The 115,343-nt window shown below is 51.6% G+C and carries 85 protein-coding genes (2 of these 85 only partly in view); 28 read left to right on the plus strand and 57 right to left on the minus strand.

Features of this window, described 5'->3' with window-relative positions; genetic code table 11:
* Together SH678x_RS12255 and SH678x_RS12260 are read left to right on the plus strand one after the other, a co-directional pair.
* The gene (locus SH678x_RS12255) for an IS3 family transposase (RefSeq protein ID WP_496918735.1) occupies positions 1-182 on the plus strand (it extends 1,002 nt beyond the left edge of the window). Within the gene, positions 1-182 belong to an annotated coding region that runs on past the window's edge; the region does not span the whole gene.
* 234 nt (positions 183-416) lie between these two features.
* Positions 417-905: a CBS domain-containing protein gene (locus tag SH678x_RS12260; protein ID WP_496918736.1), complete on the plus strand. Its 489-nt coding sequence runs from the start codon at positions 417-419 to the stop codon at positions 903-905.
* Between the two features lie 306 nt (positions 906-1,211).
* Here the strand turns inward: SH678x_RS12260 and SH678x_RS12265 are convergent, their stop codons facing one another.
* On the minus strand, positions 1,212-2,033 hold the full coding sequence (locus tag SH678x_RS12265) for a PEP-CTERM sorting domain-containing protein (RefSeq protein ID WP_496918737.1): 822 nt from the start codon (positions 2,031-2,033) through the stop codon (positions 1,212-1,214).
* A 1,529-nt stretch (positions 2,034-3,562) separates the two neighbouring features.
* Here SH678x_RS12265 and SH678x_RS12270 point away from each other — a divergent pair.
* Both SH678x_RS12270 and SH678x_RS12275 read left to right on the plus strand, forming a co-directional pair.
* Complete coding sequence (locus SH678x_RS12270) at positions 3,563-4,567, plus strand: NAD-dependent epimerase/dehydratase family protein (RefSeq protein WP_496918738.1); 1,005 nt, start codon at positions 3,563-3,565, stop codon at positions 4,565-4,567.
* On the plus strand, positions 4,564-5,706 hold the full coding sequence (locus tag SH678x_RS12275; RefSeq protein WP_496918739.1) for a GNAT family N-acetyltransferase: 1,143 nt from the start codon (positions 4,564-4,566) through the stop codon (positions 5,704-5,706). Before SH678x_RS12270 ends, SH678x_RS12275 begins: the two co-directional genes overlap by 4 nt.
* A gap of 38 nt (positions 5,707-5,744) precedes the next feature.
* Here SH678x_RS12275 and SH678x_RS12280 read toward each other — a convergent pair whose 3' ends face one another.
* From SH678x_RS12280 to SH678x_RS12300, 5 genes are all read right to left on the minus strand, one after another.
* The gene (locus tag SH678x_RS12280) at positions 5,745-6,227 is read right to left on the minus strand and encodes a hypothetical protein (protein ID WP_496918740.1); all 483 of its coding nucleotides are present in this window, start codon (positions 6,225-6,227) and stop codon (positions 5,745-5,747) included.
* 191 nt (positions 6,228-6,418) lie between these two features.
* Positions 6,419-10,312 carry a beta strand repeat-containing protein gene (locus tag SH678x_RS12285; protein ID WP_496918741.1) on the minus strand — a complete coding sequence of 1,298 codons (3,894 nt, stop codon included), beginning with the start codon at positions 10,310-10,312 and terminating at the stop codon, positions 6,419-6,421.
* A gap of 1,135 nt (positions 10,313-11,447) precedes the next feature.
* Entirely contained in the window at positions 11,448-13,190 is a 1,743-nt protein-coding gene (locus SH678x_RS12290) for an outer membrane protein assembly factor BamB family protein (protein WP_496918742.1), read from the minus strand.
* 2,143 nt (positions 13,191-15,333) lie between these two features.
* Complete coding sequence (locus tag SH678x_RS12295; RefSeq protein WP_496918743.1) at positions 15,334-17,439, minus strand: glucosidase family protein; 2,106 nt, start codon at positions 17,437-17,439, stop codon at positions 15,334-15,336.
* Positions 17,440-17,586: 147 nt separating this feature from the next.
* Positions 17,587-19,395: a class I mannose-6-phosphate isomerase gene (locus SH678x_RS12300; RefSeq protein WP_496918744.1), complete on the minus strand. Its 1,809-nt coding sequence runs from the start codon at positions 19,393-19,395 to the stop codon at positions 17,587-17,589.
* Positions 19,396-19,676: 281 nt separating this feature from the next.
* Between SH678x_RS12300 and SH678x_RS12305 the strand changes: the two genes are divergently transcribed.
* From SH678x_RS12305 to SH678x_RS12315, 3 genes are all read left to right on the plus strand, one after another.
* Positions 19,677-20,885, plus strand: a complete 1,209-nt coding sequence (locus tag SH678x_RS12305) for a GntR family transcriptional regulator (protein WP_496918745.1) — start codon at positions 19,677-19,679, stop codon at positions 20,883-20,885.
* Positions 20,886-20,916: 31 nt separating this feature from the next.
* On the plus strand, positions 20,917-21,933 hold the full coding sequence (locus SH678x_RS12310; protein ID WP_496918746.1) for an N-acetylglucosamine kinase: 1,017 nt from the start codon (positions 20,917-20,919) through the stop codon (positions 21,931-21,933).
* A gap of 67 nt (positions 21,934-22,000) precedes the next feature.
* Complete coding sequence (locus SH678x_RS12315; RefSeq protein WP_496918747.1) at positions 22,001-22,852, plus strand: GNAT family N-acetyltransferase; 852 nt, start codon at positions 22,001-22,003, stop codon at positions 22,850-22,852.
* Here the strand turns inward: SH678x_RS12315 and SH678x_RS12320 are convergent.
* From SH678x_RS12320 to SH678x_RS12330, 3 genes are all read right to left on the minus strand, one after another.
* On the minus strand, positions 22,830-24,875 hold the full coding sequence (locus SH678x_RS12320) for an alkaline phosphatase family protein (protein ID WP_496918748.1): 2,046 nt from the start codon (positions 24,873-24,875) through the stop codon (positions 22,830-22,832). The genes SH678x_RS12315 and SH678x_RS12320 overlap by 23 nt on opposite strands.
* A gap of 36 nt (positions 24,876-24,911) precedes the next feature.
* Positions 24,912-26,039 carry a hypothetical protein gene (locus tag SH678x_RS12325; protein WP_496918749.1) on the minus strand — a complete coding sequence of 376 codons (1,128 nt, stop codon included), beginning with the start codon at positions 26,037-26,039 and terminating at the stop codon, positions 24,912-24,914.
* A 209-nt stretch (positions 26,040-26,248) separates the two neighbouring features.
* The gene (locus SH678x_RS12330; RefSeq protein WP_496918750.1) at positions 26,249-27,133 is read right to left on the minus strand and encodes a PEP-CTERM sorting domain-containing protein; all 885 of its coding nucleotides are present in this window, start codon (positions 27,131-27,133) and stop codon (positions 26,249-26,251) included.
* Between the two features lie 449 nt (positions 27,134-27,582).
* Between SH678x_RS12330 and SH678x_RS12335 the strand changes: the two genes are divergently transcribed.
* A complete protein-coding gene (locus tag SH678x_RS12335; protein ID WP_496918751.1) occupies positions 27,583-29,343 on the plus strand; it encodes a hypothetical protein in 1,761 nt (586 codons plus the stop codon).
* An 11-nt stretch (positions 29,344-29,354) separates the two neighbouring features.
* Here the strand turns inward: SH678x_RS12335 and SH678x_RS12340 are convergent, their stop codons facing one another.
* Both SH678x_RS12340 and SH678x_RS12345 read right to left on the minus strand, forming a co-directional pair.
* The gene (locus SH678x_RS12340) at positions 29,355-29,948 is read right to left on the minus strand and encodes an EF-hand domain-containing protein (protein WP_496918752.1); all 594 of its coding nucleotides are present in this window, start codon (positions 29,946-29,948) and stop codon (positions 29,355-29,357) included.
* 117 nt (positions 29,949-30,065) lie between these two features.
* Entirely contained in the window at positions 30,066-31,124 is a 1,059-nt protein-coding gene (locus SH678x_RS12345; protein ID WP_496918753.1) for a DUF1559 family PulG-like putative transporter, read from the minus strand.
* A 607-nt stretch (positions 31,125-31,731) separates the two neighbouring features.
* Between SH678x_RS12345 and SH678x_RS12350 the strand changes: the two genes are divergently transcribed.
* Positions 31,732-32,898, plus strand: a complete 1,167-nt coding sequence (locus SH678x_RS12350; protein WP_496918754.1) for a DUF5005 domain-containing protein — start codon at positions 31,732-31,734, stop codon at positions 32,896-32,898.
* A 50-nt stretch (positions 32,899-32,948) separates the two neighbouring features.
* A complete protein-coding gene (locus tag SH678x_RS12355) occupies positions 32,949-34,757 on the plus strand; it encodes a sodium:solute symporter family transporter (RefSeq protein ID WP_496918755.1) in 1,809 nt (602 codons plus the stop codon).
* A gap of 7 nt (positions 34,758-34,764) precedes the next feature.
* Here the strand turns inward: SH678x_RS12355 and SH678x_RS12360 are convergent, their stop codons facing one another.
* Positions 34,765-35,802, minus strand: a complete 1,038-nt coding sequence (locus SH678x_RS12360) for a DUF5005 domain-containing protein (RefSeq protein WP_496918756.1) — start codon at positions 35,800-35,802, stop codon at positions 34,765-34,767.
* A 95-nt stretch (positions 35,803-35,897) separates the two neighbouring features.
* A complete protein-coding gene (locus SH678x_RS12365; protein ID WP_496918757.1) occupies positions 35,898-36,743 on the minus strand; it encodes a fumarylacetoacetate hydrolase family protein in 846 nt (281 codons plus the stop codon).
* Positions 36,744-36,901: 158 nt separating this feature from the next.
* Here SH678x_RS12365 and SH678x_RS12370 point away from each other — a divergent pair, with 158 nt between their 5' ends.
* Positions 36,902-37,765 (plus strand): SMP-30/gluconolactonase/LRE family protein, encoded by an 864-nt coding sequence (locus SH678x_RS12370; protein ID WP_496918758.1) that lies wholly within the window; start codon positions 36,902-36,904, stop codon positions 37,763-37,765.
* A 268-nt stretch (positions 37,766-38,033) separates the two neighbouring features.
* On the opposite strand, the gene SH678x_RS12375 is transcribed toward SH678x_RS12370, so the two are convergent.
* The 18 genes from SH678x_RS12375 to SH678x_RS12460 form a co-directional block, all read right to left on the minus strand.
* The gene (locus SH678x_RS12375; RefSeq protein WP_496918759.1) at positions 38,034-38,258 is read right to left on the minus strand and encodes a Rossmann-fold NAD(P)-binding domain-containing protein; all 225 of its coding nucleotides are present in this window, start codon (positions 38,256-38,258) and stop codon (positions 38,034-38,036) included.
* A gap of 112 nt (positions 38,259-38,370) precedes the next feature.
* Positions 38,371-39,369 (minus strand): mannonate dehydratase, encoded by a 999-nt coding sequence (locus tag SH678x_RS12380; RefSeq protein WP_496918760.1) that lies wholly within the window; start codon positions 39,367-39,369, stop codon positions 38,371-38,373.
* Between the two features lie 35 nt (positions 39,370-39,404).
* Positions 39,405-40,595, minus strand: coding sequence for an aldose 1-epimerase family protein (locus SH678x_RS12385; RefSeq protein WP_496918761.1), 1,191 nt, complete (start codon positions 40,593-40,595; stop codon positions 39,405-39,407).
* Between the two features lie 16 nt (positions 40,596-40,611).
* Positions 40,612-41,397: an SDR family NAD(P)-dependent oxidoreductase gene (locus SH678x_RS12390; RefSeq protein WP_496918762.1), complete on the minus strand. Its 786-nt coding sequence runs from the start codon at positions 41,395-41,397 to the stop codon at positions 40,612-40,614.
* Between the two features lie 470 nt (positions 41,398-41,867).
* Positions 41,868-42,626 carry an SDR family NAD(P)-dependent oxidoreductase gene (locus SH678x_RS12395; protein ID WP_496918763.1) on the minus strand — a complete coding sequence of 253 codons (759 nt, stop codon included), beginning with the start codon at positions 42,624-42,626 and terminating at the stop codon, positions 41,868-41,870.
* A gap of 3 nt (positions 42,627-42,629) precedes the next feature.
* Entirely contained in the window at positions 42,630-43,910 is a 1,281-nt protein-coding gene (locus SH678x_RS12400) for an MFS transporter (RefSeq protein ID WP_496918764.1), read from the minus strand.
* A gap of 28 nt (positions 43,911-43,938) precedes the next feature.
* A complete protein-coding gene (locus SH678x_RS12405; RefSeq protein ID WP_496918765.1) occupies positions 43,939-45,534 on the minus strand; it encodes an MFS transporter in 1,596 nt (531 codons plus the stop codon).
* A 21-nt stretch (positions 45,535-45,555) separates the two neighbouring features.
* Positions 45,556-46,473 (minus strand): sugar phosphate isomerase/epimerase family protein, encoded by a 918-nt coding sequence (locus SH678x_RS12410; RefSeq protein ID WP_496918766.1) that lies wholly within the window; start codon positions 46,471-46,473, stop codon positions 45,556-45,558.
* A gap of 31 nt (positions 46,474-46,504) precedes the next feature.
* A complete protein-coding gene (locus SH678x_RS12415; protein WP_496918767.1) occupies positions 46,505-47,746 on the minus strand; it encodes an alginate lyase family protein in 1,242 nt (413 codons plus the stop codon).
* A 26-nt stretch (positions 47,747-47,772) separates the two neighbouring features.
* The gene (locus SH678x_RS12420; protein ID WP_496918768.1) at positions 47,773-49,236 is read right to left on the minus strand and encodes an enolase C-terminal domain-like protein; all 1,464 of its coding nucleotides are present in this window, start codon (positions 49,234-49,236) and stop codon (positions 47,773-47,775) included.
* Between the two features lie 24 nt (positions 49,237-49,260).
* Positions 49,261-50,583 carry a Gfo/Idh/MocA family protein gene (locus SH678x_RS12425; protein ID WP_496918769.1) on the minus strand — a complete coding sequence of 441 codons (1,323 nt, stop codon included), beginning with the start codon at positions 50,581-50,583 and terminating at the stop codon, positions 49,261-49,263.
* Positions 50,584-50,632: 49 nt separating this feature from the next.
* Positions 50,633-52,837 carry a polysaccharide lyase 6 family protein gene (locus SH678x_RS12430; RefSeq protein WP_496918770.1) on the minus strand — a complete coding sequence of 735 codons (2,205 nt, stop codon included), beginning with the start codon at positions 52,835-52,837 and terminating at the stop codon, positions 50,633-50,635.
* 113 nt (positions 52,838-52,950) lie between these two features.
* Positions 52,951-53,385, minus strand: coding sequence for a hypothetical protein (locus SH678x_RS12435; RefSeq protein ID WP_496918771.1), 435 nt, complete (start codon positions 53,383-53,385; stop codon positions 52,951-52,953).
* The gene (locus SH678x_RS12440; protein ID WP_496918772.1) at positions 53,382-53,717 is read right to left on the minus strand and encodes a hypothetical protein; all 336 of its coding nucleotides are present in this window, start codon (positions 53,715-53,717) and stop codon (positions 53,382-53,384) included. The genes SH678x_RS12435 and SH678x_RS12440 overlap by 4 nt, the downstream gene beginning before the upstream one ends.
* 197 nt (positions 53,718-53,914) lie before the next feature.
* A complete protein-coding gene (locus tag SH678x_RS12445) occupies positions 53,915-54,979 on the minus strand; it encodes a DUF1559 family PulG-like putative transporter (protein WP_496918773.1) in 1,065 nt (354 codons plus the stop codon).
* Between the two features lie 92 nt (positions 54,980-55,071).
* A complete protein-coding gene (locus tag SH678x_RS12450; RefSeq protein WP_496918774.1) occupies positions 55,072-56,019 on the minus strand; it encodes a PEP-CTERM sorting domain-containing protein in 948 nt (315 codons plus the stop codon).
* A gap of 44 nt (positions 56,020-56,063) precedes the next feature.
* Positions 56,064-57,458, minus strand: a complete 1,395-nt coding sequence (locus tag SH678x_RS12455) for a hypothetical protein (protein ID WP_496918775.1) — start codon at positions 57,456-57,458, stop codon at positions 56,064-56,066.
* Between the two features lie 263 nt (positions 57,459-57,721).
* On the minus strand, positions 57,722-58,882 hold the full coding sequence (locus SH678x_RS12460) for a XylR family transcriptional regulator (RefSeq protein WP_496918776.1): 1,161 nt from the start codon (positions 58,880-58,882) through the stop codon (positions 57,722-57,724).
* 348 nt (positions 58,883-59,230) lie between these two features.
* Between SH678x_RS12460 and SH678x_RS12465 the strand changes: the two genes are divergently transcribed.
* The 5 genes from SH678x_RS12465 to SH678x_RS12485 all read left to right on the plus strand — a co-directional run bounded on the left by SH678x_RS12465 (position 59,231) and on the right by SH678x_RS12485 (position 65,518).
* Positions 59,231-62,056, plus strand: coding sequence for a hypothetical protein (locus tag SH678x_RS12465; RefSeq protein ID WP_496918777.1), 2,826 nt, complete (start codon positions 59,231-59,233; stop codon positions 62,054-62,056).
* Positions 62,053-62,904 (plus strand): cupin domain-containing protein, encoded by an 852-nt coding sequence (locus tag SH678x_RS12470; protein WP_496918778.1) that lies wholly within the window; start codon positions 62,053-62,055, stop codon positions 62,902-62,904. The genes SH678x_RS12465 and SH678x_RS12470 overlap by 4 nt, the downstream gene beginning before the upstream one ends.
* Entirely contained in the window at positions 62,835-64,223 is a 1,389-nt protein-coding gene (locus SH678x_RS12475) for a polysaccharide lyase 6 family protein (RefSeq protein ID WP_496918779.1), read from the plus strand. Before SH678x_RS12470 ends, SH678x_RS12475 begins: the two co-directional genes overlap by 70 nt.
* On the plus strand, positions 64,205-65,110 hold the full coding sequence (locus SH678x_RS12480; protein ID WP_496918780.1) for an alpha/beta hydrolase fold domain-containing protein: 906 nt from the start codon (positions 64,205-64,207) through the stop codon (positions 65,108-65,110). The genes SH678x_RS12475 and SH678x_RS12480 overlap by 19 nt, the downstream gene beginning before the upstream one ends.
* A 207-nt stretch (positions 65,111-65,317) precedes the next feature.
* Positions 65,318-65,518, plus strand: coding sequence for a hypothetical protein (locus SH678x_RS12485; protein WP_496918781.1), 201 nt, complete (start codon positions 65,318-65,320; stop codon positions 65,516-65,518).
* Between the two features lie 129 nt (positions 65,519-65,647).
* Here the strand turns inward: SH678x_RS12485 and SH678x_RS12490 are convergent, their stop codons facing one another.
* The 9 genes from SH678x_RS12490 to SH678x_RS12530 form a co-directional block, all read right to left on the minus strand.
* Complete coding sequence (locus SH678x_RS12490; protein WP_496918782.1) at positions 65,648-66,505, minus strand: class I SAM-dependent methyltransferase; 858 nt, start codon at positions 66,503-66,505, stop codon at positions 65,648-65,650.
* A 12-nt stretch (positions 66,506-66,517) separates the two neighbouring features.
* A complete protein-coding gene (locus SH678x_RS12495; RefSeq protein ID WP_496918783.1) occupies positions 66,518-67,483 on the minus strand; it encodes a polysaccharide deacetylase family protein in 966 nt (321 codons plus the stop codon).
* Between the two features lie 13 nt (positions 67,484-67,496).
* Positions 67,497-68,861: an NAD(P)/FAD-dependent oxidoreductase gene (locus SH678x_RS12500; RefSeq protein ID WP_496918784.1), complete on the minus strand. Its 1,365-nt coding sequence runs from the start codon at positions 68,859-68,861 to the stop codon at positions 67,497-67,499.
* 2 nt (positions 68,862-68,863) lie between these two features.
* Positions 68,864-69,517, minus strand: coding sequence for an acyltransferase (locus SH678x_RS12505; protein WP_496918785.1), 654 nt, complete (start codon positions 69,515-69,517; stop codon positions 68,864-68,866).
* 34 nt (positions 69,518-69,551) lie between these two features.
* Positions 69,552-70,562, minus strand: a complete 1,011-nt coding sequence (locus SH678x_RS12510; RefSeq protein WP_496918786.1) for a Gfo/Idh/MocA family protein — start codon at positions 70,560-70,562, stop codon at positions 69,552-69,554.
* Positions 70,559-71,725, minus strand: a complete 1,167-nt coding sequence (locus tag SH678x_RS12515) for a DegT/DnrJ/EryC1/StrS family aminotransferase (protein ID WP_496918787.1) — start codon at positions 71,723-71,725, stop codon at positions 70,559-70,561. Before SH678x_RS12515 ends, SH678x_RS12510 begins: the two co-directional genes overlap by 4 nt.
* Positions 71,726-71,826: 101 nt before the next feature.
* The gene (locus SH678x_RS12520) at positions 71,827-72,669 is read right to left on the minus strand and encodes a glycosyltransferase family 2 protein (RefSeq protein WP_496918788.1); all 843 of its coding nucleotides are present in this window, start codon (positions 72,667-72,669) and stop codon (positions 71,827-71,829) included.
* 102 nt (positions 72,670-72,771) lie between these two features.
* Entirely contained in the window at positions 72,772-74,961 is a 2,190-nt protein-coding gene (locus tag SH678x_RS12525) for a GumC domain-containing protein (RefSeq protein ID WP_496918789.1), read from the minus strand.
* Positions 74,962-75,202: 241 nt separating this feature from the next.
* A complete protein-coding gene (locus SH678x_RS12530) occupies positions 75,203-77,110 on the minus strand; it encodes a TolC family protein (RefSeq protein WP_496918790.1) in 1,908 nt (635 codons plus the stop codon).
* Positions 77,111-77,695: 585 nt separating this feature from the next.
* Between SH678x_RS12530 and SH678x_RS12535 the strand changes: the two genes are divergently transcribed.
* From SH678x_RS12535 to SH678x_RS12565, 7 genes are all read left to right on the plus strand, one after another.
* Positions 77,696-78,466, plus strand: coding sequence for a sugar transferase (locus tag SH678x_RS12535; protein ID WP_496918791.1), 771 nt, complete (start codon positions 77,696-77,698; stop codon positions 78,464-78,466).
* 47 nt (positions 78,467-78,513) lie between these two features.
* Entirely contained in the window at positions 78,514-79,677 is a 1,164-nt protein-coding gene (locus SH678x_RS12540; protein ID WP_496918792.1) for a glycosyltransferase, read from the plus strand.
* A 71-nt stretch (positions 79,678-79,748) separates the two neighbouring features.
* Complete coding sequence (locus SH678x_RS12545; protein WP_496918793.1) at positions 79,749-80,909, plus strand: glycosyltransferase family 4 protein; 1,161 nt, start codon at positions 79,749-79,751, stop codon at positions 80,907-80,909.
* Entirely contained in the window at positions 80,903-82,066 is a 1,164-nt protein-coding gene (locus SH678x_RS12550) for a glycosyltransferase family 2 protein (RefSeq protein ID WP_496918794.1), read from the plus strand. The genes SH678x_RS12545 and SH678x_RS12550 overlap by 7 nt, the downstream gene beginning before the upstream one ends.
* A gap of 34 nt (positions 82,067-82,100) precedes the next feature.
* The gene (locus tag SH678x_RS12555; RefSeq protein ID WP_496918795.1) at positions 82,101-83,639 is read left to right on the plus strand and encodes a lipopolysaccharide biosynthesis protein; all 1,539 of its coding nucleotides are present in this window, start codon (positions 82,101-82,103) and stop codon (positions 83,637-83,639) included.
* Positions 83,636-85,198 carry a glycosyltransferase family 39 protein gene (locus tag SH678x_RS12560; RefSeq protein ID WP_496918796.1) on the plus strand — a complete coding sequence of 521 codons (1,563 nt, stop codon included), beginning with the start codon at positions 83,636-83,638 and terminating at the stop codon, positions 85,196-85,198. Before SH678x_RS12555 ends, SH678x_RS12560 begins: the two co-directional genes overlap by 4 nt.
* A gap of 134 nt (positions 85,199-85,332) precedes the next feature.
* On the plus strand, positions 85,333-86,361 hold the full coding sequence (locus SH678x_RS12565) for a hypothetical protein (RefSeq protein ID WP_496918797.1): 1,029 nt from the start codon (positions 85,333-85,335) through the stop codon (positions 86,359-86,361).
* Between the two features lie 21 nt (positions 86,362-86,382).
* Here SH678x_RS12565 and SH678x_RS12570 read toward each other — a convergent pair whose 3' ends face one another.
* The gene (locus SH678x_RS12570) at positions 86,383-87,714 is read right to left on the minus strand and encodes an O-antigen ligase family protein (protein ID WP_496918798.1); all 1,332 of its coding nucleotides are present in this window, start codon (positions 87,712-87,714) and stop codon (positions 86,383-86,385) included.
* A gap of 144 nt (positions 87,715-87,858) precedes the next feature.
* Here SH678x_RS12570 and SH678x_RS12575 point away from each other — a divergent pair, with 144 nt between their 5' ends.
* From SH678x_RS12575 to SH678x_RS12585, 3 genes are all read left to right on the plus strand, one after another.
* Positions 87,859-89,304: an MBOAT family O-acyltransferase gene (locus SH678x_RS12575; RefSeq protein ID WP_496918799.1), complete on the plus strand. Its 1,446-nt coding sequence runs from the start codon at positions 87,859-87,861 to the stop codon at positions 89,302-89,304.
* Complete coding sequence (locus SH678x_RS12580) at positions 89,279-90,214, plus strand: hypothetical protein (RefSeq protein WP_496918800.1); 936 nt, start codon at positions 89,279-89,281, stop codon at positions 90,212-90,214. The genes SH678x_RS12575 and SH678x_RS12580 overlap by 26 nt, the downstream gene beginning before the upstream one ends.
* 83 nt (positions 90,215-90,297) lie before the next feature.
* Positions 90,298-91,437, plus strand: a complete 1,140-nt coding sequence (locus SH678x_RS12585; RefSeq protein WP_496918801.1) for a glycosyltransferase — start codon at positions 90,298-90,300, stop codon at positions 91,435-91,437.
* Here SH678x_RS12585 and SH678x_RS12590 read toward each other — a convergent pair.
* Both SH678x_RS12590 and SH678x_RS12595 read right to left on the minus strand, forming a co-directional pair.
* Complete coding sequence (locus tag SH678x_RS12590) at positions 91,429-92,544, minus strand: glycosyltransferase family 4 protein (RefSeq protein ID WP_496918802.1); 1,116 nt, start codon at positions 92,542-92,544, stop codon at positions 91,429-91,431. The two genes, SH678x_RS12585 and SH678x_RS12590, sit on opposite strands and share 9 nt — an antisense overlap.
* Position 92,545: 1 nt before the next feature.
* Positions 92,546-94,282 carry a DUF4091 domain-containing protein gene (locus tag SH678x_RS12595; protein ID WP_496918803.1) on the minus strand — a complete coding sequence of 579 codons (1,737 nt, stop codon included), beginning with the start codon at positions 94,280-94,282 and terminating at the stop codon, positions 92,546-92,548.
* A 494-nt stretch (positions 94,283-94,776) separates the two neighbouring features.
* On the opposite strand from SH678x_RS12595, the gene SH678x_RS12600 reads away from it, so the two are divergent.
* Complete coding sequence (locus tag SH678x_RS12600; protein ID WP_496918804.1) at positions 94,777-95,505, plus strand: hypothetical protein; 729 nt, start codon at positions 94,777-94,779, stop codon at positions 95,503-95,505.
* 34 nt (positions 95,506-95,539) lie between these two features.
* Here SH678x_RS12600 and wecB read toward each other — a convergent pair whose 3' ends face one another.
* Positions 95,540-96,679 carry a non-hydrolyzing UDP-N-acetylglucosamine 2-epimerase gene (gene wecB, locus SH678x_RS12605; RefSeq protein WP_496918805.1) on the minus strand — a complete coding sequence of 380 codons (1,140 nt, stop codon included), beginning with the start codon at positions 96,677-96,679 and terminating at the stop codon, positions 95,540-95,542.
* A 98-nt stretch (positions 96,680-96,777) separates the two neighbouring features.
* A complete protein-coding gene (locus tag SH678x_RS12610; RefSeq protein ID WP_496918806.1) occupies positions 96,778-99,621 on the minus strand; it encodes a zinc-dependent metalloprotease in 2,844 nt (947 codons plus the stop codon).
* 285 nt (positions 99,622-99,906) lie between these two features.
* On the opposite strand from SH678x_RS12610, the gene SH678x_RS12615 reads away from it, so the two are divergent.
* The gene (locus SH678x_RS12615) at positions 99,907-100,644 is read left to right on the plus strand and encodes a heavy-metal-associated domain-containing protein (protein WP_496918807.1); all 738 of its coding nucleotides are present in this window, start codon (positions 99,907-99,909) and stop codon (positions 100,642-100,644) included.
* On the opposite strand, the gene SH678x_RS12620 is transcribed toward SH678x_RS12615, so the two are convergent.
* The 12 genes from SH678x_RS12620 to SH678x_RS12675 form a co-directional block, all read right to left on the minus strand.
* Entirely contained in the window at positions 100,645-102,030 is a 1,386-nt protein-coding gene (locus SH678x_RS12620) for an alkaline phosphatase PhoX (RefSeq protein WP_496918808.1), read from the minus strand.
* Between the two features lie 115 nt (positions 102,031-102,145).
* Entirely contained in the window at positions 102,146-103,078 is a 933-nt protein-coding gene (locus tag SH678x_RS12625; RefSeq protein WP_496918809.1) for an SDR family oxidoreductase, read from the minus strand.
* Between the two features lie 14 nt (positions 103,079-103,092).
* Positions 103,093-104,724 (minus strand): OprO/OprP family phosphate-selective porin, encoded by a 1,632-nt coding sequence (locus tag SH678x_RS12630; protein WP_496918810.1) that lies wholly within the window; start codon positions 104,722-104,724, stop codon positions 103,093-103,095.
* A 74-nt stretch (positions 104,725-104,798) separates the two neighbouring features.
* Complete coding sequence (locus SH678x_RS12635; RefSeq protein WP_496918811.1) at positions 104,799-108,905, minus strand: CotH kinase family protein; 4,107 nt, start codon at positions 108,903-108,905, stop codon at positions 104,799-104,801.
* 351 nt (positions 108,906-109,256) lie between these two features.
* A complete protein-coding gene (locus SH678x_RS12640) occupies positions 109,257-110,015 on the minus strand; it encodes a GGDEF domain-containing protein (protein WP_496918812.1) in 759 nt (252 codons plus the stop codon).
* A 26-nt stretch (positions 110,016-110,041) separates the two neighbouring features.
* Positions 110,042-111,001, minus strand: coding sequence for an FAD:protein FMN transferase (locus SH678x_RS12645; RefSeq protein ID WP_496918813.1), 960 nt, complete (start codon positions 110,999-111,001; stop codon positions 110,042-110,044).
* A 65-nt stretch (positions 111,002-111,066) separates the two neighbouring features.
* Positions 111,067-111,534 (minus strand): hypothetical protein, encoded by a 468-nt coding sequence (locus SH678x_RS12650; protein ID WP_496918814.1) that lies wholly within the window; start codon positions 111,532-111,534, stop codon positions 111,067-111,069.
* A 35-nt stretch (positions 111,535-111,569) separates the two neighbouring features.
* Positions 111,570-112,334 carry a methyltransferase domain-containing protein gene (locus SH678x_RS12655; RefSeq protein ID WP_496918815.1) on the minus strand — a complete coding sequence of 255 codons (765 nt, stop codon included), beginning with the start codon at positions 112,332-112,334 and terminating at the stop codon, positions 111,570-111,572.
* Between the two features lie 56 nt (positions 112,335-112,390).
* The gene (locus SH678x_RS12660; RefSeq protein WP_496918816.1) at positions 112,391-112,975 is read right to left on the minus strand and encodes a metal-independent carbonic anhydrase family protein; all 585 of its coding nucleotides are present in this window, start codon (positions 112,973-112,975) and stop codon (positions 112,391-112,393) included.
* A gap of 52 nt (positions 112,976-113,027) precedes the next feature.
* The gene (locus SH678x_RS12665) at positions 113,028-113,816 is read right to left on the minus strand and encodes an SDR family NAD(P)-dependent oxidoreductase (protein WP_496918817.1); all 789 of its coding nucleotides are present in this window, start codon (positions 113,814-113,816) and stop codon (positions 113,028-113,030) included.
* Between the two features lie 238 nt (positions 113,817-114,054).
* Positions 114,055-114,765 (minus strand): hypothetical protein, encoded by a 711-nt coding sequence (locus tag SH678x_RS12670; RefSeq protein ID WP_496918818.1) that lies wholly within the window; start codon positions 114,763-114,765, stop codon positions 114,055-114,057.
* A 577-nt stretch (positions 114,766-115,342) separates the two neighbouring features.
* Position 115,343, minus strand: partial view of a hypothetical protein gene (locus SH678x_RS12675; protein ID WP_496918819.1) — a 1-nt sliver only. The gene runs 194 nt beyond the window's last position; a 1-nt sliver of its 195-nt coding sequence is all that appears in the window; the start codon falls outside the window, past its right edge; only part of the stop codon is in view: it crosses the right edge, with 1 base visible at position 115,343.

Consider the following 115,343-nt stretch of genomic DNA (forward strand, 5'->3'; position numbering starts at 1 on the left):
CACTGTTGGAAGCGAAGGTGCTGATCGAGCGCTGGCGACACGTGTACAACACCGTGCGGCCACACAGCTCGCTCGGCTACCGCCCACCCGCACCCGAGGCGATCGAGCCTGCTTCGTTCGCTTCGGCTACGCCTCAGCGAACGAAGCAGGCTGGCGTTGGAACAGGTCCAACACTAACTTAAGAATTGGTTCCATTCTTGGGGGCAGGTCACGATCGTCGGAGCGGTGGCCAATCTCTGGCGTAATAAATAAACTGCAATTGTCTCGAAACAGACGCATGAGGGACGTGGCATTGGACCGCCGTGCGTACCTGCTATACTCACATCGGTGCTGAGATGCCACTGCAATTATTCGACGCGGAGCCGTCACTCACGTTTCGCATATGGCGGGACAGTTTACTATTTTAGGAGCGTGCTATGGGCAATTCTACTCATCAATTAACGGCCGAGGATTTGATGCAGCGAGACATTGTCGCCGTCAAGGCCAACGATACATTGAGGGATGCCCTCAAACTGATGACAGAGAACCATGTGACGGGTTTGCCAGTCATGGATGGAAAAGGCCGGTGCATTGGGCTAATTACGGCGAGCGACATTCTCAATTACGAACAAGAGCACGCGGATGACTCGCCGGAGGACGGCACGGCACAATTCTTCGATCCGGAGACACAACAATGGAATAGTGTGCCGTTGTCGGTGTTTGGCCTGGAAGAGTTCGGGGAGGTGCAGGTGGGCGATGTCATGAGCAGACAACTTATTTGGGTCGACCGCCATACGTTACTCAATGATGTTGCCCGGCGCATGATCAATGATCGCGTCCATCGCGTACTGGTAATGGACGCAAACTCGAATCTGTTTGGCATCATCACAGCATATGATGTAGTACGCGTCGTCGCTAAGGAGTGAAAGTCTGGCAGGTCATGTTGTCGCGTTTGACGCCACTTAGCTGCTCATCGCCATTCTAACTGATTTGGTTTCGAAGGCACCGTATTCGCGGGACGCGTCCGATTCATCCTGCCGGGGGGAGCGGCACTGACAATGTCTGCTTAGCCAACACATCGAGCTTCTGCACCGTCTCGCCCCTTCGTGAGATGACGCACGTGGGGACGTTTTCAGGCGAGGCCTACCTCAAAAAGCTCGGGGACACGTTTTTCGGCACAGGTTTCGTGCGTCAGAAAACGTGTGTCACGAGGGTGGATTTTTGACTAACTGTTACGCATCAATGAGTTCGGAGACTCGCCGACGCCTCGCGAGCTTTCCAACCGCTACGGTGAGCGACAACAGCATCCAAGTTGACGGCTCCGGAACGGCTAAGATTGTAACCAGGGGTGGTGGTGATCCGTAGTTGTTCTGCCAAGCGGCTAGGTCTCCGGGACTGGAGCCGTTCGGCGAGCCGCCGCGTTGCCAAATCAAGAAATCTCGTCCATCGACATCTCCGTCATTGTCGTAGTCACCATTTGGACCGGTAGACGCGACCGAGACCGAAGCGTTGTCGTACCACAAGTGGGCCGTGCTTCCAATGACGGCGCCGTTGGTCGCGCCGAGCTGAAGGGTCACGCCGCCGCTCACATTAGTTCCGGCGGTGGTCGAGAAAGCAAAGTGGGTCCAGACGTTCGGGTTGACGTTCAAGGCCAGCGGTCCACCACCGAGGATTTGGGCCTTGGAAACACCTCCACCTGAAATCTCGGAAAAAAACTCGGCAAACGCAACTCCACCAACTCCCAACGATCCGCGGGCGTCAAACGAGATCATGATGGCCTGGCCTGGCGTGACGATGCCGACTCCAATATTTGCTTGCTTGATGAGCGAATTGCTAGTAATTGTACTGTTGTTGATTTCGCCGGCGAACGTTCCCGCAGCCGGATTGACGGTCGTAACCGTTTGCTGACCGACACCGGTGGGTAACTGAGTCCATCCTGTAAAATCACCTGTTTCAAACCCTCCGTTGGTGGTCAGCTCGGTGGCTGAGCTAAAAGGGCAACCGATCGCGGCTGCGGAGGCAAACAAAATGAACCATACAGATTTAATAAACATGAGTTCTCCCTGACGAAACAGCACAGAAGAACTCTCCCTGACAAGTTCGCCGGCGCTACCGTTCGATCCACGCAATCGTTTCCCATTTGGATTGAGCCTGGAACTGATCCGTGCTCGTCATGTAGCCCATTGTGCCTTATTACACTGAAGTTACTAGATAACAGCAACTGTTTCCCGAATATCTGCTTATCCCAGAGGGAAATTATGGCATGTCAAAAACCTTTCGGCGGCTCTGTGAGGAGGTGAGTACCAAACCTTCAGAATCGTTCGTTTCTCGGTAAAAATCGCCCTAAAGCGTATCGCCAACAAATCTTCCGACCGCAAGTTCCCCAAACTTGTGTCGCAAATCAAAGTGTCATCATACGTAGTTTTTGACACAGCTCTACGGGGCCTCGGGACCAAGTTGCCAAACCGAGTCGCACTTCGAAGCAGTCAAACTCTCACCGCTATCTGACCAATGAGGGCGTGTCATTACGCTTGACTTGTCGAGCGAAATGTCGGTTCGTCATGGGCGCGCAACACCATGGCCTGACCAGGGCGGCTAGAGCGAACGAAACAAGTTTGCCGGAACAAGCGTCGACTGAGAGTGCGTATGAAAAAAACGGTCGAATTGCGGCAATTGTCAGGGATGGAAGAGTTTCTAACTTTAGCTGTTCGAAGCATTGCTCGTCCGGGCTTTGTGAGTTCACTTCTCATAGAACCAAGCACCTGCCAGCGTTGCCACAATTATGGCAGGTACGGTAGCTGTCGCCAGTACGAGAACTTCCACTAGAGGAATGGATAGGAGCGCAATCCATTTAGCAGACTGCATGGTGGCGATCACCCACCAGGCAAGTCCAGCTATAACTGCTGTCTTCGGTCCTTGGCCGTAGCTTTGGTCGGAGAGCCGCATAAAGCCACATAACCCAAACGCCCGCCGCAGAAGCCGATTCAAACCACAGAGCTAAACCAAACGCCCAATCGGGAGGGGCATGACCAGACTCCCGCCACCAACCAGCGCCGCAATTTTCGACCGGCAACCGCTACAATTTTCAATTGCGATTTACAGCCTCCAGCGACTTGCCGGAATGAGGCCCGCCGAGGTCTGTATCATGCGTCCGCGTGATATCGACAGGTCGAGCGAAGTCTGGATCTACAAACCCCAATGGCACAAGACCGACTACGCCAACAAAGAACGGTCGATTCCCCTGCGGCCTAAAGCACAAGGAATATTGCTTAGATACCAAGCCCGGGACGCGGAAACCTATTGCTTCTGACCCTGCGATTCGGAGGCCAAGCGTCGCGCCCTGCAGCACCTTAATCGAAGGACGCCCATGAGTTGCGGCAACCGTCCCGGGGCGTGACGGGTCGCCAAACCCAAGCGGAAGGCCGGCGAGCGAGCCACGGAAAGATTGACCGCATTGGCGCTGATGATCGAGTCTTGGAGGATCAAATCTTCCTTCTTCAAAACTGCTAAACTACGAATCTAGCTCGGCCCATTCGCCGCGCAGAGATGCAAACCTCTCGTCGCCCACTACAAAGAATTCTCCATGCCGAATCCCCTTTCTTCAGAATTGAGCCTTGTGACTGGGGGGACCGGGCTGATTGGCAGGCATCTTGTTAAGCGATTGCGTGCCAACGGCCATAGGGTTCGCGCTCTCGTTCGCACCTCTAGCAGAGCAAAGTTTTTGGGGGATCTCGGTGTCGAAGTTGTTCCAGGAGATCTCTGCGACACAGCCAGCGTTTCCAGTGCAGCACGAGGTGCCGCGTATGTCTTTCATTGTGGCGGACTTGTTTCCGACTGGGGGTCTCGCCAGGAGTTTCACGAGACCAATGCGATTGGTACTCGCAACGTCGCTCGGGCGGCAGCGGCGGCGAACGTAAAATGCATGGTCCATCTCAGCTCAGCCTCGGTGTACGGCTATCCCGCGAGCGGCTATATCTCTGAACGGTCGCCGCTACTTTCGCGCAACATTCCCTACATTGAATCCAAAATTCAAGCAGAATACGAGATCAGGCAAGCAATCCAGGAAGACGGGTTGCGTGCGACCATTCTTCGTCCAGTCATGGTGTTTGGGCCGGAGTGTCAAAATTATGTTGGTCAAGTTGCTAGGCTTCTGCAATCTGGTTCCATGATGCTGCTGGACGGCGGTCGACATGTAGCGGGGTTGGCCTATGTCGAAAATGTCGTCGATGCGATATTGCTGGCTGCCGCTACACCTGCCGCTCAGAGTCAATCTATGAACATATGCGATGATTTGCCGGTCACTTGGAAGGAGTACATCGACGCATTAACCGACGGAATCGGTGCCCGGCGGGTGCGATTCTCTTTGCCGACGCGATTGGCGTATCCGCTGGCGATGGCTATGGAATCCACCGCAAAGGCACTGCGTCGCAAAGAGCGTCCTCTGCTGACACGCTTAGCCGTATTGGAGCTTGGGCAGTCTCAGGTTTATGATATTGCCCTGGCTCGTCAGGTCCTAGGCTTTACCCCCCGCGTATCGTTCGAGGATGCGATGCACTCAACCCTTGATTGGATTAACCGCCACCTGTGACAGTAACTATCCAGCTCGTGCAAACACTACAGCAGTGGCGCGAATTCGTGCGTCTGGCCCGACGTATCAATGCTAACCTGCCGCTGTGGGTTCCCAATCTGGACAGTGAGTCCCTCAAGGAAATCACGCCCGGAAAGAATCCCTTCTACGAACACGCTACCGCACAACTGTTCCTGGCTTTTCGAAACGGTGAGGCGGTCGGTCGCATTGCGGCTATCGAAAATCCTCGTCACAACGAACACTGGAAGGATCGTGTGGGTTTCTTCGGACACTATGAATCCATTGACGATCTAGAGGTCAGCCAGGCGCTCTATGCGGCAGCCGAAGCGTGGCTTAGAGATCGAAACCTGGACAGCATGCGAGGACCCACCAATCCCTCGATGAATACGAGTGCTGGTTTTCTCAGTGAAGGGTTCGAATTCACGCCCACGATCCCGATGCCCTATACGCCAGTGTATTACCTCCGCCATGCGGAAGCGTACGGTCTGCACTCGGCCATGGAACTCTTTGTCTACGGATTCAAGTTCGCAGAGCATTCCCAGGCAGAAAAGGATCACACCTGGCAACGCGTCCAACGCATGAGCAACTATGTCCAAGAGCGGGCGGGGGTCAAAGTTCGTACGGTCCGAATGGATGCTATCAGTGAGGAACTCGAACACGTTCGCTCGATCTGCAACATTTCTCTCGCCGACAACTGGGGCTATATTCCAATGACCCCGGCCGAACTCGAGGCGGCACGTGAGGAACTACAAGGAATAGTTGATCCCGCCTTGTTTCTCTTTGCTGAGATCGACGGCCAGCCCGAAGCCGTTTTCATTGCTTGTCCCGATTATAACGAACTGCTGAAGAAAATGGATGGCCGCCTCTTTCCCACTGGCTGGTGGACCTATCTCCGCGAGCGCCGTCACATCCAGAAGCATGTCATTTATGTCTATGCCGCCACCCCCAAAGCCTACTCTGTCGGTGCTGGTGCAGTGCTCTACGAGAACTTTTTCGGCGAGTGTTTGCGTCGAGGAATCAAGCATTTGGAAACTGGCTATATCCTCGATTCAAATACGAAAATGCGCAACTCGATTGAAAAGTTCGGCGCGGAAGTTTGGAAGCGGTATCAATTGTTTGAAAAGAAGTTTTACGGTTAATCAGGTTTCATCTCTGTTCTTGTCGCACCGTGGGACTCTCAAAAGCAAAACGCAAGTATATAAAACTCCCAGCCGGTCAACGTACTTATGAAGAGTTGCAAGCCCAGCAACACGATCCAGAAGATATAAGTGGGGCCGAACTCGCAAGGCCCAGGGGGTGTAGGAATCTTCCGCAGCGCATTGATCATTAGCACGAGCCAGAGCGCGGCGGTGATGCTCAGGAAGGCAAGGTGGATGGTCAGCGTCATGTAGGTGATTCGAGGGATGGAATTCACTTCTTCGCCAAGACGCGTCCGCCAGTCATAGGAAAAGAACTCAAACGCAAACAAGCCAGCCGCAACGGCAAACATAGCAGTAACGATCAACATCAAACGTTTGTGGGCCTGGTAATTTTTTCGAACCAACAGCAGTTCCAAGCCATGAATGAACAGTGGAATGACAGCCAGTTCGAGGAGAAACGCCACATCGTATGCCAACGACGCGCGCGATCCGAGGAAACCGTTGATGCCGAGATAGTTCATGGTTTATTTGAGTCCGAGTCACATTCGCTTGGCAAATTCGCTACAACTGGGTGGGCATTTCACGCTGAATGAGCCCTGGAGTGTTCCTTTAATCTAGCAGATAGCAGAGCGAAAAACACTAGTGGGCCCCCGATTTCCCCAGAGAGCTTTCCGCTATTATGGGGTGAAACTGTACAAAGGTACAAAATCCGTCATAGGATTCTCGACTTCGCCGTCTCACGCGGCGATGAGCATTTTTGAGACTCACCCACAGTGATTCGCCGCCACCTCGCGAGCTTCCCGCTCACCGCCATGAGCGACAGCAGTACCCAGGTTGAAGGCTCCGGCACGCTCACGCTCGCGGCGACCAAAGACCCCGTGCCGTAGTTGGTTTGCCAGTCGGCAAGATTACCGAGACTAGGATTGCGTTGCCACGCGAGGAAGTCGCGGCCATCGACGTCGCCATCACCATCAAAATCGCCACCCAGACCTGCAGCGACGCTTAGCACGCCGAATGTGTACAGCGCCGAGGTGTTCCATGCCAAGCCGGCAACCGCGGGCAGGTCGAGCGTGTCGAATGTGCCGCTTTGGCTGATCCAATCAAAGAGGTTGAATGACTGGCCGGCGGTTGGCGTAAACCCATTGATGAGTGACACACGTAAAGTGCCATCAAACGATAGCGCTCCGGAGGATTGAATTTGATCGTAGCCAATACCGGCAGCCGAGCCGCCCAGCTCCATGATGAGAGTGCTGGTGGGCGATAAAGCTGTGTTTCCAACCGAGAGGATCGTGGGCGACAGGCCGGGCGAGAACGTGCCCGTGAAGCTCACATTGTCAAACGTCCCGACGCCTTTCACGTAACCACTAAGCGTGATGCGGTTTGCTACCGAAGTGCCCTGTAGCGACCCATTGTTGACAAACGGCTTGAGGGAATTGTTGGGTGTACTAATCAGGCCGACACCGGTCACGTTGTGGCCGAAATCGACGACAGCGCCATTGGCCGCGGACAGAGTGCCAGCCGTGCTGCCGCTGCCCAGTGTGGTGAGCGACCCGAGCACCGCTTGATTGGAATCGAGCAGGGTCACCGTGTTGGTGCCCGTGCGCAGCTCTCCTTCGCCCACATAGCCATCGACCGCGCTGGCGCTGCCCAGCGTGAGATTGCCGGTGGCCACAATCGTCGAGCCAACGCGCTGCGCCACGCGGGCGCTGATCGTGCCCGCGCCTTGGAAATTGTCGCCGGAGTCGAGCGCGACTCCGTTGGCGGCAGTGAGCGACCCGCCGGCCGCCATCGTCGTCAGGACACCCAGATTCGCGAAGCCGAGCGAGCGGAGCGTTACGCTGTTGGCACCGACCTCCAGCACACCCGCATGGTTAAAGCCCAGGAAGCTGTTGCTAACACCCAGTGCCAGACTGCCCCCTTCGCCGCGAATGGTCGACTGCTGCGCACCGCTCAGCGGTCCCGCGAGGTCGCCGTTGCCTGCCAGCAAGCTGAAGTTAGGCACAGCCAGCCCGTTGGGCACGAGACTGTTACCACCGGCAAAATGCAATTCTCCGCGATTCCACAGAATCGTGCCTACGGTGGCGTCGACGGATGTGGCGGTGAGGGCTCCGCCGTCCAAATTGAGCACGCCGTCGCTGGCGAGCGCCAGGGCGCCCACGGTCGCACCTGAGCCGGGCGCCATTCGCAGGGTGGCCTGAGCCGCAGTGCCGTCGCCGATGGTGAGCGCGGCGCCGAGGTTGCTGCCGGTTCCGAGTAAATTGAATTGACCCGCATTGAGGTCCGCGGGGCCAGCCCCGGCAAGGCGTTCGAGTCGGCCGGCATTGATCGTGCCGCCGTCCAGATAGAGCGCACCGGCTGTCCAGATTCGGAGCGTGCCCGCAACGTTTACAGTGCCCCCGGTATACACGTCGAGGACACCACTACCGCCTGCCGCGCTTGCGGTCCCGCCAATGGCCAGGTCTTGCGAGTTGTCCCAGATGGAGCCGGCCCCCGTGACAGCGACGCTGCCGTCGGCACCGGCGAGGGCGCCGAGGGTGCCTGAGGTATTGCTGACACGGCCGCCGTCGCTGATCATGAGCTGGCCTGCGCCTCGAGTGCCGACCGAAAGGGCGCTGCTGTTGTTCCACAGCGAGCCGGCCCCAGTGACGGTAGCGGCGCCGTTGCCAGTTGCGCTGTCGGCAAGGGATCCGACCGTGTCGTTAACGCGGCCACCGCCGCTGATCGTGAGTTGGCCCGAGCCGCTGTCGGCGACTCGAATACTGCTGCTATTGTTCCACAATGAGCCGGGACCCGTGACGGTAACGCTGCCAGTGGCAGCGGCGACGTAGCCGATTTCACCGGTGGTGTTGTTGACTTGGCCGCCGTCACTGATCGTGAGCTGGCCCGCGCCTTGAAAGCCGACGAGAACAGAGGCGCTATTGTTCCATAGCGAGCCGAGTCCCGTGACCGTGGCGGCGCCGTCGCCCGTGGCGGAGTAGCCGAGAAAGCCGGTCGTGTTGTTGACTTGGCCGCCGTCACTGATCGTGAGCTGGGCGGCACCTTCGTCGCCGACTTTAAGAGTTGCGCTATTGTTCCACAGCGAGTTGGTCCCGATGATCGAAGCGCTGCCGATGCCAGTGGCCAATATGCCGAGGGAGCCGTTTGTGTTGTCGACCCGGCCGCCGTCGCTGACGGTGAGTTGGCCTGTGCTGTGGTAGCCGACGAAAAGGTTGCCACTGTTATTCCACCACGACCCGACCCCTGTGACGGTGGCGCTACCGTTCGAGCCGGCTTGTAGGCCGACGAAGCCGGCCGTGCTGTTGACCCGGCCCCCGCTGCTGACCGTCAGCCTGCCAGTGCCGCCAAGGCCGACGTCTAACTCGTTGTTGTTCCACAGCGAACCGGTCCCCGTGACCGTGACGCTGCCGTTGCCAGTGGTAGAGCGGCCAAGGGTGGACGTGGTGTTGATGACCTGAGCGCCACCGCTGATCTCCAGTTGGCCCGTGCCGTCGTAGCCGACGCCAAGGGAACCGCTATTGTTCCACAGCGAGCCGGCCCCCGTGATGGTCGCGCTGCCGTTGCCCGTGGCAGAGTAGCCGAGGTAGCCCCCGGTGTCAGTGACCAAGCCGCCGTTACTAACCCTGAGCTGGCCCGTGCCGGCGTCGCCGACGTAAAGTGGGCCGTTATTGTCCCACCGTGAGAAGAGCCCCGAAACAGTGACACTGCCGTGCGAGTTCGAGGCTTTGCCGACGTAGCCCGTGGTGTTGGTGACCTGAGCTTCACTGCCGATCTCCAGCTGGCCTGTGCCGCCGCTGCCGATGTAAAGTTCAAAGCTATTGTTCCACAGCGAGAGGGGCCCCGTGACCGTGACGCTGCCGCTCGACTTCGGGCCGTTGCCGACATAGCCGTAAAAACTGTTGACCCGTCCGCCACCGTTGATATCCAACTGACCCGAGGCGGTGCCGTCGCCCGCCACGCCTCGGCCGACGTAAAGGAAGCTGCTATTGTGCCACAGCGAGTCGGTCCCCGTGACGGTGACGGCTCCGCTTGAGTCCCCTTGAGAGCCGATGTAGCCGATCGTGTTGTAAACATAACCGCCGCCAGCGATCGTAAGCTGGCCCTTGCCGAGGGAACCGACTGTAAGGTCGTTGTCGTTGTACCACTGCGAGTTGGTCCCCGAGATGGTGGCACTGCCAACGCTAATGGCAGATAAACCGAGAACGCCATTCGTATCAGAGACAATGCCGCCGTTGCTGACCGTCAGCTGGCCCGTGCCAAGGGAGCCGACAAAAAGTTGGCCGCTATTGATCCAAGCCGAGTTGGCTCCGGTGACCGTGGCATGGCCGACGGAGCCGGCGTTAACGCCAACGATTCCATTGTCGTTCGTCTCCGTCGTGCCGCCATTGACTTGCAGGAATCCAATGAAATCGATGCCAACATCCCAAGATGTGCCACCCTCCTTGTAGGCGTCGCCGGAGTACAAGAGCACCGCTGAAGCGAACCGACAGGGGACAATTAGCAGTGCTGCGAAAATCGCAACGCTTAAACCAAACGTGCAGAACCGGCGATGATTGGTATTCGTTGCAGGCGATGCGACGGGCGAGTGCGGTACACGGTTACGGGTCATGGGATATGGCCTTTCGAGGTTTCAAGAGGTTGAAGCTTTGCTTAGGTTCTCAATGGGAAGTTGGTTTGTCTTGTCGGCCCCAGCGGTGGGGCGCGTTTCGTTCGACCTCGACTCCTATGGGATGCTTTCGAGGGACGGCTTGCGAGCGCTAGTTTTTTCACCTTGTTTGGTTCGAAGCTCCGGCAGCGCTTCTTGCTCGACTCGATTACGGGCCACAGCGTCACTTTCAGAAGCGCATACAAAAAGCGTTGGCGCCTTCTCCGACTCGGTGCGACTAATAAGTCACCTGAGGTGGAAGAAGACGCCAACGCCTTCTATCAGATCAAATAAGATAAAAGTTATGTCTTCGGGCTAGCTGCGCTGCCAAGGACGAATCAAGTCCTCCAATAAGTACGATAGTCTCTTGCGGGCACCGAGTACCCTGGATGGCTTTAGATTGTCGCACGAAACTTATCCAATAGCAAACTGCTGCAAAAAGGCGGGGAAACTGGTCCGGGCCGTGGTCAACGATGCCCGATACGCGTCCTTGATGTTTCGCAAAGGCACCTGCCACAGCGCTGTTGGCGTTTTTAAAACGTTCGTTTTTCGACTCCCGTCGTACCAAGTCCCTTCTGCGTCGAAACTTACTGCTATTGTGTCCCAAATTGCCGTCTCGTAAATCAAATTCCCGAAAAGTCGTGGGAACACCGAGTTTTTGAACAGGCACGAGCGGAGCCCCACGGGACAAGGCGGTGGCGGGGCGAACTGACTGCGTAACTGCGTAATGAGGGCGTGACATTTTCGCTTGACCGCGCTAGCGAAATGTCGGTTCGTCATGTAATCATTGGCAAAGTACTTCGCAAGCCGCCAAACTTTGCCAGGTGCGATTCGCTTTGACTACGCTTTTCACTCACTCGAACTCGCTGAAGCGTCTGCCGACGCGAGACACCTCCAGCAGTTCGCCAAAGTCCTAAACCGCCTCGTTTGATGCATCCTCATGCATGAAGCAATGAGCGGAACTGCAGGCAGTGAAGACAACCTCAGCGAATTGGGAGATCAGCAGATTTGCGGCGTTCAGCCGAGCGCCGTTCTTTAGAGCGGCAAGAGCAGCAAGATTGGGCGTCGGTGGATTTGTAAAGCCGATTAGTGCTCGTTCTCACTTCCACCGGTATGCGGACAACCCGTTCAATTCGCGCACGTAGATCTCTTCACCTGACACTGCCAGATGTGCCCACGTCTCTTCACTGGCCAGCTTTGCCTCGCCGAGCAGCGTGAATTCCTTGGGGTCGGCTGCTAACAACAGTAGGCGTCCATCTTGAACAAGCGCCAGAATCTTGTTACCACGGGCGACTAGGCTGGCGTACTTGCCATAGGGCTTTGACGTCCAGGTGCGCTTACCATCGGCTAGGTCAAGGCATGCGAAGCGACCATTCTGCAGGTGCATGTAGACGTGGCCGTCAATCATTACTGGACTCGACATGTAACCCTGGGCGTTGTTTTCCCAAGCTGTCGTAACCTGATAGCTTCCGTCCGCATGTGAGATTTCGTAGAGCCAGGCACGGTTTTGGTAACTGCTGGTGAAAATTGTGTCTTCAACGACCAACGGCGTCTGGATGTTCATTCCCTGGAACGCAGGTACGGTTTGCTTCCAGAGCACGTTCCCAGATTCAAGGTCTAGTCCGGCGAGTTCGGTGCGGGTTTGTACAACGAGCTGGCGTTTCCTGGCCACTGAGGCAATGATCGGAGAAGAGAAGGCCGAGCCATTCATGCCTCCGCCGTCCTCCATCGAGCGCCAGATGACCTCGCCGCTCAGCTTATCCAGCTTGGCGACTCCTCCCCCTGCCTGAACGTAAACGGCGTTGTTGTCGACGAGCGGCGAGCAAACGAAGCCGAATGTGGGCAAAGACGCCCCAAACTTCTCAACGAAATCGACCTGCCACACCTTATCGCCCGATTTGGCGTCCAAACAGATGAGGACATCGCGAATCCCCGCGACGTAGAGTCGCTCACCGTCATACGCCGGGGTCGAGCGTATCCAACTACCATTGGAGGCGGCAAAGAAGGGAACCTTCATGGACCCCTTCCACTCGGCGCGCCAACGTTCGTCGCCTGTCGTGCGATCCAACGCGTAAACGACCTCGTCCGACTCGCCCCGTGTCTCCGTCGTGAAGACCAGTTCATCAGAAAGCACCGGTCCGGAGTAGCTTGGCCCGAGTTCGACTCGCCAAAGCTGCTGGAGAGACTCCTCGGACAACTCATTAGGCCAATCACCGTCGATTGAATGACCGTCACGGTTTGGGCCCCGCCACTGCGGCCAAGTCCGACCTGACGAATTCCAACGATTGATCACGAGTTTCTCAGTGTCAAAGTCGGCGTTGCGTGCAATGGCGACCAATTCGTCGAGCTTCTCCCGAGGAACCGATGCAGCGCGGGTGAGAATCCACAACGACTTGTGATTGGGTGTGCCTACGACTGCGTGCTGGTAGTCTTTGTCGACGTACATCACGTAGTAGTTCGCGTCTTGCGGAAACTCGGGGCCAAAAGTCACTGCCAATCGTGGGGGATCACCCGCAAGAATCCGCGCTTTTCCCTTGATCTTGGAGATCACTTTACCATCGGGCGTGTATGCCGTGTTTTCGACAAGCACCTCGTCGTCGGCGCTACCCGCTGAGTATTCGGCGGCAGCAAGGGTGCCCTCTGGCTGCATCGACGTCGGGAGCCGCGCCGCTTCGTACCACTTTCCGAGATAGCGCGCCGGCTCGAAGTTCTTTGGGAACGGCAAGCTCTTAATGTTCTTGACTGCGCCTTCTCCAATCGAACTTGATTCCTGAGCCACTACCGCACAAGTGCAAACCAGGAGTTGGAGAACGACGCTGCACGCAATCTTTCGGAGTTCCATTTGCATTCTCTTTCGGGTGCGAGACAGGCAGACCGCCGATTCTTGAGAGGATCCGAACGCGGCAGAGTACTGCGATAGCATAGGGGGTTCCACATGGGATTTGAAGTGGCACCTGCTGTGCTTGCGCAGTAGCACGGACAAGGCAATGGCCAAGTCACGCCGAAGTCTGCGATCAGACTCAACTCGCTTCCCCGGCCGCCAGAGATGAAAGCTGACTAGCGCAGCGGTCCCGCCACCGACGTCAGTTTGTGGCATCTCGAACTCAACGAAGCTGGACCACTCGCAGTTACGAACGGTCGGTTCAAACTGTAGGAGGTGAGAAGAACCTCTGCAGCTGCGCCACCAAATCGACGACAGCCTGATCCTGCTTGTGGACGAATCGTAATGGCCTTCCGCTCGTGCACAATGAGGGCGAGTCATAAGTCGTCTAGATACCAAACTCGTTCCAAACAGGTCGATAGTCCATCAGGTAGATTTGCTTCCTGGGACTATTAATTACGGGCTTTATTGGACTCTGACCACTGAGAACCGTAAAAACCGTTGCACACAAATAGGCCGCTAACTTAGATTAACGGTGTACACAATCGAAAAACGATCGCTGGCGCGAGGACTCAATCAATTCGAGATGGGTAGGAGAAAAATTCTATGAAGACACTCTTTCTAGCTTTTCTTTGCGTGCTCACTCCTCTAATTTCTGCGCGGGCCCAGTCGCCCTGGACCCCAATTCAGCCTACTTGGCCAGTCTATGGACCTTATATCCCACCCGACATATACCCTCCGCGTTCTTTCTCTAACCGGGTGTATATCATCGAAGGTTATGGGGATGGTGGCAACATTTATCCTAAACGCTATTACAGGCCAACCTGGGGTGGACGTTTTTATCGGAGCGAATGGTAGTATTGCGGATTGGTCACGAGCAAGGGTTGGACATCTTTGAAAAATGTAAAACACACTTTAGATTGCCCGGGCAAGCTGTGATTTGTCTGGATTTTGCAGATGATGAAAGAAATTAGCTACGCTAATCGAGCCATGGATTGGCTAGAGTCAACAAGATTGCGTGTGCGGAACTTTGGGAGTTATTCATAAGTTACATTCGCGGGGTAAGCAATCATAAGTTCGCTATTTTACCATCCTGGTTTCATGTCTCCGTTAATGCACTAGATATATGACTACCAATTGCGAGCATTGTCGGGGAGTGGTGGTAAAAATTTCTGGTCCTAAAGGGGCCCCCTCAGGCGATACTACACCGAAAGTATTGAACGCCTCTAAATGAGGTCGCGGATCAACGTGAGAAAAAGATTCCGAATGCAGCAAAAGGGATATCTCCCATGTCCTACATCGGAGTGCCTGAATATCGATCATTCCGAATCGCCCCGATTATATCGGTTTTTGCCGAGTTCTGTGGCAATTAGATGACAACGGATAGGTTGTCAGAGATCAAAATAACAAAATGTCACACAAAATTTTAGCCTTGAACGGGAGGAAAATGTCGTCCAGAAGATCAATAACGGTGTCAAATCAGTGTCTAAAGGGCATTTTCGTGAGGGTAGTAAGGAGTCAGGATGATCGAGACATCGAAAGAACTCGGTTGCTGTTCCCTCAGATGAGCGATTTGTGAGTATTGTGAGAGCGCAACTCCAACAGACCACTATGGTGTTGCGCTACGTACCATCGCCAGGATGCCAGCCTTTAGCGCCTCGGGCAGTGTGGGCCAGTGAGTGATCAATTCTTGTAGTTCTGAGGGTAAATCCGCAGCAATCGCGCCGGATTTCGCGCCGCAGAGATCGTCAACTGCTGAATTTCCTGAGGAATAGGCAAGGTGTTCGAATCCGGCCCCCGCCACTTTCTTTATGTCTTGCTGAAACCTCACGTTAGGTTACCTGTCATTGGTTGGCAGTGCGTCTCATTTGCAGCGCATAAGGGGTATGCTAAAGGGGTAACGCCGGGCACGTACCCTGTTTGGCTTTTTAATGAGCAGGATTACGCAAGTGGCACGTCTTTTCCGGACTCTTAGCAGCGTTCGCCTAGACAACCGGATAAGTCATAAATTGGACGACGCGAAATTGAGCTTGTTCTCGCGACGCAAAAATGATGCTCTGGTAATTTCGGGTGATGTGACGTAACAAAGTTCGCTTCAACCTTGCTAATCCTGATACCGGAAGCTGACACCGTCAGAGTTACTAGTAATGTCAAGCAACCTATCATTGAATCTAACGTTGAGTAGTTCTCCTTCGAAGCCGCGGTCGGTTTCCGACTTATAGAGCGTAAGTTCTTTCCCTTCTTGTGGACGGAAGCCAAACAACGTGCCAATAATGACCTCGGCAAAGGCCCCTCCACCAACACTTTCACGCATACAGGCCCCTCGCATGGCGATACGAACTGGGGCATCTCGGCTCGCGCGATTCTCGCCATAGTATTCGCGAGATTGGCCGTAAATGCCTTCGTAGAGCACACCTTGAGTGTCAGCGAAAAATTTAACACCGTCTTTCCAATCGCCCAACATGCACATCACCTCAGCAGTGAACGCGGGCCACGCATCGTAAGCGCCCATGGGTCCGTGATCGGGACGATCAGAATTTTCGGCTGCCTTGTCTTTAGGCGACATGGCTCGCATCCACGTGGGCGTCAGCAACTCCCGTTTGACAAAATCGACCATTTCACTTTTCATCGACGGGTTGAGATCATCGTTCATATATCGGCCAACGCAGACGAAATCGTAGCAATGGCGCAGTTCAACCTTTTCGCCATCTCTGTGCAGGGCATACCACACTCCATCGCCAGCTTTATACAATCCAAGGACGGCCTGCCCAAACTGATCAGCCCATTCACGCAGTTCGCTGGCTCGCGCGGTATTTCCGCGTTCTTCCTGAATATTAGCCATCGAGCGCATCATCCAAACGTTCGCGGCGTTGAACGAAGGCACACGGTGAATATAAGCCGGTGCACACTCCAGCAGGTTTTTGTTTTCGCCATAGTCAGCCAACATAATACTCTTGTCGGTCTGAAGTTCTTGCCAGTTGGTAGCCAAGGAATCGAGGTGTTCGAGGACTGTGCGATCATCAATCTTTTCGTCTAAAAACTCTTTGTCGCTAGTTGTATTTAGATATTCGTTAACAAATGTGAAAATTGTCGAATCATTCGCTGCATACCAGCCCTCCCACTGTTGGCGCGTATCCATACTATAGACAGGGCCTTTATGGGGATCGCAAGCCAAAAATATCTTTGCGTGCTCTTTCATGCCCTTTGGCTCAAGGAGTCCAAACACCTTGGACCACATCGATGTATCCCAGAAAAAAACGACTCCCTTGGCGCGTTCACCGCTCGTAACAAAAGTCCGATCACACGCCTTCATGTTTGTTCGGTGCAATACCAGGAGAGTTAGAATGCTCCGATAATAGATATCGCTGAGTTCTTTGTTGCTCGTATTAAGAACCGGCAGATGTCCGGAAAAGTGATCGTTTCCTGGTGTAAACATTTGCTGCCAACGATGCTCCCAGCTCGATTTGATTCCATCCCAAATTTGGGTGAATCGTTTAGCCGAATCCAGGGCCGTATCGACGAGTTCTGGCGATGGAAATTTGCCTGAGTTCCAATCATGAACCATCACAAGCTGCACCTGAGTCGACTCCCCAGGTTTCAGGACCTTTTTCCAGGTCGCGGCGACGTGCGAATCGTCACTCTTTAAGCTTTCAGGTAGTTCGACAAAGGCATGGACCATCTCCAGTTTCGCGTCTTTTTCCTTTTTTCCCGTCGAATCACCAAAGCCATGTGATGTTGCGAGCTTCGGGTCGTTGGACTCATAAGCGATCGCCCGAACTGGTGAACCTGCCACCTCACTCCCGGGAATGTCCATCGTGAGGTCCACAGTTTTCTCTTCTTGAGAACTGTTGGTGGCCGTCACTTCATACAAAAGGCCGCCCCCTTCAAACATCATCCGGACTACTGTCTCAACAACGAGTCCATCCATGCTGTGCTGCCTAACAGCTTGATGGGGGTACCATCTGCATTTCGTCGTTTCATACTCATGGCCGTTCACTTTGAGTTTCACAAGTGGGAGCGTCAGATAACGGAACCACCGAGGGCCCGTTGGCCAATCGAAGAGCTGACCATCGGGATTGTAGTTCACCCCCATCAGATCGGGTGAGCATGCCGCCATGTCATGGAAGTTGTGTAATGAGGGCATGTGTGCCAGTTCGGCCACTTCGAGCCACTCGCTCGCCATCTCGTCGATGGCCGGGACGTATTGCATACTCTCTTGCGTTTCCGCGGGAACCTTCTCTGTCGTCTGGGCACTTGCAACGACACTAAGTGTGGACGTCACTGACATTGTCACGAGCGTTGAAATTAAAAGCGTCGAAGAGATTAGAGAGAATCGCATAGGTCACTCACATTTTCGTTACAAGCGATCAGCGGCCTTAATGAATGCCTTGATCACTTTGACAGGAGATTTACCGAGATTGAGAAGTTTGTAAGAGCCGGCGGCCGCGGGTACCACGAAAGTTTCGATAAAGTTAAATCGCGCAGTCATTCCATTTTGGGTTTCGACCATCACGCTTGTACCTTCGACCACCATCAACACGTGCGGAGAGCCGTCGGTTTCGCCGACGATTTCTGTTTCGAACTCATAGCGATGAACATCGTAGAAGTGTTCCTCGTGCGTCGGCAAATGAACGACCCGCCAATCATCACCGTCAGAGATGACTTTCGGCTTGCTGATGAGTTGCCGCAGAGCTTCATCGCCTCGCCGTTCAAAATCGAGATTCTCGAATGCGCGCTCAATATTTAACGGCCTGGGAACACCGTCGAGGCCGAGTCTCAACCAATCGTACATCTTGAACGTAAAAATATACGGCGTAGCGCTGATTTCCAGCACCAGAATATCTTCTCCCGAGCAATGAATCGTGCCGTTGGGAATAAGCAATAACTCGTGCTGGCGAGCCGGCACGGTGTTAACATATTTCTTTACGTCTACTTTGGTCGAGTTGCGATAGCTCTCTTCCAGCTCAGCGCGGAATTTGTCGGGATCAATGTCCTCTTGGAAACCAAGATAAACTTCTGCCCCGGGTTTACAGTCGACAAGGTAGTACGTCTCGTCTTGTGTGAATGATTCTCCAAAGTGCTCTCGGATATATTCTGGCCGCGGATGGCACTGAACGGAGAGGTTGCCTCCATCAAAAGTATCGAGAAAGTCGAAACGAATAGGAAAATCAGATCCAAACCGATTTACACTCTCGCCCAGCACTTCACGGGCGTTATGGTACATCAACCAATCAAATGACACTTCAAGTTGGTGGCGACCATCGGAGAAAGCAATGCCATTTTCCGGCGTGATAAGCTCGAACGACCAAGCATAGTTTGACTCTTCTTGAGGCAGCTGATGGATACGTTCCTTGAGCCACTGTCCTCCCCACGGCCCAGCCTCAAACCAAGGTCGGACGCGAAAAACGTTCGTGCTCATCCGATCCAATGCATCCCGAAGGATGGGCCCCGATATCATCGCCAGTTCAGAGGGCCGCTGTCCGTCGACAAACCAGTCCACTTGGTTAATAAGTTTTGACTTGTGCCGATTGAGGATCGGCCAATCGACGAAATAGAACCGTTTGTACTGCTCCTTAGGGGACACGTATCTATCAGCGGCAAGATTGAGAACATTGCCCATCCGGGACCGATATTGCAGCTCATTTTTGGGCAGATCAACATAGAAAAGGGGACCTTCCCAATCAACCAAGGCCGCCCCGCAACCATAGAGGATCGTCACGGTCGCGTTACTATCAGGAATTAGTGCGGCCAGACGACTTGCGTCGAAAAAATCCGTCAACTCGCCGATGTAGCGCGTACCGAACAATGGGTCGTGGCCTCCCAGAAAGGGCTCCACCATCGACTCAACTTCCGATGGACTTTTCTGTGCCTGGGAAACGTCAATCCATTTCGCTTCGATGTTGATACTTGAGAGGGCATCCTTGAGCTTTTCACGTAAGCCATCCCAAAACACGCCGATGAAGCCATCGATGCGGACGGCATGGTGAGAGACAACTTGGTCGGCGAGCGCGTCAAAGCCATACTTCACAGTTCCCGGCGGGACTGGAAACGCTGGATAGAGGCAATAGGCCTGATCGACGCTGAACGTCGGAATTATCGGAGCCAGCCGCTGAGTCGACTTCCGAAATGTTACATCATTTGGTTTGGTGGTCGGGCTGTCGTGCACGTTTTATCCAGACTCATAAGTAGAAGTTCAATTTTCACACTTGTTCACACCTGGGAAGTCAATAAATCAGCGAAATTGCTGAAGCATCGATAGCTTGCCCATAGCGTAGAATTCGCTCAAAAAGAGTGTGCAGAGCACGGAACCGGTTTACAATTTAAACTAACATTTTGACCATCTACGTCAATACTTCTGCCCGGAATGTAGTATCTATTAGACCAATATTGTATTCTGTAGTTGGCGATACCCCTTGCTTGTCGTTAATACGTTAGCCTGGAACTTCTATGAAACCTGACGGCAATCATCTCTCGACACTCTCTTGGCTTGGCAGCATAGACCCGCAGAAACCACGCTCAAGGCAACTTCACGACGTTCTCCTTGAACGCATTGAGAGCGGCAACCTATTACCTGGCGCGAAGTTGCCTACAGAACTTCAGTTGATGCAGCATTTTGATGTCTCGCGCACCACAGTGTCGCGGGCAATGCGTGACTTGGAACTTCACGGCTTCGTTCAACGGCGGCGCGGATCAGGCACCTATGTCAAACAACGCGTCCAAACCGAACAGTTAGACTTATCGTTTTTCGTTCCTTGGGTCGAATCGGGTGTACCTCTGCCTTATGTTGAAGGTCTAATTCATCAGCGCTTGGCAGACATTGCTTCGCAGCGGCATTCAACATTGATTTTGAAATGCTACTCGGGTGAAGGGACCTTTAGTGAGCGGGTCATCAATGCAACTAAGTCGTTGATCGACTTGCGAATTGACGGAGTTTTCTACTATCCTGCCGAATTGCCCGACGATCAAATGCAGTTAAACCGTATTGTCGTCGATATGTTAGTCAAAGCAGGTATTCGCGTGATCTTGATCGATCGGGACATCGTGCCGTTCCCAAATCGCAGCGAATTCACTCGTATTGGTTACGATAACCGTCGAGCAGGAGTCGCACTTACGGAGCATCTGATTGAATTGGGGTGTGAACGTATTGCCTTTGTGGGAATACCAGAAGTGTCGACGGCAGTCGCTGATCGCCTCGCAGGGTACTACGAAGCTCACCGCATGCACGGACTGCGCCTCTGTCCACGATTAGTCCACATGGTCGACGAAATTGAGTTGACGCGAACATTTTGCGAGAAGTTAGTGCGAGTTGAATCACCCGATGCCATCATCTGTAAGATGGACCGCTTTGCCGCCCTCATAGGCAGGCATCTTATGGAGCAAGGATTGCAGATTGGTCGAGATATCAAGCTGGCAGGCTTCGATGATGATCCGATAGCTGAATTGCTGCCGGTATCACTGACGACCACCAGACTGCCCGTACAACCCTTCGCCGAAGCCGCATATGAAGCGATGCTCGCTATGATCGCCGGTGTTGAGACAAGTCCACGACAGGTCATTATTGACACTGAATTAGTAGTCCGAAACTCGACGGACATCAGAACTGGGCAAAAGAATGCTGTGGCTCACACAATGATCCGCGAGGAACAGGTTCAGTAACGATGAAAAGCTTCAGAATGGGTTTCAATCTATGAGCGAACAGGTTGTGATCGGTATCGACGGTGGCGGGACCAGGCTACGCGCCGCCATTGTTTCGTGCAGTGGAGAACTGCTGGGACTTGGTGAGGGTGGTTCAGGCAATTACCACGACGTCGGGGCAAATCAGGTTCGCACGAATATTAGTGAGGCTGTTTCGCAAGCGTGGACTGCTTTCGACAACAGCCCACGAGAGGTCGCTGCCATTTTCCTTGGCCTTGGTAGTATTGTCACTCGCGAAGATCAAGAGGCCATTCGCGAAATCGTCACTGAGTTGGCGCTAGTACCCGCGGATTTAATCGGTGTTGACCACGATTTGCGGGTGGCATTGATGGGAGGCTTGGCCGGCGAGACGGGGATCGTCTTGATCGCTGGCACCGGTTCATCTTGCTACGGACGCGACAAGCATGGCAACAGCTGGCAATCGGGCGGCTGGGGACCGACGCTGGACGATCCGGGCAGCAGCTTCTGGTTGGGACGCATGGCAATGGTCGCCGCCATACGCGACTACGATGGCCGAGGCGAAGCCACGATGTTACGAGACGGTGTAATCGACGCGTTGGAGTTATCCGATATTCGGCAGATTCTGCGGCGTGTTGAGTTGCAGGGAATGACGCGCACCGAAGTCGCCGTTTTGGCTCGTCTCGTCACAGAATCGGCCGCTCAAGGGGATTCTGTCGCTTGTCAAATTATTCAACAGGGCACCGACGAGCTCGCTAAGATGGTTGCTGCAGTAGCGGACAAGCTCACAAGCAACAACGAGACAACGCAACAAATTCCCGTGGTCGTAACAGGCGGGCTTACTTCTGCACGACAGATCTTTATGAACCCGCTCGCTCAGTCTCTACGGTGCATCGCACCGACGGCTATTTTGAAGGAAGCCTTTCTTCCACCAGTGCTTGGCGCCGCTCTGCTTGCTATGGAACTTACAGGCGAACGACTTTCCTCCAGCGTAGCGAACAAGCTTGAGGCAGAATACTCCGCGGTCAAACACGTTTGCTCGGTCAAGTGATGCCATGTCGCAGGATTCGTCGTATTCGACCCGCATAGCACATAGCAACGATGCTAAAGCTGTTCGAATGTTGCTATCGTCGGCGACCGACGTGTTTGAACACGTTTTGGTCGCCGAAAGTGAACTCCCACAGCGTATCGTTGCCGCGGGAGCGTTGACACGATCAAGGCGACCGAAGCCTCTGAAAGGTCCGGGAGTGACTCTGCAAGTCATCGAACCTTTCAGACGCAAGGGCATTGGAAAAACATTGCTGTCGCAACTTGCCGCGCGTGCGATGCAGCTCGGTGCAGAGGCCATCTACGCCACGCAGAAGGTGGATGTCAACAGCGAAGCCATGCGAGCTTGGGCTGCTTTTGGCTTCTCCCCTTGCGAGACTGTCGAGCACCATGAATTGCCACTCGACCAGTTTGAACCCCAATTAGCTCCGCTCTATGATCGAATGCGTCAGAAAGGAAAGATACCAGCTGCTGCTCGTATCATACCTTTATTCGACGCCGACTGTTCAGAAGTTCTGCGACTTCACCTCGCCACAATGGGAGGCGATCCGATGACCCTCTCGCAGAAACTTCGCGGCGAGGTAAACGGTTCGTTCACGCCAAGACTTTCACGAGTTCTTATAATCGATGAACGGGTAGCTGGTTTTATTCTTGGCCACCTCGTGTCGCCAGAGACCGCCTATGTCGATGCCAATGTAGTTGCACCTGAAGTGCGTGGCAGTTGGGCAAATGTGTGGCTCAAACTTGAAGCGACCCGAGAGGCCATGCGATGGGGTATCAAGCAGTTTGTTTTCACTTCGTTCGATCACTATAAAGACACTCGAAGCTTCACCGATAGAATGCGTGGCGTCACGGTGCGGAAGTCGGTATTGATGTATCTTCCACTCGTGCCAGCTCACGTCAGTGATGCCGATAGCGGATAACTGCGTTGCCTTGATCGAGACATACCTCGGCCTGTGATGGATTCGCGAGCAACATCCGATAGACTCTGGCCATCCAACGGTATGGCGCAGCAGCTCGCGGTTCTAAAGCCGCCCACGAGTTCAGTGCCTGAAGTGCCCCCTCCGGCTTATTGAGAAAGAATAATGCGACAGCTAAATGATAATGTGCCTTACCAAATCGCATATCTTTTTCTAGCGCATCGAGTGCGTAAATCGCAGCATCTTCATATTCACCCAAATGCAATTTGACAGCTGCCAGCCCATCGAGTGCAGCAGCCGAGGCGCCATCGTGTTCGAGGGATTGTTGAAAACTTATCGCGGCCGCAGGGAGGTCGCATTTCCGTAGATGAACAGTCCCCGCCAATAGGGACAGGCCAAGAGGCATCGCTTTGCCTCGACGGGCGCAGCAGAGCGCTTCCAGCGCCCGATCGAAGTGTCGATCCGCAATTTCGATGGCGGCGGAAAGCAGATAAAGTTGCGGCTTCTCGAACCCGTGACACGTCAGCCAGTCAACTTCTTTCCTGGCAGCAAAACGCTGGCGTCCCCGAAGATAGCTTTCGGCAAGTAGCGAACGAGAATGGTACCAATCAGGGTTTTGACATGTAAGTTCCTCGAGCACGGAAGTGGCCTGATCGTGCAATCCGGCGTCCATCAACGATATTGCCCGATTCAAAGTGGTGTTACGCTGACATTGAATCGCCGCTTCGCTGGCTGCCACATCAATTGGATCGGTGTAACCTAACTCAACGAGGTACTCGTATTCCTGATCATTGGCTCGATCATTCTCTGTATCTTCAAGAGCGGCCAACTCGGGATTCATCCGCGCCTTTTCATCGACTAGGTGAGAATCCCATGTTGCGATCGCCTTCGATCGGAGTCCGCCCTCAAACAGATCCTCGAGGGGTCGGCCACTCATATCTTCTCCATAGGGCACACCAAGCAGAGAGAGAATTGTTGGAGCGACGTCAAGTAGACTTCGCGGCGTGATTTCTAACCGATGAGTCACTCCCGGTCCAAAAATCACAGCCAGACCGTTATTGCGAGGAACTGAACCCGACAGAGAAAGGGCATTTGTTTCGCCATCCTCAGAAGATGTCGTGGACGAATTTCCATTTGCAGAGACGATCATCACGTGAGTATCTTCATCAAGCTGAGACATCAATTGCCCGAGAAGCAAATCGTGGTGCTCATAACAACCTGCAATCAGAGGTAGGCACAATTCAGCGGCAGCTGGCGAGAGATGACGCAGCCAGTTTGCCAGTTCATGACAGCGGCGCAATCCAGGAAAGATGCATGTCGCAAAGTCCCAAGCCTGCGCGCCGAGACACCAACGAATCGCCCGAAATAAGGTCGCTGTTTGGGCTAGGATATCGCGACACATCGCCTCAAGTTTTGCGTGTTCGCGCAAACCAATCATGTGAGATGGTAGCAGTTGGCCAAGAGTCACATCTTCGACTTGGTGGGGCGCCATACCTCGCTCACTCAACACTTGCCCTGCCTGAAGAGGCATAACAGTCGGTCCTGCAGGCCGCGGAATTGCCCTGCCTGGAAGGTCTGGCGTGAAACGATCTGATACACAAATTCCTGCGAGCGACTCGGCCGGATGTGTGACGGGCCAAGCGACAACATGGGTCCGCAGACCAGCATGGTGCAGAATATTCCACACCGCGCTGCATTCTCGATTGTGACGCGTCACGGGCCGAAGCTTGGAGCATCCGGCAACCGGATAAAAAGCGTGTAGTATGCCGTGCTGATGCGGTCGTTTTCCGGTAGCTAAAGAAGTCCACGCGGCTTGATTGAATGTCGGTCGCGATACGGCTAGTTCAAGTGCGACGCCGCCATCCACGAGCGATTTAAGGTACGGCAACCGACCAGCTTCGAGTAGAAACCTTAGGGTGCTAAGCTCTGCGCCATCCCAACCAATCAATAAAACACGTTTTGCGAACCGCCTAGCCCCCTCTACGCCAGCTTCAGTGGGCGTTTGCTCGGGTTGCTGATCCGCCATCGTGATATTCGTAGTCTTATGGGCTAATGCCGTCCACTACGACCTTCCGCCACTGAAAAACCTTCTTGACGCGAATCCACCCAGGAGCAACATGCCACCAATCGCTGTCATGAGCATCGATCCTGGTTCCGGGATCGCGGTAACAGAGGCAATATTGGCCACTAAGCCACCGCCAACGCCGTAGTTGGTCTGCCAGCTTGTTAGATCACCAGCAGAGAAGGGATTGGGCGACTGCCCTCTTTGCCATGCGAGAAAATCCCGTCCATCGACATCGCCATCGCCGTCGAAATCCCCGGCCTGAGTTTGCTCACCAACATCGCCTGCGACAATAGACACACCCTTTGTAGTCTCGTAGGCCCAGCCAGTAATTGTACCAGTAGCATCTGCTTCATTATCGATGCGAACACCGATCCAACCGTACCAGTATTGATTGGCATTGTTGTTCAATCCCGTCCTGCCGGCATCGTTCAAATCTAAACGAACACCCAAGTACCGGACTTCTCCATTATTTCCTATAAAATCGTCGAGCAAAGGAAATTCTGGCTGCGGACCAAATGGAATTGTCAGCGGTTTGCTAGGTTGGAGCGCGGTGTCGATTTGACCAGCGTCTTCGTCGATGAGCCGATTCGCACGAATTCTCGTACCCGTTCCAAGAAAGCTATCCCCCTCTTGGAAATCCCAACGCGTTCCTTCAACGAGCCCGTTGGCGCTCGACCCTGTAGCACCGATCAAATCACCGGCTTTCAACCCAACGGCATACCCGCCTTGGTCGCCAAAACTGTTTGTGAACGTCAAAAATTCGGAATCACTGTTGGCAGGAGTTCCATTTACAGGGAATGTGGTGAAATTGTCGATCGGCAACGGATTAGCGGCACTCGACACATCGTTCTTATCGACTTGCAAGTAATCGAGAATGCTTCCACCGGAAAGGACATACCGATCGTGATCTATCTGAAAGTCGGTCTGGCCATCGAGATTGAAATCGATGTTAACTTCTTGATTAATACCAATGGTATGCGGCGTCGTGTTCGACACCACAACACCTTCCGCTGTCGAAGCCGAGATAGCACCTACACCTCCTGCAGCAACAAGATAGGCTTTCAGGCGATTATCAAGACCTGATAATTGATGGCTCGATTTATGTGAACGACTGAAAATATTCATAGCAAGTTTCTTCCTGATGCAGCTTCAAAAAAGCCTCAATGACATTCCTAGGTATCGACCGCATGCCGTCATACGGAGTTCAATACCGCACACAACAACTTGTCGGAGATGTTGCGGAAATTGAGTGTGAAAAGGAGTTTAATCGCGGCGGAACAAAGTATTTGTTCCGCCGCGATCGTTTAATCTCAATCTGATATCGCAGATTGTCTCTATTCGACTCGTCTGCCACGGCGACTAAACAGTCGTCCTCCAATAAGCGCCGCAGCGCCGAGGCCGGCTGCCAACAACGTTGATGGTTCGGGAACCTGACCTGCGATTATACTTGCACCGGTCGTCTCGTAACCGTAACCAACAACCGCGCCTGTAGCATCGGCTTCGTTGTCGATACGAATCCCAATCCAACCATAAGTGATCGGATTAGGATCGCCTTGGAGCTTCATCTGGACTCCGAGATACCTCACTTCGCCGCCCAGACCAAGGAAATTCGGTCCGTTAGTCGGCACGGAGACATCAGCCGCTGCGGTCCCACCTAATACTTGGTCGACTTGGCCAGCGTCTTCATCGATAAGTCGATTGGCTCGAATAATATTTGTATTAGGACCAAAGCCATCGCCCTCTTGGAAGTCGAATGAAGATCCTGGACCGATCGAAGTCCCTGCAACCAAAGCGGCAGGATAGTCGCCAATTGTCCCTGTAGGGATGACATACTTTGGATCGAACGAGCTATTGAGGGGGTTACCATTTGGCGGGAACCCATCGAAGATGCCCGGAATTGCCAAAGGATTGATTTCGCTTGTGCTGTCGTTTTTATCGAGCTGCAAATAGTCGACAACATTGCCACCGCCGAGGTCAACGCGGTCATGATCGATTTGGAAATCGATTTGGCCATCGCCGTTGAAGTCGATGTTGACTTCACCATTGACGCCAAAGAGTTGTTCTGTCGTGTTGCCGACAACAGCTCCTTCGGATTGGGAGGTGGCAACCGTTGCCATCAAGCCACTGACTGCGAGGTAGCTGGCAAGCTTGCCGTTGAGACGCGAACGAATGTCGCGACCAAGAGAATCGTTTCGATCAACCCATGAAGTCTGGATCATTAGACACCTCCCAAGAAGCTAAAAAAATTTGCAGATCGCAACAGCACAATTCAGGGCAGTTGACGAGACTATCAAAGTGAGAAAAGACGTGAATTTGGCCCTGACGCCATTACTTAGTATCAGCACATGCACCAAGAGCGTCAAGCAAGTTCACGAGAATTCCCCCTCGGCCGCTCGATATGCTACATCATTTTGAGCCTATAAAATCAGACCTGATTGGTGCCTTTGTGACTCGGACTCCACATGAATACAGCTACTAAAGCCGTCTTCCCTCTCAAAAAAATCGTGCAATAAGTACATCAAGGGGAGCAATCTGTTCCCCAAGTGACGATCAAGTTGTGACCCGCTGATATACTGACATGTGGGAGCAGCACGCCAATTCTCTTGTCCCATCTCTTCGTTGGCATCATATGCGGTGGTATATCCTAACACTTAGCTACTGGTTCCTAATGGCGGCTCTTGGCTCTCCTGCCATAGCTCAAGAATACTTTGGGATTCAGGTGCTTGATGCTCAGACCCTCAGAGGTGTGCCCCTCGTAAAGCTCAGAGCGCAAAGCGAGGACTATTACACGGACAGCAACGGCTTTATTGCCTTGAACTCGCCAGGTTTGCTCAACCAAAACCTCGACTTTACTCTCACCAGTTTTGGGTATACCAGCAGGATCTCACCGCTACAAACCACGCCGGGCACAACGAAGCAAGTGACTATCACTCGGCAACAATTGGCCGAGAGGTTATATCGTGTTACTGGGACCGGAATCTACCAAGATTCTGTTTTACTCAACCAGGCCGTACCCATTCAGCAACCACTGCTCAACGCGAATGTTCGGGGGCAGGATTCTGTTCAGACTGCAATGTACAAGGGTGAACTTCAATGGTTCTGGGGAGATACGCTTTATGAGGCTGGATTTGGAAACTTTCGCGCGGCCGGTGCAACTTCCCTGTTGCCGGGTCAAGGCGGTCTTTCCCCATCCGTCGGTGTTGACCTCGAATACTACGTCGATGCCAACGGCTCGGCCAAGCAAATGATGCCGCTATCCCAACCAGGACCGGTGTGGTTCGATGGCTTGTTCACCATCGTAGACAATACGGGGCAGGAGCGGATGTTGACGCATTACTCGCGAAGAGATCCTAATAACGCACTCGGGGGACAGGTCGAGCACGGCTTAGCACGCTTTAACGATTCCCAGGAAATTTTCCAACGCTTCCAGGTTTATCCCTTGGATGCTCCCATCTCTGCCGTCGGTCATGCCTTTGAAGTCTCAAAGGGCGAGGATGATTACATTTACTTTGCCGAATCCTACCCCAACATCCGCGTGAAGAAAAATTGGAACGATGTGAGTGATCCCTCAAAGTGGGAAGCATTTACGCCGCTGCAGCAAGGAACGCGGTACAACGCGGCAAACCCGCCGCTTGAACTTGATGCTCAAGGAAACCCAGTCTATGGGTGGAAAACAAACACCGATCCACTTACGACTGACCGGCTTGAAGAACTTGTTCAGAACGGCCACATCGACCGTGAGAAATCGCCGTTTCGGCTCAAGGATTTCGAATCGGGTAGCGACGTCCGCTTGCATCGCTCGTCGGTCTTTTGGAATGACTATCGAAATAGCTGGGTGATGATCGGCAATCAGTTCTTCGGCGACAGCCTCTTGGGCGAAGTCTGGTTTGCCGAAGCACCGACTCCAGAGGGACCTTGGGAGAACGCCGTCAAAGTGGTCACACACCACAACGACAGCGAGAACTACACCTTCTACAATCCGAAGCAACATCCTTATTTCAACGAAGAAGGGGGACGATTTATCTATTTCGAAGGTACCTATGCGAATACGTTTTCAGGCAGCCCGACCGCAACGCCGCTGTACGATTACAATCAGATGATGTATCGCGTGGACCTGTCTTTCATCCCCAGATTATTTTCGATTCCTGGCGACTTTAACCAGGATGGCTATGTTGACGGTGCGGACCTTGCAATCTGGCAGCAAAGCTATGCAGATGTCGGAAGCGAGTTTGCTGATGCTGACTGCGATGGCGACACAGACGGTCGCGACTTCCTGATCTGGCAGCGCAACTACACTGGGCAATCGCAACTCGGACTAATCAGTGAGATTCCCGAACCAACGTGCGTGCTGCTCGCGTTGATGTCGGGCGGTGCGCTACTTGGCGGCTTGAGAATGCCACGAAAACTGGAACTCATTGAATCTGATTGATCGCAGCAATATCAACGACTTTTCAGGTCCACGCTGAAGTTGGGATTGCCCTTCTCGGTCTCGTAGCCGAGGGTCGTTTCAGTATTGTACCTGGCAGGAATCGACACGTCAGGATGAGTAATTTCTATCTTGTAGGTGCCGTAGTGAATTCCCAACAAGCCATGATCTGACTTAGGTAGGTCCGCATCTCGGATATCCATCGTTGCGAGTCCGCGTTGATTGGAAGTCCCGATGGCGCCCTTCACTTCGTCACCCAGATATTTTTCCGGTATCAGCTTAACTTGGGCCCCCTTCAGCGGCCGACCATCTAGTCGCAATTGCACACTCAACATCGTAAGACCCACTCGGGAAGATCTAAGCTCAGCAATTTGTTTTTCAATCTCTTCCTTCGATACTGAACCGCTTTTATCCGAGTCGTAAAGCGATAGATGGCCCAAGATGCCGGGACAAGCCGCCAACTCGGCTTCCGTCAGCACGCTATCGTGGTCTTTGTCGTAAAACTCAATTGCCGACTGGGCGGCTTGGCCTGAATCGACTTCGGGCACTGAGATCGCGGCAGGTCCTCGGCTGCAACCCGCCAGCGATAGGCCTAAACCAACTAACAAGGCAGTAACCCAAAATCTTAAAACAGGCGTCTCAAGATCTGCAGAGAGGCGAGGGAATGTCATGGACAATTACAACCAATACGAGAAAAAGCTCGAAGCGATCAATACCCGAAGAATTCAAGGCAAGGGCACGTTGCCTTCTTGCTCAGGAAGTATTCCACCTTCATCACTCCGATGGCCGGCACGACGATGGACATCATAATCCACGTCGAAGGAAATATTCGAGACCGATCCGTCGCAATTGACCATATTGAAACCGCCACTATGGGCACTGCCAAAAGCGCCATAGGGCAATTCATAGTTGGGTCGATCCTGCTGTGGTGGAAACGATCGGCAGGTCCAGCGATTCACGTCCCAGTCGAATCCCACATACATACTTTGATTATCACCAGGATCGACTCCCGTATCGTAGGCTTCTGCATTCAAGTACTTCTCACCAACAGCGTAGGTGTTCGAGGTCCCGTCAGTGAGGTCTTTAAAGCGAATTTCAGCACCGGCGTAATTAATCCCTGTCTGTCCATCAAAAGGATATGCGTTTTCCGAAGAACCACCGTAGTTCGAATAGAAGACCCACTCACTCTTCGTCCTGACGGGAATGTATTGTTGTGAAGAAACGTCCCATGGGTCCATTCCCCGTTCGCCGTCTCCTGAGTTAGCAGCATAGTCGCTACGGGCAACTCCAGTCTCACGCGCGATGTCGCCGTTGCGCGGAGTCCAGGCTGTGGATAACATATAGGGATACCTTTGCGGAGGACGACGCGAAGGACAGTTAAATCCGGAAATCGGAGTGCTTTGCAACACAATTGACTGCTGCTTCTGGTTGGCAGTAATGCCCGCCTTGTCGCCGTCGCCAGTGAGATTATAGACCGCCTGCTGTTCTACGTACGGCAGAACCTGATAAATCCAACTGCCTGGCTGATCACTGCCTGCGCCCAACAGCGGATCGCCGACGTAATAGCCGCTAAGTCCGGCACAAGGGAGGAAACCGTGAGTCGACTCGTGATTCAGAAATCCAATGCCAATCTGCTTCAAGTTATTGATGCATTGCGAGCGTCGCGCTGATTCACGAGCCGCTTGAACCGCTGGCAATAGCAACGCAACGAGGACGCCGATGATTGCGATTACCACCAGCAACTCGACGAGCGTAAAACCATGTAAACCACGTGACCGTTTCACTGTGGAACTCCGTGCTGCTGAGTTGGATACGAAATGACAAAGACAATGAGCAGTTGGACGAGAAAAAAGGAAAAGCGAAGTCAAAACTGCTTGTGCTGTTTAGCTATGAGATAAATTTGATTATTGCTGATGCGCGACTTATGGTCAAACCAAAACGGCGAATATTGACCGCCGTACAGTCCAAATGCCGCAGCCTTAAATGCTGTAGCAATTGATTGCGATCACCCAATGCGGGTAGTTCCGGAATGAAATCACCGTGCAATTTGGCTAAGTAGAATGTTGCGAATATTCCACAACGCTAGTACTGCAAGTTGCTTTGATTAGAATAAACGCCGCACCACGATTCAACTCCATGCGGGACGTTCAACATCGAGTTTGGGAATCGGCAACTGCTCTCCAAGGCCCAAACACGGACACGCTCTCCGGTGTTCAGCTTGACCTATGTGGTGCTGGAATCCATTTCAGCCCATCGGTCTTGATGAGCCTAGCCGCATGTGGGCAGAACCTTGTCGGAAATAACGCAGAGCCTTTATTGAATTCCAAACCGTAATTCGACTCCACCGATGGCACTGCAACTTTTCGCTTCTTATCTAAGGTGAAAACTCATATGAGTACGCGATCAAATGTCCGAAGCGATTGGTTGTGCTTGCTTGCTTCAATGGGATTCGTCGGTTTAGCAGTCAACTTGTCTGCCGATGCGGCGCGTTATGAAGAATCTGTAATCTGTGAGAGTGGCTTATGTGTGACAGCCTCGGCCTGGCCGGAAGCTGATGCCATGTTCCATCGCGACCCCCAATGGCTCGGTGGTGATGATGCTTATTCGGTAGACTTGGGAGGAGGACGCGTCGCATGGTTTTTTGGCGATAGCTTTGTTACGCCAAAAACACTTGGTGAGCGGCGTGGGACCACCATGGTTCGAAACAGCGTAGGCCTGCAAACAGGTTACGACCCGACGACTGCAAAGTTTAAAGCTTTCTGGCGCGACGAGGATGGAAAGCCGAAGTCATTTATTGCCGACGAGGGCAAGGAATTTTTTTGGCCGGGCGGTTCGCTTCTCGATAAGGGCAAGTTGCTGATGTTCATGATGCGAGCCCGCGATGCCAATCGGAAACTCGCTTTTGACGTAACCGGTTGGGGAGCAGTTCTAATCGACAATCTCGAGGCAAGCCCCAATGAATGGAAAGTGCTGAAGCTCTCGGCACCTCAAAATCCATTTGGAGTCTTAGTTGGCTCGGCAAGCCTCTTGCGAGATGGTGATCACTTGATCGCGTTCAGTGTGGCCGACAAAGATCACGATGTGCACCTCGTGCGGTGGCAGCTGCGGGACGCGTTTGAAGGCGATCTCTCGCAACCCGAGTGGTGGGCCGGGGCCGAGGCCGGTTGGGTCGCTCAAGATAAGCTCACCAAGTTGCTCTCACCTGTCTTCAAAGGCGGGCAGACCGAATTTACGGTTCACTATGATGCCGACTTTGAGCGCTATGTTCAGTTTCAGTTCGCGGGCTTTCCACTTTCTCCAATCGGATTTCGCACCGCGCAAGTCTTGACCGGGCCCTGGTCAGAACTCGGTGATTTTTACGAACCCAAGAAAATCAAGGCAGACGACCCCGAGCAGTTGCTTTATGCAGCGAAAGCTCACCCCGAGCAAACTGCCGATGGGTTGGCAATGACCTACTGTTCCAATACTTTTCAACTCGAGAGTCTTTTCGAAAACCTGGAACTCTACTTTCCCCGCTTCTTGCAAGTGAAACTTACTCCAGCTTCCAAAAATGATTAGTCGCTGGAAATGAATTTTCCTGAATCACAACCCTCAAAGGGCTCATCAGAATGTCTACGCTCGATGCCGCAATCATTCTTCTCTTTTTCGTCGCCTTAATCGGCATTGGAGTTTGGCAACAGCGCAAGGCCGCTGCGAGTATGGAGAACTACTTTCTTGGAGGAAACCGGATTCACTGGCTTGCACTGGCTATGTCGGGTTCTGTGTCGACCTTCGATATCAGTGGCACGATGTGGATGGTCACGTTGATCTATCTGTTCGGCATGAAATCGGTTTGGAACCACTGGATGTGGGGCTTCCTGATGGCGGCATTTTTCATGTCCTACATGGGCAAGTGGGTCCGTCGTTCACGGGTCATGACGGGAGCTGAGTGGATGATCACTCGCTTTGGCGACCGTGCGGATGGCCGAGCCGCTCGGTATGCTTACGCGCTGATGGCTGTCATTACCCTTATAGGTCTCACGAGTTATGGGTTCGAAGGGATCGGGAAATTCTCGGCCGAGTATGTTCAAACGGGCCTGGAACCCGAAGCCAACGTACGCGTCTGCGCTTTAACCATTTTTGGAATTGCGACAATTTACACATTGCTCGGAGGATTGGAAGCGGTCGTCATCACTAACGTCCTTCAGACTTGTATCCTCGTCGTCGCTAGCATTGTCATTGCCGGCATCGCCTATTTCGAATTGACCCCGGAAAGCGTTGCTGCAATCGCGCCGGTTGATGGTGGTAGTTTCACAAGTCTCTGGCCACAATGGGAATTGACCAATGTCGAGACATTGCCGGCCGGATATCAAGGCTACCGCATGTTCGGACTGCTCGTGCTGGTGTGGGTCGCCAAAGGACTGATGCTCAACCTCGGCGGGCCTGGGCAGATGTTCGACTTTCAAATGTTTCTCTCCGCGCGTGATCCGCGTGATGCAGCTAAAGTTGGCGCCGCGTGGAGTGCCTTCTTGGTCGTGCGCTGGGCAATGGTCATGGGAATTGCCCTCCTGGCGATTTCAGCCGGCATTGCAATCGTCGATGGACAAGGAACACTCGACGCCGAGATCGTGATGCCCCGGGTGCTGGCCAAGTACCTCGGTTCGGGCGTTTTGGGATTGGTACTGGCAGGTCTGTTGGCTGCTTTCATGTCGACCTTTGCCGCCACGGTCAATTCAGGGGCATCCTACTTGGTGCGGGATCTATGGCAACCTCTCTTCCGACCCCAAGCAAGCGAAAAGCATCTCGTGAGAGCTAGTTACATCGCCACGATCGCGATCGTCGGCGCTGGAATCCTCATCGGACTCTATGCAAGCTCGATTCGACAAGTTTGGGACTGGATCATGATGGCGCTCGGCGCGGCGTTTGTGATTCCCAATGTGCTGCGCTGGTATTGGTGGCGGTTCAATGGCACGGGCTACGCAGCCGGTACGCTCGCGGGACTAGCCGGTGCGATGCCATTGTTGTTCATGTCGTTGATGAATATCGACCCACCTATTTATTATACGTTTCCCGCTCTTTGTGGCGTATCGCTGGTGGCGTCGTTGATTGGCACCTTCATGGGGCGACCAACCGAAGACGCCGTGCTACTGGAGTTCTACAAAAGCATCCGACCTTTTGGCGCGTGGGGATCGATTCGGAGTCGTGCAAATCTCTCGGCTGAAGAACTTAACGACCCAGGCGAGACCGTCGGATATGCCGTCATTAATGTTACATTAGCATGCGTGGCAATCTTTGGGGCCTATGTCTCGCCCATGTACTTGGTGGGACATTGGCATTGGAATGCACTGGCTTGGGCGGTAGTGTCGGCGGCAGCCATGATTGCGCTCAAATTCACATGGTACGATCACCTACCTCAACCGGAAGAGGTTCTCAGATAAGACGGTGTTATTTCAACGTCACTTCAATGAGTTGCGGTGCGTAACTCTTTGAATCCACGTAGGTTACATAAATAATCTCACCATTCTCACGGGCCAACTCAGGGTGCTCCTTCGCGGCATAGAACAGTTCCGATGCGTCCTTTTTCTCAGGACGAAAGATGACCTCTGCTTCACTCCAAGGCCCTACAATCTCGGGTGCTGTTCGTAAAACTATTTCATTTTCGCGTAAGCGAGTGTGTATGGCCGTGTAACAGCCAAGATGCTCGTTGTAGGATGCCGACATTTCATTCGGAACGGAATCAAATAACACTGCCGTCGGCTCGAATGCTTTCGACCAAACGGATTTTGCTTGCGGATCGGCCGTCGTGGGTGCCGCAATTAGGTACTCATAGCTTGCGACATCCGCAATCTTGTCCGGGCTGGTGCGAGCCAGGAACATGCCCGTCATCAGGCTTCCCCACACATAAGCCACACCGTCTTGTTCTTGCACGAAAACCCCAAACGTGGGTTTGTCGCCTTTCCAAAATTCGTAGCCACCATCGGGAGCAGTAAGGCGCTCGAACTTCCACTCTCCGATTTTTGCGCGAGCAATGCCCATCCCCTCAAGAGTAAAGTTATCAAAAACATCTACACCCGGGATCAACGAAATCCGGTGATAGAACACATAAATCTGCCCGTCACTACATAGACCATGAATCGGCCAGATGCGTTGGGCAGCGGGTGATTCATCGCCCATAAATGGCACGATTTGGCGGGGCCGCTTACCATCTGGTTGTGTAATGAATTGAAATGTCTTGATACCCTCGGAAACATCCTGCTTGGGAACGATGGCCGCTGTGTTCGACAGCTTGTCATCGAGGGCGAGACCACGAATCGTCTCAAACGGCCCCTCAATCGTATCTCCAAACAGCCAAAAAGCTTCGCCTGAAGGCAACCCGATGCTCGAAGCGCAGTCCTGTCCAGTCACCCCTACCGGATTTTTTTGGAACTGCTTTCCGAGATAACGTACGGCTGAAACGCGCGATGAGTCCGTCGCTTCTGCCATTGAATGTAAACCTTGGGCCAACACTGTACCGAGCAGCAATCCGCTTATCGAATATTGAATGAATCGCCGACGTGATATTGTCATAGCAGCCCCTATTAACCAGCCTTCACGGTTCGTTGATGTTGTTCGCCCAAACCTTCGATCCCAAGTCGCATAGTCTGACCCGACACAAGATAGACCGGCGGCTTCAGACCCAAGCCAACGCCTGGCGGCGTACCTGTCGAGATCACGTCACCCGGTAGAAGTGACATGAACTGGCTCAAATAGCTCACCAGCTTGGCGACTCCAAACACCATCGTGCTCGTTGAACCATTCTGATAACGTTTCCCATCGACATCGAGCCACATCGAGAGATTCTGGACATCAGCAATTTCGTCTCTGGTCACCAGCCAGGGGCCCAGAGGCGCAAAAGTATCGCAACTCTTGCCTTTCACCCACTGTCCACAACGTTCGAGTTGAAATTCGCGTTCAGATAAGTCGTTAACTACGCAGTAACCAGCGACGTGCTCCATGGCAGCATCTTCGTCGACGTACTTGGCCTTTGTGCCGATTATCACTCCGAGTTCAACTTCCCAGTCGGTTTTCTGAGAATTACGAGGGATCTCGACGTCGTCATTCGGGCCACAGATCGAGCTCGTTGCCTTCATGAAAACGACTGGCTCCTTGGGAACCTCCATGCCCGATTCACGTGCATGGTCGGCATAGTTGAGACCGATGCATAGTATCTTCGACGTTCCCGCAACACATGGCCCAATACGGGTCTGAGGTTCGACAAGCGGCAGCGTCGCCGGGTCAATGGCTGCCAGTTTCCTTAAAGATTCGCTTGAGAGAACTTCACCCCCGATATCAGCAACGAAGTTAGACAGTGAACGAATTTTTCCATCTTGATCCAGTACACCGGGGCTCTCTTTTCCAGGTTCGCCATATCGCAACAATTTCATTTCATAGACTTTCTAGAATTTTATACAGGCAACTTTCGCAAGACATTAAGTGAGTTACGCTACTATCGATGGCTTCGATTATCGTCGTATGGTATAGTCCTGACAATCCTCGCATAGTCTTTTGTGGCGAAGCTTTTCATCATTCGGGAGATCGACACGTGTCAGATATTCCTCTCTCATCGTTTCGTGTGTTTGCCGACGGCCTCGATCACCCTGAAGGAGTCACGCTCGGACCAGACGGTCACGTTTATGCTGGGGGAGAAGCGGGCCAAGTTTATCGAATCTCGTCGCAAGGTGAGGTAAACCTCGTCGGCAGCACGGGCGGCTTTTTGCTCGGGCTGTGCCTTGATGCTCATGGAAACATCTACGCTTGCGACCCAAAGAAAAAGATCGTTGCCCGCATGTCTCCTCAAGGTGAGGTGACCATCTATTCCAGTGGGACGCCTGACCGACCTATGATTAATCCCAATTTTCCCGTGTTCGACGCCGCGGGCAATCTCTATGTCGCAGACTCGGGAAATTGGCATGCAAATAATGGTTGCATTTATCGCATTCGACCGGGAGGAAGTACCGAAGTTGTGAGCACTGAGTTCGCCGAGTTCCCCAATGGCTTGTCAATCAGCCCCGATGGCAAAGAGCTTTATGTTGCGTTGTCGACCCGGCCGTCAGTAGCCAAAGCAGAAATCTTGCCTAACGGCCAACTGGGTTCGCCACAGATGATTGTGGAACTTCCGCGAACAATTCCCGATGGATTGGCATTTGATCAAGACGGAAACTTATTCATCGCGTGCTACACGCCCGACATCATCTACCGTTACACACTCTCGGGAGAATTGAGCGTGTGGGCCGAAGACTGGGAGAGTACGATGATCTCGTCACCGACGAATGTGGTATTTGCCGGCGAAAATCTCAAGACGATGGTCGTTGCCAGTCTCGCGCGCTGGCATTTGGCCAGTGTCGACGTTGATGTGCCTGGGTCTCCTCTGAATTATCCGGCGATCAATGCCAACAACTCGCATTAGATACCGTATACTCCGTCAATCACGTAGACCGCCCTCGTGGTGATTGTCAACTCGCCGGCAGCAAAGTAAATGGCCAATTCGGCGATTTCCCTGGCGTTTTCAACCGTCCCATCGGCTGTTGGGAGATGATCGACGCAAAGGTGGTTCGAAATCGCCTTGAGCCGCAAAACGCTCTATAAGCGAGGGAATGTGAACCGCGCCGGGACAAATCGCGTTGCAGCGGATGCCTTGTTTGGTGAAGTCTGCCGCAATCGATTGGTAAGCCCGATTACGGCCGCTTTGCTCGCACCATTCGCAAATCGATTGGGAAAACCTTGCGGCTGGAAGCAACGATAGTTTCATGATGGACGTAGCCAGCGCAATTCATCAAAACATCTACCGTGACAATGCTTCCCGCAATCGCTTTGATCGCGTCACTATCAGTGACATCCAGAGGCCGACAATCCAACAGCGGTTGGTCACTTTTCAATGGCTCGAATAAATCGCGATTCATGTCCGTTGCGGACACGTTCGCGCCTTAGCGGCAAAATGTCAAGACCTAGACACGGCCGATCCCCTGCCCCGCAGGCGTTACAAATATTTTTTGCCTTCGAGTCTTGCCATGATCAACCCTCTCGCAAGTTGGCACTCTGAGAATTCCGAACCGGATGTCCGAAGACAGACTCCATAAGGCCCTTGAGATACCCAATTGCAAATGTATGTCCGTACATGCCATAGCCATCGTAAGGGGCCTCTTCTGTGGCTAGCAGCGGAACGTGGTCGACTCGAATGAAGCCGTGATAGTCGGTCTCGCGGTAAGCGCGTAAAACTTCCAACATATCGTTTGCGCCATTATCGGGGAACGATTCGTAAAAGTCTTCCGGCGAACCTTGGATATCTCGGAAATGAACAAAATGCGTTCGATCCTTAAAGTGCCGCACCACGCGGGGTAGATCGCACCCCATTTCCGCAAAGCAGCCCTGGCAAAGGGTAATGCCGTTGACAGGCGAGTCCACTATTTCAAGCATTTGGTCAAAATCTGCAACGCTACGCATGATTCGGGACAAGCCGCATAACGGAGATATCGGTGGATCATCTGGATGCATCGCCAGGAGAACTTCTTCTTGTTCTGCAACAGGGACAACACGTTTGAGAAAGTATTCAAGGTTGTCCCACATCTGATCGTCGGATGTGGGCTGTTCGCCATGTGGGATGCATTCTGGTCTAAAATCGATGCTGCGAAACTGACTCGTGAGTGCCCCGCCGCGTTCTGGGAACGTCATCGAAGTCCGCGCGACCATCGCGGCACTGGTGACTTGCGGCATAAAATTATAGCAGAGCACACGAATACCCAACCGCCCCATGTTCTTGATTGATTGAACATACTCTGCAATTTGCTGATCGCGACCCTCCTTACCCATGACCACCTGGTCGATTGGCGGACCACCTTCGATCACCGAAAGACGTAAGCCCTCGTTCGTGACAGTCCGGTTAATCGCTTCGAGTTCCTCGAAGCTGCCGGGCATTCCTTTCATGTTGTAATAAACGAAATCGTCGACACCAATCTGTTTGAGAAGCTTCAGATTAGTTTTGGTAAATACTTTCGCCACGCCAGCAATTTGCATATCTACCCTTCCTAGTGTGTTTGAGTTGTTCGGCATTATAAAAATGAAAAGCCTGGCTGAAGCGTTTTGTGAATTTGGGATTCGCATCGCGTTTGCTGATGAGCGATGGAAGCAATGATCGTTGCGATGGAATCAGCATCATTGAAAAATGACAACTGAACTGAGGCTTGCAGACTCTCGCCCGGTCCTAGCTGAGGAACGCGGCCGAGTTGGCGTTCCAAAGGCTTGGGGTTGGGGTAACTTGTCCCGGGCTCTATTCCGAGGACATATCCGTCTCGCTCCCCCGCAAAGTTTTTCCAAAGAGTCAAACAAGGAAGCCATTGCGTGTTGAACATGATTTGAACCGCAAAGTCACCCGTAGAATTGCAGAACAGAATTGTCGCAAGTCCATCTGAATCGGCGATCGGTTTCACGAAATAGCATTGCTGAACAAAACCGGCAGTAGGTTTGCCACATATGTTCCAGCTTTCACTACTCTTCGCTGAGTGTTCGTCGTAGGGGGCCAACTGCTCGACCGCAGCGAAGATTTTAGCCCCTTCCCCCAACAAAGGCGGTCCAAAATTAATGTGATAAAGAATTTGCCCCTCGGCCGACATGTCGCTGCAGTTGGTGATCGTGTCGTTGATTTCGAGACTATAGGAACCCGCAGTCATGTGCAAAGTACTGTCGAGTCGTAAGCAGCCGCCAAACAGTGCTGCTTCCTCGACAATTCCACGCACACTTAGCTTGCCTTTTCCAGCCGTGTCGACTTTGGTGGAAACAAAGTGCGCAGGCAGATTGGCGATCCTCCCATGCAAGGTCGAAGGCCGTTCGATGACAGTTCCATCTTCAGAGTACGTCGAACTTGGCGCTCCAAACGAATGTAATCCGCATCGGCACATCAACTCGTTGAATCCTGTGAGCCAACCGGTATCTCGTTGGTCAGCCAGATTGACGAGACTTGGATGAACTGGAAATCGCACAGGCGATTGCCAACCAAGATTCTTTCCTCCAAACGTCCCTTTCCATAAACCCATGCCACGGGTGGGCAAAACCTGCACAGAAAGAACGCCATTATCCATGGTGATGACGTCGATATTCGCAGACGGTCCACCGTGAAGAGTTCGTTTCGTAATCGACCAATCGACAGAGCCTTCGAGTGTCAGGTTATCAGCCGCCGAAATATGAAAATCTTTCAACCAGAATTCTGATTCAGCGTCTGTCAAAACATCTTCTCGAACCGCCATTCAAACACCTCGCCGATCACCGAGCACTGCCACCGATTTCGAGTCCGAGCCCACCATCGATCCTGATGGCCTGCCCCGTAATGAATGAGGCGGAATCACTCAACAAGAATACCACCAATTGTGCGATCTCCTGGGGCTGTCCGATCCGCTTCAACAAATGCATATTTCGGCATTCCTGCAGCAGGGCCTCTTGATCGATCGCGCCTTCAATCGCGGCGGCTAACATCGGCGTATCAACGGAACCTGGGCAGACCGCGTTGCTGCGTATTAGAGGGGCATGGTCAACAGCCATCGCTCGAGAAAGTCCAATGATCCCTGCCTTACTCGCACAGTACGCCGGAACCCGACGTTGGCTAATAAAGCTTTGCACGCTCGCGACGTTCACAATTGAGCCTTTTCCGGCACACTCCATAAATGGGATCGTTTCGCGGGCACAAAGGAAGTACGACTTCAAATTGACGTTCAATACCCGGTCCCATTCGTCATCAGTCGTCGCGGTCACCGTTGCGTAGTGCCCGATTCCCGCGTTGTTAACCAACAAGGTAGGCGGTCCGAGTTCCGTAGCCACTTTTTGGCAAGTTGTGCGAACGGCCTTTGAGTCGCTCACATCGACAAAAAAACCCGCGCAACCCGTGCCGAGCGTCAATGCCAAGGATTCCGCAGCCTGTCCGTCAATATCGAGAATCGCGACGTTGGCACCGCAATTGGCAAGCAATTGCACGCACGCTGCGCCAATTCCTTTCGCACCTCCGGTGACAATTGCGGTTCTGCCTTTGATGCCCGGATAGGTTTCGTCAGCCATAATTAGAAATCACCGAAAAAAATCGCGATGCAAAAAGAGAACTACCATTTAAAGCAACAAACATCCAGTTGCCAATCACAAGGCCACGAATAGGTACGTCCCATATAACTCGCTCGCGCTATCCGCGGCGGTTGATGACAATTACAATTTCACGTTGTTTCCAACTGGAAGTCAATTATAAATCATTATTTTCGCGGACGTTTCGGCCTACGTCGAGAAGACAACCCTCTTTGGAATTCCAATTTTTACCAATGATTGACGTTTGATGCTAATTATCAGCATTCCATACTCGAGCGCAAACGTGGTAATAAAATCACTTTCAAGCCTGCAACTGCAGTGGATTCTGCGTTTCTAAGATAGTGGCTCATAACCTCGAGGTCGTCGACTCGAATCCGTCCCCCCGCCACCTTTTGTAATTTTTTTACTAAGAAACCCTCTGAGTAAGCTGTCGGCGACTTATTGACGAGAGTTTAACAGCCATAAACGCCGCCGTTGATGTCGAGTGTTGCGCCGGTGATGAAACCGTTGTGTTCGCTGGCCAAAAATGCCACGGCCCTGGCAACGTCTTCGGGGCTGCCGGCACGTCCCAGTGGGATGCCAGAGATTGTGGCCGCGGCTGATTCTGGCGTGGTGTGTGTCGCGTGAAAGGAAGTTCCCAGGATCAATCCTGGTGCGACGGCATTTACGCGAATCCCCGATGGGCCGAGTTCTTTGGCAAGCGATCGTGTCCAGGCCAGCACGGCTCCTTTCGCGGTCGAATAAGCGAGCGAGCCAGGATGTCCTCCCATCCGCCCCGCCAGTGACGCGACATTGACGATGCTCGAACAGGACTGAGCCTGCAAGAAGGGGAGTGCCGCGCGTGTCACATACATCATACTACTAAGATTGACGTCGAGGGTTTGGTCCCAAAAATCGTCGTCAATTTCACCGAGCCGTCGCCGCCCAAGAATGTCTCCCGAATTGTTGACGAGGATATCGAGACCGCCCAAGAATTTGATGGCCTCATTTACCATCGTTGCCGCTTTCAATGGATTCGTAAGATCCGCGGCAAAGCATTCGGCACGCGTTCCTCCGGAGGCTAAGCCCTTAACCTCTTCTGCGCCGTCTGCACTTTTGCAATAGTGAATCGCAACGTCGCATCCCGCGTGCAGTAACTCCTCGGCGATAGCTCGGCCAAGGCCTTGTCCACTCCCGGTCACTAAAGCTTTTTTACCTTGGAGTCGGTGCATGGTTTAATCACCCTGAGCCATCGATTCACGAAATTGTGGCAGCGGTTTTAGAGGGCCCATCACAAAGATTATCAATCCTGCTGCTATCAACGGCATAATGCCATAGGCTATGAACACGGGAACATAACCGTATTGGTCGATAAGCCGACCGCTAAGCCAACTAAAGATCATTCCGCCGAATCCAGATCCCATGCTTGCCAAGCCCCAGACGGTAGCCACCATCGATTTGGGAACCACGTCGGGAGGGAAAGCAATGGCATTGCTATTGCAGCCCGTGTAGCCAAAAGTTGCGACAGAAATTAACGCTATTGATACCCAGGAATTCTCGGCAAGCACGGCGGGAATGGCTGATGTCATCAAAAGCGCAAACAAACCAAACACGGCCTTGCGAGCGGTTGAGACTGGAACTCCGCGTTGGATCAATCGCCCCGTGAGCCAACCGCCAACCAAGTTTCCGAGGTCTGCCGTCACGAAGGGAATCCACGCCGTCATGCCGATCTCTGCCAGATCGAAGCCACGGACGCTTTTAAGATATTGGGGAAACCAAAAAATATAGAAATACCAGACGGGATCGAGAAAGACTTTGGAGAGTGTGAGCGTGGCTAGAAATCGCGTTTGCATCAGTTGCCAAGAACTTACAGCCTTATGTTTAGGTGCTGCTTCAACCGCCGACGGCGTGTAGTAGACAAGCCACCACGCCGCGAGCCAAGCATACCCGGCGAGTCCCACGACAATGAATGCCGTTTGCCAGTCCCAGGTGAGTACCAGCCAAGTCACTAAAGGGGGTGCCATGATGGCCCCGATCGCCGCACCGCTGTTGAAAATCCCTGCTGCGAATGCACGCTCCTGAGCAGGAAACCATTCTGAAACCAACTTTGCTCCTGCTGGCCAGTTGCCGGCTTCACCAATGCCCAATAAAAAGCGAAATCCTCCCAGCGACCAGGGACCAACAGCAAACGCATGCAAAATTCCCGCTGTCGACCACCATGCCATGCAGAGTGCATATCCTAAGCGGGTACCAAGCCTGTCGAGCATCGCCCCCGACAGGCCGTTGGAAATTGTGTAGGCCAACATGAACGCCGAGAGAACATAGCCATAATCCTCGTTGCTCATGCCGAATTCTTCGCGCAAGGCCGGGGCAACGACCGAGAGGGTCTGGCGGTCCAGATAATTGATCACCGTCGCCGCGAAGGCAAAGCCAACCATAACCCAGCGAATCCGTAGGGGCTGAATGCCCGCCGCGTTTGGCCGGTCGGCAAGACTAACAGACTGTTCAGCGAGCATCTATGAAACTCTCCACGCTGAACCAGCGTTAATCAGGCAGGGGCTTGCCTTTGGTCTCAGGTCCGAACCAAATGATGACCAGTCCAATCAGATAGATGGCCGACAAGGCAGCCCCGGCTTTGGGGAAAGCCTCGATCTCAATTCGATCCGCTGAAATGCCCGTCGCGAAAAAGGCCGTGAGAGTCGCCGTCTGCAATGAGCCAAGCGCCGAGAGCACCCGACCAAAGTTGTATGCAAAACCTTGTGAAGTCGCTCGTATACGGGTCGGAAATAGCTCGGGCAGATAGAGCGGGAACCAGCCATAAAATGCCGCCGTGATTCCACCTGCTACGAAGACCGACACCAGCAACTTTGCGCCGAACGCATCGTTCGCTTGATACATATAGATAAGCGATATGCATGATCCGATGCAAAGCAAGGCGTAAGTAATCCTTCTGCCGAGCCATCCTCCCATAAGTGCGGCAACCATCGTGCCCAACACGGCACCCGATGCTGACGCGATTTGTGTGTATTCCTTGGCGTGATAAGGCCCTTGATCAGCAGGAAGCTCCGCAGCCAAAGCAATCGCCCATTTTGGGGCCCATTGCAAAGAACCCCATGTCCCCAAAAGTGGAATACCGGCAAGACAAGCTGCGAATAGCATCATGCGCAGATTTCGCGAGGCATCGCCCGACGATAATGTTCCAGCGTATTCAGCGCGATGCAAATATCTCATCACGGGATAAATATAGCCAACCAAGGCTACGACCAATCCAATAAGAGTCACCCCGATACGTAGCACTGTGGCAGTGGTTTGTTCTGCATCAGCATCAAAAGCGCTATGAAAAAAGGGTGACCAGACGGTGACCACGGCAATCGCCCCTAGAGCGCCCACGACGACCCCCAGAAGATCTTTTGTAGCCCAGTGCGATGTGGCCCCTTGCTTCTGCACAGTTTCCCATTTGTGCGATTCGGGAACGAACAAACGTATAAAGAAGACAAGCAGTGCCGGTAAAGCGCCCGCAATCATCATCAGTCGCCAGCCGTCGTTGTGCAGCAGATACTCCACGGTGCTCGGAGGCGTGCCCAACGAACTAAGGAAATTTCCAAAACCTTGTATGAAATTAACGAGCACAAGACTTAGCAGGCCCACCAAGAGCATGCCGACGTTCGCGGCCGCACCGATTAAGCCTGCCAGCATCGCGCGCGATTTATCCGGCCAAATTTCAGTCACAAGCGCAACGCCCAGGGCCCATTCTCCCCCCATGCCCAGCGACGCGATAAATCGCAACACCGCAATGTGCCAAGCTTCCTCCGCGAAGCCACACAAACCGGTAAATAACGCGTAAGTAAAAATGCTGAATGACATTGCGCGGACTCGGCCGATGCGATCGCCGAGCCAACCAAAGACAACGCCACCTGTGGCCGCGCCGACAAGAAACACCGACATGATGACGCCAAACCACTCGGCCTTGAGAGTCGGATTGTCAAGCAACTGGCTTCCGAGCAAATCGTCGAGCGCGCTCGGCCCGACCAAGGGGAACATACCGATTTCAAAACCATCAAACATCCAGCCAAGAAAAGCCGCCGTTAGGGCCATCCATTTGCCGCGATCCGTGGCAACAGTTTCTGTAGCATTCGTCATGACAAAGCCTGTCGTGAAGATCTATGCGGATAACATTCCTTTGAGAGTCTGCAAATCCGTCTTAAGAGCTTGCAGGTTTTCTTGGGCATCCGCTTTGGGAAGATACTCGACATGCACCGAGATCGGTCCTGAAAAATCGGAGTCCGCGAGCAGCTTAAAGAACTTCTGGTCGAGCCTTCCCTGTCCCAAGGGAGTGTGCTGCGACTTGTTGCCGTTCCAGACATAATCTTTGATAGATACAGCCGTGATATTGGGCTGCATCAAGTTGAACAACTGCGGCCAAGCCTCACCGGCTTCCACCGCGGCATGGCGAATATCGAAAACGCATCCAATTTCCGCTGGTGGAATATCCTTGAGCATTTCATGCAAATCCCACAATGTGGCACTGAAGAAATTCTCGCCACAATGGTTTTGATAGACCGCGGAAATTCCAATCTCACGGTTCATTTCGGCAATGTCTCGAAACTTTGGCTTCAATTCGGCAAGTTGAGCGACGATTGGCTTCTTAAGATCGTACCGATAAAAGCCTAATCGATAAAATGGTATCTTGAGCGCAGCTGCAGCACGCAACATTTCTTTAGCGTGTGGCTGGTCGGCACTCAGAATATCCGTTGTCAGGATCGTGATTTGCAAACCACGTTTCGCAAGGGCTTCCTGCAATTTCGGAAGTTCCTCTGAAGCGGCAGCGGGATGAACATAGCCTTCGACTTCGCGCGCCGTCACTTCAACACCGTCAAAACCCGCGGCAGCGATACCATCTGCCAGTTGTTCGTAATCAAGATCCCGTAGAAACTTGATAAACGCACAGAACTTTTGAGGCGAGGTCGGTTCGGCAGCGGCAAACAAATCGCCTGTAAGCGTAGTGGCCGCGGCAGCCAGCGCTATCCCACGTCCGAATTGCCGCCTTGTCAGTGGTTTCGAAAAGTCATGATGAGACATGGATTGATTCCGTTAATTCAAGAACTGTGGTTCACTCATTCGCAGAGCGCTGCTTGGAATAGCCTGCTGCAACAAACGGAGAGTAATCAAACGAAGTAGCCTTCTTTCGATAGTTGGTTGAAACGTCAAGCCAGCGGGGTTCTTGATAGCGAACCGATAGCATACGCAAAAACTCGTTAACCCGTGGCGAGATTTCGTACTTGCTGATCTGCTTGTGTGGCCACGGCTCGTCGCCAGTCACGTAAGGTAGCAAAAAGAGCGAGGCAGCTTGCATACCCTGATTTTGCTGTCCTTTTTCATGCCACAGATCTTCATTGAGCGATTCGGCCATGCGCGCGATCGTCCCCAATGCATGTAAGTTGAATAAGCTGTAGTGAAACGAATTCGTGCGCGCGAGCTCATGGGGTTGCGTGCCATCTGCTTGAATTTGGGCTGGAATGAGATTGTCCTGAACATGTTTCAATAACTGCCGGGCAAAGTCTTCCTCCTGCAAATACAAGGCGATTCTCATGGCTTGGGCCTGATACCAGGCGCCATGATTATTTAAAGCCGAGCTTTCTTTCTTGCCATGCTCGCTCGTTTGCAGCCATTGAAAGAAATCGACAAACCAGTTCCTCATACCCTCGGCAAACTCGGGGGTGTAGGCAGGGGAAGACTTGAGTAACTCCAAAGACTCCAGCACGTAGATAAAATCGCGCGTGTCGATGATCCCCGTGCTCTTGCCATGATTACGTCCAAGCACCGCCTGGGCATAATCGAGGTGGGGATTCATGCGGGTGTCGGGATTAAGAAACCAGTCGTTGAGCAACTGGATCGCATGTTGGGCATACCGCTCGTCATCAAACAGATAATAAGCCAGTGAAAGCGTTTCAACGTCCTTGAGCAACGCGCTGAGATTATCCTTGTCACCAAGACTTCGTTGCTCGCGGTTTGTTTCGCCGTCGCGACGAATATACGGCAAGCCATCCGGCTTCGTGGGATCGGGCCACCAATAGGCCCCGAAGCTGACATAATCATGCTTGTCACCGCTGGGCGGAACAAAGTCGTTGTAAGTGACTGAATAAGACTGATTCTTCAGCGATTTTTCGGCCTGTCTCTTCAACTGATCCGCGGCTCGAGACAATTCGGGTGTTGGATTTGTTAACGCAGCCTTCGAAGCTTGCAGTTGTTCCAACTCCCAGACCAGAAGCTGAGGCTCGGAATTCTCCGCAAGTACGACTTGCCCCAAAAGCGAAACAACGATCAAAGCAAATGACGGTATGAAGCGATACATGAGGGTAAAACACATCTCCGCTAAGACTAGTTCTTAACAAAACTGCCGAACTGGGCCACCGGCGGATCGAGCTGACGATGGATTTCATCGATTCGATAACCAAACCCCGCCCCTTTAATGGATCGCAGGTCCAGTTGACCCTGACGGCGTTGATAAAGCCCAGGATGAACGCGCGCTTCCGGAATCGATGCCTGCGGATAAAACTGCATGGAATTGGATTCCACCCCCATGATCGTGTCAGCATGGGCAGCCAATGCCACGTGTGGAATCTGCGCCAGCATGGGATTTGTGAGATCTTGAACCATAACGCTCATGCCGTGGGCCTTCGCCCAGCAGAGCGTGAGAATCGCGCCGGTTTGTGTCTTACATGTCTTGAGTGCGACGCCCGTCCAACCAAGCTCTCGCCCTAGCCGTACGAGTTGCCAGTTATGGGCACTTTCGTCCATCAGCAACGGCTTGCGCCGCGAGACGCTTGAAACGTCAATCTTGTTGGCTTCCAGGTCATAAGGAAACGGCTGTTCCACGTAAAGAATCGCGTCGAATATTTGCGGATGCTCCAAAGCCAAGCGATCTAAGATCAGGTTGACATATTCTGGCTCGCGCACGGTGCAGTTAAAATCTGCGCTGAGAGTATAACCGCCATGTCGGCTGGCGATGTTTCCAACTTCGACCAAGCGGTTGAAATCCCAGACGGCATCATTGCCTCGCAACTTGACTTTGAAGCAACGAATCCCATCTTGCTGAATCCAATCCTCAAGCAGCACCGGCACGTCATCCGTCGAATGTGTGCCATTCAATTCCGAGGTATTGAGCGGATCCACCCCTCCCACCAAATGCCAAACGGGGATTTGCGTCAAACTGTCCGTGCCGAAATAATCACAGGGATAGCGCCCTTGAAAATCAACCTGCGAACCTTCCGCTGGCTCTAGATAATAAGCCAAGTCGTGGTTCATGTACTCGGCCGTGTAACATTCGTACACAGGCTTGCCATGCAGATTGCCGTAGGCATCGTGTAACGCGATATCAATCGGCGACGAACCAACGAGCCCAGCCAAATAGGGAATACGTTCCTCAGGGGCACAATCGCGATTAAAACCCGCCAAGAGCGCGGGCAAATTATTGACTTGAAACTCATAGCCGATTTCCAACGGATGACCATAAGAAGAAATCGCACTCCAAGCTCCCGCTAGCTGTTCGCAAAAATCACGCAGCGCCAAATCTCGTGTCCGATGCGGTAGCGTGCTCGGCCATACCCAGGGGACACTGAGCGGAGTTTCACCCCATCCTTCGGCTTTACGTCCAGAACGATCTTCCACCATCACTCGCGCGCGGGCACAAGTGACCGAACTAAGCGTTTCGGCCCCAAACTTCAATGGCACACGCGTCGTCACAGGCAGAAAGTACAACTCCACGCCAGAAATCGTGACGTCGGTTGACTTGCCAACTGCGAGAGTCTTAGCAAGCGTCTGTTGTGTAAGTGGTTGTGACATAAAGGCAAAGACTAAGAGACAAAGTTAAACATTCCAGGTTGTGCGTGTGTCGCGATTGAGGAGCGCGTTCGCTTCGTTGTTGTCCACAAACTCTTCTTTGTTGGGATCCCATTTCAAGCTTGCTTTGAGCTTCATGGCGATGTTGCCCAAGTGACAGATGGTAGCGCTACGATGGCCAACCTCCACCGGTGCCGCCGGTTCCTGGCGAGATTTCACGCACTCGATAAAATTGCGTTGATGATCGTCGTTGCTGGGATAGACGTCTGGAATCTCCGTGCCAAACTTCTCGGCACGCAGCTTTTCGGGAATCGTGACGAAATTACGCCCCTGATTATCTATGCGAACCGAGCCATCGGTTCCTTCAAATTCACACCGCACGTCGGGTGAACCGGTCATACAATCAAGCACAACACCGTTGTCATAGGTGCAGCGGAAGTGCGTATAAGTCGCGGCATTAAACAAACTCCCTTCCGGAAGATAGTCAGCATAAACATGCTCGACTTTCACAGGACCGGAGTTGTCCATTCCCAAGCCCCATTGCGCCATATCCAAGGAATGTGCGCCAAAATTGGTGACTTGGCCGCCGGCATAATCATAGTTGAAGCGGAAACGATACAAGCAACGATCCGCGTGATACGGGGCGTCAGGTGCGGGACCTAACCAGAGCTTGTAATCAAAACCTTCCGGTACTGGCATCTCTTGCCAGCCTGGACCCGGTCCGATCATGTTGTGCCGCCCCACATTCGCAATAACACGCTTGACCTGGCCAATGCCGCCGCTTTGCACGAGCTCAACAAGCTTCTTGACATTGGGATTCGAGCGTTCGTGGCTGCCTGTTTGAAGAATTCGTTTGTGCTTACGCACGGCCGCGACCATGGCCTGTTGGTCACCGATCGTCAGCCCTAGCGGTTTTTCGCAGTAGATGTCCTTACCGGCTTCCGCAGCCATCACTGTCATGATGCTGTGCCAATGATCGGGCGCGGAAATCACGACCGCATCAATATCTGGTCGGCTGAGAATCTCACGAAAGTCGTTATAAGCTTCACAGCCTTTGTATGTGTCCGAGCCATTCTGCTTGGCATAGTGGGCTTCGACTTCCTGGCGTGCCGGATCACGGCCATAAATTTTTCCGGGCTCTTTGTAGCCCGCGCTGCCTTTATTCACATCGCAGACGGCCAGAACCTGGCACTCTGGAAACTTCAAGAAACGTTGCATCACAGGTAGGCCTTGATTGCCGACGCCGATGCATGCCAGCGTGATGCGATTGCTCGGCGAGTTGGCGCCAAATACACGAGATGGCACAAAGTACGGTACGGCGAGGGCGGCACCTGCCAAAGAGCTTTTCAAAACATCTCGTCGTGTGACAGATTTGTTATTCTGCGGATTATCCATTGTGTTACACCCTTTCCGTTTTCTCATGCGAACGAGTAGGCAAGCGGAAGCGATAGCCCCAGACGCTGCCGAAAAGTAGCAAAGCAATCGCGGTCGGTTCCGGCACACTGCGAACCACTGCCGTCAGTACGGCAGGCGGTGAGAACTCACGCTGCCAAATCATGAAATCCCGACCGTCGACGTCGCCGTCGCCATCGGCATCGCCTTGTGAAGACAAAAGCGATTGGCTACCGCCGTAATTGGTCTGCCAAATCAGTAGGTCGTTACCATCGACAAAGCCATCTTGGTTGAAATCTGCCGCCGAGTATTGAATTGCAAACAGGGCGTCCAACTCGGCCTCGGTTAACGACTGATCAAGATTCAAAACAAACGCATCAAAGTAGGCCGACTCTTCCCGCTTGCCGATACGAAACTCAAGGGGCACGCCGACATTCGATTGCGTGACGGTGAACAGACCGCCAACTTCCCAGCGATAAGTGCCGTCTTGAGTCAGTGTTTCCGAATTGTCGGGATCGACATTAAAACTATCGGGAACATACATGCTGTCGGAGCTGCCATTCAAGCCCTTAGCACGATAGTAAGCTCGATAGGTTCCAGCTTGCTCGAAAGTGACGTCATAAACAGCGAGGGCATCGTGGGGATTCCCTGGCACGTCGGTACGATTGCCCGAGGGCGCTCGCAAAGCTTCAGACCCTAACGCTTGAGCATCCGTCACCACGGTCCAACTCGATCCATTCCCGTTGGGATCAAGCAGCGCCGAATAGTCTTCAGCCTGAATTGCACAACCAGCAATCACGCAGCCTGCGCTGCCCCCTCCGCCAGGAGGATTGTCCAACCAAGTCGGACCGACATCGCCGCTTTGCAAAGGTTTACGCGAGATGGTCGCCGTGGAAAATTCATCCGCACCAATATCGAACACATTAATGCGGGCTTGGCCGTCCATGTCGACGGTCACAAAGTCGGAGTAGTCACCAACCGCAGCATCACGCGCGGGACTTATCGAACTCAACCGCCAAACATTGTTCGCATCAAGTTCCAATTGGGGATTAATGTTGGCAATACCGGCATCACCAGCTTTAGGTCCTAAGCTGCCGCCGAAGGCGATGTTTCCTTCCCAAGTCCAGTTGGCTCCCTCGTTCCCCTCGAAGATTGTTGGTCCGTCACTCCGGAATATGTTGTTGGCCACGGTGACATTCTCAGGCAGCAGCGTACGGCCACTGCTCCCCAAGCCGTCGTCGAAAGTGAGCATCACACCGGTCGTGTTGACCAAAGTATTGTGAGCTATGACAGCATCTTTCACTTGGTAATAGCCGCTCAACGGAGAGTTGGGCACGCCAGCCGATAGTGAAATCGCGCCACCGGCGCGATCGTCAACATTAGCAATGTAGTTGTTGACGATCGTCTGCCGCTCGCCGATGACGCGAATGGCTCCACTGTTGTTCCTGTCTTCGCCGAGAAAGAAATTGCCTTCGACCAGCGTGTCGTTACCATGCCGCAACGTCAAAGTTCCCTGGGAATCGCGGAACGTGTTGTATCGATAGGTGTTGTGTCCCGACTTGTTGGAAATGATCTCGATTTCCCCGTCCAGCCGTTCAAACAGGTTGTTTTCGACGACTGTAAAGGAGTCGGACAACGAGTCGGTACTCGTGCCGATACGAATCGTCTCGAAGCCATTCGGGTCGCTGGGATTCACGGGGACCGGGCGGTCTAAAAAGTGATTGGCGTCAACCAAGTGATGATCGGAAACTCCCTCATCGCGCCAAACTGTGAGTGTTACCCCCGAATGTGTTTGCCCCTCGAAGCGGTTGTGATCGACGCGGTTGTTTTGGCCATAGAGCGACACCCAGAAATAACGTGTGTCGACGCTGGCCGGGTTGTAGTCGATGATCGCTGAGTTCGTGAAACGTGAGTTGGTGGCTTCGCCGTTCACCCCGCGAAATTCAACGATATGATCATCTGCGGCCAATGCGCCCCCTTCAAACTTCAAGCCGTCGACCACCAGCCAATCGCCAGAAATCTGAATTTTGGAATTGCCATTGAGCACGACCCCTCCTGGCGTTTGCGGGCGAAGCGTGATCGGATTGGCTGAGCTTCCGAACCCGGCAAAACTAATCCGTTGGTTGGTCCAAGTACCATCGGCCATGACGAGCGTATCACCGGGTTGCACTGTGGTACGTAGAGCAGCAATTTGTGATGCATTAGAAACCATATATTCAGCCGCTCTGGCGTGGCTCTCACTAATTGCCACGAGTAACGCGATCACTGGCATAAAGCTTAGTAATCTCGTTACCATACTGTTCCTAATTAAATCCTTGACACGATTCATTGAACGAACGGTGCCCCGCCATCCCAAGTCAATTCGATCTTCAAATCGTCCGTAGGTTCTGTGATTTCATATTCCAACTCGGACGTGCGAAAGTCGGCGTACTTCTGAGGAGCATGCCACCTGACTTTACTAGGACCTAACACCTCAACCGCGGAGACTTGAGCACGATGTTTGCCGGGAACGACTCCATCGTCCCCATCGTAGCAAGTCAGAGTAAATCGTCCCTCGGAATCAATTTTGCTCGACGAAGGTCGCGCACCCTCTGGTACGAACTTAATGTTGCCCACGGTCAGCGGCTGGCCATCGATCAACACTTGCCCTGATACGGTCACTCGAACAGGCCTACCATCGCTGCAACCAGCAAAAACCATTACAGTGATATAACACGTAATCAATCGCCAGATACTGAACCATCGTTGTAGGGATGTCATCGAACCTTAGATTCCTTCACTTCTGGCGAGCCATGAGTTTTCACATCGGAAAAGTTTTGGTCTTCGTCACGATACTCACTGCCTTTCCATGTCAGATTGACGACCAAGTCATCACGCGACTCGAAAATTTCATGTTCGATACCTGACGACCTAAAGTCCGCATATTGACTAGGAACCAACCACTCCACTTCTCCCGAATTTTCGTCGATCACTCGAGAGGCGGTTACACACACTCGGTACTTTCCTGGCAAGACACCATCAGTCATTCGAGATGAATTCAAAGAAACTTCAGAAAGTGTAAAAGAGCCATCCTTCATAATTCGGCTGCTCACAACTCGACCATTCGTAGGAACAAATCGAACTGTACCCACACTTAACGGTTCACCATCGATCAATACCTTACCGGATACTGGATACCTCGGTGAGCGATCGCTGCATCCGCAAATAGGAAAAACTAAACAAAAACAACAAGCTGACATCCACAAGCGAAGAGCAAACATGTTTGAACACAAAAAATCTGTTAAGCCGATCAAAATCGATAGCAAGTTCCAGTAGGAGAGGTCTTGTCGTCTATTCGGTCCATAGTTAAGGGCTCTCCGGCTATAGTTGACATGTTTTGATAGGTATCTAAATCTATTGAATCTTGAACAAACTCCACATGGCCATCAACATAGACGAATTGAGCGCCCCCGGGATGGCGACTTGCGAAGGCTCCGTTCACGATATCTCCTTCGACATTAACTGTTTCCATCCATGGAGGAGTATTAAGGGCAACCGAAGTCGTCCTAAACCCATCGAGGTAGCGGAGAACGACTGCCCAAATGTTGTGCGAGTCGGCGACTGTTGGCAGGCCTTCATTCATGCGTCCTACGGATGTTTCAATAACTTCACCAACAGAAATCGTACTGCTAGTTCCGTCTTCGATCTGCTTGAGTTTTATTCTCGTGTGGTATAAATGAGGACCAGTATTGCGATGCTTGACCATGCAAGCATCAACAAGATTGTAGGTCACTCCACTACTCACTCCACGATGACCTGCAACAAATGCATAGGAGGCAGTAGCGGGTGCTGGATTGCCAAAGCCCGAAAACTCAACATAGAGCTCACTTCCCTCAGATGGGCAAATATACGCAGCAATGCTTGTCGCCATTGCCCGCGATCTTTCTGGGGTCCGCCAATCAGGCGTAGAGAATTGGGCCGCAGGCCATATACTTTGATTTTTATAGATGTCGAGTTGCTCAAATAGTGCTTGCAGTTCAATGTGTGGAAGCAATAGCACGAATCCACTCGCCCCCGACCGCTCTTCGGCAGTTCTCAAATTCCGAAAAGTATTTGCATTAGTTGAATCCGGTCCGAGCCGAGCCGTTACGAGATGCCCGTTCGTGCTTTCAAAATTCAAATCCGCTAAACCGATTTGTTTGAGATTATTGGAACACGACATGCGCCGTGCCGACTCCCGCGCGGCCTGGACCGCTGGTAGCAGCAAGGCGACCAAAACGCCGATAATCGCGATCACTACCAAGAGCTCGACCAGCGTAAAGCCGACGCGAGCACAACTCCGTTGATTTGTCGTGAATGCTGGATGGGCGTTCATAGTCCACTCCTAATAGCCAATAATCATTCAACTCGCCTCGACATTCCCTCGTGAGAATGCCGAGGCACTCATTCAAACAATTTCCCAAGTCTCTAATTGCAATTTCGTTGGCGACGAGCTAGTGCCAAGCCTGCTAGCCCCAAAAGAGCCAGACAACTTGGCTCGGGGATGGCAATAAATTCAATCGTGACGTTGGAAAAATCGATGCCGTTGTTCGCAACCCCCGGCGTCGAGGATGATCCGAAGATGTTGGAATTCGCCCAGAAGCCGAGCATCCCATAGCTCGTCGAATCAAATTCATCGATCACGGTATGGCTTGCCGCTCCCAATGTTCCTGTAATTGACATTTCCGTGGCACTTATTCGCGTCAGCGACACTGAACCTGTGTAAGTTGTGTTCGCAGCGAATTCATAAGCCCCATCAGGTCCCGTGGGTGAAATTTGAGTAAAACCCGATGTCGTCCCCATGAGGCGTCCTGAAGGGACAACCGTTCCCGTATCGTGAGTGCGAAATGACAAATCATCTGCTCCCGTACGCATGTCCATATCCATCATGTAGCCCGGCAAGCCAGCCGTACCCGGCCCACCTGCCCCCGTCCCCCAGCCGTAAACCGCATTAGGTGTACCAGAAGATGCTGTGATATCCGCATTCAATCCGGCACGTCCCAGCGTATCGAAAAGCCCCACGCGAAAAGCTCCTGTCGCATTACTGCCAATGGTTGCTGGTGTTGTGAACGTGTATGTCGCGATCAATTTGTCTCCGACGTTCGCTAGTGTCTGTGTAGGAAAGATGGCATGGATACCTCGGCCTGACGTGCCAGTCACCAATCCCATGGAACCGGGAGAAACTTCAATGCCGGCCGCTGCGGCTGAAGTCCACCAATTCGCATCGAGCGGATCGGCACCGTCATTACGTCCGCCATCGGCCCAACTGTCGTTCACGATAATTGCTGCGTTGGTATTGGCTCCCAGGATCAAGCACAAACTCAATCCCATCAGGCCCAGCACGCTGGGAACTTTTACCAGGGTTTGTATTCTCATTAGACTCACCTCCCAAAGAAAAGATTGCGGTTGGATGTATCCTCTTAGTTACGAGCCCCTGCGCCTCTTTTGACGAACAACGAAAGTCCTAACAGAGCGAGACATAGCGCACTTGGCTCGGGCACAGCCGAGACTGCGCTGAGAGCGCCACCGTTGTAAGCCGCCTGCCATAATGCCAAATCGCCAGGACTAAATGGGTTTGGCGAACTGCCCCGCTGCCAGGCCAAAAAATCGCGACCGTCGACGTCGCCGTCACCGTCGAAGTCGGCCGTGTTTTCTTCAGCATTACTGCCGAAGATCTCGACCATCACATTGTCGATCACAAAATCGAAATCAGCCGTATTCCGGAAGGCAATGTAGTCATAAGAGAACGCAGGGGGACCAAGCACGTCGAAACCGGTGTCAGTCGTCTTGATCTCATCGCGTAAGAATTCGACTTCATTGACGAGTGTAGCGACCTGGATCAAACCATCCTCTAACCGGATGATTTCCAGTGAAAGCGTGCTAGGGGACAGATCTGAACTGTGGATAATTCCACCAGTGCCGTCCGTGGTGGGCGTCGCCACTGTGCCAACGTCGCCACCCGTGCCCGGCGCACTGGAAACACCGGTCCCTTCCAGAATTCGACCGTTATTAGTGGTCCCGTTGATACCTGCGACGTTATATTCCCAATTGATACGGGCATTGCTTGCAAATGCATCGACACCCATTTCGAGTTGGGTATAGATCCCCTTGTCGCCTTCTGCCCCTGGCTGACTCGAAAACCAATTGCCATCATCCTTGCCCCACTCAACGGTGGCACCAGGGGGAGCACTCACAGTCCCACTACCATAGGGTGCGGTCATGCCTAATTCGTTATCAGTATCTTCGTAAATACCCCAACGGAGCGTGTCAAAAGCAGCAGGAAATTCGATGCGATTCGTCGATTCCCGCCAGTAACGAAAGTCAAACGAGACGACAACTTTGTCCCCAGCCACGGGCCCCAAATCAACGGATGAGGGAAAACGGCCGATAAACGAGCCACCGCCACCTCGCGGCTCGACGCTCAATGCCAATCCAGAATTGTGAATATCGGACTCCGTTTCAACGCCAGTGGCAACGTCGTCATTGATGATCTTGAGATTGGCCTTGGTAAGATTTGCGGCGGTATCGAAACTGCGAGTCCCCAGCCAGATGAGGCCGGTGTCGCTGGGGTCCGTGGCGGCTGTGACTTCCACGATTCCACGACTTGACAGTCCGGCATCCAAAGTCGCATCGTTCCAACTGCCACTGAGATTGATGTCGGTGTCATAAAAGTTAACGACACCATCGTTATTGCGATCAGCGTCACCAAAGCCATCGAAAAATTTCACGACGGCGTAGGTGGAGGGAACAAAGCAGGAATTAAGGACAACTATCCCCACCAAAGAAAGAATTGATTTGACCTGGGCCGCTGCCATGACATGTACCTTTCCAAAGAAATATCACTGCGGATGCAAAAGAGTACGGACAAGCTCAACGGGAGTTTTGCCTCAAACTCGCCGAGAAGGAACTAACAGAAAAGCTACAGAAGAGACCTGACTAAGTTGTAGGATGCCCCTAATTGAATTGGGGAACAATCCGATTACTCAGACACACACTCCGATTTTTCGACTTTCTCAGAGAATCGAGGTTGCCGGATGTACACTCGATTCCCTGATATATTTGAAATTTAGACAGTAAGTTACATTTGGTCACGAAACTTGTTTCGATAGTCCGAGGGGGTCATCTTTTCGTTCGCTCGGAACACGTCGCAAAAGTATTTGGACTCGCTAAAACCGGTGCGCGACGAGACTTTCCACACAGGTAAATCGGTTTCGCACAGCAGCAATTTGGCTCGGGCCAACCGCACGCGGGTGATTTCCGCCTTAATAGTTCGGCCCAAAATGCGCTTGATTCGTCTTTCGAGAGTCGTCGGTGACCGAGTCGCGAGATCGAGCACATCTTTGACTCGGATGCCTTCGACGGCTTTTTCCCGGATAAATCGTATCGCCGAAGTCACTTCATCATCTGCAACGGCAAGCACGTCGGTCGATTGTCGAGCAGCCACGCCACGTGGCGGGCCCAGCAAAACAGGCTCGGAACTAGCTTTTTTGCCCGTCATATATTCATGGAGCACCCGCGCCGCTTCAAAGCCAATCCGGCCGGGATTGACGTCGATGCTCGTCAGCGGCGGCGTGCAGAGATTGCATAAATGAGGATCATTATCGACCCCAATTACCGCCACGTCATCCGGAACATGCAAATCGGCTCGCCGGCAAGCATCGAGGACTTCGTGCCCGCGGCCATCGTGACATGTCATAATTCCAACCGGACGAGGTAGCTGTTTGAGCCATTTCACGATTTGTCGCTGCTGCTTGTCCCAATCGACGGCACGTCCCTTACGCGATTCACCTAAATAGATTTCGCATTCATAACCAGCCGAGCGAACGGCCTCGACAAAGTAATCGCAGCGGCGATCCTGATTCGGATTCTCACCACGCGGCGTGCCGCAGAAAGCGAAGTTTCGCAAACCGCAATCCTGGAGATGATTGAATGCCAATTGCGAAACAGGCCGATTGTCGACACCAATAAATGGCAATCCGAGGTCTTGAAACGCGCCCCGCAAATCGACCGTAGGTATCCCCGTTTGTAGGATCGCATTGGCCATCCGTTTGTCGTCGACGCGTGCCAAAATTCCATCACCCCGCCAAGTTTTCAGCCAAAAGGGCGGAGGATCATTCTGCCCGTGGGGTTCAAAGAAGATGGACCACGGACCATGTTCTTGATGATAGCGAGCGATGCCTCGTAACAAGCCTCGCGCATACTCGCGAGAAGTTTCCACCAATAGCGCAACGTGCAGCATGTTTCGCCTACTTGCACATGAACTCAAAAGAAAAGACGCGAGTTCAAATTTTCGGAATAGTGGTCGTCATTTTAAGCAGGGGACAGCTGACAAGGAATCCAAAAAATCCGCACGGTGTTCCAGATATTTGAAAAAAGTCTTTGTGGTTAAATTGAAAGCCCATCAGATGCTGCGTGTCGAAAAAGTGGTATCACGATCCATTCATTCTGGTTGCCACGACTTCATTTCCGGCACATTATGAAGTGTTCTTGGAATCAAAGTGAACAAGAATCTTGTCTGACTTTTCCTCAATCCGTGCGTCACTCGTTTCGGGAGACGTGTGTCACTCATCCGGTTTTTCGCTTGCTTATGGCTGGATCCACTCTCAAAACCTGGCTTCGGCTCACCGGCCAGGCACTTGCATGGCTGAGCTTGAGTGGAGCAATTTGCCACGCCGCTGAGAGTGCTTGGGTCAAAACGGGAACGACTGGGCGCCTGATCTATGTTCCCGATGCCCAGGGTGATCGAATTCTGGACTTTTCGGGGGTTGGCTATCGAGGGCAGGGCAGCCAACTCATTCCAACGTCGGTCACGAACGCCGTAACAATTGGCCCTACCGGAGGCGATGACACGGCCCATATTCAAGCGGCAATCAATCAGGTTTCGTCGTTACCACTGGGACCCGATGGCTTTCGCGGGTCTGTGCTGCTGCAACCCGGCACGTATGATATCGCCGATCAATTGGAGATACGCGCAAGTGGCGTGGTCTTGCGTGGCAGTGGGTCGGGCGTGGGAGGAACAGTGCTGCACGGGCGGAATCCGCTCACGGGAGGCACCGATCCTAATCAACGTCCATTGATTCAAGTCTACGGCAACGGCAGTCGCTCCGACGTTGGTTCGACGCGAAATATGATCGATAAGGTGGTGCCCGCCGGCGCAACAAGCTTCCGCGTCAATTCAACGTCCGGTTTTGCCGTCGGCGACAGCGTTCGCGTGGAGCGCCCGAGCACGACTGAATGGATCGAAGCCATCGGCATGGATAGTCCGCCGGATGGCGATCCCCCCTGGACTGCTGGTTCAATAAACTTGCGATATGACCGCGTTATTACTCGTATTGAAGGCAACCGCATCTTTTTGGATGAACCCCTGGCCAATTCGTTTGAGTTGGAATTTGGCGGCGGAACGATCCGCGAGTATAGCTGGGCGGGGGCCATTCAAAATGTGGGAATCGAAAACTTGCGGGGCGATAGCGACTACGACTCAGCCACGGATGAAGATCATGCTTGGGAATTTATCTCGATCGGCGACAGTCAAAATTCCAATCGCGCACAAAATGTCTGGGTCCGCGACGTCGAAGTTCAGCATTTTGGCGACTCCGCGGTGGTGGCCAATCCCGGCTCGAAATGGGTCACAGTCGACAATGTGACCAGCAGTGAACCCGTCAGTTTGATCACGGGCGAGAGACGCTACACGTTTGATTTAAGTGGCGATCTCGGGTTTGTGACAAACAGCCACGCCGACGAAGGTCGCCATGACTTTGTCAATAACAGCACGCGTCCCTCGGGACCGAACGTCTTTCATTCTTCGACAGCGACAAATGCGAACAACGATAGTGGTCCCCATCAACGCTGGGCCTCGGGTACCCTGTTCGACAATATCACTGTCGAGGGGGATGCCATCAATGTCCGCAATCGCGGCAGCTTAGGCACCTCTCACGGTTGGACCGGTTCCAACATGGTGATTTGGAATTCCACGGCCGACAGTTTCCGCGTGCAAAATCCGCCGACGTCTCAAAACTGGTTGATTGGTTCTCAAGGCACAATTGTCGAAGACACCCAATTCGGGCCACAACCGCCTGGCTACTACGATCAGTCTGGTCCCAGTGCAACGCCAGTCACCGTTGGAGGAACGACCAGTCTTTACGAAGCCCAATTGAACGATGCGCGTGTCATTCAAGAATTTCGCGATCAAGGAGCGACGGGTAACTGGTCAGACCCCGCATTTTGGCAACAGCAAGTTGCGCCCATGGATTCGTACTCGGTATCGGTGCGCGACTATTTGGTCGGCGACATCGACGATTTCACATACGATGGTGCCTCGAGCGTTGACAATGTTCCCATCGACCCCAGTTGGCAATCAGCAATTGCCGGTTCCTCGGCGCTGCCAATCACGAAGCTCGATGACACTTCCGGTAACGAGAATGTGGCTTTCACAATACAGCACACCTTAGACCCAGGCGAACAGGTTATTCATGGTTCATTGGCCCTCGCGATGAAACGCTCGGGAGACGCGGCCAGCAGTGATTTTATCCGGTTATTCAATATGAACCCCGAGAATCGCTTCGACTTTACGGCACTGGGTTGGGATACAGAACTCGCCGGTACGGAAAAGTTTGTAGGAGTGCTTGATCTGGGTGGTAGTCTCGAGAATCTCCAAGCAGGAAGCATCAATGTGCAGATCAACGACGATACGGCATTAGACTGGGCCCTGTATGCCGCCACAGTTGCTACTCCCCGGAACGATAGTTCTTCAACGGCCGTGTTCCTCGATCAAGGCGGTACAGTCACCCTCGACTCTTCTGCGCCATCGATTGGCCAACTCACGCTTGGTGGCACAGGCTCAGGTAACTTGCAGCTCGCGTCTACGGCAACACTCGACATCGCCGAAAACTTCAATCAGTCGGCGGGGGGCACTCTAGCCATTGAACTCGATGAAGTCTTGTCTGCCAGCCTTTCCGTCGGCGGTACAGCAAGCCTTGCGGGCACACTACAGATTTCCTTAGACATAGACTATATACCTGATGTGGGGGATGCATTTGAATTGATTTCCGCTGCGGACATAGTGGACACGTTCGATGATGTTGAACTTCCAGAAATTGAAGCGGGTCTTGCTTGGCATCTTGATTATGGAGCAACCAGCGTCGATTTAGTCGTTCTCTACGCAGCCGATTTCGATCATAACGGCACGGTCAATTCGCTTGACCTGTCCGTGTGGCAGGAAGCCTACAGAGCGAGCTCCTTAGGTGACGCGGACGGGGACGGCGATACCGACGGCCGTGATTTCTTGATCTGGCAACGCCAATTTGGGAACTCCGTCCCTTTGAGTCTGGGTGCACAGACTATTCCCGAGCCTAGTACATTCTTAATATTCGTCGCTGCATTGATGGCAACTCCACTAACACGTGTAGGAAGGTGATCATCGTGATTAGTTACTTTTTGCGACGAATACCGTCTTATTGCTTAGTAATAGCTGTCCTCTTGTCACAGACAACGCTGCGTAGCACGGAAATCCGCCAGCAAGAATTTGATATGCGTGCGCCCAAAGCGGGTGAATTCCGTGAAGAAGCTCTTCTGGAAAAGGAGATCCCCGAGGTTACCTCCGATCACGTGGCCCTCGCGGGACCTATCAGCCATTCTGAACAGACTGCTGATGATCAAGCAACGATTCTTCTTTTTATCGAAGGCCATGGAACCCTTAGTTTTCTTGGTAACGAGTACCAGATTAAGACTGAAACAATTGCTTTGCCAATTTCGAAAGGTCAAGTAAAGATCGATGTTCCCTCGGGTGAAGTACTGCACTATGTGCGCATTCTGAAAGATCTGTCGGAGGAAGATTTCGCCGACATCAAGAATCTCACTGCGCGTGCGGATCGCGACATTTATTTCACCACGTTCGAGGCGTGCGAGCCCTACCACGAAGCAATTAAAAGTCCCAAGACAATCAGCCGCACGGTTTTGCCCAATCAATACATACCGCGTGTTGCTATGGGAACTGTTCAAACGACCGGTCCAGATGAAGTCGGTGCCCACCGTCATCCGATGCTCGACCAAATGTTTTTGGGATTGGCAGAAAATGATGTCGTTGTCACTGCGGACGAAACTCATGCGCGTTTCAAGCAATATTCCTTGCTGCACATTCCTTTGGGATCGCTGCATGGCGTCAAAGCCGAGCCCAGTACAAAAATGTACTACATGTGGATGGATTTCTTTCTCACCAAAGAGGGCGAAGAGTGGCTGAAAACACACAAGCCAGTCACCGAGTAAGGAATTTGAGCGTGCGAATTTCTGCCTTTAGGTTCAAAGTTGTCATACTTAGCACAGTGGCATTCTTCGCTCTGCTAGATTCAATCCAAGCAAGAGAGATAGCCGCAGGAAATGCCGATGCCTTGTCTGCTGCCCTGGAAGCTGCACAACCTGGTGATGTTGTTGTGCTGGCTGATGGGGAGTACCGTGATCAGAAAATCGTTATAAGCGGCCAAGGAACGGACGAAGCACCGATTACCGTCAGGGCGGCCACCCCGGGAAAGGTCATCGTCACGGGCAAAAGCATTTTCCGGATCGGAGGTGAATACCTTGTTGTCGACGGACTCGTATTCAGCGAGCCAGATCAAACCGTTAGCGACGTCGTGCAATTTCGCGTCGACTCGGATGAGCTCGCCCATCATTGCCGGCTGACGAATAGTGCCATGTTGTCGACGCAGTCCGACAATTCTGCAAGCGAAAGCCGTTGGCTAGGCTTATATGGTTCCGAGAATCGCGTAGATCACTGCAGCTTCGCAGGGAAATCGAATAAGGGCACGACGTGCGTTGTCTGGCTGAGTGACGGCAGTCATGGAAAGCACCAGATCGATCACAACTATTTCGGGCATCGCGAGAATCTCGGCCAAAATGGTGGCGAAACCATCCGTGTCGGCGATAGCAAGACGTCTATGCTTGAGGCCAAGTGTGTTGTTGAAAACAATCTTTTTGAAAAATGCAACGGTGAGGCCGAGTGTATTTCCAACAAATCATGCGGCAACATTTACCGCAGCAATACTTTTTTAGAAGTGAGCGGCGCACTTACACTGCGTCATGGAAACGGCTGTCTTGTTGAAAGCAATGTCTTTCTTGGCAATAGGGCCCGTGGAACGGGTGGCGTTCGCATTATCGGTGAAGACCATGTCGTACGCGGGAATTATATGGAAAATCTCACCGGCGACGATGGTCGATCGGCCCTATCGATGATGATGGGAATTCCAAATTCTCCCGCTCATCGCTATGCGCAAGTCAAACGGGCACTGATAGAAAATAACTCCCTCGTCGATTGCAAAAACTCGGTACTTATCGGACTCGGCGATGATAAAAAAGCGACGCTTGCGCCCATCGACTGCACGGTGCGAGGAAACAACATCAGTTCGCCGAAACGCCAGCTCGTAGAGGCACGCTGTGATTTGTCTGGCATCACCTGGCAAGACAATCACTTTGTCGGCAAGAGTCTCGGTATTGATCCAGTGGAAGGTATAGCAACGATTAACGCCAAGCCAATTCCTCTCCCTCCCATCGAACGAAGTTTGGTTGGTCCCAAATGGCAATCAAAGAACTGAGCTTACTATTCGCACTGTTGACAACTTTCTTATCAACGGAAGCCAACTCGCAAGAAGTTGCACGCCCTCCCTTGCCACCAGGCGTGCGCGCATTTCTTGATGTTCCCTATGTGACTAATGGGCATGAAAGGCAAAAACTCGATCTCTATTTGCCCGAGAAACCCGACAACTCAAAACGACCAGTGGTGGTTCGTATCCATGGCGGAGCCTGGCGGCATGGTGATAAAAGTGGGCAGCAATCTGCAGCTAATTACGTCAAGCAAGGCTATATCGGCGTGGCAATCAACTATCGCTTCAGCCAACATGCTCCTTTTCCAGCTCAGATTGAAGACTGCAAAGCTGCCATACGCTGGCTTAAGGCACATTCTCAGAAATACGGCATTGATACAAATCGTATAATGGTGATGGGTGGTTCGGCTGGAGGCCATTTGGCAGCACTCTTAGGCACCACGGGAGACTCTCAAGTTTTTGACGTTGGTGAACATCTAGACCAGTCAAGCGACGTTTGTGCAGTCATCGATCAATACGGCCCAACCGACCTGCTGCTGGCAGCAGATACTCCAGGATATAGAAACAAGGTGTCGGCAGTGACTCAGTTACTCGGTGGTTCCCTTACGAATAATCGTAAGCTTGCTATCCAAGCGAACCCGATCACTTATGTGTCTGCCAACGATCCACCTTTTCTCATTCTCCACGGCGACGCCGACCCACTTGTGCCCCTCAACCAGAGTGCTGCACTCCACGAAGCTCTTGAAGGAGTGCATGTTTCGTCAGTATTTCACGTGGTGAAAGGCGGTGCTCACGGCGGCGAAGCCTTTAAAGATCGTAAATGCAAACATCTAGTAAAAGGGTTTATACAAGAACATCTCAATATGAGTACAGAATAATCAACTACCCAACGAACGCCCTTGTTGATATGCCAGAAATTAGTGGCCTATGGCCAGGATACGCTTTAGGACGCTGTGCAGGAAATTCTTTACCTCGAGGTGGATTGTTAAAACCGAACTTGCCACTTGCAAAACTACCGTACGGCATCACTGGCTAATCTGGCCGCGCTTGACCAAGCTAAACGCGGATCAAAACTGGCACAAGAGATGGCCGATGCTGAAGGAATGTGGTTGGGCCGTGCCGATTCTGATTTACTGACTGCAAACCTGCGGGAAATTGCCGCTTTTGACGCTGAACTTTTGGCGATCGATGCCGCGGCCGAATACTTCATGGCGAAGGCATTGCTAAATGATGCAAAGGGAAATGAGTTGAACTTTCAGTCCACTTTTCTGGGAATTCCCGATTAATTCCATTTATCAGGAGCCAATTAGTTGAATAGCATGAAAGAACTGAAATTAAGTTTTCTATCCTTTTCATTAACAATTCTATATTGTTGTTCCAGCGATCCGTATGATTCATTCAAATAAAAAGTAGAACTATTTTATGTTCCTCCTTGCGATCACATAAATGAGATCATCGCCAAAGTATGGAATTTGTAAATTACTAGGAAGCCAAGCCAATGCCGTTGATAACAATGTCCCATATTTGTGCCGTAGTAGCGATTTTGCATGTCCGACTTGAATCCAACGTTGCGGCCTTCCTGATTCCACGATTGTAAATCCGTGTTCACTAATCAATTGAGTCAGGCGTGCGCGAGTAAACCAGTGCAGAACACTCGGTGGACTATATTCATGCCAACGACGGCCCAATAATCTTGCAGTCCAGCTACTGCGATCCCACGTCTCGATCAACAACAGCCCACCAGGAATCAATAGTTCAGCCGCTTTTACAATTGCCTGCTTCGCATTCACAACGTGTGATATCACCTGAATCATCGAAACGGCATCAAATTGGCGTTCAGTAACGAAAGACTCAAACGAGCTACAGATCGAATGAATGCCCAGTGATTCTTGCGCATATTTTACAAGCCGCTGATTGGGCTCGACCCCGAGACCTGCCCATCCTTTATTGGCCATCCCCTTCAGTAAGAATCCAGCCGCCGAGCCCACGTCAACTACGGAACCAACATTGATGTGCTTTGCCAGGATTGTCCCGTAATACTCACCGCGTGCTATTAAAAGTCTACTCTCATCAAGATAGTTTTCGTATCCAGCCCCATCGCCAAAAAAATAGTCATCATCGTATGTTTCTAGGATATGACTATCAATATTCTCTGGGATGGCAAATTGATGGTTGCAACTTTGGCAATCATTAATGGGCAGAGCAAAGCAGTCATAGCGCACTTCCGCTAAACTTTCACAAAGTGGACACACTGCGTTGGAGTATGATGTCACAATAGCACTTGCTCACTTGGTTAATGCAGAGACACCGTTCTCTATTTCAGGGAGACACTTTTCTTGAGCCACTACACGGTATTTTTCGGCGTGCCTGCTCATGGTAACTGCATGGAAGTTTTTCTGCAGCATGTCAACAATTCTTTGCACAATATCGATTTTCCATGCAGACGTGCGATTCATCACTGGAAAAAATGAGAGATCACGATCATCGTCAGAACCCAAGAAATCGAGCGGGTGCAGCAACAGCGATGGCTCGACCCGGAACAATCGGCAGAGCCCAAGAGCCATTCGCCAGTACGTCATCGCCATGAAAGACGAATAGTTGGCGAGATATAAAATATAGCTGGCATGAATCGGGACTTTGAATATAGGCATCGTCGTGACGGGAATTTCTACGATCGGCCCCGAAGCAGTTGACCAAATGTACGGTTTGAGTGGCATAAAACCGTCGCGCATTTTTCCGAAGAGCTGTTTACGTTCTTCCTTCTGTTCATGCGAAAGTTTGGCCGTGCAGAAGTAATACAACCGTGCCAAAGGACCAAGAAATGTCGGAAAAGTGGAACAATCGTATTGATATCCACGTTTTGCAAGTTCCTCGAGAACCTGGGGAGACTGGCTAAATCCTGGGCCTCGAAAGCCTCGTGGCATAACACCCGTCGCGTCGAAAATCGCTTCTTCCGCTCGGCCGATTTCCGCGGAAATTTCCTCAGATGTGTAAAGGTGCAGCCACGGCTCATGATGGAACGAGTGATTTCCGATTTCGTGTCCCGCGTCAGCAATGCTTTTTAAGACAGGCTGGCTAGCTGACTGATCTGCATCTTGACCAACTATAAAGAACGTAATTGTTAAATCTCGTTCCTGAAGAAACTTCAAAACCCGCGGCACAACAACTTCCAAGTAGCTGGGAAAACTCTCCCAGCCTGGATCACCGTGGGTCTTCAGATAAGACCATTTGTTGTCGAGATCAAGCGACACGCTTGCCAATCGTTTAGGCATGAGTGGCTACTGCAACGGGTTCATTTTGGTGGGCAAGTGTCGGCTGCAAAAAGTCATGAAATGCATTCTCAGCGATCTCGATGACTTCGTTGACATTAAGTGTTCCCTTAACGATCTGTGCCGAATTGACCGCAAAGACGTTCTCTAGCGAAGTCTTGATCGGAGGGACTTGTGTCGAATAATTCAATGTCGGCAACGCCATGACCTGACGAACCCGAGATAGGCGAAATGCTCTTACGTCTTGTGGGGAAAAATGAGCGTACATTTTCTCAAGTGCGGCCAGGAACTGCTCCTGAATATCCTCATCAGATCTCTGCCAAATAGGATCATCTTGACTCGCGTAGCGCGGCAAATAAATAAGATGCTGCCCACCAAATTCGGTTGGGTCAACCAGTGCAGTCATCTCGATGACAGCCGTAAATGGCAAGCCACTATCAACAATGTTGGTCACATAGTAGTTCGCCAACGACTTTTGCAAGACTACGGAAGCACAAACGATTCCTAAGTATTCGATTTGTTCGTGGCATGCATGTTCGGCAGAAGATAACTGCGGGCACAATTTGCTGACAACCGACGAAGGAGCGGTGAGCACAACTTTGTCGAACTGTGCTTGAGTACCGTCGACTAGTTCGACCTGTACTTCGTCAGACGCCGAAGTGATACGGTTGACTCTTGCGGAGCAACAAATTTTGACACCTAACTCTGCCAGTAAACTTACGTAATGTTCTAGGATTCGAGCGTAACCACCAGGCAGGTAACCGAACATTTCTTTTTTAAGTCCGGTTTGACGCGCTCGGTACATGCGTGAGATCGTGGCCCAGATAAACGCGGCAGAGACTTTTTTGTAAGTGTTCCCTAATTTCGCTTGTAGCAGGGGGAGCCACATCTTGCGAAATGTTGATTGCCCCGACCAACATTTGAGCCAATCAGCAACAAGAACATTTTCCAGCTTACGCCAATTGCGAATACGCGAAGCGAAAAAAATTGTGAAGCCTAAACGCAGTTTTTCCCAATAATTGAGAGGAGGAAACCTAAGGAACTCCCAACTATTAGACATTGAATAGAGCTTTCCCTTGGCGTAGAAACCAGTTTTGGTTTCTACCCATCGCATGTCCTTTTCAAGCGCAAGTTCGGTGAGCATCTGCCGCGTGAAGGAGTCAGAAAGCAATGTGACATGATAGTGTCGATCCCAAACAATGCTTCCAAGATTCCACGCACTCGCTAAGCCACCAACATCGTCGGCACTTTCAAGAAGCGTGACTTCCTGTCCCGCTTCGGCAAGCCTGCGAGCAAGCGTGAGGCCCATGAAGCCCGCTCCGACGATGCACCAATGCTGGCGGTTCGCTGCGACACTCACACTTAATGCCTCTGCTTAGCCACAGAGTTTATCTCCAGTTGTTCCGTGACAATACCGTGGGTAATTGAATAACTGCGTTCGCACCGCTGACAGGCTATTGTGCCGAGACTAACTAACTCTCCTGCTGACCACTTTTCCAGGGGTTGGCCGCAGCGACAGACACATCCTACTGACCTCGCAGGATTTCCGAGAACCAAATGAAAGTCTTCCACCGTATGGGGGACAACACTTCCCATGCCTATCATCGCAAATCGGCCAATGCGCAATCCACTGCCAATCACACAGCGGGCACCAATTGTCGCACCTTCGTTGACAAGTGTTTCGTACGTACTATCGTCAGGGTCAGAAGACAATAATTCAGTAAGATCGGGTGTACACGCACGAGGAAAACGGTCATTTGTGAAAATCGTTCCCGCGCTGATCATCACGCCGTCTTCGATCTTGACGCCATAACAGATGTAAACAAAGGCATTGATCTTCACCCGATTAGCGATCTGTACATCGTAGGCGATGTAACTTTTTTCCCCAACGATACACTCGCTCCCGAGATGAGCACCGTGCCGAATATGCACGTTGTCCCAAACCGAAGTCCCCGGCCCGAGAACCACTCCGTCCTCAATTATTGCTGTGGGATGAATGCGGATAGTGTCGTTCATAGCTCTAATGCATTCATTTTCGAAGGCTGACGGGTTACGCAACCGAGGCAGCTGTTGCAATTGGCTCCCAAGCGCCTTTAGCCATTGAACGATAGGCCGCTTCAATGACTTGCACTGAAGCCAGGGCATCGTCCTGGGTCACCATCAACGTATCAGTGCCTCGTATCGCATCGCCAAAATTGTCAAGCTGCCGCGTAAATGCACCTACTTTGCTGTAACCGTTGCCAAACACAGTCCATTCAGAATCACTGGCTCGTCGGTATTTTGACTCTTTCCAGCCTACAAGCAATGTGCCAGCGCTACCGTAAATGGAAAGATAATAGGGTTGTTCTTTGCTCACGCTCCAAGAGAGATCGATGCTTGCTAATACATCTGACTTGCTGCGAACGAAAAGCTTTACAGTATCTTCGACGGGCAAGTTTTGAATTCGATGCCCCTCGATCACCTGCACTTCAGCGAGTTCGCCTAGAAAGTAACGGGTAATATCGAGGGAATGCGTGCCGTTGTCGATCAACACTCCTCCGCCTGAAATCGTTGGATTGGAATTCCAGCGCTGCGACATATCCACGCGGCCAGTAAAAACATTATCAAAAAGCACAAGCTGACCAATGACCCCTGATTCGATAATGGCTTTCGCTCGTGCGACGTCAGCCACATAGCGAAACTTGGACGCCATGGTAAAAACTCGATTGGCCTGCCGCGACGCATTGATCATATGGCGCGCCGATTCGGTGTCGATCGATAGAGGTTTCTCGCATAAAACATGCAATCCATGATCAATCAACCCACAACAGACGTCACGATGAGTGACAGGAGGCGTAGCAACGAGCGCTGCATCCAGTTCCATTTCCGCCATCATCTGCTCTGCAGATGTGAATGCTGCGCACGAACTCGTCTCAGCTAATGCTTGAGCAGCTTCAATTCGAATATCGGCAATAGCACGCAACGTAAAATGCTTCGATTGCGAGCACGCTTCTACATAGGATTGAGCTATCGCGCCCGCGCCTACGATCCCCAGTCTAAGTCGAGGTGAATTTTCCATCATAGATCTCCGCTTAGTTCTTCGGCGACTTGACGGATCGATTCGACAACATACTGCACGTGCTGTGAAGTATAACGCTCGTTTAATGGCAGCACGAGAATTGTTGCTAATGCTTCATAAGTGCCTGAAAACTTGTCTTTCGAATAATCTACTGCTTCTGACCGCGCTAAATTAAACGGAAAGCGGCTATCTCCAAAAGTACGTTGATCGCGGATGACTTCGCACTCGAAAGCTGGTTTTTGAATATACCGGGGTGCACAGAAAATATTGCGACTTTTCAGTCGACTCGCGAGTTCATCCAAGCCCCCAGCAAATTTCGACGAATCAACCCGCAAGCAATATTTCCAATAGGTGTGCCGGGATTCAGGCGTCACGACGGGAACTTCAATTCCTTCTAGGCCAGCTAGACCCTCGCCGATCTGTCGTGCGATTTCCACACGCCGCGCTACGAAACCATCCAATTTTTTCAATTGGGCGAGAGCTACAGCTCCTGTTAGCTCATTCATTCGGCAATTCAACGCCAGAAAATAGTGGTCAGGATTCGGGTCGCCATAGCCCCAGGCTTTGTTGATGAATAAATTCATACGTCGTGCTAAGCCAGCATCACTGGTTGTAACGATCCCACCCTCACCGGTGGTGATATGTTTACCTTGTTGCAAGCTGAAGCAGCCAATGTCACCCAAGGTACCAATCTTTTTGCCTTGGTAAGTTGCTCCGAAAGCTTGTGCACAGTCCTCGATGACCGGGATGCCTGTCTCGCGAGCAAGTGTTAAAATGCCGTCCATCTCGGCGGGATTACCAAACAAATGCGTGACGACAATAGCCTTTGTCCGCTCGCTCAGCACAGAAGCAACCGATTCCGCAGTGATGTTGTAGGTCAGCGGATCGACATCAGCAAATACTGGGATTGCTGCCTGATAGAGAATTGGCGTGATGGCTCCCATATCGGTAATGGAAGTCGTGACGATCTCATCCCCAGGTTCAGGATCAATCGCCGCAATCGCACAATGAACGGCCGCACTGCCGGATGCACACGCATAGCCGTAATGAGTACCAAGACGTTCAGCAAACTCGCGTTCAAATTGCTTGACGAGATTGCCCTTAGTGCTGTTGAGCGTACCACTCTCAATGGCGATGCCCAACTGAACCATTTCATCATCACCCAAATCACGGCCTGTGGCATCTTGATCCGAGGGAAGTTGAATCTTGGGTAAAGGATTGGCAGAAAGCTTCATAGGTGTCCTTCAAAAGATACGAAACAGCAGACTTAGGATATTTCAGATTGTGGGCGAGCAACCGCCTGAGGAACATTGGCCGACATAAGCAAGCGGGAACGTCCAATTCGGGCCATCAAAAGCAGATGGCCCAGCATCGCCCGAACAAGCTTCATCTTGGATTTGCCAATTAACCTAGGACGTAAGATGGCTGGATATTCAACAATTTTTAGCCCGGCAAGATCTGCTTGCCAGAGGAATTCCGCCACACCAACAAACCGTGAGTCCTGGGTGGTAATACTCTTGCAGCGTTCCCGACGGTAAACACGAAAGCAAGACGTATAGCAGTAAAGCTTCTGCTTCATGACCAGACGATACATCTGTGAAGCACATTTCGATAAAGCGATTCGCCAGGCCGAAACATTTTCAACACGACCGCGAGGATGATAAGGTGATGCTACGATAATATCAACATTGTTTGCATACTGTTTCAACATCGGTAGCAACAGTGCAAGGTCGTACGATCCGTCCGAGTCAATTGATACAACACAATCGCCCGTGGAATGAAGCAGCCCAGTGGCTATCGCACTCGCAATGCCCTGGTTTTGTTGATGACTGAGTACGATGCAATCGGGGCGTGAGCCGACAAGTTGTTGAAGTTCCTCAGCTGTACCATCACTGCTGCCATCGTCAACAAAAACGTATTCCAACTCGGCATCCAATCCATTGGCCTGTTGAAAGGCATTAAGTCTATCTAGCAGACCTTTCAAGCCGTGGAGCTCATTGTACAAAGGCACAACAACTGAGATGCGATTGATCTCGATTGCGCAGGGATGATCTCCAGTTGTGAAATCACTGGTCTTTGCCGAAGCAGCTTGATCGATCGTTAATTGCATATGGCCCGACAAGAAGCTAAACCGAATAAAACATCATTACTTTTTTAGAGCATCACAGAAAATGGATGGTCTTGTCCTAGGAAACCATTTGCTAGCTAGTAGCTATGCAATGATACCCAGGACTTTTCCATCCATCATAATTAGTTCGCGGGCCGCTTCCACTGCTTCTTGGTCCAAAACGGCCTCGGAACTGCAGACAACTATTCGGTCTGCATGGTCAACCAAGCATTCGAGGCGTAAATGCTGCCCAAGGCGAACTCCGCTTACCAGGACTATCGAATAAGCCTTTTTTAGTTCAACAAGCAGGGTAGCTATTCGATTTTGGTCCATAAGCTGGTCTGGAACCATCATTGGGCCACGGCCAAGATACCAGAGGTTGTGGACGGTTGTAGAACGAACTACTAAATCTCCAAATGCCACTTCTCCTTGCAAATAATCTCCAACTCCTGACAGTTTTACATCATCTGCGTTGCTGGAAGCCCCTGGCGATACTTCGCCAGCTAAATCTACACCCGTGTACTTGATTTTTCTCACTTCAGATCGTTCGGAACTCTTGGGAATTTCTCCATCCAAATCAACAACAACAACTGATTCGCCGCACTTTGCTAGCGCCTCCGCCAGGAGACGCGTCCGGCCCGAGCATCCAATCACAAGCAACGTAGCATGCTGCTCGGGCAATTGACGTTGAATGCGTAGAGCCGCCGAAGCAATATGCTCACCAAAAACTTTGTTGCGTGAGAGATCAGCTAATAAAGGAACTCCGAATGCCCGAGCGACATTAGCCGGCGTCTTTCGATTATTCCGTTGCCACTCGATTAAGAACAAAGGTGCGATTAACAAGCCTACTGTGGCAATCAAGGCAGCACCAAATAATTTACTGGCGTTAGACCGTATTCCGTCAATCGTGGGAGTAGGAGGTTGGACGACTTTCAGCTCATGAACTTCTGATTTATAAGCTTGATTGAATTGGTCCGCTAACGATTGCATGCGGTGGGTTTCATCGGCTGCTTGTGCCAATGAGACTTTCAACGGAGCAATTTGCTTTTGCAAATCCGCCAATTGCTCAAGTTCTTGCGTTTTGCTTGCTAATTTTTTGCCCAGACCATCAACTTTGTGCTTAGCCCCGACAATGTCGAGTTCAAGCAATGCGAGTGATTGATCGAATAAGTGCGGCTCCTCGGCAAACCCTGCGAGCATGACCAATTCATCTGTTTCATCTCCCCCTTTACCCACAAGCCTGCGTGCCAGACGCTGCTCAACTTCTGTAAGTTTGCCTTGCAGCTGTTCAACACGCACATTCTGCTCGGCACGCAATATGTCGAGTTCGCCTTCGATCCGCTCCTTCTCGGCATCGCTAATCAGCCCTTGGCCGTGTAGCTTCTTAACCCGTTCAAGCTCCCGTTCCTTGACGCTTAATTTTACTGCGTAGGAAGAGTCTTCTTGTTCTTTGGCGATTTGGTCACGCAGGAACTGACGTCTATCACTATCAGTAGCACCGTTGGGAAGAGTCTTGGTTCGCTTAACCTGCTCGTTGGCAGGGAGACTATCATCAATCGGAATTTCTAAAGATTTAAGCCGATCTCTTTTCGACTGAGCCGCGGCAAGTTCGATGTTGGCCATCTCGAGTTCAAAGTCGAGCTCCGTCACTGAACCCTGCAATGCCGTCAGTCCCGATTCCAAACTTTCTGACGATTTGAGTTTATGCTCTTCGAGAAAAGCTTGCAGTTGGGCATCAATTTGTTCATAGGAATCTTGCGCGTTTTCAAAGTTGGCACGGAATTCTTTAACAAACGGGCCTATTGCCTGTTTGCTGATTTTTCGAGATTCCTCTGCAAAGGAAGACATCGCCGTACGAAGGACTCGCTCTGCTTCTTCTTTATCCGGGCGAATCACCCGAATAACAAGGGTATCACCACTAGGAACGAGCTCAACCGAAACGTTGCGTCTTAGCTCAGACAGATCTGATCCTAGCTGACAACGCTGATTAATTTGCTCAAGCATCGCAGGAGTATCGATGGCATGAATTAAATTTCCGAGCAATGGTGGTCGGTAATAAGGCGCCGTAATTTCATTTGGCGAATACAGCAAGGCTCCATGAAACTCGTACCTACGGTTTTCCAACAGAAAGGCTGCTGCCAAACCGAGAATGACACCTATAATCACCGAGAGAGCAAGATACTTCTTCCAGCGCAGCATTCCGCGCAGGGTCTCTTCAAGTGTCTTTTGCAGGCCAACAGACGCACCTGCTTGAATGGGTCGCTGTGGAAAATTGGAAACGAGATTGCTGTCCATCAATTCGCGATTAAAGCTTCGCCGGACAGCACGTTACTTCATCCTGTTAAACGCACCGCGCGGCTAGTTTGCCAAATCCACGACGCATCTTGGTCGATGATCACCGGCTAGAAATCCATTTTTCCAGCATATCAGAACTGGGTAGAGAGGCAAGCGAATTGAACGAGTCGACCTTCTGCTGGTGCCGAATGTGCGGATTGGATCAATTGTAGGGGGGCGCAATCTGCTATCGGAGAAGCAGCTACTGTTCATCGCTCGCAAATTCGAATACCGGCGAGGTAATATTCGCCTGAAAATTTCGTTCGGCAACGGCCAGTTGTCGATCGCGCCAAGACTCGACCAGCTGGAGCTTGGCTGCCGCCAAAGTCCGCTCCGATTCGACTAATAGAAAAATATCCACTCGTCCCTCCTCGTACAGCGCACTGTAGGCATCAAGCTGCTCTTGGGCGACAGCTACTCGACGAATCTGACCCGCTAGGATCTCCTCTTCCGACTTTAATTTGTCCTCTGCTCGGCGCAGTGTCGACGAAATGTCGTACTCAATCTGATTGAGTCGTGCGATCTCTTGAGAAATCGTAATTTCCGCGCGCTCGCAATCTGCTTTTGCCGAGCGCAATCCAAATGGTCGCTCATAAATCAGGCCAACTGCCCACGTGTTATACTCGTGTCTAGCAATCGTGCGAATGGATTGCCCGAGATTTTGATCGAGTCCCGTTACAGAGTAATCAACACGGGCCGAAAGATCCGGCCTCAAATCATTTCGTGCCCGCAATAAGTCGGCCTGCACACCGGAAATCACGGCCCGCTGAGCCAGAATCTCAGGCCGCTGCAATGCATAGGGCAGCATCTCTGTGATTGGTCGTAAGGCCGAATCCGTTTCGCCTTCATCAGCAGCCGCTAACGGTAAGCCGCTTAAGTTGAGCAATTCTGGCTGAGGAGGTGACTCACCAGGCGTCCACATGTCTATCCCCATGATTTGCCGTAGTTCACTTTCGGCAATATCACGTATTTTTGCCTGATCCATCTCGAGGACGCGGAATTCCTCATAAAGTGACTTAACTTGCAACATGTTGGGCAACGCACTTTGACCAAGCTGCACGCGTTGCGACTCTTCATCGAGCAAGGTTTCCACTTGATTGAGCAACTGCTTAGCTACCCGATGACTTCGCTCAGCACTCGCAAATTCCCAGTACGCAAACTCAATATCTCGAGCAAGCTCGCGGATCTGTGACATAAACGTAAATCGTGATTCCTTAAATCTCGCTTGGGCAATCTTCAAAGGCGCAAGCGTAGAGGCGCTTCCTAGACCCTTCATCAATGGCTGATCGAAACGGAAATTCAGGGCGGAATCCCAGCCAGGATTAACGATCAATTGATCACCCGGCGGAAAATAATCCTCGTAATCCGTCGAGAATCCAAGCTCTGCTTGTCCACCACTCACCGTGTTACGCCGCAAATACAGATTGTTGGGCTGATTGAAAGGCTGTAAAAAATTCGTGTCCAAAAAGTCTGACGTGGACCCAAAAGACTGAATCAAGCTGCGGACCTGCACGTCCGAACGTCCGCCATAGGCCGCAGCACCCCGTATGGGATCGAAGTACGACTCTGCATTTTGGATTAAAGTTTCATCAACTGATGGAGTATAGCCTAGCACGATCACTTCTTTGCTCTGTTGCAAACCAACTCGTACGGCTTCGGCGAGTGACAAAGAATAGATACTTGGGCGATCGATCCCCAATGGGGGATTGAATATGCCTCCCGGCAATTGAGTATTTGAATCCTGGAGAGTTGGCGCAGGCAAGACTTCTGTTGGTGATGCAACGGCTGGCTCTGACTGCTCAATCGCAGGCAATGGAGTTGTTGGGGCTGGGGGAGCAAATAAGTCAGGTTGCTCTGCTACCCGAAAGATGTCGGGCTCGCCTTCATCCTCAACCGCAGGCAGTGGGATAAAATCCGTTGAATGTTCAACTACTTGTACAGCATCAGGAGGCGCAAACAAAGACGTGGACGCGTCGACAGATGCCAGTCGAGCCCCGCAAAAAGTGAAGACACTGAAGGTTGCTACGGAAACACTCCAGCGACCGAGCCAATATGGAGTTTTTCCAAGGCGCATAAATTGTGCTATCACTCCCAAAGCAATCCCAAGCATCCTTGAACTGCTCATTCATGTCACGCTTAATGCGTCAAAAACACGTGAGATCCCTGTCTCGACAAATCTTCTCATCGACGCTCCTGCGTCAAGTAAAATAGGTACGACTAGTACAACCGGCATGAAACTAGCCCGTTCGAATGGCATAATTCATAAAGTCGGTATATTTTTACGTCATCCAGATTGGTTGCGTAAAACGTACTATCTGCGTAAAAAAGAAGGCTTTTTTCGTCAAGGAAGCTACGACTAGACCTTTGAAAGGTAGATTTTTCGGACTGCACTGGGCATATGGCCAGAATTAATGCAAATATCCGGAAAATCCTTACAGAATCTTCAGCTTGCTTGACAGCCAACATTCCTACAAATAACTTGGTCAGAATAGTTAGATTTATCGATGGGATTCGGACACCGACGGCAAAGATTTGCATCATATCCAGTCATAGATTCTAGGCATGGCATCATTTGAATTGATGCCCTTTGGAGGTTTTTCTGCGAACCAAGCGGTTAAGACACCACGCTCACCCACCTTCGACTCAACCAACCTCAGTAACCGACGCCAAAATACCGCCGCTAGCGGCACGGAATTTGGTTCTATTTGCGCCCGGCTATCATCGCTGGTTTGTAAAGCGATGGTCTGAACGATTGTTGGCGTGGATGGGTATAATTCTACTCAGCCCACTTTTAATGTCGCTTGTAGCGATTGTGCGCGCGACCTCGAAAGGCCCTGCCCTGCTGTGGCAGGAACGCGTTGGCCTAAATGGTCAAGTGTTCCAGATCGTTAAGCTGCGCTCCATGTACGAAGATGCTGAGCAATGGTCTGGTGCGGTATGGGCGTCGGAAGATGATCCACGCATTACGCCTGTTGGCTGGTATCTTCGCAAGTTGCATCTTGACGAATTGCCGCAACTTTGGAATGTGGCTAAGGGGGAAATGTCCTTTATAGGCCCCAGACCTGAACGTCCTGAATTCGTGGACGATCTCATTGAACAAATTCCAGGATATGCATGCCGCCTTGCCGTGCTCCCGGGCGTCACAGGCCTCGCCCAGGTCAATCTGCCTGCGGATCAAACTTCTGACTGCGTGCGTCGCAAAATTGAGCTTGATCTGGAGTATATTTTTACTGCCGAACCAAGCCTGGATTTCCGTATCGCAATCTGCACTGTTCTCAAGATGCTTGCCATGCCACGCGAACGTTCGGCCAAGTTGTCTTACATTTTCAGAGAACCCTCAAAACTTCCTGTTCTGCAATTGAATACACAGTCAACGGGTGCTCTATCACATTCTGAATCAATCAATATCAAGGATTCGCTTGCCGATTCTGACTCTTCGAAACATACTTGGCTAATTAGCACCTAACAATGCAGGGGTAAGTGGTGCCCAGTCAAGTTACAGTCCAGGAAACAATGCCACAACGCATTGTCCATGTGTCATTCGGCCTGGACATGGGTGGGCTTGAACGCCTTCTGCTTGAGATCGCAGAACAAACTGATCCGCGGGTTCAACAGCTATTCTTCATTTCGTTGGGCTCGATCGGTTCGGTCGGGCTTCAACTTCGACGTATGGGATGGCCGGTCGTTTGCCTACACCGACCGAACGGTATCCGACCTAGTTTGATCTTCTCACTGGCCAGGATATTTCACGGCATACATCCGGCCATCGTGCACACACACGATGCACGCGCCCTCATCTATGGTGCTCCAGCGGCACGGATGATGGGAATTAAACGGGTCATCCATACGCAACACGGTCAAAACTTAGGCATGACGCCGCGGCGTTTAAAGCTGATTCGATATACTGCCAAGCTCGTGCAGAGCTATGTTTGTGTCTCACGAAACGCTTGTGACGTTGCCGCGAATCAGGGAATTCCAGAGGATCGCTTACGTTTAGTCTACAACGCCATTTCGGTCGAAAGATTTAAGTCTGCGATTCGTTCTCAGTCTCACAGCTTAGACGAAAATCAGAAATCCCTAGTGGCCATCGCTCGCTTAAGTCCTGAAAAGGGTTTGTCGACCCTGCTCAAAGCAGTCGCCTTGATCCATAAAAGTCTGCCTGATCTTCGTTTGGAAGTTGCAGGTGAAGGGCCCTGTCATGCTGAATTGCTGCGTGAAGCGAATCATTTGGGTATTTATGAAAAGGTTCAGTTCTTAGGACAGGTTTCTGACCCCGAGAATGTCTTGAGTCGAGGCCGCGTTTTTGTGCTGCCTTCCAATTCCGAAGGCGTTTCATTAACGCTTCTGGAAGCCATGGCTGCCGGAGTGCCTGTTGTCGCTACAGATGTCGGAGGCACACCTGAAGTTCTCGAAAATGGCAAGTCCGGATTGTTGGTTCCACGCCAGAATCCTGAAGAACTAGCAAACGCAATTAAGCGACTGTGGCTCGACGACGATCTGCGATTTCGGCTTTCGCTTGCCGCGGATCAGAGAGTTTCCGAACAATTCGACATAAGTCGGATGACACGGGAATACAACGAGCTTTACTTCGGTGCAAATCAGTCGGCATCTCAGCTTTCAATAAGAAATGCACCCTTCCACTACGATGTGCCTGCCGGTGTGGGGAAGCAAGGATGAAAGTTGTCGTCGTCGATTGGGATATCACTTACCCGGTCAACTCGGGTAAGCGACTTCGCACGCTTAACTTGATGTTGCAACTTGCTCCTCGGCATGAGATTACCTATCTCTCACGAGGAAGTGTCGCTTCGGGCGAAGGCAAGGCGGCTCATGAATTCCTCAACGACCACGGCATCGAGACAGTTTTTGCGGACGTGCCGATGCCACAAAAGTCTACCTGGCGGCATAGAATCGGACTACTCACTCATATGTGGGCAGCCGACCCGTTAGCAGCGTGTGCCCATCATAGCCCCGCATTCAAAGATGCAATTAGAAGGTATGCTCGCGATCATCGAGTTGACCTGTGGCAGCTTGAATGGACTCCTTATGTCGATATGCTTCCACGCTCTGCCAATGTCAAAAGCCTTGTCTCGGCGCATAACGTCGATTCCTTGATTTGGCAGCGATATTACGAAACTGAACAAAACCTGCTACGCCGTATCATTTTAAAAAGCCAATGGAGGAAGTTTGTGCGATTTGAGAAAAGAGCTTTATCAAAAGCCACTCGAGTAGCCGCGGTGAGTGAGATTGACGCGAATCTTTTGCGACGGGACTTTGGCATCCCGCACGTTGACGTTGTGGAAAATGGCGTCGATGTCGACTATTACTCTTCGATCCATGCTGTTCGTGACCCACATAAACTCTTGTTTTTAGGCAGTTTGGATTGGCGGCCAAATTTAGACGCCATCAACACTCTGCTTGACGAGATTATGCCTCGACTTCGTCGCACACAACCCTTGGTGAAATTAGAAATTGTTGGTAGAAATCCTCCTCGCTGGCTCGCCGATAAGGTTGCAGTTCAACAAGATATTACCTTACATGCTAATGTGCCCGATGTCAGACCTTTTCTCGCCACGGCAGGCATGATGGTCGTACCGCTACGAATTGGTGGTGGGTCACGGCTTAAAATTCTTGAGGCGTTGGCAAGTTCACTTCCAGTTGTTTCCTCAACTATTGGCGCTGAAGGTTTGGAGTTAACTCCAGTTGACGACTTGCAAATCGCCGATACACCTGATGAAATGGTTCAAGCGATTCTCCAATGGATGTTGCATCCCGCACTTTCCGCGACCACAGCACAGCGTGGATTTGAGGTTGTCAAAAACCATTACGACTGGGAAAAACTTGCTCAAGTGCTGGAATCCGTGTGGGAGAAAACTGTCAATTCTACGAACATGGTTGCTTCACCATGTTGAATCCCGCTTTCATTTTTTGGGCAGCTACGCTGACGGTCGCGTACACGTTTGTAATCTATCCGTTGTTGATTGCGCTCGTCGCTCAATTCAAGCGTAAGACACTAGCGCAACTCGCTCCCCTGCCCTCTAGTTTCTCGCTCATCTTGGCAGTGCGTAACGAACAAACGCACATCAAGCGACGCTTGACTGAGTTGGCAGGAATCTTGAAGAACTCGCATGTACTGGCTGAAATCATCGTGGTTTGTGATGGCTCAACCGATGACACGCCTAAAATAGCTCGCACATTCATTAGCCCTACAATCAAAATTGTCGAATTGCCAACGAATCTGGGCAAAGCGGTAGCGATCAATCACGCCGCTGCTGAATCTCAACACGAGATTTTGATTTTTGCCGATGCGAGACAAATATGGGAGGAAGATGCTGTACAAGAATTGATGGCTTGTTTCCAAGATCCACGAGTTGGGGCTGTGAGCGGACAGCTTGTGCTAAAGTCATCCGATGGGAAACTGGCGGGTGTCGGCATGTACTGGAAATTTGAAAAATGGCTACGAGCCAATGAAGCACAAGTCCATTCTCAAATCGGTGTCACCGGCGCGATCTGTGCGGTTCGAAAAGAACTATTACCACTATTGCCCGCCGGCATCATTTTGGACGATGTCTATTGGCCAATGCAAGTTGTGATGCAAGGCTGGCGAGTTGTCTATCAACCCGAGGCCATCGCGTTTGATCAGCTTCCCGACAGAAGTTCTGACGAATTGCGTCGCAAAGTCAGGACTCTAGTCGGCAATTTCCAACTCCTCACAATGAATCCAAATCTACTTTTGCCTTGGAAAAATATCTTGTGGTGGCAATTTCTATCCCACAAAATCATGCGACTGATCGCGCCCTGGGCATTACTGATCATGCTTGCCAGCAGTGCCATTATTGAGAACGGCATTTACCGAGGCCTATTTTTCGCTCTGGTAGGGTGTTTGGTCGTCGGTGTCTTAGGAATGCTCACACCATTGGGCACAAAAAATCGCCTTTTTTCAATCGCAGGTTCATTTCTGCTGCTGCAATTTGCCGCTTGGTTAGCATTTTGGTATTGGATTTTCGGACGCTCGGGAAGGATTTGGTCTTCGCTACCCTCTTCGCCAGCAACAGCAGATCAAGTCTAGGTATAATAAAGTCTTTTTCTGAGACAATTGGCCCATGACCGACAGCGTAGTCGCCGAATCTGGCACCGCCAGCATTCTTGCTAGTCCGCCCAACGGCGAGCGAGAAGCGCCGCAGAAGATTTCGCTGCGCCAACTCTTGGGCGACGTGATGGTGTATGGCATGGCCAGCATCGCCGACCGTGCCATCGGCTTCTTGTTGCTGCCGATTATGACTGCAATTTTGCAGCCTGAGGACTACGGCATCATGAGCCTATTCACAACAACGGCTCATATTCTGTTCATCGTTGGTTCGCTGGGGATCCATCAAGGATTTTTTCGTTACTACACAGAGGCTCAGGATTCCGATAGCCAATTGCACGTTTTAAACACGTCGGTATCACTCGCTATCGGCTACTGGGCATTTCTTCTGCCCTTTTTCTGGTTCTTCCGAACTCAACTTAACCAACTTATTTTTGGCATCGAAGGTTCGGCATTAACGCTTGCACTTGCTGCAGCGATGCTGATTCAAGTTCTCGATTCCGTGGCGAGTAATCGCCTTCAAGCTGATGGTAGACGCTGGTCTTACTTCCTTGTTGTAATCTGTAGCTCCATCATCTTACGAACAACGGCCATTATCCTCGTGTTGCAAGGCATGGGAGCCTGGGGCTGGGTCCTGAGTGATACCTTAGGACGATTGATCGCTGTTATTCTCCTGTTGTTTGTAGCTATGCCCGATATAAGCATCAAGCTAAAACGAGAATTGGTTAAGCCAATCGCATCTTATGGAATTTTATTAGTTCCAGCGCTGATTTCATACTACATCATGATAGTCGCGGATAAATATCTGATTCGTGCCCTTTCTGTTCATCCCCTTCAAGATGTTGGTTTTTACAGCGTAGGGGAAAGAATTGCCGGTGCTATGCAACTCGTGAACCTTGCTTTTATCTTTGGTTGGCAACGATTCGCTTTTCGCAATATGCACCACGAAGAAGGCCAGCCCTTGATCGCAAAAGGAATGCTGTGGTTTGCAATTGGGGCAGGTTTTTTTGCTTTAGCGTTGGCAATGCTTGGCGATGATTTGTCACGTCTGCTCATTGCACAAGTTTATGAGCCTGGAATCGTGGTCATCACCCCACTGACTATTGCTGCCCTGGCGGGAGGCCTCGCGAGTACCGCGGAGATTGGACTTCATAAACAAAAGAAACCGCTCTATATAAGCTCACTGAACGGCATTGCAGCCCTACTGAATGTGGTCTTCAACCTATGGGCGATTCCGAGATGGGGGATCGCAGGGGCGGCCTATGCGACGATGATTTGCCAATTCTTGCGAGTGGTAGTGATTTGGTGGGCCGCCAATGCGATTTTTCCTTTGCCCTTCGAATATGGCCGATTTTTTGGCGTCACAGGGCTGTTTTTGGCTATTTATCTTTTGGGCCAGGTTCTTGCTCCAAGTACGATAGGAATTGCCACGATTGTTCAATCCCTCCTCGTTTTGGCAGCCCCAATCCTGTTGTGGTTCTCAGGCTTAATTAACGCAAGTGAAAAGGCTGCTGCTAAGGAACTTTTCCTAGTTCTCCGTACGGCAAGACTGTGAACAACACGATTACAAAGCATGATTCTGCCCAGCCATCGTCCGTCGCCTATCGCGACGGATGGTGGCTATTGCTAATTGTATGCCTGGGAGGGGCGATAAGATTTCTTGGGCTCGGCTGGGAAAGTCTGTGGTACGACGAGGCATGTACCCTAGATATGGTTTCGGCATCGCTGGCTGACATTGTGTCAGGCAAAATGCTGACACCAGGCAATCCTTTCGGATATTTTGCGCTGCTGAGATTGTGGTGTGAGCAAGTAGGCTTTGAAATTGAAAGCGCGCGAGCCTTCTCGGCGCTGTGCGGAACACTCGTCATTCCTGCTACTTGGTTAGCCGCCTCGCGAATGACAGGGGATCGACAAGTGAGTCTACTAGCTGCCCTATTGGTAGCATTCAGTCCCCCCATGGTGTTTTTAAGTCGGGAAGCGCGCGTCTATCCACTGCTTGCCTTGTTTGCTGTTCTCGCCACGATGTACGCAAATGATATTGTTCGCACCAGAGGTAAGCAAGGTTGGGTTGGCTTCACGATCACTTGTGGGTTGTTGCCTCATTTTCATTATTACTCGTTCTTTTTCCTGGCCGTCTTGGGCTGCCTCATATTATGGGGCATGCGCGACTCGCTGCAGCAGACGGTTGGCCGCTTGTTCTTGAGTTACTTAGTAATCGCTCTGGCGTTTCTCCCCGGACTCAATCTGTTTTTGACACAACTTAGTATCGTCCAAGAAGTTGCGGTCAATTCCTTCTTGCAAACTCTCTCGTTCCCCGTGTTTGTCTTTGGTGACCGTACGCTGGTATGGAAACAGGACGGAGTTTTTTGGCTCGGCTTAGGAACACTCATCGTTATCGCAGGAATTTGGCTGCCGGTTTGCATTCAACTTCTTAAAGATCGGAGCGCTCCTTGGTTCGCATTTCTTACGAGCAGCGGAGTATTTTTGATCGCCGTCGCTGTGTCGGGAATTTATATGTCAATGTTCAATGCACGATATGTGAGCTTTATCGTGCCCACGTTATTGATTGTCGTAGCCTACTCAATTGTGAAACTCCTGCGACAAGGAGGTTTTGTGAGAGCGATGCCTGCGGTTCTACTCGCAATTGTGACGTGTGTTTCCCTTGTCAGAATGTTCACGGAAGTGCAGAAAGATGATTGGCGAAGCTTGCATGAGTATATTGCCTCAAACGGGCCGCAGATGCCAATTGTGTTCTACGAAGATATCGGTGTAACCACTTTTAAATATTTCCAGCCCGATCAACCCTACATTCAACTCTTTGAGGAATTTGGAAACGATGGCCAGACATGGAAAAATGCGGGCTACGATAAGGCCATCAACAATCTAAATGACTACTGGGTTGTTGTGTCACCTATTTGGTCGGACGACGTACCTCAACAGGTCGCGCAGTGGTGTTCTAAGTTTAGTACTTTGGTTGATGAAAAGTCCTTCAAGGGCTTATACCTGGCAAGGTTTAGCAAGAAGACAAGCCTGGAACCTAATCGATCAGCAGAAGCTGCTGCAGAAACCGGTTCGTATCCGGCAACTAAATCTTCAGAACAAAACGACCTTTAATCTTCGTCGATTGAGATATGAAAATCCGAGGATTATCCTTACCCACTGTACTTCAACTACTACGTAACCGATCCGCGCCAAACTTAAGCTCCCCGCAACATGTTTTCATTTGTGTTGCGGACCATTTTGAACCAATGTTTGCCAGTTCTTCGCAGCGATTACATCGCGAACGTGTTCAACGCTGGTCCGATTTGTATCCAAACCTTGCCAGTCAGTTTGAAGATTCTCGTAGCCAATCCTGCAAACACAGCTTTTTTTATGCGGCAGAACAATACCAACCCCAGCTAGTCGAGAGCGTTGCCGAGATCTGCCGCGCAGGCTTTGGTGATATCGAAGTACAAGTTCATCACGACAATGACTCTGCCGAGAATTTCCGTGATACGCTTCTGACGTTTACTGACACACTTTATCACAAACACGGCATGTTGCGTAAATGCAGCGATGACACGATCGGCTATGGGTTTGTCCATGGGAATTGGGCTCTCGACAATTCTCATCCAGAAGGTCACTGGTGTGGGGTCAACAACGAGATTAGTATACTGAACGAAACGGGTTGTTACGCTGATTTTACCCTTCCCGCGGCCCCTGATCCGTGTCAAACAAAGACTATCAATTCAATTTATTATGCAGTCGATGATGCCGTAAAATCAAAATCCCACGACTCGGGTGTGGCAGCTAAACGTGGTCAACGACCTCCCAAAAACGCACTGCTAATGATTCAGGGACCTTTAATGCTGGATTGGCAGAACAAGAAGTGGGGAATACTGCCAGCCCTTGAAAATGGCGATTTGCAAGGCATCAGGGCTGCTAATTGGCATCGATTCAAGTTATGGCATCAAGCGAGTATAAGTGTCGAAGGTCAACCAGAATGGCAATTTATCAAGATTCATACACACGGCTGTGACGAAGCCAACCAAGAAATATTGCTCGGTACGCCGATGCGCGACTTTTATCGCTCATTACAAAAACACGCGCAGAAATTTCCCGAGTTCAAATACTATTTTGTAACTGCCTTCGAAATGGCCATGTTGGTCCACCAGGCTGAGCAAAGCTACTGCGAACCTATCTTTCCTGTCAGAGACAATCAATGGCAGGTTGAAGCGCACAATTTTGCGAGTATTGATCCAGGTGATGAAGGCAAGCTAGGCAACAACAGTCGTTAAAACTGACTCAGCAAACCTCAATCATGTCCTTGATTGAGTTTCCAAGACCGTTGCCTCTAAAATAGCAGAGCAACGCGATACAACCGCAATGAGTGAAAGAATGATCATAAAAATCATATCGTAACCACGCGAGAGGAATGCTGCTCCAACAATAAATCCTGTCACTGACGAGAGTAATGCTCCGTCTAGCATTTGCAATTGTTCGGCAAGAATCTTTGTTGAATGAGGAACAAATGCCAACAGTTGATTCAAAACACGGCGAGATTGTAAGAGCGATGTGACCGCCCAGGAAAGTATTGCAATAAACAAAATGATGCCAATAACCCCCAGTTCGGCTGCAATCTCGACATACGAACTATGAGCAGCCCGCCAAATATTTCCGGCCCCTTTGCGATCGATATAGTGTTGTCCATAAACACTTTCGAATGCCCCCGCGCCCACGCCGGTGAGGGGATGGTCTACACACATGGCAAAGCCTGCCGTCCAGACGGCCAAACGCGTCATTGCGCTTTCGTCTTTTTGGTATTCCGTAATCGTGCGGTATCGCTCAAAAACGTCGGACGGCAGAACAATTACGGAAAACGCAATCGCAGCTACAAGGATAATAGCCAATTTCCCCAACATTTGGCGTCCCTGGCAAGCAATCAGTATGAATATTGCCGCAACCAAAGAGAGCAGACCGCCACGCGACTGCGTGGCAACAATTCCCGCAATCATGGCCAGCATCGCTCCATAGAGGGCCAGTCGCGGCCACTGCGACTGGACGATTGTGCTCAGCCACCATGCCAAGGGCAATACCATGACCAAGCTCAAAGCAAGATCGTTCGGATCTCCAAAATAAGGCTCCGAGATTCCGGTCAAGCGCTCTCCACTACCGCCCGAAAAGTCGATCACGGCAGCTATACCATGATAGGCGCAGGCGGCTACGAAAACTCCAATAAAAATCTTCAGTCGGTCGAGCGACTTGACCAGGTTGACAATCAAAACAAAGAGTGCGATCTGCTTCATGTAGTCCGTAGCAATCGAAAAGCTTTGCGATTGCCAATAAGAAAACAGCACCGAGATGCAGATCATCGCGAGAAAAGCGATGAGCAACTTCGCAGGACGTACCTCCCAAAACTCGATGACCGGACGGCTCAAGATAAACGCGGTGATCGTCAAGGCAGTGATCAGCATCATCGGACGAACTGCGCCCAAAATCGGTATCATGTCCCAGGGTCGCAAAACGAACAAAGCAAGCATAATCGTCAGCAACACGAATGGTGTATGCTGAGCGGAATCACTCTGCAAAAGAGTTGCCGTCGGATCTTCTCTCAGGGAAGGCTCTGTAAGCTGCTTAATGACGGCTCTCATACTATTGCTGTCTACAAAGTGAATCCAAATTATGCGACACTTAAACCATGGGCCGTGGCGCCATTACAGCATTTTCGTTGGAAGACGAAGCACCGTCAAACGGTTCAATCTGTAATCGTGAGTCCCTGACATTCGTGCAACCAAATGCTGTTCAATTCTTTCACATTCTGGGTATTCTTTGCCTGCGTTCTGCTGCTCTATGCAGTGCTGCGGCATCGCGGCCAGAATATCATGCTGCTAATTGCCAGCTATATATTCTATGGCAGTTGGGATTGGCGCTTTTTGACGCTGATCTGGTTATCAACTGCCGTTGATTTTTCGGCAGGCCTCATCATTGATTCCAGCCTCTCTGCTTCGCGCCGACGGGCCATGTTAGCGCTATCGCTTTGTTTCAATTTGGGATTGCTAGGTTTCTTTAAGTATTATGATTTTTTTGCCGTTCAGCTAAACACACTGTTAAATTTCGTCGGCATCGAAGACTCTCTGCCCATCCTAAACATACTTCTTCCCGTGGGCATATCGTTTTACACGTTTCAATCGATCAGCTACACAATCGACGTCTATCGCAGGGAAATCAAGCCGACTCGCAACTTGCTCGATTTTGCTCTGTACGTTTGTTTTTTTCCTCAACTCGTCGCAGGCCCGATCGAGCGTTATACACAGTTGATGCCACAGGTAGCCAACCCCAGGCGCGTGACACGCGATGGCTGGACCGAAGGCCTCTACCACATCACGATTGGCTTGTTTAAGAAAATTGTCATCGCCGACAATTTGGCAAGCTTTGCACAAGCTATCTTTGCGACGCCGGTAGAGCAGTTGAGTGGCTTTGAATGCTTGATCGGCACCTATGCATTTGCTATGCAGGTTTACGGCGACTTTTCAGGCTACTCATCAATAGCTCAAGGTGTTGCCAAGCTCATGGGCTTCGAACTGATGTACAATTTTCGCATGCCCTATTTTGCGGCCACTCCCAGTGATTTCTGGCACCGTTGGCATATTAGCCTGTCCTTATGGCTAAGAGACTATTTGTACATTCCGCTGGGTGGCAATCGGCTGGGTAATCATAGAACTTACTATAATCTCATGATCACTATGGTCTTGGGAGGGCTTTGGCATGGAGCTGCTTGGACATATATCTGGTGGGGAATTTTTCACGGTGCACTGCTTTGTGCCTATCGACCTTTTGAGCAACATTTACGCCCTTTGATTTCTTCACAACGGTGGGGATTATCACGTAACATTCTGATGGTATTCATGTTCCACTTGGTTTGTATTGGCTGGATTTTCTTTCGAGCAGTCAATATCGAACAGGCTTTCACAATGCTTGCAAAAATAACCTGCGATTCCACTTGGCTCCAAATCGGTTCCTATCCAGAGCGATTTGCGCTAGCGTGGACCGGAATAGGTCAAATATTGCTATTTGCAGGACCTTTGCTGCTATTTGAATTCTGGGTGGAACGAACAGGCGACATGTTGGCTTTACTGAAAGTCCATTGGTCCTGGCGTGCCATGGTTTATAGTTATTTCGTGTTAATGTTGATCTTCTTCCCTCCTATAGTCAAACATGAGTTCATCTACTTTCAGTTCTGAGTCGGAATGGAAGGTTTGGGGCGTCGTGCTTGTCGTACTTGTGACGGCAGAGATCGCCCTGCGCAGCTTACTCCCCCACCTATCTCAAGATATCGTGCATATCCAACAGATTCCAAAAAGCGTTGAACGCCTGTCAAATAGCCAAGGAACTCGCATACTGTTTCTGGGAAATTCCATAACTCGCAATGGAATTGATATCAATCAATTTAAAGAGCAGTTGAAAAGTCCTCGACCAGTTGTCGTCGAGGAAATCTATCCCGATGATACAGCCGTAACAGAATGGCTCTATGCGTATCTGCATTTTTTCGAGTTGCCGGATAAAAAGTTAGATCAACTCATAATTTGCTTTGCTGAAGATCAGTTGCAAGACCGATCATCCGTAGATGTCAGAAGACTAGCGGCTAACTTCTCCGACTGGAGTACTATGCACACAACGTTTCAACAAGAAAAGCTAACCCTCGACCAACAGGTTGAATATATTCTCGCAAAGTTGTGGGTCTCTTACGCTAACGCAGAACGAGTACAAAAACGACTGCTGGATTCCTTACTGCCTTACTACCGACAGACGGCTGGGGTCATTAACTCTTCCCTTGCAAGGCCAGACAATCCCAAAGGTGTAGAAATTAAACCGAGCCCAACCTATCTTCGATTGAAGCGATTGATTGAGTTGGTTGAAGCCAAAAATATTGATCTTATTGTTTTTGCCTTCCCTGTTGGCAAAAACTATGAACTTGAGCCAAGCTTGGAACAACTACTTAGGGCTCACGATATCCCTTTCCGCGATGTCCGGAATCTCACCGGCCTGGAACCCGAGAATTTCCCCGATGGTTATCACATGGATGACGAAGCTGCACAACTTATGACCACCACTGTTGCAAAACAGGTCACCAAAGTGCTGGAAGGTAAGTAGCAAATAATTGTGCAGCGATTGGCGCTTTTTTGGGATATCATAGGGCTATTAGCCAAATATTTTTCTTGATCAGAGTAATCTCGGTGCGTGTTCTCTACGTTGAAGCTGCTTACGGTTTTGGGGGATCATTAACAGGGCTGCTCCACCTTTTTTCTGCATTGCCGGCAGACGTGGAACCTATCCTGTTGACGAGTTTCGACCCAACCCGCTACATCGAGATGCCGCCCGAACTGACGTATCGAGTTGTTAATATCCCCGAACGGCCGCCCCATCCTGGCCATTGGCTCCCGGGTTTGATTCAATACTATCGCTATGTCGTTAAGCCTTGGTCGCAAGCCGTGGGACAGGCTATTGCCGATTATCAACCTGATTTAGTCCACGCTAATAATAGCGTAACGCTCAATCTTGGTGCCGGACTCGCAGCTCGCAAGTCAGGCGTTCCAGCCATCTCGCATCAAAAACATTTTGAGTACCCCGAGAAGCTAAGCCGCCTAGCATTCAAACGAACCTGCTTTTCCCACCATATCGCCACTTCCGACTTCGTCGGTGCACACATGCGCGAGTTCGGGCTAGCGGCGAACAAATGCACACGCATTTATGAACCAGTTGTTGGTCCCTCTGAAGATCAACTTGCTAATCGGTCGGAACACCAGATCCCAACAGTGGCTATGCATAGCATGTTGGTCCACTGGAAAGGTCAACATATCTTTCTTCCTGCCATCGCTAAGGTTCGCCAGCGCTGCTCGATGCCGTTTCGGTGCGTTATTGCGGGGGGACCACCGGCGAATGACCAAGAATATGCTAACGAGCTGAAGATGCTGGCAGCTGAGCTCAACTTGCAAGATTTCGTCGAATTCCGCGGCCACGTGCGTAACGTGTACGACTTTTTGGCTGAAGTTGATATCGCAGTTCATGCGGCCATTGAGCCAGAGCCCTTTGGCAGGGTCGCGGCAGAAGCCATGTTGGCAGGACTACCAAACGTGGTCACTATGCAAGGCGGCCCAGCTGAATACGTTAAAAACGGCGTGACGGGCCTACATGTTCCCAGGGGCGACGTCGATGGTCTAGCTGACGCGATCGAAACGCTGATCAAATCGCCCGAGCTACGACAACAAATGGGCCATGCTGCGCGGCAATACGCCCTCGCGGAATTCTCTCCCACAGAACTAGCAAACCAAACGACCCAACTTTATCGCGAACTTCTGATGCCGTCCTTACGATGATTGAACAAGGCGGTTAAACAGGGCACTGTATCGTTCTGCTTGTAAAGTCGTGTTGAAGTCTTTCGCGATTTTACGCGGGCCTGCTTCTCGAAATTGTGTTCGCAATATAGCGTTGCCTAGCAATTCAAGAATCTTTCTGGATAGCTGTTCAACATCATTCGGCGGCACCAAGAATCCGTCCACACCATCCTCGATGACTTCAGGAATTCCGCCAACTGCCGTTGCAACGGTCGGCAAACCAGCTGACATTGCTTCGAGCAACACAACCGGTAACCCTTCCGTACGAGAAGGAATCACAAAGACATCTGCCGACGGCAATAGTTGCTCTAAATCTGAACTAAACCCCGGTAAGACAAAATGTTCATCGAGTTTATTGCGAGAGATTCGTTCCGTAAGTTGAGTTCGTAATGGGCCTTCACCAAATATCACAAAGCCCACACCGTGCGTCTCTAATTTGATAGAAGCTGCAGCGGCTATCAAGTTATCAAAACCTTTTTCAGGACTCAGGCGACCCGCTGCAACGACAATTAAACGTGGCTTTTTCGGAAACAATGTTTCGAGCGCATTACGTGCCAACTCGTTAACTGCATTTAGCTCGCGAATGCCGATTGCATTGGGTATGGTCACCACCTTATCTGCGTGGATGCCAGACTGAAGTAGCTTATCCGACTGAGCTTGCGAAACGCCGACGACGGCATCGAACTTCCGCATTTGCCGCCTGTCCACGAATTCGTTCAGGCGAACTTTCCAAGTCGCGCCAGTCCAACCATGGGCGATTGCCACCACGGGAATTTCGGCCAAGCGGGCTGCTCGCAATCCAATGATGTCGGGCTTATAGCCCGATGTGCATAAGACATCAGCTTGCCGTGACTTTAGTTCACTAGCAATTTCATCTGCAGATCGAAAATAATGAGGCCAATTCTCACAAAGCTCGACGCCGTCAAAACCGGCTGCGCACACATGGTCTAGGAATGGCATGGCTTTCCCTTGCTCGGCAAACGTCAGGAAAAAGCTCTCGTGAGGTTTTCGCATCGCCAAAGCGAGACCAAGGATTTGCCGCTCAGGGCCTCCAAAGAATGGTGAAGCGAGCAAGTGGGCGATCCGCATGCTAAGGCTTACTTTCTTTGGAATGCTGCAGGATAATTTCCGCCAATTCTCGCCGAGCTGCCTCCCACTCGTCAGAATTAGTTGACCAAGAAATATCCGTCCGTACCCAAGTCGGATCGCTCTCGTCATCTATTCCGTACTCCCAGAGAATCTTGGGGACCATTCGGTTGACGATTTCCCTAACTCTCTCTGGATCGATGTCCGCAGCCATCGTGAGATAATCGTGATCCTGAATGCCACGCCGCCAATGCTTCAGTCGTAGCGATGCAATTGGTCCTGGCAAGTTGTAATTCTCTTCAGGAAAGATTTTGTCCGTGCCAGGGTAAAACAATACGCCATCTCCATTGTTGTAGTTCCAACCAGTCTCACCCATGACCGGATCCGGATCACTCTTTCCGCCGAAGGTTTGTGCTTGCTGAAAAACGTTCGTTTCTCCCAATCCACCTTGAAAATTGTTATAATAAGTGCTCTCCCAGACAAACCAGCGCTCGACGTCCATTTTGAACTGGCCCCACGCGAGTTCACGCAGCGCGATCCCATCGTCCTCGGTGGTCAGCGTGCCTGAGGCCGGTCGATATCCGTTATACATGTAATATTTATGGTCGGGTGACTGCTGATAATTGCGCACGGCATCCACCCACTCTTGAGTTTTGCCTACCGTCATCGTGGTAGTCGGAATGACTAAACTTGGTGCCTGTTTCCAAGATTGCGGTGCAGACACGGTAGCCATTGTAGGCAGGCTGTTGCCGATGCCAGCATTCTTTTTGACCCACTCCGACCACTGCTCGATCTGTGGAAAATCAGTCGATTCATCGATCAGAAATAAAAAATAGTCGGTTGGCGTGTCAAATTTCTTGTCCTGAAACCATTGGACCCAACTATCACTTTCCTGTTGAAGCGACTTTTCAGTTGCATTCTCACGGGGCCACGAGCCATACGTTCCAATGCTATAAACATTATTACCCACTCCTTCGCCGACACCTGCATAGCCCTGGTCGGCAGTAAATAACTTTCCGTTTAGTCGATCCTCCCACTCTTCGGCCACTTGTTCGACCGGCAGGTAGCCATCGATGAGTGAAATCTTATGACGATGTGCCATTTGAAAGTGGCGATCAATCACAGTTTGAGATTCCTCAATCAGCTTAGGATTCTTCGTGTCGTGGGGATATCGTTCATGGAAATATCGCTGATTAATGTTTTCCTTACTACAGAACAGCATCGTGCGTGCGCTCGGCAAGTCTGGAAGCGTAATATCTAGGACCTCAAGTTCCACGGGGACCGTTCGCACCTGCTTATCTTGCTCGGTGACAACGACATCGCCACGGTAAATTCCTGGCGCTGCATCGCGGGGAATATAAATGTCGACCCAAATGGATTGATTTGTATTCGCATCAACCTGGAAAGATTTGTGCAATTCAAGCGGCACGGCGATATCTGGGTAAGATTTGTCGTGATCGGGGCGATCTTTCCAAGTACCGCGCCCATAACCATTCGCGTCGTAGGGTCGACGTAAGCGAGCCGGAATGTGACGCTCGTCGTAATGGTCATAAGCGAGTTTCGAGATCCCTTTGATTGGCAAATATCGGATAAAAAACAACTCAATATTTCGGCCAACGTAATTGAAAACGTCTTCATCAGGCTTGGGCGTGCGGCCAGTGATTTGCGCTCCATCAGGTCCAGTAAGCCGATCAAAAGCGACACTGACGTCCCTAGCGGCGACATCTCCCGTTTCGAGCATCAAATTGAACGCGATGGTTTCATTTCGCGCACCGAAAAGCCGTATTCCTTTCCCGTCCCAAACGGAATTTTGGGTTTCCTTTGGTCCGCGAGTAACCAGCAAATCCTCGCGCGGAACCTTGTATTCGCCCGTATTAGCCCATACGAACTTGATATTACTGGTAGCAGAAGCAGAGCTGGTTGATTCAGCACTTGCCCAGCTGGCAAAACAAAGAATGCATATCAGCAAGCCTACGATAGCACCAAATGAAGAGGTGAGCGTGCGGCTGCCAGGGGGGTAAAAACGCGAAGTTATTGCTTTAATGACGTTTTTTGCCAACCAAGAATTTGACCCCGCACTATCAAAATGATTATGATAAAAGCCATTCATTGAGAGATTAGACCGTCCGAATTTATTTACATTTGACAAGACATAGATACCTATTCTTGTCAGCATGGCTGTGAATTACTAGTAAAGCTCGATGACGTTGACACATCTATTTGAGAGGCAAGCTAATGATGACGTCCTTTTCCAACAAATCCAGAATTTTCAACTCCCTGTTCTGCACAGTCCTTTTCTTAGGTGTAGGTTCCGAAGCAAGGGCTCAATTGAGTAATCCCAGCTTCGATTCGCCCTATTTGACATCCGATCTCGCTCCGTGGGGTGGAACAGGCTTAACAGCAGTTGATAGTTGGGCAGCAGAAGCCGCGGAAATTGTAGGAGCTGATAACGGCATTACTCCACTCGTTGGAGACCAAATGGCCAAGCTGCTAGATGATAGTAGTTCGCTCAGCGAGATTAAACAACGGATTGGTAGTATCGGCTTACTTACCAACCCACAAGTTGATACGGGAGCAGCCTTGGCACTTTACTTTGCCCATCTCAATGTGCCAGCAAGCGCCCCAGTCGGTGTTACTGCTGAGATCCTGCTCCAGTTTCTTGATGGCGCTCAAAATGCTTTAGGCGCACCAGCAACACTTCTCTCGGGTCCGTTGGATAATGACCCAAGTACATGGGAAATTGTACAAATGACCGATGTTCCTGTCCCAGTGGGAGCCCGAGGTGCCGAGGCAATTATTCGGTATAACATTGCAAGTCTGACCGGGCAGAGTGGTTTCGTGCCTGGCTATGTCGATAGCACGCATTTGGGATTTTCATTTGTGCCGGAACCAAGCACTTTCGGCTTGCTACTGATTTGTGGTCTCTGGAAAGCGGCCAGTTCACGAAGAAATCGTCTTTGCTGAACGACGCTGCCCGCAGCTGTTCTAAAAGGTCTATCTAAGCAAGCACACTGGCGAGATGCTTGACGATGCGACTACTGGCTTGGCCGTCGCCATAGGGTGATGCGACCTTGGCTATCTGCGCATAAACTCCGTCGTCAGTCAGCAACCGACTCGCCTCGGAAACAATATTTTCTGCGTTCGCGCCAACCAGCTTCACGATCCCTGCCTCAACGCCTTCAGGTCGTTCGGTAGTGTCGCGCATAACGAGTACTGGCTTTCCTAGTGAGGGAGCCTCCTCCTGAATACCCCCTGAGTCCGTGAGTATGAGCCGGCTTTGTGCGGCAAGAGCTGTAAACTCTCTGTAACCCAAGGGCTCAATCAATCGAATTCTCGAGTTATCACCCAAACGCTCGTAAACAGTTGCGCGTACGTTGGGATTGAGATGCACTGGGTAGACGATGAGTAGTTCCGGAAACTTTGTCGCGAGCATTACGAGAGCCTTACAGATCTGCTCAAAACCTTCGCCAAAATTCTCACGCCGATGCCCCGTGATCAAAACGATCTTCCGATCTCGCCAATCATCGCCCAGCAATGGGTTCAGGTAGGCATCGATCTGCATTACTACCTGCGGCGAGCTTTGGTTGATACGCTCCTGTAGCAAGGCGTCGACGACAGTATTCCCTGTAACCAAAATTGACGAACTCGGAACACCTTCGGCAATCAGAGCCTCTCGTGCTCGAGCGGTAGGTGCATAGTGCCATTTAACAAGAGTCGTCGTGAGCCTTCGATTGGCTTCCTCAGGAAATGGAGACGCCAGGTTGCCAGTTCTGAGCCCTGCTTCGATGTGAGCCACTGGGATTCGATGATAAAAACTTGCCAGTGTGGCACATAAAACCGTTGTTGTGTCTCCTTGTACGACAACGGCATCCGGCTTGCTCAATTCGAGAGCTTCATCAATTCTTTCTATCAAGCGAGAAGTCAATTGCGGCAATGATTGATTGGGCTGCATCGCCCGTAAGCTCGCATCGACTTGGATTCCAAAGAGATCGATAATCGGTTGAATAAGCTCGTTGTGCTGTCCGGAATTGATGACAAACGGTGTCAACGAAGCATTTTTTTGCAACTCTGCCACCACACAGGCCAATTTAATGGCCTCAGGCCGAGTCCCCATAAACACTGCAACTTTAGCGGTCATGCCCTAAATGATACAAACAATACCTGACCTGACTAGCTCTGTTAGTAAGAGCGAGCTCGTGGATTAGCAAGGATGGAAAACAAAGGTGAGGCGATGAATCAAAACTTGCCAGATGTCACGGAGGCATTCAATGCCTTGCTCAGCTGATCAGAAATCTCTCCCAAATGAGCACGAGCCAGATCATTCATATCAACCTTGTCATCCTCCAGAGTTTCATCAACAAGGGCATGAATTTCCTTCAGATGCTGACGGGCCAAGGCACGGGCATCAGCCGGAAATGGGTCATCCGAGGTGTTGAACAGGGCGAACGCGATCCAAGAATTATCGTTCTTCGGACCGAGCACGATATTGATCAAATACTGCAGATAAGCACGTTGCATGTTGCGACGGACCCGGGTCAACTTCAACTTCTTATCTGATTTATCGTCGAGATCCTTGAGGTTGGACCAAACCGCATCAGTATAGGTGCGGAAGACTTCTCCGGCTTCCAAGGGCTCATCATCTTCGTCAACAAGAGCTTCATTGTTTTCAATGATGTTGAACCGCGAACCGCCTCCGAAGAGCTCAGACATTGCGATATTTTGAATCGCTTCTACATAGTCAAAATAAGGCACGGCAACACGCGAAGCGGATACGCCGGCCTGCGAACCCCAGTGCATCCAATGCTCGCTCGACACGCGGCGCAACAGTTCCGGCCGCATGGGAATGGGATTATCCACCAGAATGTTGTCGGCAATAAACTTCAACGCTTCGCGTTGCTCATCCCCGGGCACGGGCACAACAGGATCTCGGGAGTCTTTGCCCCGTGCATCACGCGAAATCTTGCGTCCGCCGACATAACGAGTCGCCATGTAAGCCGCATCGCCATATTGCTGCAAAACGGTCAAAAACGCGGGACGTAAACGAGCCCAAGATTCGCCATCCTGCACGAGATTCTGCTCCAAGTCCTTGAGAACATCCTCTGCGATCAGCATGCGGAGCTTGGCGTACTCCAAAGGATTCGAGCCAAGGTCATAGACATTGTCGCGAGGATCGTAGGAATCGTAGAGATCTTCATCCGTGGCAAAGTCGAGTTCAGGTTCGGGGGAACGAGCGGCAATTTTCTTCAACTCTTCTTTTTCGTTGCCAGAAATTGGCTTGTAAGCGTATTCGATTGCCCAGTAGTCATACGGGCCGAGAGTCGTGGTGGCATAATCACCTTGCTTCTCTCCCTTGCGAGCGATATTGACCGGAGTGTAATCCATCACGCTGCCCACGAGACCTTTTTCGCGGGTGATACCTGTGTCGTGAACATCTTCCAGGTCGAGCATGCTGCTCGCGCGGAAGTTGTGTCGCAGGCCGAGCGAATGCCCAACTTCGTGCATAACGACGCTTTTGATGACTTGTCCCAACAGCTCTTCCGGAAGTTCGGCACCGCCTCCGCGAGCAGCCATCGCCATCGAGGCCATGCGGAATTGAGCCTGCATGGACGCCGCGTATTGGCAAGCAGCACAGCAACCAGAATCCGAAGCCTTGCGGCTCAAAGCGGCGTGGAAGGAACTCCAGGTATCAGGAATGGCAGACAAAGTGCGCTCACCATGGAGCGTGGCTTGGACAGGGACCTGGCCGAGTCGGCCGCGGAGCGACATCGGCATGCCATAACCTTTTTGCACGGCCATCATGGGGCTGATGATTTCACCGACTCCCAGCATCGTCGTGGACTCCTCATCGTCCTCGTCACCTTCACTGGTGGGTGCGGCTACCAAGTAGGCATATTCTTGCTGCCACCAGCGAATCCAACTCGCGTCGAAAATCACGTCGCCGTCGATCATCTCGCCAGTAACGGGGTTTGATCGCAAGTTGGACATGGCGAACGTCACAGGGGTAGTCACCCAACGGAACGTGCAGTAGTTGATGTCCTCGGGATCGAAATCGTCCTGATCGTTTTGCCAACGGACGCTAATCGCATTGCGGAAGCCTATTTTCTCGAAGGCCTTGTTCCACTCCAAAATGCCTGCTTCGACATAGGGGCGATATTCGTGAGGTACGGTATCCTCGACCCACCAGACAATTTGCTTTTTGGGGGATGAAAGCTTCGCGTCGGAATCGGCCTTTTCTAGCCGCCAACGATTAATCCGCCGGACAAACGTCGTATCAGGATCGGTCGAACCAAAATCCTTGGTGGCGCTCAGGAAATACCCCACCCGTTGGTCGGCCATACGCGGTCTATAACCGCTATCAGGCATCTTCACGAGGCTGTAATGCAACACCATCGTTATGCCGCGCGGATCGACGTACCCATAATCGCCGTGGCCGCCGCCAGAAGAACTGCCGCTGAAAGTGACCTGAACTTGGAGTTCTAAGTTGCCCGGATAGGCCTTGATTTTGAACCAACTTGCCCGCGAACGATCTATGCTCCCCGCCGCGAGATTGGCAAAGTCCGTAAAGAAGATGTCATTCAGATCAATCAACACTCCACCGCCCGGTGCATCGTCGCTCACAATAGGCAACGCCATCAGCACCGAGTCGGTATAGTTCTGTTGAACTGCCTTCTCCAAAGGCGATCCCTTGGGGGCTTCGTAACGCAAGTTTTTGCGGATCAAATGCACCCGGTCGCCGACTCGCTTAAACGTAAGAATCCATTGCTCGTCAAAATTCAGCGACAATCCCGCCGAGGCAGCACCACGAGCAATCGTCATCGGTGCCAAAAAAGGTTTGTCGAAATCACTACCACTCAACACGGCATAGAGATGCTGATCTTTTTCGTAGAGATCAAGTAAACCTTCATATTTCTTGGCCCCTTCGGTCACCTCGCTAAACTCTTTGAATTTCGAGGGCTTTTTAGGCTTGGCAGTGGTCGGCGTTTCAGCCCCACATGCAGTCGACAGAACGCCGCAATTTGCGAATGCTCCCAAAAGAGCTAAAAAAATTCCTGCTAAGCTAACTGCTTTTGGAAAAGACATTTTCGATTCTCATCCCTCATGGAAAAATTAAACGCACCCGGCAAATGAGAAGTCGCGCGGTCGGTAACGCATTTTAGTGAATTCTTACGCTCGGCGAAGCTCGCTCGAATTGTGGGCATCTATTGCGTGGGCAAAACCTGTATAATTTGTATTGTAGGCCGAACACCCAAGGCGGGTGCGTGTCGAAGTTTCCGACACGCATGTCATTTGTCATACAGCTATTTTGGCCGAACCGGCAGGGGAGTCAACTATTCGGCCTATCCAGCGGTTTTTCAGGGGTTTCCAGTGACCAGTAACTACTCCATTTCCGGGATGCATTGCCAATCTTGTGAAAGCAAGGTGCGGGACGCAATTCGCTCGGTCGAAGGCGTAACGTCGACTCAAGTATCGCTAGCCTCGGGTACCGCCATCGTTGAATCGAATGTAGCCTTGGCCTTGGAAACCTTGCAAACTGTCATCGCGAAGGCTGGTGATTATGGAATTACACCTATCGAATCGGCACAGAGTGGCGAAGCGTGCGAACTTAGACCGGCCCAGAAATCGTGGCCGCAAACCTACAAGCCGTTACTCACGATTGCCGCCTTCATCGTGGGTGGCGCTTTGTTGATTGCCGTTTCCACGCAAAACTGGCATGCCATGCCGCTCATGAACAGCTTCATGGGTTTATTTTTCGTTGTGTTCGCTTTTTTTAAGATTCTCGACATCCCAGGCTTCGCGCGAGCCTATCAATCCTACGATGTCATCGCCGCGAGATGGCCAACCTACGGCTATGTCTATCCGTGGATTGAATTAGGACTCGGCATAGCCTATTTGCTGCACGTATGGCCGATAGCAACAAACTTTATCACACTGATCATCATGGCCATCGGGACAATCGGAGTCGTAAACGCGGTTCTCCGAAAACAGCAAATTCAATGCGGTTGCTTAGGCACCGTGTTTGAACTGCCGATGAGCACCGTCACGATTGTTGAAGACGTGTTCATGTTAGTGATGGCTGCAACGTCGCTCATAATGCTCGTGTAATCAGCTTGTCGCCCGTTGACCCCATGGACCGGTGATGGCCAAGGTCATGTTGCGCGCTTGCACGTTGACGAACAAGGTGGAACCATCCGGCGAGAAAGTCACACCAGCAAACTCTGAATTCAAATGATTCTGGGCAAGAGGATAGAGCCGACCATTCGGCGAAATTCCCATAATCCGAGCATCTTTGTCGTGATCTTCACAGATAACGATGTCCCCCCAAGGCGAGACTGTCATGTTGTCAGCGGCCTGCAAGATGGAAGCGTTATTGGGTTCAATATAGAGTTCGACGGTTTCAGCCTCACTTGAGCCAAATTTCTTAGGAACCAGACGCCAAATCTGGCCCGTCTGTGCTTTGCCGCCATTCGTACATGCAAAGAAAACCTGACCGTTGCTGTACCACATTCCCTCACCGCGCGCGAACCGTGCTGCCCCCGCTTCAAATCCGCGATAGCGCAGGTCGTCCTTGGGCGAGGTGACATCCGCCATGTCGATCCACTCGATGGGATGCTTCTTGCCCACCTCAACTGTTTGTTTTTCCCAATTTCGAGAATCAATCGCAGCACTTTCGCGAAATTTGAGCGCCTGCAATTTTCCCCCTGCACGCAAATCCCCGAGCTTGTTGGGAATAAAACGATAGATCAATCCGTCATCACGGTCTTCCGTTTGGTAGACGATGCCAGTATCGGGATCGACCGCAACCGCTTCGTGATAAAACCGTCCCATATCTGTCAACGGCAGAGCTTCTGCCATAGCGACATCGGCTGTAGCGGGAACTTCAAAGTTGTAACCGTGGTTTTTCTCGCTACGATACTCGCCATCGGTACCGGGGCCTTCGTTGACGACGCTTTCTTCGCAAGTGATCCAGCTATTCCACGGGGTAGGCCCTCCCGCACAATTGCGAGTTGTGCCGGTCAAACTTAAGAAATCTCGCACGACCTTCTGCTCGCGGGTATCGTACACTAGCGTGGTCGTACCGCCATTGTGTGGCGTTTTGCCATATCCGCGATCGTAAATAAAGCGATCCTCAATCCGGCTGAGCAATTCATTCTGCTTGCCATAGGGAGTAGGACCTTCAAACGGCATCAGCTCGTGATTTCTGACTATAATCGTCAAACCATCGGGGCCTGGAAACGCTGCCATGCCATCGGGTAGGCCAGGAGTGATAAATCCATCACTCATCGGCTTGCCACTTACCGAAATGACCTGATACGAAAATCCCGCGGGAAGATCAATTACCCCGTTGGCATCGCCGACCAAGGTTCCGTAGGGGGCATCCACGGAAACTTCGATCCCGTGAGCCATTTGGTCGCAAAAGCTACGGAGCGATAAAAAACCCGCAGCGAAAATTGAAGACTGACGGAGAAAATCACGACGAGACGAATTCATAGCGCACTCTCCCTAAGCGATTGAGAATACTGCTACGGTAAAACAGAATACACGAGAATTCAAGCGCAAATGCCGCGCGCGCCAAGTCCCAAAAATCACAATTCCTTCATCGTGCCTAAACAATGCTACGGTAATAGGCGATTGAGCGTTCAAGCCCGTCGTCGAAGCTAACCTGCGGTTCGAATTTCAGGAGCTTACGGGCTAGTGAAATATCGGCCAGGCTTTCTCGAACATCACCGGCTCGGGCAGGGGCAAACACGGGTTCAATGCTTGTACCGAGGACCTTATTAATCGACGCGACCAAGTCGAGCAGTGTGAACTGCTTGCCGGTTGCCACATTGATGACCTGACCCGAGGCATCACCGGCTTCCGCTGCCAAGAGATTGCCCCGCACGATATCGCTCACAAACGTGAAATCTCGCGACTGCAGCCCATCACCAAAAATGGTTGGCCTTTTTCCCTTGAGCATCATCGACACAAAAATAGGGATCACAGCCGAGTACTCGCTTTCAGGATCCTGCCGCGGCCCAAAGACATTAAAATAACGAATCGTTACCGTCTCGAGGCCGTAAGTCGCCGTAAACGACCGACAATAGCCTTCTGCCGCCAACTTAGCCGCAGCGTAGGGAGAAATCGGTGCCGGCACGATGTTTTCGCTCTTCGAAGGTGTGGGATCATCGCCATACGCACTGCTGGAACCTGCATACACAACGCGACGCACGCCGGCTTTCCGCGCGGCATCAAGTAGGTTCACGGTTCCGGTGACGCACACGGCATTGGTATCAAGCGGCGCATCGACGCTACGTGGTACGGAAGCCAAGGCGGCTTGGTGAAAGATGATTTCGACATCCTTGACCGCTTGAGCTACCGTCTTTGGATCGGTAATGCTGCCTTCAATCAATTCGACTTGATCAGCGACATGGGCCAGGTTCTCGCGCTTTCCTGTATCAAAATTGTCGAGCACTCGCACTGAGTCACCACGCTCGACAAGCGCAGTCACGATGTGCGAACCAATAAACCCTGCGCCGCCGGTTACTAATGAAATCAAGCCTGTACTCCAGATCAGAAATCGAATGCAAATCGCATCCCGAAACCATCGAGGCTGCCGTCGTTCACAGCCGTCACAGCCCCTAGATTGTTGACATGAACGTTATCTACTTTTTCATGCACATAGTTAAACTGTAGCTTCGAGAACGGATTGAAAAACCAATTTAAACCAATCGTTAAATCCTGAATATAACCACCTTGCACGGCGTCATCATTAAGATCCAAAAAGCCATATCGAATGCCTACTTGCCAAGCTCCCCAAGATTGAATTCCGCATCGATTCCAGACGGCGTTGCTGTGAGGTTTTGCGCGTCCAAAACGACCTTCGTAGCGTTCGTAATGTCGATGTTCACCGGTAAGGAAGTAAAGCACCTCGACGTATTGTCCCTGAACAAACACTTGTCCTACATCGCTGGTTACACCACCATTGGGGGTAAATTGAGTATTATTAATAAACCCGGCGACATATTCCGACTGCCATAACCACGGTCCATAAACGAGTGCAATCTCGGGTGCAATAAGTGCTTGATTGTCGGCAAACAATCGGCCCGTAAAGTTGGTATCCGCCAGATGGGGGTTGAGTGGCCCGGGTCCATTACGCAGTGATGCACGACTACGAATTCGTATATTTCCTGTCGTAACTGAAGTGTCCTGATCGTATCCGCGAAAACTTGCAGCACACCCTAAGTGCAGCAAGCGTGCATCATCCTCGGATGATAAAGGAACACATGTCAGACGTCCCGTCAATGCATACTCACCATTTCCGGTATCGTAAGCAAAGACGTTCTCAACATTTTTGTAAATACCGAGCGACCCGGTCACAGTTGTCGCCTCATTCACTTGAAGCAGACTCAAGCCGGGCGTAAAGCCATTATTGAACGGTCCGTAGAACGCATCTTGCAGATAAGAACGCTCCATGAAATCAAGAAAACGGCTGCTGCACAAATGTTCCATTCCTATCGGTTCTTTTTGATTACCAACTCTCACGACTCCTAAATAGGGAACATCGTTGAATGCGAACCATAGGTCGGTGGGAGCAACAACATTCCCAACATTCCCACCAAAAGGTGAAAGCGGCGCTGCCGGGTCGGGGGGATCAAAATTTTGACCGTTAACAAAATCAAATTCTGCTGCCCAAGTCATACTTTCATACATCGTGCCATCGACCCGAATTCGTGCACGACGGAAATCGACCGCATCTTGAGTCCCCACGCCACCGAGTACTAGGTCGGATCGCTCGAATGCCACGCCGTCGACCTGCACTCGACCACCGACATGGACTCGAAAACTCTCGTCGCTTGAGATGACTTCAAAGCCATTTTCTCCCCACCTAGCCTTCATGGCTTTGGGGTCGGGTTCACTGGCGATTGCTGGCAAAGGCTGCAACGTCGCGAGCGTGAGCTCCAATTCAGCAATACGCTCTTCGAGAGATTCGATTTTCTCCGCATTTTCAACGCTCACCGGCTCTTGACCAAAGGCACAATAGCCCCCGCTGGCGGTGAAGAAAATCGCCATAAAGAATGAATAGAAGCGTCGCACCCGTCCCCTCCTTGATTTCGCGCGCAGCAAACCACTGCGACAGGCCATCGTCAAAGTTTTCGGATCGGGAGCAACCCGCAAAATAGTTACAGTATAGCTATCACGCAAACTCTATCTATTTATCGCAATTTAACAGCACTACGATTTTCATGAGAAGCCGCCAATCAGGTCGGAATTAGCGTTCAAAGAAGGCTCTCAGACCACAACTCGTCCCAAACAACTGCTAGCTCTTCGTCTGAACGGCAAACGGCGATGTCTCCGAAATCCGCCGGAGCAGAGTCAACGACTGGGTATTGCTCAAAAGCATCATCGAGTTCGGGTTGTTGGATCGCTTCTGAAAATTCAGGTGAGAACTCATTCTCATTGGATTCGCTATCCAAACCGAGTGGCCACCAGAAAGCGAGAGCCGCTGGCGGATCTTCTTGGCTATCATACGCTTGAATTTCGCTAGTCAGAGCGGCCAATGTCACTACTGGTGGTGGCGAGCCATATTGCTCTTGCCATACCAGCAGATCAGCAGCATCCACTTGGCCATCGTTATTGGCATCGCCGTTCGCCTTGGTGGGATTGGCCATGCCGTGACCGCGTTGCCACGCCAGAAAGTCCCGACCATCGATGTCCCCATCGTTGTCGAAGTCGGCCGAATCGGGCTCGTTCAATTCGCCGTCAGTCCCCGGAGAGCCTCCTTCAATCAAGCTGGCACGCCAGTTCACAGGATTGTCAAACGGATCTGCTGGAGAACTATTGCGCGGATCCTCACCGCCACCCAGTGGCCCAATGTATTCCAGCGAGTAGCCATCGCCATCAGGCGTTACAGGCCAGCCGGCCACGTTGCTATCGCCATAAATGAACGATTGCAGAAGTTCTCCGAGAGGACCACGTAGCGAGATCAATTCACCCTCATTGGCCAAACTTCCCGAGAAAACGCCTTCTGCAACATTGGTAACGCTCGGATACGCTGCCGCGAACGCCGTTTGATTTTTCACCACAACAATCCGCTCGCCTGCGGCAAGTGTTTCCGCTCCAAACGTAAAGCCTCCCGTGGAAAACTCAGTGATTTGCACGCCTGTCAAATCAATCGTTTCGTCTCCAAAGTTTAATAGTTCGAAATACTCGGTGTCATCGGCGGACCCAGGCGGATTGTACATCACCTCGACGATTCGCAGTGGTAACGCTTCTTCTAACGCGAAAGTCTTGTCAACAACTGGGCTCCAGTCGTTCGCGGTACCTGAGTTATTGAAGTAGATACGGGCCTTCACCTGTGTCGAGGAAATCAAATCAATTGGAGCGGTGTACGGAATTGCCGAAGCGGAAAACAGATTTGTCGACGGATCGCGCGGATCACTTCCATCGAGCGTGTAATAAATGACCGCTCCCCCTGGTGAACCCGCCGGTTTAGAAAGCGTCAGATCATAGCCAGAAGCGATTTCGCCGCCGTATTGACTGAATAAAGGAGCATCGAGTGTGGGGATCCAACCGGCAGTGTCGAAATGCCCCAACACTGCACTTGTGCGTACCGGAAAGAAGTCAGGCACTACGGCACGACCGTCTCCCGTGGGATCGCTGTTCACTCGCAGAAAATCTTCTCGCGTATAAGGATCGTTGGGGACGCGATTATCGCCCCAGCGAGCCGATTCGCCGATGATCGCTTGGTCGATCTCGCTAAGACGTGCTTGATAGGCGGCAGCCGCGGCGGCTTCGGTCAGTGCTCCACCGTTGTACATAAGTTCCTGAACACGATCGGCAAATCGCAAGCGATATTCGGCATTGTCGATCAAGTTTTGGTGAATCTCGGTGGGCGCTTCAAAATCGTCTTTATCAGTCAAATCTGAAGTTTGGGTAAATGCATCGCCATTGTCCGTTGTGGGAAAAGCATGTTCATTGTCCCAGGCATGAAATCGCCATTTTCCGCCGACAGAATTCCGCTCGGCATACCAGTTGTTATGTGCCCAGTCGGCGTCGTTGCCACCATAATAGTGAACGACCATGTAGTCGATGAACGCATCAATATCGAGCACGCCCTGCACGGCTTGGTAGTTGGCAGCACTCGTAGGATTACTTTCCACGGCGCGAGCAGCATTTAACAACGCAAGATAATCTTGCTCGGCTGTGATTCCCCCTTCGACCCAAGTGTATTCGTGATTGATGTCTTGGTTGGCGTGTTTAACGACATAGTAGTCATCTTTATCACCGCCATGATATTCCGCACCGTATCCGTCATCGGGACGCTCATGAACGTTGTACAAACCCCAATACAATCCATTGAGATACAGATGCACGTATTTCCCATGGGGTCCACCACCGCTGGCCGCGTTTTGCAAATCGGCGACAACTTGGTCGGTCACAAAGCGGGCATAATCACGTTGCACGACGTTCGAGTGTACCCACGAGTAATTGAACATCGCATCGAGAATGAGACCGTCGAACTCATTGGCGGCGTTATTGCCATCCGGCGTGCCGGCAAATAAATCGTATTCCAGTTTGGGATCACCAAATGGCCCTTTGAACGAAAGCTGGAAAGACAGTTTGTCCGAGTTCCACCGTCCTGGGCTAGAATGCCCTTGGATTTCAATAGCTGCATCGATCTGAAATTGATCGTTCGCCAAGTTGGGATTGAAATATTCCAGCGAGGTCGCACGTTCTTCGCTTCGGCCGTGGATGTAAATGCCTTGTGGCACCGGAGCAACCGTTCCCGAGCCAGCAGGCGTCCCCGGCATCGGGGTTCCTCCAAATAAATCATCCCAATCCATCACCAGCGACATGCTGGGAATCGATTTCAGGGCGTTGATGACCGAGGTTTCATTCCCATTGACGATATCAGGGTCCATCTCCCAATCCGCTTCATCGTCGAGATTGTAGCCGGATGCACTATCTCCATCGGGGCCATCGTGCCCCCAGGTGGCATAGGGCTGGGAAACAAAAGAAGCATCTTGTTGAATGACATCAGCCAAGAAAACGTAAGTCTGAGTATCGACATTCGTCGAGGAAAATCCTGTTACAAACGCCGTGGCGCGCAAGGTCGTTGTCGTTGAGATGTTGATTGGGCCCGCATACACGGTGCCATTGGTTGCCGTTGGCAGCGATCCATCCGTCGTATACCGAATGGTCGCACCTGGAGTGGGGGTCGTGATCTCTAATGAAAATGGCGCGTCGAAGAATCCGCGATCCACGGAAAACTGCGTATCGGCTACCACTCCTAATGTGGCAACGCCATTGTTGGCCCCTGGCGTGGGCGCAGCCATGTAACCCAACAGGGATCCGGTGGCCCGTGTGGCAGTCAGCTCTGGCTGAATGAGAAAATCGAGTTTATGCTCGTTGCTATTGGCCGTGCTGCGACTGTTGACTCCATGAAACGCGAGGACATTTGTCCCCTCTTGGAGTTCCGACAGAAACGGCGTTAAATCGAACAATACGATATCACTGGCTTCGGCGGACCTTTGCACGTTGCCAGCCGTCGAGCTTGTACCCATCTGCAATCCAGCATAAGAATCCCAACCCGGTTGTGTGTACACAAAGTCCTCGGCGAAGTTGGCGCGAGCCACGCGTTTGCCGTTGAGATAAGCGATAAATCCATCATCGAAGCGTAATGCCAGTTGCAACGAAGTTAACTCATCTTTATTCGTGACGTTAAACGCATATCGCACATAGGCCGAGTATTGTGGCGTAGCATCGGTGCTATCCATCTCGCCAGCGGTTAAAGTCCGGCCAATATAAGACGAGAGATTTGGTGCAGCAGCATTGCGATCAAAGCCCACGCCCCCGGTTCCACTCAACCAACCGGAATCGTCATAACCCACTTCTCGCCAATAGTCATCCCGTGCTGCGTTTTCACTCGTCGGTGAGATCACTCGCACCGGCGTGCTTGCGCCGACCAATGTTTGATTCGATGTCGTTGCCGCGCTTGCTCCTGGCCCATACGACACATCTGCCACCTGTGTCGGATAAGGATCGTAACCGTCTTCAACTGTCGTGCCGTTCGCCCTCACTAAACCTAAATACTCGCCCGCTAGCCCCAATTTGAAATTCGTATGTAGCTCACCCGAAAACACCCCGTTCTTATCCGACGCATAAACTAAAAGCACTTCCCCTGACGCGAGGGACTGCGTATCCGGTGTTGCCGGGATTTGCCACTTGGTGAGATTTAACGCATCGTCGGTGAGATACCAACCACTAATATCTACCGTTGACGGACCGGTATTCTTGAGTTCGATCCAGTCATGCCTTTCTCCAGAAAAATCACGGATGCCCGACTGATTCTCGACCAAGAACTCGTTGATGACGACCGCCATCGCCAGTCGATCTTCCAGGTGCTCGAAACTCAGTGAACTCGGAGTGCGCCGCTTTGAAAAAGAAAACCATCTACGGCCATGACGATTTGTTTGCCTCTTGCGTGACATATTACTAACGCCGACAGCGCTCCCGCACGACAACGCCGCCGGTCGCGGTGGTTGCCAAAGGAAAAGGGTGTTCCGTACTGATTCGCACGAAGAATAAGGGGCAGACAAGCTGCTACCTCTCTTGTATTCGACCCTGAAAAACGAGTCAATTTACAAGGCGTCAATCACACACAGATTGCAAACTCGTGGGGGATGGAATGCACCGAAATGCCAGTTTGGGACGGAAATCTCATGCAGAAAGGACTATTGGCCAGAGCGTTTGGCGGCGTACATAGCCGTGTCCGCGGCGGCTAATAAGTCTTCGAGAGGCGTCTCCACACTATCGGCTAGCGCGACGCCAATCGTCACCCCTATCTCAATTGATCGCCTGCCGATTTCGATAGCCTCACCCGTAACTCGGCGGAGTCGATCAACGATAGGCTGTGCCTCTTGAAGCGATCTAACACCCGCGATAATCGCTACAAACTCATCGCCGCCGTAGCGAACGATCAAATCCTTACCGCGCAATGACTGCTTCCAGCGACCGGCAAGTGTCAAAAGAACTTGATCGCCGACCGCATGGCCGAGTCCGTCATTAATCTGCTTGAAGTTATTAAGATCCAAAAACAAGACGGCGTGATGAAACTTGCCGTGAGGATACTCGCGACGCCAACGTGCTCGATGCGATTCGAGAGCCCGACGATCGGGGAGATCAGTAACAACGTCGTGATACTCGTTGCCAGAAGTCGGCGATATTTCAATTCTCAATAACGACCAATCTCGACCTTCTCCTTCAAGAGGTGTGATTTCTACCGTGGCGAACTCCGGCTCTTTTCCAAAACAGCACAATCTCGTGTGCTCAACCATTGATCCACCAGTTAAGTTCAACTGCAAATCGGGCAGGAGCGAATTCAGCGAGCGATCGCCTAGCCACATCGCGAGCACGGCATCTCGCGCAACGAATTGGCCGGTGCTTTTATCGAGCACTCCATTAGCGACTGTTGGGTTCGGCACACTGTTCATGGTTAACTCGAGACGTCTTCAAACAATCAAGGACTAAGCCGTTCTGCAACGCTTTGACTTTCACGTACACCAACTGTGCCATCGGGGTGACGCGAGAAAAACATTGCGGCGACATAATGTTTTTCGCACCATTTTAACCCTTCCCTCTCACCTAAGACCAAGAGCATCGTATCCCAACAATCCGCCTGCATCGATTGACCGGCAAACACCGTGACACTCGCCAAAGTATGAGGCACGGGACGACCGGTTCTAGGATCGATCACGTGCGAGTATCGTCGGCCTTCATGGCTGAAAGAGTTATTCCAATCTCCCGAAGTACTTACCGCTGTATTTTCCAGTGGAACTTTTTTCTGGACCGGTTTGCCCGCACCATCAGGGCTTTCGATCCCAATCTGCCATGGCAAGCCATCCGGTTTTGTGCTATTCGCTCGGATGTCACCGCCGATCACAACGAGCGATTGCGAACAGTTCGCTCGCATTAATAGCTCGGAAATCTCATCGACCGCAAAGCCTTTTGCCACTGCCGACAAATCAACGTAAATGCCGGGAACTTCCTTTCGCAGCGCCGGGGGATCCTTCCGCACGGCAAGCTTTTTGTAACCAACTCGCTTTAAAGCTTTGGCAATTGCCGCGTCTGTGGGTGGTTCTTGTCGCCGTTCTTCGGGACCGAATCCCCAGAGGTTTACTACGGGCCCAATCGTGGGATCAAAAGCACCGCCCGATTCTTGCGCGACTTGCAGGGCAAATGCCACCACAGTTGCGGTCTCTGGGGAAACCCTGAACCAATCGGTTCCTGTAGTTTGATTAAATCGCGAGAGTTCCGAGTCGGGATCGTAGGTTGACATCTGCTTGTTGATCTTAACCAGCAGCGCGTCAACGCTCTTTTGTATTTCCAGAACATCTTTACGCTCGGCAATCGTAACCGTGTACCGCGTGCCCATCGTGGCACCCGTGAAGGAAACTAATTCCTGTGCGGTAACTGGCAAGCAAACCATAGCTAATAGCAAGGTTGCTAAATTGGTCTTTATTATTGAAAACTTTCGACTCATTACTAATTATTGTTGTTTGCTGCTCGTCGCCACATCAATGCCACGAGCCAAAAGGCAAAGCAAAGAGTTGGGAACTCCAGTTCCTCTCCGAATGTCTCGATGACCGCACGACGAGTGAGCAAATGAACTGGCTTGATCGTGAAAAGGGTACGCGCATTGAATTCACCAAGAAAGCTTCTGCCGAAAGCGGATTCGGCCCGCAAAGTGAGCGTCGTTTCCGCGAAACTAAGTTCAATGGTTCGCATGAGGGGATTCGATTTCCTCGCCCAAACCAGCGGCTCGTCATTCTGTTCCAGTGACCACTCACCACTGAGTGGACCGTGCTTGCGTACAGCATATTCCACGTCGTCGAGCGTAATACTCCCTTGCTCGCTCAACCAATTAAACTGCAAGTAGGCTTGCTGGCTCTCACCGGTCAAATAGTAGTTCCAAGAACAAATGCTCTGCGGCTTGCATGTAATCGCGGCCATTCGACGAACCTGCTTATAGCAAAAATTGAATCCTCCTAGCGATAGGCAACAAAAAACAGTCGCCGGAACGGATACAAAATCTTGCCGTTGGATTGTGGCGGATAGGAGTTCTCAATCCGCGAAACTAACTCGACTTCAAATTCTAGCTTCTGATCGGCGCCGAGGACGTTCAAATACGGCCGCAAACCCGTGCCACGCATCCACTTGATGATATCAACATGTCCGTCAAGCTGGTGAATGTAGTTGGTCACCCACAGTTCAATCCGTTCGGAAAGGCGCGACAGAATCTCGTAGTAATCCGCGGGATCGCTGGCTCGCAGTGATCGCTTGGCGGGATTCGTTAGATCGCACCACCGCGGGTCATCCGCGACTTCCAAAATGTGCCGGTGGACTGGTTCGTTGAAATTGATCGGAATTTGCACCGCCAGCGCGCCATCCTCGGCAACGGCGCCGAACCAATTCCCGATTACCCGCGCATGATCTGGCAGCCACTGAAGCATGGCGTTGGAAAACACAACGTCGTACTGCCTGTCGGTTTGCCAAGCACCGGCATCCGCTTGAACCCACTTTACTTCCGGCAGCTTCAGGCGTGCGGCGGCCAACATCTCAGCATCGCTATCGAGTCCCGATATGTCGGCCTCGGGCCAGCGGGCTTTTAGCACGGCCGTGCTATTGCCGGGTCCACACCCCAAATCGATAACGCTTCGTGGTTCGGCAATGTCGATGCGCGCTGCTAGGTCGATGGCCGGCTGCGTCCGCTCGCGATCAAACTTCAGGTAAAGCTGCGGATCCCAGGGCACGCATATCTCTCCGCTGGCGGCTATCAACAATCAAAGTTGCCTCACCCACGTTAGCGCTACTTTGCTCCAACGTTGGGCAGCGCCGACTTATGCACAATCAAGCGCAGCTTGCCATCCGGGCACCTACGAAATGCAAATACCTTATCAACAAAAATCTCTTTGCCGTCCTCACCAGTTAGGAACACATTGCCCATCGCTAGTGCCACATTTCCATGAATCTGGATGGCGTTGCTCCCTTCCACGGCATTGTCATAGCGCGCCTTCACCCAGGGTGATAGCGCAAATCCTTTGTCGTCTGGAAAGTTGGCATCACCGCCAACAAAATATGCCAGCGCGCCTGCTTTGCTTGTGCGAAACGCCTGGGGTGCAGTTGCAAGTGTGGGACGAAAAAAGGTCCGTCCCCCCGTAAAGTCATAAGCATCATCGATAAACTTGCTGGCTACGCCCATATAGTCGCCACCCTCTTTATAGACTTTGCCGATGTTTACCAGACCGTCACACCACGCTTGCTGGGCCGCGTTGACTTCTTCAGGCGTGATAGTTGCTTCTTCTTGGGCATGGCCGTTTGACAAACCGATCAATAGACCACCAACGATGGCAAAAGCTGCGATGCCTTGACTGCGTAAAAAACTCGATTTCATATTAACTGTCCTCCAAGATTGACTTCTTTGCCTGAATACGTCCGACTCGCCACTAAAGCGCCGTGCGGACCAAACCACCTTCGGCGCGGATGTTGGAACCGTTGATAATCGCCGCGCGCGGACTGCAAACAAACGCCACGATATCGCCGATTTCTTTCGGCTCGATAAAACGGTTGATCAGCGACGAGGGCCGATTCTCATCGAAGAACCGCCTCTCGGCTTCGGCTTGTGGGAGTCCTGGAAAAACATCGCCGATGAATTTCTCGACACCATCCGTCCATGTTGGCCCCGGCAAAACGCAATTCACCGTGACGCGGGTGCCTTTGGTCAACTCGGCAAGCGCCCGGGCAATGCCAAGTTGCATGGTCTTGGTGGCACTGTAATGAGCCATCTCCGGCGCGGGGCTCATTCCCGACTCACTGGAAATGAATACGATACGCCCCTGCCCCCGATCCAGCATCCCCTTGAGGTAATGCCGTGCCAGCCGCACACCGCTCATAATGTTCACTTCAAACAGCTTCTGCCAAGCGGCATCGGTTTCGTCAAAAAAGCCAACCGCCTCGTAAATGCCCAGGTTGTTCACCAAGATATCGACGCTGGCGTATGTCTTGATCGTGGTCTCACAACCTTCCGCGGTACCGTTGTCGGCCACGAGCGGTTTGAGCTTGGCATTGGGCACAGCGGACTTGATACCCGCCATTGCCTTGTCGACACTCTCCTGACTGCGGCCGTTAACGATCACGGTCGCACCTTCTCGAGCGAGCGAAGCAGCGATCTCCTGGCCGATGCCGCCGGTTGAGGCAGTCACCAATGCAGTCGAGTTCTCCAGATCAAGGTTCATGAATGCTTCCCGTACAACGAGGTCGGCGAAATCGCCTGCTTCAAACGGCGGCGTATTTCTCTCTTCATCTCGTAATGCAATTTGATTCGTTGCCAGATTGTGGAAGTCTCGACCCGCTCTGGGTACTCGGCTTCCACAGCCACACGAATTTCTTCTCGCAGAGCAGTCTGATAACGCGACTCCCCATCCGCTAAAAACCGCTGATTCAATTGCATAGGAAATACTCCTTACAAAAACATCAACCCTTCGAGTCGCGGCGTGCTTGGGCCCGTTGTCCCCGAACCATCGTATGGCCACGCATTCTTGAAGTGACGCCGCTCCGATCCAGGCGGGATTGTTTCGCGGCGGTCTTCGCCTGACGGGCTTTGCCTTTGTCAAAATTCAAACCGGGATTGCCCACGGGCGCGGTCTTAGGCCGAGTTCTTTTCACGGCCTTCTTGACCGGTTCCTCCGCAGCAACCGGTTCGGCAACTTTCTTCTGAGCAACCTTTTTCTTCGCAGCAACTTTCTTGACTGCCTTTTTCTTAGCGGCCTTGCGAGCTGGTTCTTTGAGCGATTCCTTCACCTCTCTTAATTCCATACGCACGTCGAAGCGATCCGCGCGGTGACCGGCGTTTCGCTTCTTTTTGGTGACTGCCTTTTTCTTGGGCGCGGCGGTCCCTGGTTGCTTGGCGAGTTGATCCTCGAACGCCTTGAGCGCATCGCCGAAGGCTTCGGTCTTGAGCTTCGTATTGGCTCGGGATTCGCCGAAACCCACTTTCTTGCTCTTCGCCCGCGATTGTTCGCGACCAAGAGCAAGCCACTTGTCGTGCAACTTGCGAGCCACCGCCGCATGCTTCTTCAACTCGGCGGCGGAGAGCTTTTCCAACTCCGGCTTCCGGCTGGCACGCACCAGCTTGGCTTCCTCGGCGGTACAGATTTCCTTAATTTTCGCGGCGGGTACGGCCATGTGTTGTTCTCCTCACAAGTTTTGGTGCTAAAGACGAGGACCGTAATATACAAAAACCATGCCACACCGGCCAGATAGACCTCCTATGTCAGCATTTCGATTTGTCCATTCAAATCTATGAGGTGCAGTACCTTAATCTGAACTCGTGATGCGGCATGGCAGACATCGAAATTTTTATGAAAAAGTTTTTGTGGCTCAATTTAATTTTCAAAAAACGAGCGGCCAAGTTTGTCAACTTGATCAACTCTTCCAACTTGGCAGGGTCTATTCGCGAAACGAAATATTGTTTTTTGCAACGATGCGATTATCAGCAGTGGGATAAACGCACGAGAACTATGCAAACACGACTGCGGAGCAAACACACTCTACCACAGGTGCGCGGCCATTTCAGCTACGATTTTTGGCCAGGGGTTTATTACCCTAGAGAGTGGAATTGAGCGTCATCCTGAGAGAGGCTCGCCAATGACAGAACCAGTCTGGAAGAAAATTTACCCGTTGAAGCTAGCGGGATGGTTGGATTCACACGTCTGCCAAGTAAGTGAAGATCCTAACAGCTATCTAGACGAGAAGCGACACTT

The organism is Bythopirellula superficialaquae (assembly GCF_059632245.1).

Excerpts from the sequence above, each read along its gene's own strand:
- SH678x_RS12485 (WP_496918781.1), top strand. The coding sequence starts at position 65,318 with ATGGCCGATGCTGAAGGAATGTGGTTGGGCCGTGCCGATTCTGATTTA.
- SH678x_RS12545 (WP_496918793.1), top strand. The coding sequence starts at position 79,749 with ATGTTGCAACTTGCTCCTCGGCATGAGATTACCTATCTCTCACGAGGA.
- SH678x_RS12570 (WP_496918798.1), bottom strand. The coding sequence starts at position 87,714 with ATGAGAGCCGTCATTAAGCAGCTTACAGAGCCTTCCCTGAGAGAAGAT.
- SH678x_RS12480 (WP_496918780.1), top strand. The coding sequence starts at position 64,205 with ATGGCAATCAAAGAACTGAGCTTACTATTCGCACTGTTGACAACTTTC.
- SH678x_RS12455 (WP_496918775.1), bottom strand. The coding sequence starts at position 57,458 with ATGGCAGCGGCCCAGGTCAAATCAATTCTTTCTTTGGTGGGGATAGTT.
- SH678x_RS12665 (WP_496918817.1), bottom strand. The coding sequence starts at position 113,816 with ATGAACCTTGATCTGGAGAACTCGACTGCATTGGTGACTGCCTCAACC.
- SH678x_RS12310 (WP_496918746.1), top strand. The coding sequence starts at position 20,917 with ATGAGCGAACAGGTTGTGATCGGTATCGACGGTGGCGGGACCAGGCTA.
- SH678x_RS12610 (WP_496918806.1), bottom strand. The coding sequence starts at position 99,621 with ATGTCTTTTCCAAAAGCAGTTAGCTTAGCAGGAATTTTTTTAGCTCTT.
- SH678x_RS12295 (WP_496918743.1), bottom strand. The coding sequence starts at position 17,439 with ATGCAATACGTCCCGGCCATCGACGAGATGGCGAGCGAGTGGCTCGAA.
- SH678x_RS12550 (WP_496918794.1), top strand. The coding sequence starts at position 80,903 with ATGTTGAATCCCGCTTTCATTTTTTGGGCAGCTACGCTGACGGTCGCG.
- SH678x_RS12530 (WP_496918790.1), bottom strand. The coding sequence starts at position 77,110 with ATGCTTGGGATTGCTTTGGGAGTGATAGCACAATTTATGCGCCTTGGA.
- SH678x_RS12445 (WP_496918773.1), bottom strand. The coding sequence starts at position 54,979 with ATGAACGCCCATCCAGCATTCACGACAAATCAACGGAGTTGTGCTCGC.
- SH678x_RS12435 (WP_496918771.1), bottom strand. The coding sequence starts at position 53,385 with ATGACATCCCTACAACGATGGTTCAGTATCTGGCGATTGATTACGTGT.
- SH678x_RS12640 (WP_496918812.1), bottom strand. The coding sequence starts at position 110,015 with ATGAACAGTGTGCCGAACCCAACAGTCGCTAATGGAGTGCTCGATAAA.
- SH678x_RS12350 (WP_496918754.1), top strand. The coding sequence starts at position 31,732 with ATGAGTACGCGATCAAATGTCCGAAGCGATTGGTTGTGCTTGCTTGCT.
- SH678x_RS12410 (WP_496918766.1), bottom strand. The coding sequence starts at position 46,473 with ATGTCTCATCATGACTTTTCGAAACCACTGACAAGGCGGCAATTCGGA.
- SH678x_RS12620 (WP_496918808.1), bottom strand. The coding sequence starts at position 102,030 with ATGAATTCGTCTCGTCGTGATTTTCTCCGTCAGTCTTCAATTTTCGCT.
- SH678x_RS12260 (WP_496918736.1), top strand. The coding sequence starts at position 417 with ATGGGCAATTCTACTCATCAATTAACGGCCGAGGATTTGATGCAGCGA.
- SH678x_RS12395 (WP_496918763.1), bottom strand. The coding sequence starts at position 42,626 with ATGCACCGACTCCAAGGTAAAAAAGCTTTAGTGACCGGGAGTGGACAA.
- SH678x_RS12325 (WP_496918749.1), bottom strand. The coding sequence starts at position 26,039 with ATGAATATTTTCAGTCGTTCACATAAATCGAGCCATCAATTATCAGGT.
- SH678x_RS12330 (WP_496918750.1), bottom strand. The coding sequence starts at position 27,133 with ATGATCCAGACTTCATGGGTTGATCGAAACGATTCTCTTGGTCGCGAC.
- SH678x_RS12305 (WP_496918745.1), top strand. The coding sequence starts at position 19,677 with ATGAAACCTGACGGCAATCATCTCTCGACACTCTCTTGGCTTGGCAGC.
- SH678x_RS12505 (WP_496918785.1), bottom strand. The coding sequence starts at position 69,517 with ATGAACGACACTATCCGCATTCATCCCACAGCAATAATTGAGGACGGA.
- SH678x_RS12400 (WP_496918764.1), bottom strand. The coding sequence starts at position 43,910 with ATGCTCGCTGAACAGTCTGTTAGTCTTGCCGACCGGCCAAACGCGGCG.
- SH678x_RS12285 (WP_496918741.1), bottom strand. The coding sequence starts at position 10,312 with ATGACCCGTAACCGTGTACCGCACTCGCCCGTCGCATCGCCTGCAACG.
- SH678x_RS12565 (WP_496918797.1), top strand. The coding sequence starts at position 85,333 with ATGTTTGCCAGTTCTTCGCAGCGATTACATCGCGAACGTGTTCAACGC.
- SH678x_RS12540 (WP_496918792.1), top strand. The coding sequence starts at position 78,514 with ATGCCACAACGCATTGTCCATGTGTCATTCGGCCTGGACATGGGTGGG.
- SH678x_RS12520 (WP_496918788.1), bottom strand. The coding sequence starts at position 72,669 with ATGCAATTAACGATCGATCAAGCTGCTTCGGCAAAGACCAGTGATTTC.
- SH678x_RS12650 (WP_496918814.1), bottom strand. The coding sequence starts at position 111,534 with ATGGCCGCGATTACATGCAAGCCGCAGAGCATTTGTTCTTGGAACTAC.
- SH678x_RS12635 (WP_496918811.1), bottom strand. The coding sequence starts at position 108,905 with ATGGCGGTCGTCATCAACGAGTTCTTGGTCGAGAATCAGTCGGGCATC.
- SH678x_RS12335 (WP_496918751.1), top strand. The coding sequence starts at position 27,583 with ATGGCGGCTCTTGGCTCTCCTGCCATAGCTCAAGAATACTTTGGGATT.
- SH678x_RS12525 (WP_496918789.1), bottom strand. The coding sequence starts at position 74,961 with ATGGACAGCAATCTCGTTTCCAATTTTCCACAGCGACCCATTCAAGCA.
- SH678x_RS12450 (WP_496918774.1), bottom strand. The coding sequence starts at position 56,019 with ATGAGAATACAAACCCTGGTAAAAGTTCCCAGCGTGCTGGGCCTGATG.
- SH678x_RS12390 (WP_496918762.1), bottom strand. The coding sequence starts at position 41,397 with ATGGCTGACGAAACCTATCCGGGCATCAAAGGCAGAACCGCAATTGTC.
- SH678x_RS12320 (WP_496918748.1), bottom strand. The coding sequence starts at position 24,875 with ATGGCGGATCAGCAACCCGAGCAAACGCCCACTGAAGCTGGCGTAGAG.
- SH678x_RS12510 (WP_496918786.1), bottom strand. The coding sequence starts at position 70,562 with ATGATGGAAAATTCACCTCGACTTAGACTGGGGATCGTAGGCGCGGGC.
- SH678x_RS12385 (WP_496918761.1), bottom strand. The coding sequence starts at position 40,595 with ATGGCGGTTCGAGAAGATGTTTTGACAGACGCTGAATCAGAATTCTGG.
- SH678x_RS12575 (WP_496918799.1), top strand. The coding sequence starts at position 87,859 with ATGCTGTTCAATTCTTTCACATTCTGGGTATTCTTTGCCTGCGTTCTG.
- SH678x_RS12405 (WP_496918765.1), bottom strand. The coding sequence starts at position 45,534 with ATGACGAATGCTACAGAAACTGTTGCCACGGATCGCGGCAAATGGATG.
- SH678x_RS12600 (WP_496918804.1), top strand. The coding sequence starts at position 94,777 with ATGATGACGTCCTTTTCCAACAAATCCAGAATTTTCAACTCCCTGTTC.
- SH678x_RS12670 (WP_496918818.1), bottom strand. The coding sequence starts at position 114,765 with ATGGCCGTACCCGCCGCGAAAATTAAGGAAATCTGTACCGCCGAGGAA.
- SH678x_RS12280 (WP_496918740.1), bottom strand. The coding sequence starts at position 6,227 with ATGAACTATCTCGGCATCAACGGTTTCCTCGGATCGCGCGCGTCGTTG.
- SH678x_RS12270 (WP_496918738.1), top strand. The coding sequence starts at position 3,563 with ATGCCGAATCCCCTTTCTTCAGAATTGAGCCTTGTGACTGGGGGGACC.
- SH678x_RS12380 (WP_496918760.1), bottom strand. The coding sequence starts at position 39,369 with ATGCAAATTGCTGGCGTGGCGAAAGTATTTACCAAAACTAATCTGAAG.
- SH678x_RS12365 (WP_496918757.1), bottom strand. The coding sequence starts at position 36,743 with ATGAAATTGTTGCGATATGGCGAACCTGGAAAAGAGAGCCCCGGTGTA.
- SH678x_RS12355 (WP_496918755.1), top strand. The coding sequence starts at position 32,949 with ATGTCTACGCTCGATGCCGCAATCATTCTTCTCTTTTTCGTCGCCTTA.
- SH678x_RS12420 (WP_496918768.1), bottom strand. The coding sequence starts at position 49,236 with ATGTCACAACCACTTACACAACAGACGCTTGCTAAGACTCTCGCAGTT.
- SH678x_RS12660 (WP_496918816.1), bottom strand. The coding sequence starts at position 112,975 with ATGAAATCGAGTTTTTTACGCAGTCAAGGCATCGCAGCTTTTGCCATC.
- SH678x_RS12590 (WP_496918802.1), bottom strand. The coding sequence starts at position 92,544 with ATGCGGATCGCCCACTTGCTCGCTTCACCATTCTTTGGAGGCCCTGAG.
- SH678x_RS12580 (WP_496918800.1), top strand. The coding sequence starts at position 89,279 with ATGAGTTCATCTACTTTCAGTTCTGAGTCGGAATGGAAGGTTTGGGGC.
- SH678x_RS12415 (WP_496918767.1), bottom strand. The coding sequence starts at position 47,746 with ATGTATCGCTTCATACCGTCATTTGCTTTGATCGTTGTTTCGCTTTTG.
- SH678x_RS12595 (WP_496918803.1), bottom strand. The coding sequence starts at position 94,282 with ATGCTCGAAACGGGAGATGTCGCCGCTAGGGACGTCAGTGTCGCTTTT.
- SH678x_RS12375 (WP_496918759.1), bottom strand. The coding sequence starts at position 38,258 with ATGAATCGCGATTTATTCGAGCCATTGAAAAGTGACCAACCGCTGTTG.
- SH678x_RS12465 (WP_496918777.1), top strand. The coding sequence starts at position 59,231 with ATGGCTGGATCCACTCTCAAAACCTGGCTTCGGCTCACCGGCCAGGCA.
- SH678x_RS12315 (WP_496918747.1), top strand. The coding sequence starts at position 22,001 with ATGTTGCTATCGTCGGCGACCGACGTGTTTGAACACGTTTTGGTCGCC.
- SH678x_RS12555 (WP_496918795.1), top strand. The coding sequence starts at position 82,101 with ATGACCGACAGCGTAGTCGCCGAATCTGGCACCGCCAGCATTCTTGCT.
- SH678x_RS12265 (WP_496918737.1), bottom strand. The coding sequence starts at position 2,033 with ATGTTTATTAAATCTGTATGGTTCATTTTGTTTGCCTCCGCAGCCGCG.
- SH678x_RS12290 (WP_496918742.1), bottom strand. The coding sequence starts at position 13,190 with ATGGAACTCCGAAAGATTGCGTGCAGCGTCGTTCTCCAACTCCTGGTT.
- SH678x_RS12430 (WP_496918770.1), bottom strand. The coding sequence starts at position 52,837 with ATGGTTTCTAATGCATCACAAATTGCTGCTCTACGTACCACAGTGCAA.
- wecB (WP_496918805.1), bottom strand. The coding sequence starts at position 96,679 with ATGACCGCTAAAGTTGCAGTGTTTATGGGGACTCGGCCTGAGGCCATT.
- SH678x_RS12460 (WP_496918776.1), bottom strand. The coding sequence starts at position 58,882 with ATGCTGCACGTTGCGCTATTGGTGGAAACTTCTCGCGAGTATGCGCGA.
- SH678x_RS12360 (WP_496918756.1), bottom strand. The coding sequence starts at position 35,802 with ATGGCAGAAGCGACGGACTCATCGCGCGTTTCAGCCGTACGTTATCTC.